Origin of the sequence: Nesterenkonia sandarakina (assembly GCF_013410215.1) — a bacterium.
Taxonomy (GTDB): domain Bacteria; phylum Actinomycetota; class Actinomycetes; order Actinomycetales; family Micrococcaceae; genus Nesterenkonia; species Nesterenkonia sandarakina.
In genome coordinates, this window is record NZ_JACCFQ010000001.1 from 2,726,316 (window position 1) to 2,841,658 (window position 115,343).

101 protein-coding genes, 2 tRNA genes and 3 rRNA genes (2 of these 106 cut by a window edge) are annotated in these 115,343 nt (G+C 67.5%); 32 read left to right on the top strand and 74 right to left on the bottom strand.

The window, feature by feature from the left end:
• A protein-coding gene (gene clpS / locus HNR11_RS12435; protein ID WP_179442643.1) for an ATP-dependent Clp protease adapter ClpS crosses the window boundary here: on the bottom strand, positions 1–197 show its 5' portion. 115 nt of this gene lie to the left of the window's left edge; the window shows 197 of its 312 coding nt (coding positions 1–197); the start codon lies at positions 195–197; the stop codon falls past the left edge of the window.
• Positions 198–355: 158 nt separating this feature from the next.
• On the opposite strand from clpS, the gene HNR11_RS12440 reads away from it, so the two are divergent.
• On the top strand, positions 356–1,657 hold the full coding sequence (locus HNR11_RS12440) for a nicotinate phosphoribosyltransferase (protein ID WP_343050698.1): 1,302 nt from the start codon (positions 356–358) through the stop codon (positions 1,655–1,657).
• Here HNR11_RS12440 and HNR11_RS12445 read toward each other — a convergent pair.
• Positions 1,650–2,204, bottom strand: coding sequence for a helix-turn-helix domain-containing protein (locus tag HNR11_RS12445; RefSeq protein WP_058888967.1), 555 nt, complete (start codon positions 2,202–2,204; stop codon positions 1,650–1,652). The two genes, HNR11_RS12440 and HNR11_RS12445, sit on opposite strands and share 8 nt — an antisense overlap.
• 76 nt (positions 2,205–2,280) lie before the next feature.
• Between HNR11_RS12445 and HNR11_RS12450 the strand changes: the two genes are divergently transcribed.
• Together HNR11_RS12450 and HNR11_RS12455 are read left to right on the top strand one after the other, a co-directional pair.
• Positions 2,281–3,261 (top strand): NAD(P)/FAD-dependent oxidoreductase, encoded by a 981-nt coding sequence (locus tag HNR11_RS12450; protein ID WP_179442644.1) that lies wholly within the window; start codon positions 2,281–2,283, stop codon positions 3,259–3,261.
• Positions 3,262–3,335: 74 nt separating this feature from the next.
• On the top strand, positions 3,336–3,980 hold the full coding sequence (locus HNR11_RS12455) for an isochorismatase family protein (protein ID WP_058888965.1): 645 nt from the start codon (positions 3,336–3,338) through the stop codon (positions 3,978–3,980).
• A 31-nt stretch (positions 3,981–4,011) separates the two neighbouring features.
• Here HNR11_RS12455 and HNR11_RS12460 read toward each other — a convergent pair whose 3' ends face one another.
• The 6 genes from HNR11_RS12460 to HNR11_RS12485 all read right to left on the bottom strand — a co-directional run bounded on the left by HNR11_RS12460 (position 4,012) and on the right by HNR11_RS12485 (position 11,972).
• Positions 4,012–5,799 carry a DEAD/DEAH box helicase family protein gene (locus HNR11_RS12460; protein ID WP_179442645.1) on the bottom strand — a complete coding sequence of 596 codons (1,788 nt, stop codon included), beginning with the start codon at positions 5,797–5,799 and terminating at the stop codon, positions 4,012–4,014.
• A 21-nt stretch (positions 5,800–5,820) separates the two neighbouring features.
• Positions 5,821–6,225, bottom strand: coding sequence for a DUF3039 domain-containing protein (locus HNR11_RS12465; protein ID WP_425488266.1), 405 nt, complete (start codon positions 6,223–6,225; stop codon positions 5,821–5,823).
• A gap of 103 nt (positions 6,226–6,328) precedes the next feature.
• Positions 6,329–7,909, bottom strand: coding sequence for a hypothetical protein (locus tag HNR11_RS12470; RefSeq protein ID WP_179442646.1), 1,581 nt, complete (start codon positions 7,907–7,909; stop codon positions 6,329–6,331).
• Complete coding sequence (locus HNR11_RS12475) at positions 7,894–8,664, bottom strand: ABC transporter ATP-binding protein (protein WP_179442647.1); 771 nt, start codon at positions 8,662–8,664, stop codon at positions 7,894–7,896. Before HNR11_RS12475 ends, HNR11_RS12470 begins: the two co-directional genes overlap by 16 nt.
• Positions 8,665–8,750: 86 nt before the next feature.
• On the bottom strand, positions 8,751–9,731 hold the full coding sequence (locus HNR11_RS14310) for a tetratricopeptide repeat protein (protein WP_179442648.1): 981 nt from the start codon (positions 9,729–9,731) through the stop codon (positions 8,751–8,753).
• Between the two features lie 66 nt (positions 9,732–9,797).
• Positions 9,798–11,972 carry a hypothetical protein gene (locus tag HNR11_RS12485; RefSeq protein WP_179442649.1) on the bottom strand — a complete coding sequence of 725 codons (2,175 nt, stop codon included), beginning with the start codon at positions 11,970–11,972 and terminating at the stop codon, positions 9,798–9,800.
• Positions 11,973–12,364: 392 nt separating this feature from the next.
• Between HNR11_RS12485 and HNR11_RS12490 the strand changes: the two genes are divergently transcribed.
• On the top strand, positions 12,365–13,510 hold the full coding sequence (locus HNR11_RS12490; RefSeq protein WP_343050676.1) for an AI-2E family transporter: 1,146 nt from the start codon (positions 12,365–12,367) through the stop codon (positions 13,508–13,510).
• 75 nt (positions 13,511–13,585) lie between these two features.
• On the opposite strand, the gene HNR11_RS12495 is transcribed toward HNR11_RS12490, so the two are convergent.
• Complete coding sequence (locus HNR11_RS12495) at positions 13,586–13,897, bottom strand: hypothetical protein (RefSeq protein WP_179442650.1); 312 nt, start codon at positions 13,895–13,897, stop codon at positions 13,586–13,588.
• Positions 13,898–13,964: 67 nt separating this feature from the next.
• Here HNR11_RS12495 and nucS point away from each other — a divergent pair, with 67 nt between their 5' ends.
• On the top strand, positions 13,965–14,657 hold the full coding sequence (nucS, locus tag HNR11_RS12500; protein WP_179443011.1) for an endonuclease NucS: 693 nt from the start codon (positions 13,965–13,967) through the stop codon (positions 14,655–14,657).
• Between the two features lie 38 nt (positions 14,658–14,695).
• Here nucS and HNR11_RS12505 read toward each other — a convergent pair whose 3' ends face one another.
• The 20 genes from HNR11_RS12505 to HNR11_RS12600 all read right to left on the bottom strand — a co-directional run bounded on the left by HNR11_RS12505 (position 14,696) and on the right by HNR11_RS12600 (position 37,172).
• Positions 14,696–15,277, bottom strand: a complete 582-nt coding sequence (locus HNR11_RS12505; protein ID WP_179442651.1) for a dihydrofolate reductase family protein — start codon at positions 15,275–15,277, stop codon at positions 14,696–14,698.
• A gap of 156 nt (positions 15,278–15,433) precedes the next feature.
• Positions 15,434–15,700 (bottom strand): F0F1 ATP synthase subunit epsilon, encoded by a 267-nt coding sequence (locus HNR11_RS12510; protein ID WP_058888957.1) that lies wholly within the window; start codon positions 15,698–15,700, stop codon positions 15,434–15,436.
• A gap of 2 nt (positions 15,701–15,702) precedes the next feature.
• Complete coding sequence (gene atpD / locus HNR11_RS12515; protein ID WP_058888956.1) at positions 15,703–17,163, bottom strand: F0F1 ATP synthase subunit beta; 1,461 nt, start codon at positions 17,161–17,163, stop codon at positions 15,703–15,705.
• A 69-nt stretch (positions 17,164–17,232) separates the two neighbouring features.
• On the bottom strand, positions 17,233–18,126 hold the full coding sequence (locus tag HNR11_RS12520) for a F0F1 ATP synthase subunit gamma (RefSeq protein ID WP_058888955.1): 894 nt from the start codon (positions 18,124–18,126) through the stop codon (positions 17,233–17,235).
• 57 nt (positions 18,127–18,183) lie between these two features.
• On the bottom strand, positions 18,184–19,812 hold the full coding sequence (gene atpA, locus HNR11_RS12525) for a F0F1 ATP synthase subunit alpha (protein WP_179442652.1): 1,629 nt from the start codon (positions 19,810–19,812) through the stop codon (positions 18,184–18,186).
• Between the two features lie 89 nt (positions 19,813–19,901).
• Positions 19,902–20,711: a F0F1 ATP synthase subunit delta gene (locus HNR11_RS12530; RefSeq protein ID WP_179442653.1), complete on the bottom strand. Its 810-nt coding sequence runs from the start codon at positions 20,709–20,711 to the stop codon at positions 19,902–19,904.
• Positions 20,711–21,280, bottom strand: a complete 570-nt coding sequence (locus HNR11_RS12535) for a F0F1 ATP synthase subunit B (protein ID WP_058888952.1) — start codon at positions 21,278–21,280, stop codon at positions 20,711–20,713. Before HNR11_RS12535 ends, HNR11_RS12530 begins: the two co-directional genes overlap by 1 nt.
• An 81-nt stretch (positions 21,281–21,361) precedes the next feature.
• A complete protein-coding gene (locus HNR11_RS12540) occupies positions 21,362–21,565 on the bottom strand; it encodes an ATP synthase F0 subunit C (RefSeq protein WP_036476452.1) in 204 nt (67 codons plus the stop codon).
• 138 nt (positions 21,566–21,703) lie between these two features.
• Positions 21,704–22,495, bottom strand: coding sequence for a F0F1 ATP synthase subunit A (gene atpB / locus HNR11_RS12545; protein WP_083504897.1), 792 nt, complete (start codon positions 22,493–22,495; stop codon positions 21,704–21,706).
• Positions 22,496–22,783: 288 nt separating this feature from the next.
• Positions 22,784–23,932, bottom strand: a complete 1,149-nt coding sequence (locus tag HNR11_RS12550) for an MraY family glycosyltransferase (protein WP_179442654.1) — start codon at positions 23,930–23,932, stop codon at positions 22,784–22,786.
• Positions 23,929–24,606: an L-threonylcarbamoyladenylate synthase gene (locus HNR11_RS12555; protein WP_179442655.1), complete on the bottom strand. Its 678-nt coding sequence runs from the start codon at positions 24,604–24,606 to the stop codon at positions 23,929–23,931. The genes HNR11_RS12550 and HNR11_RS12555 overlap by 4 nt, the downstream gene beginning before the upstream one ends.
• Positions 24,594–25,520: a peptide chain release factor N(5)-glutamine methyltransferase gene (prmC, locus tag HNR11_RS12560; RefSeq protein ID WP_179443012.1), complete on the bottom strand. Its 927-nt coding sequence runs from the start codon at positions 25,518–25,520 to the stop codon at positions 24,594–24,596. Before prmC ends, HNR11_RS12555 begins: the two co-directional genes overlap by 13 nt.
• 35 nt (positions 25,521–25,555) lie before the next feature.
• Entirely contained in the window at positions 25,556–26,638 is a 1,083-nt protein-coding gene (gene prfA / locus HNR11_RS12565) for a peptide chain release factor 1 (protein ID WP_179443013.1), read from the bottom strand.
• 143 nt (positions 26,639–26,781) lie between these two features.
• Entirely contained in the window at positions 26,782–28,974 is a 2,193-nt protein-coding gene (gene rho, locus HNR11_RS12570; protein ID WP_179442656.1) for a transcription termination factor Rho, read from the bottom strand.
• A gap of 310 nt (positions 28,975–29,284) precedes the next feature.
• Positions 29,285–30,379 (bottom strand): homoserine kinase, encoded by a 1,095-nt coding sequence (gene thrB, locus HNR11_RS12575; RefSeq protein ID WP_179442657.1) that lies wholly within the window; start codon positions 30,377–30,379, stop codon positions 29,285–29,287.
• Between the two features lie 22 nt (positions 30,380–30,401).
• A complete protein-coding gene (gene thrC / locus HNR11_RS12580) occupies positions 30,402–31,511 on the bottom strand; it encodes a threonine synthase (RefSeq protein WP_058888946.1) in 1,110 nt (369 codons plus the stop codon).
• A 109-nt stretch (positions 31,512–31,620) separates the two neighbouring features.
• Positions 31,621–32,970 carry a homoserine dehydrogenase gene (locus tag HNR11_RS12585; protein ID WP_179443014.1) on the bottom strand — a complete coding sequence of 450 codons (1,350 nt, stop codon included), beginning with the start codon at positions 32,968–32,970 and terminating at the stop codon, positions 31,621–31,623.
• Positions 32,971–33,026: 56 nt separating this feature from the next.
• Complete coding sequence (gene lysA, locus HNR11_RS12590) at positions 33,027–34,469, bottom strand: diaminopimelate decarboxylase (RefSeq protein WP_218850024.1); 1,443 nt, start codon at positions 34,467–34,469, stop codon at positions 33,027–33,029.
• 78 nt (positions 34,470–34,547) lie between these two features.
• Positions 34,548–36,203, bottom strand: coding sequence for an arginine--tRNA ligase (argS, locus tag HNR11_RS12595; RefSeq protein ID WP_179442658.1), 1,656 nt, complete (start codon positions 36,201–36,203; stop codon positions 34,548–34,550).
• Between the two features lie 102 nt (positions 36,204–36,305).
• Positions 36,306–37,172 (bottom strand): LysE family translocator, encoded by an 867-nt coding sequence (locus HNR11_RS12600; protein WP_179442659.1) that lies wholly within the window; start codon positions 37,170–37,172, stop codon positions 36,306–36,308.
• A 90-nt stretch (positions 37,173–37,262) separates the two neighbouring features.
• Here HNR11_RS12600 and HNR11_RS12605 point away from each other — a divergent pair, with 90 nt between their 5' ends.
• Genes HNR11_RS12605 through HNR11_RS12620 form a run of 4 tightly spaced genes read left to right on the top strand, consistent with a single transcriptional unit; the run spans position 37,263 to position 40,040 of the window.
• The gene (locus HNR11_RS12605) at positions 37,263–38,159 is read left to right on the top strand and encodes a LysR family transcriptional regulator (RefSeq protein WP_179442660.1); all 897 of its coding nucleotides are present in this window, start codon (positions 37,263–37,265) and stop codon (positions 38,157–38,159) included.
• Positions 38,160–38,217: 58 nt separating this feature from the next.
• Positions 38,218–38,589, top strand: a complete 372-nt coding sequence (locus HNR11_RS12610) for an ArsR/SmtB family transcription factor (RefSeq protein ID WP_179442661.1) — start codon at positions 38,218–38,220, stop codon at positions 38,587–38,589.
• A gap of 17 nt (positions 38,590–38,606) precedes the next feature.
• A complete protein-coding gene (locus HNR11_RS12615) occupies positions 38,607–39,590 on the top strand; it encodes an SRPBCC family protein (protein ID WP_179442662.1) in 984 nt (327 codons plus the stop codon).
• A 54-nt stretch (positions 39,591–39,644) separates the two neighbouring features.
• Positions 39,645–40,040, top strand: coding sequence for a VOC family protein (locus HNR11_RS12620; RefSeq protein WP_179442663.1), 396 nt, complete (start codon positions 39,645–39,647; stop codon positions 40,038–40,040).
• Positions 40,041–40,162: 122 nt separating this feature from the next.
• Here HNR11_RS12620 and HNR11_RS12625 read toward each other — a convergent pair whose 3' ends face one another.
• Positions 40,163–40,888 (bottom strand): hypothetical protein, encoded by a 726-nt coding sequence (locus HNR11_RS12625; protein ID WP_179442664.1) that lies wholly within the window; start codon positions 40,886–40,888, stop codon positions 40,163–40,165.
• Positions 40,889–41,204: 316 nt separating this feature from the next.
• On the opposite strand from HNR11_RS12625, the gene HNR11_RS12630 reads away from it, so the two are divergent.
• Complete coding sequence (locus HNR11_RS12630) at positions 41,205–41,549, top strand: hypothetical protein (RefSeq protein ID WP_179442665.1); 345 nt, start codon at positions 41,205–41,207, stop codon at positions 41,547–41,549.
• A 179-nt stretch (positions 41,550–41,728) separates the two neighbouring features.
• On the opposite strand, the gene HNR11_RS12635 is transcribed toward HNR11_RS12630, so the two are convergent.
• The 5 genes from HNR11_RS12635 to HNR11_RS12655 form a co-directional block, all read right to left on the bottom strand.
• Positions 41,729–41,804 (bottom strand) — tRNA-Arg (locus tag HNR11_RS12635).
• Between the two features lie 79 nt (positions 41,805–41,883).
• Entirely contained in the window at positions 41,884–42,204 is a 321-nt protein-coding gene (locus tag HNR11_RS12640) for an antibiotic biosynthesis monooxygenase family protein (protein ID WP_179442666.1), read from the bottom strand.
• Between the two features lie 135 nt (positions 42,205–42,339).
• Positions 42,340–44,130 carry a gamma-glutamyltransferase family protein gene (locus HNR11_RS12645; protein WP_179442667.1) on the bottom strand — a complete coding sequence of 597 codons (1,791 nt, stop codon included), beginning with the start codon at positions 44,128–44,130 and terminating at the stop codon, positions 42,340–42,342.
• A 91-nt stretch (positions 44,131–44,221) separates the two neighbouring features.
• Positions 44,222–45,772, bottom strand: coding sequence for an Rv2578c family radical SAM protein (locus HNR11_RS12650; protein ID WP_179442668.1), 1,551 nt, complete (start codon positions 45,770–45,772; stop codon positions 44,222–44,224).
• Positions 45,773–45,809: 37 nt separating this feature from the next.
• Complete coding sequence (locus tag HNR11_RS12655; RefSeq protein WP_218849705.1) at positions 45,810–46,892, bottom strand: putative sulfate exporter family transporter; 1,083 nt, start codon at positions 46,890–46,892, stop codon at positions 45,810–45,812.
• A gap of 188 nt (positions 46,893–47,080) precedes the next feature.
• On the opposite strand from HNR11_RS12655, the gene tgt reads away from it, so the two are divergent.
• Together tgt and HNR11_RS12665 are read left to right on the top strand one after the other, a co-directional pair.
• On the top strand, positions 47,081–48,289 hold the full coding sequence (gene tgt, locus HNR11_RS12660; protein ID WP_179443016.1) for a tRNA guanosine(34) transglycosylase Tgt: 1,209 nt from the start codon (positions 47,081–47,083) through the stop codon (positions 48,287–48,289).
• Between the two features lie 207 nt (positions 48,290–48,496).
• Complete coding sequence (locus tag HNR11_RS12665) at positions 48,497–50,587, top strand: acyltransferase family protein (protein ID WP_179442670.1); 2,091 nt, start codon at positions 48,497–48,499, stop codon at positions 50,585–50,587.
• Positions 50,588–50,600: 13 nt separating this feature from the next.
• Here HNR11_RS12665 and HNR11_RS12670 read toward each other — a convergent pair whose 3' ends face one another.
• Positions 50,601–51,146, bottom strand: coding sequence for a hypothetical protein (locus tag HNR11_RS12670; RefSeq protein WP_179442671.1), 546 nt, complete (start codon positions 51,144–51,146; stop codon positions 50,601–50,603).
• 165 nt (positions 51,147–51,311) lie between these two features.
• Positions 51,312–52,922: a peptide chain release factor 3 gene (locus HNR11_RS12675; protein ID WP_179443017.1), complete on the bottom strand. Its 1,611-nt coding sequence runs from the start codon at positions 52,920–52,922 to the stop codon at positions 51,312–51,314.
• A gap of 475 nt (positions 52,923–53,397) precedes the next feature.
• On the opposite strand from HNR11_RS12675, the gene HNR11_RS12680 reads away from it, so the two are divergent.
• Positions 53,398–54,498, top strand: coding sequence for an NAD(P)-dependent alcohol dehydrogenase (locus HNR11_RS12680; RefSeq protein ID WP_179442672.1), 1,101 nt, complete (start codon positions 53,398–53,400; stop codon positions 54,496–54,498).
• Positions 54,499–54,510: 12 nt separating this feature from the next.
• On the opposite strand, the gene HNR11_RS12685 is transcribed toward HNR11_RS12680, so the two are convergent.
• Both HNR11_RS12685 and HNR11_RS13900 read right to left on the bottom strand, forming a co-directional pair.
• Positions 54,511–55,200 (bottom strand): hypothetical protein, encoded by a 690-nt coding sequence (locus tag HNR11_RS12685; RefSeq protein WP_179442673.1) that lies wholly within the window; start codon positions 55,198–55,200, stop codon positions 54,511–54,513.
• A gap of 144 nt (positions 55,201–55,344) precedes the next feature.
• Positions 55,345–55,767: a hypothetical protein gene (locus HNR11_RS13900; protein WP_246310400.1), complete on the bottom strand. Its 423-nt coding sequence runs from the start codon at positions 55,765–55,767 to the stop codon at positions 55,345–55,347.
• A gap of 43 nt (positions 55,768–55,810) precedes the next feature.
• Between HNR11_RS13900 and HNR11_RS12695 the strand changes: the two genes are divergently transcribed.
• From HNR11_RS12695 to HNR11_RS12735, 9 genes are all read left to right on the top strand, one after another.
• Positions 55,811–56,314: a GNAT family N-acetyltransferase gene (locus tag HNR11_RS12695; RefSeq protein ID WP_179442674.1), complete on the top strand. Its 504-nt coding sequence runs from the start codon at positions 55,811–55,813 to the stop codon at positions 56,312–56,314.
• Between the two features lie 69 nt (positions 56,315–56,383).
• Complete coding sequence (locus HNR11_RS12700) at positions 56,384–56,791, top strand: hypothetical protein (protein ID WP_179442675.1); 408 nt, start codon at positions 56,384–56,386, stop codon at positions 56,789–56,791.
• A gap of 228 nt (positions 56,792–57,019) precedes the next feature.
• A complete protein-coding gene (locus HNR11_RS12705; protein WP_179442676.1) occupies positions 57,020–58,195 on the top strand; it encodes an SGNH/GDSL hydrolase family protein in 1,176 nt (391 codons plus the stop codon).
• Positions 58,196–58,299: 104 nt separating this feature from the next.
• Positions 58,300–59,007 carry an NUDIX hydrolase gene (locus HNR11_RS12710; RefSeq protein WP_179442677.1) on the top strand — a complete coding sequence of 236 codons (708 nt, stop codon included), beginning with the start codon at positions 58,300–58,302 and terminating at the stop codon, positions 59,005–59,007.
• Positions 59,004–60,281, top strand: a complete 1,278-nt coding sequence (nadA, locus tag HNR11_RS12715; protein WP_179442678.1) for a quinolinate synthase NadA — start codon at positions 59,004–59,006, stop codon at positions 60,279–60,281. Before HNR11_RS12710 ends, nadA begins: the two co-directional genes overlap by 4 nt.
• A 9-nt stretch (positions 60,282–60,290) precedes the next feature.
• The gene (gene nadC / locus HNR11_RS12720) at positions 60,291–61,223 is read left to right on the top strand and encodes a carboxylating nicotinate-nucleotide diphosphorylase (RefSeq protein ID WP_179442679.1); all 933 of its coding nucleotides are present in this window, start codon (positions 60,291–60,293) and stop codon (positions 61,221–61,223) included.
• Positions 61,223–62,341: a cysteine desulfurase family protein gene (locus tag HNR11_RS12725; RefSeq protein ID WP_179442680.1), complete on the top strand. Its 1,119-nt coding sequence runs from the start codon at positions 61,223–61,225 to the stop codon at positions 62,339–62,341. The genes nadC and HNR11_RS12725 overlap by 1 nt, the downstream gene beginning before the upstream one ends.
• Before the next feature lie 85 nt (positions 62,342–62,426).
• Positions 62,427–63,464, top strand: coding sequence for an L-glyceraldehyde 3-phosphate reductase (mgrA, locus tag HNR11_RS12730; protein WP_179442681.1), 1,038 nt, complete (start codon positions 62,427–62,429; stop codon positions 63,462–63,464).
• A 184-nt stretch (positions 63,465–63,648) separates the two neighbouring features.
• A tRNA-Pro gene (locus tag HNR11_RS12735) sits at positions 63,649–63,725 on the top strand.
• A 153-nt stretch (positions 63,726–63,878) separates the two neighbouring features.
• Here the strand turns inward: HNR11_RS12735 and HNR11_RS12740 are convergent.
• Complete coding sequence (locus HNR11_RS12740) at positions 63,879–64,094, bottom strand: glycine zipper domain-containing protein (protein WP_179440561.1); 216 nt, start codon at positions 64,092–64,094, stop codon at positions 63,879–63,881.
• Between the two features lie 149 nt (positions 64,095–64,243).
• A complete protein-coding gene (locus tag HNR11_RS12745; RefSeq protein ID WP_179442682.1) occupies positions 64,244–65,887 on the bottom strand; it encodes an ABC transporter substrate-binding protein in 1,644 nt (547 codons plus the stop codon).
• 274 nt (positions 65,888–66,161) lie between these two features.
• Here HNR11_RS12745 and HNR11_RS12750 point away from each other — a divergent pair, with 274 nt between their 5' ends.
• From HNR11_RS12750 to HNR11_RS12765, 4 genes are all read left to right on the top strand, one after another.
• Complete coding sequence (locus HNR11_RS12750; protein WP_179442683.1) at positions 66,162–67,166, top strand: ATP-binding cassette domain-containing protein; 1,005 nt, start codon at positions 66,162–66,164, stop codon at positions 67,164–67,166.
• A complete protein-coding gene (locus HNR11_RS12755) occupies positions 67,163–67,972 on the top strand; it encodes an ABC transporter permease (RefSeq protein ID WP_179442684.1) in 810 nt (269 codons plus the stop codon). The genes HNR11_RS12750 and HNR11_RS12755 overlap by 4 nt, the downstream gene beginning before the upstream one ends.
• Before the next feature lie 118 nt (positions 67,973–68,090).
• Positions 68,091–68,621: an acyl-CoA thioesterase gene (locus tag HNR11_RS12760; RefSeq protein ID WP_179442685.1), complete on the top strand. Its 531-nt coding sequence runs from the start codon at positions 68,091–68,093 to the stop codon at positions 68,619–68,621.
• A gap of 140 nt (positions 68,622–68,761) precedes the next feature.
• Entirely contained in the window at positions 68,762–70,072 is a 1,311-nt protein-coding gene (locus HNR11_RS12765; RefSeq protein ID WP_179442686.1) for a serine hydrolase, read from the top strand.
• A gap of 111 nt (positions 70,073–70,183) precedes the next feature.
• Here the strand turns inward: HNR11_RS12765 and der are convergent, their stop codons facing one another.
• From der to HNR11_RS12810, 9 genes are all read right to left on the bottom strand, one after another.
• Positions 70,184–71,680: a ribosome biogenesis GTPase Der gene (gene der / locus HNR11_RS12770; protein WP_375139286.1), complete on the bottom strand. Its 1,497-nt coding sequence runs from the start codon at positions 71,678–71,680 to the stop codon at positions 70,184–70,186.
• Positions 71,681–71,708: 28 nt separating this feature from the next.
• On the bottom strand, positions 71,709–72,428 hold the full coding sequence (gene cmk, locus HNR11_RS12775) for a (d)CMP kinase (protein WP_343050677.1): 720 nt from the start codon (positions 72,426–72,428) through the stop codon (positions 71,709–71,711).
• Complete coding sequence (locus HNR11_RS12780) at positions 72,425–73,591, bottom strand: prephenate dehydrogenase (protein WP_179442688.1); 1,167 nt, start codon at positions 73,589–73,591, stop codon at positions 72,425–72,427. The genes cmk and HNR11_RS12780 overlap by 4 nt, the downstream gene beginning before the upstream one ends.
• Entirely contained in the window at positions 73,588–74,601 is a 1,014-nt protein-coding gene (locus HNR11_RS12785) for a pseudouridine synthase (RefSeq protein WP_246310401.1), read from the bottom strand. The genes HNR11_RS12780 and HNR11_RS12785 overlap by 4 nt, the downstream gene beginning before the upstream one ends.
• Positions 74,602–74,641: 40 nt before the next feature.
• Positions 74,642–75,217 carry an SMC-Scp complex subunit ScpB gene (gene scpB / locus HNR11_RS12790; protein WP_179442690.1) on the bottom strand — a complete coding sequence of 192 codons (576 nt, stop codon included), beginning with the start codon at positions 75,215–75,217 and terminating at the stop codon, positions 74,642–74,644.
• Entirely contained in the window at positions 75,210–76,124 is a 915-nt protein-coding gene (locus tag HNR11_RS12795; protein ID WP_343050678.1) for a segregation and condensation protein A, read from the bottom strand. Before HNR11_RS12795 ends, scpB begins: the two co-directional genes overlap by 8 nt.
• Entirely contained in the window at positions 76,124–76,960 is an 837-nt protein-coding gene (locus tag HNR11_RS12800) for a ParA family protein (protein ID WP_246310681.1), read from the bottom strand. The genes HNR11_RS12795 and HNR11_RS12800 overlap by 1 nt, the downstream gene beginning before the upstream one ends.
• Positions 76,961–77,317: 357 nt before the next feature.
• Entirely contained in the window at positions 77,318–77,965 is a 648-nt protein-coding gene (locus HNR11_RS12805) for a trimeric intracellular cation channel family protein (protein ID WP_179442691.1), read from the bottom strand.
• Between the two features lie 104 nt (positions 77,966–78,069).
• Entirely contained in the window at positions 78,070–80,049 is a 1,980-nt protein-coding gene (locus HNR11_RS12810; protein WP_179442692.1) for an AMP-binding protein, read from the bottom strand.
• Positions 80,050–80,205: 156 nt separating this feature from the next.
• Between HNR11_RS12810 and HNR11_RS12815 the strand changes: the two genes are divergently transcribed.
• The 4 genes from HNR11_RS12815 to HNR11_RS12830 are packed head-to-tail and all read left to right on the top strand — an operon-like array spanning position 80,206 to position 84,524.
• On the top strand, positions 80,206–80,895 hold the full coding sequence (locus HNR11_RS12815; protein WP_179442693.1) for a GntR family transcriptional regulator: 690 nt from the start codon (positions 80,206–80,208) through the stop codon (positions 80,893–80,895).
• A gap of 25 nt (positions 80,896–80,920) precedes the next feature.
• Positions 80,921–82,438, top strand: coding sequence for an MmgE/PrpD family protein (locus HNR11_RS12820; protein ID WP_179442694.1), 1,518 nt, complete (start codon positions 80,921–80,923; stop codon positions 82,436–82,438).
• Between the two features lie 3 nt (positions 82,439–82,441).
• Positions 82,442–83,359 (top strand): methylisocitrate lyase, encoded by a 918-nt coding sequence (prpB, locus tag HNR11_RS12825; protein ID WP_179442695.1) that lies wholly within the window; start codon positions 82,442–82,444, stop codon positions 83,357–83,359.
• 31 nt (positions 83,360–83,390) lie between these two features.
• Positions 83,391–84,524 (top strand): bifunctional 2-methylcitrate synthase/citrate synthase, encoded by a 1,134-nt coding sequence (locus tag HNR11_RS12830; RefSeq protein ID WP_179442696.1) that lies wholly within the window; start codon positions 83,391–83,393, stop codon positions 84,522–84,524.
• 169 nt (positions 84,525–84,693) lie between these two features.
• Here the strand turns inward: HNR11_RS12830 and HNR11_RS12835 are convergent, their stop codons facing one another.
• The 15 genes from HNR11_RS12835 to HNR11_RS12905 form a co-directional block, all read right to left on the bottom strand.
• Complete coding sequence (locus tag HNR11_RS12835) at positions 84,694–85,806, bottom strand: site-specific tyrosine recombinase XerD (RefSeq protein ID WP_179442697.1); 1,113 nt, start codon at positions 85,804–85,806, stop codon at positions 84,694–84,696.
• A gap of 4 nt (positions 85,807–85,810) precedes the next feature.
• Positions 85,811–87,514: a CTP synthase gene (pyrG, locus tag HNR11_RS12840; RefSeq protein ID WP_179443020.1), complete on the bottom strand. Its 1,704-nt coding sequence runs from the start codon at positions 87,512–87,514 to the stop codon at positions 85,811–85,813.
• 35 nt (positions 87,515–87,549) lie between these two features.
• Positions 87,550–89,385: a DNA repair protein RecN gene (gene recN, locus HNR11_RS12845; protein WP_179442698.1), complete on the bottom strand. Its 1,836-nt coding sequence runs from the start codon at positions 89,383–89,385 to the stop codon at positions 87,550–87,552.
• Entirely contained in the window at positions 89,382–90,350 is a 969-nt protein-coding gene (locus HNR11_RS12850; RefSeq protein ID WP_083504887.1) for an NAD kinase, read from the bottom strand. The genes recN and HNR11_RS12850 overlap by 4 nt, the downstream gene beginning before the upstream one ends.
• A gap of 10 nt (positions 90,351–90,360) precedes the next feature.
• Entirely contained in the window at positions 90,361–91,170 is an 810-nt protein-coding gene (locus HNR11_RS12855) for a TlyA family RNA methyltransferase (RefSeq protein ID WP_179442699.1), read from the bottom strand.
• A complete protein-coding gene (locus HNR11_RS12860) occupies positions 91,167–91,400 on the bottom strand; it encodes a hypothetical protein (protein ID WP_179442700.1) in 234 nt (77 codons plus the stop codon). Before HNR11_RS12860 ends, HNR11_RS12855 begins: the two co-directional genes overlap by 4 nt.
• Positions 91,397–92,224, bottom strand: coding sequence for an HAD-IIA family hydrolase (locus HNR11_RS12865; RefSeq protein ID WP_179442701.1), 828 nt, complete (start codon positions 92,222–92,224; stop codon positions 91,397–91,399). The genes HNR11_RS12860 and HNR11_RS12865 overlap by 4 nt, the downstream gene beginning before the upstream one ends.
• Entirely contained in the window at positions 92,221–93,081 is an 861-nt protein-coding gene (locus HNR11_RS12870; RefSeq protein ID WP_179442702.1) for a tetratricopeptide repeat protein, read from the bottom strand. Before HNR11_RS12870 ends, HNR11_RS12865 begins: the two co-directional genes overlap by 4 nt.
• A 237-nt stretch (positions 93,082–93,318) precedes the next feature.
• Positions 93,319–93,435, bottom strand: a 5S ribosomal RNA gene (rrf, locus tag HNR11_RS12875).
• Positions 93,436–93,749: 314 nt separating this feature from the next.
• Positions 93,750–96,861: ribosomal RNA gene (locus HNR11_RS12880) — 23S ribosomal RNA — on the bottom strand.
• 457 nt (positions 96,862–97,318) lie between these two features.
• Positions 97,319–98,843: ribosomal RNA gene (locus HNR11_RS12885) — 16S ribosomal RNA — on the bottom strand.
• Together the 16S, 23S and 5S rRNA genes form the textbook arrangement of a ribosomal RNA operon.
• 767 nt (positions 98,844–99,610) lie before the next feature.
• Positions 99,611–100,927, bottom strand: coding sequence for a tyrosine--tRNA ligase (gene tyrS, locus HNR11_RS12890; protein WP_179443021.1), 1,317 nt, complete (start codon positions 100,925–100,927; stop codon positions 99,611–99,613).
• Positions 100,928–100,982: 55 nt separating this feature from the next.
• The gene (locus HNR11_RS12895) at positions 100,983–103,247 is read right to left on the bottom strand and encodes a HelD family protein (protein ID WP_246310683.1); all 2,265 of its coding nucleotides are present in this window, start codon (positions 103,245–103,247) and stop codon (positions 100,983–100,985) included.
• Positions 103,248–103,371: 124 nt separating this feature from the next.
• On the bottom strand, positions 103,372–104,109 hold the full coding sequence (locus HNR11_RS12900) for a DNA-3-methyladenine glycosylase (RefSeq protein ID WP_179442704.1): 738 nt from the start codon (positions 104,107–104,109) through the stop codon (positions 103,372–103,374).
• A gap of 79 nt (positions 104,110–104,188) precedes the next feature.
• The gene (locus HNR11_RS12905; RefSeq protein WP_179442705.1) at positions 104,189–105,259 is read right to left on the bottom strand and encodes a GTP-binding protein; all 1,071 of its coding nucleotides are present in this window, start codon (positions 105,257–105,259) and stop codon (positions 104,189–104,191) included.
• 88 nt (positions 105,260–105,347) lie between these two features.
• Between HNR11_RS12905 and ykgO the strand changes: the two genes are divergently transcribed.
• A complete protein-coding gene (ykgO, locus tag HNR11_RS12910) occupies positions 105,348–105,470 on the top strand; it encodes a type B 50S ribosomal protein L36 (protein ID WP_084479720.1) in 123 nt (40 codons plus the stop codon).
• Here ykgO and HNR11_RS12915 read toward each other — a convergent pair.
• The 3 genes from HNR11_RS12915 to HNR11_RS12925 are packed head-to-tail and all read right to left on the bottom strand — an operon-like array spanning position 105,430 to position 109,039.
• Entirely contained in the window at positions 105,430–106,230 is an 801-nt protein-coding gene (locus HNR11_RS12915; RefSeq protein WP_343050679.1) for a lytic transglycosylase domain-containing protein, read from the bottom strand. The genes ykgO and HNR11_RS12915 overlap by 41 nt on opposite strands.
• 59 nt (positions 106,231–106,289) lie before the next feature.
• On the bottom strand, positions 106,290–107,798 hold the full coding sequence (gene argH / locus HNR11_RS12920; RefSeq protein WP_179443023.1) for an argininosuccinate lyase: 1,509 nt from the start codon (positions 107,796–107,798) through the stop codon (positions 106,290–106,292).
• Between the two features lie 2 nt (positions 107,799–107,800).
• Positions 107,801–109,039 (bottom strand): argininosuccinate synthase, encoded by a 1,239-nt coding sequence (locus HNR11_RS12925; RefSeq protein WP_058887169.1) that lies wholly within the window; start codon positions 109,037–109,039, stop codon positions 107,801–107,803.
• Positions 109,040–109,205: 166 nt separating this feature from the next.
• On the opposite strand from HNR11_RS12925, the gene HNR11_RS12930 reads away from it, so the two are divergent.
• Positions 109,206–109,664: an ankyrin repeat domain-containing protein gene (locus tag HNR11_RS12930; RefSeq protein ID WP_179442706.1), complete on the top strand. Its 459-nt coding sequence runs from the start codon at positions 109,206–109,208 to the stop codon at positions 109,662–109,664.
• Between the two features lie 72 nt (positions 109,665–109,736).
• On the opposite strand, the gene HNR11_RS12935 is transcribed toward HNR11_RS12930, so the two are convergent.
• The 6 genes in view from HNR11_RS12935 to argC are tightly spaced (at most 12 nt apart) and all read right to left on the bottom strand, a layout consistent with a single transcriptional unit that may run on beyond the window.
• Positions 109,737–110,237: an arginine repressor gene (locus HNR11_RS12935; protein ID WP_058887170.1), complete on the bottom strand. Its 501-nt coding sequence runs from the start codon at positions 110,235–110,237 to the stop codon at positions 109,737–109,739.
• Position 110,238: 1 nt separating this feature from the next.
• Positions 110,239–111,213 (bottom strand): ornithine carbamoyltransferase, encoded by a 975-nt coding sequence (gene argF, locus HNR11_RS12940; protein ID WP_179442707.1) that lies wholly within the window; start codon positions 111,211–111,213, stop codon positions 110,239–110,241.
• Positions 111,210–112,580 carry an acetylornithine transaminase gene (locus HNR11_RS12945; RefSeq protein WP_179442708.1) on the bottom strand — a complete coding sequence of 457 codons (1,371 nt, stop codon included), beginning with the start codon at positions 112,578–112,580 and terminating at the stop codon, positions 111,210–111,212. Before HNR11_RS12945 ends, argF begins: the two co-directional genes overlap by 4 nt.
• On the bottom strand, positions 112,577–113,521 hold the full coding sequence (gene argB, locus HNR11_RS12950) for an acetylglutamate kinase (RefSeq protein WP_179442709.1): 945 nt from the start codon (positions 113,519–113,521) through the stop codon (positions 112,577–112,579). The genes HNR11_RS12945 and argB overlap by 4 nt, the downstream gene beginning before the upstream one ends.
• A 12-nt stretch (positions 113,522–113,533) precedes the next feature.
• Positions 113,534–114,733 (bottom strand): bifunctional glutamate N-acetyltransferase/amino-acid acetyltransferase ArgJ, encoded by a 1,200-nt coding sequence (gene argJ / locus HNR11_RS12955; protein WP_179442710.1) that lies wholly within the window; start codon positions 114,731–114,733, stop codon positions 113,534–113,536.
• On the bottom strand, positions 114,730–115,343 hold the 3' portion of the coding sequence (gene argC / locus HNR11_RS12960) for an N-acetyl-gamma-glutamyl-phosphate reductase (RefSeq protein WP_179442711.1). The gene runs 418 nt beyond the window's last position; the window shows 614 of its 1,032 coding nt (coding positions 419–1,032); its start codon lies off the right edge, out of view; its stop codon occupies positions 114,730–114,732. The genes argJ and argC overlap by 4 nt, the downstream gene beginning before the upstream one ends.

Here is a 115,343-nt window from a genome sequence, read left to right on the forward strand (position 1 = left end):
TGCATCATCAGCTGCTCCGCCCGGGCCTTGGAATGCCCGAAGTAGCTGCGGAAGACCCAGCTGACGTAGGTCATCAGATTCACCGGGTCGTTCCAGACGACCACCTGGTAGGGGCGCGCGGCGGAGAGGAGCTGGGAGAACTCGGGATCGAGGTCAGTCTCCTCACGGCTGAGCGTGGATCCTTGGGCTGAACTCATGCTCCGTATTCTACGCTGGGGCTGTGACACCTCAATCTGACTCCCCTCAGTCCGACGCTGCGCGCGCCACCTCAGCTGCCGGTGCGTCGTCCGGGCTCGCCGCCGCCGCACCAGCAGCCGCCAAAGCCGCCGCACCGGCCACTCCTGTCCCGGCCGATGTGCCCTCCACCGCCCTGCTCACCGACCAGTACGAGCTCACCATGGTCCAGGCGGCGCTGGCCTCCGGGGCCGCCGGGCGGCGCTGCGTCTTCGAGGTCTTCACCAGGCACCTTCCGGCGGGTCGGCGCTACGGCGTCCTCGCCGGCACCGGGCGGATGCTCGAAGGTCTGGAGGAGTTCCGCTTCGGCGGGCCCGAGATCGACTGGCTGCGCGCTCGCGGCATCGTGGATGAGCCCACGTTGGAGTTCCTCACCGACTACCGGTTCTCCGGGGACATCCACGGCTACGCCGAGGGCGAGGTCTTCATGCCAGACTCCCCGGTGCTGCGCGTGGAGGCGAGCTTCGCGGAGGCCTGCCTGCTGGAGACCTATGTGCTCTCCGTGCTCAACCATGACTCTGCCATCGCCTCGGCGGCCTCCCGGATGACCGTGGCCGCCGGGGACCGGCCCTGTGTGGAGATGGGATCTCGCCGCACCCAGGAGTTCAGCGCCGTCGCGGCGGCCCGGGCGGCCGCCGTCGCCGGATTCAGCGCCACCTCGAACCTGGAGGCCGGGCGCCGCTGGGGCCTGCCCACCCTGGGCACCGCCGCCCATGCCTTCACGCTGCTCCACGACTCGGAGGAGGAGGCCTTCGAAGCCCAGGTCCGAGCCTTCGGACCGGGCACCACCCTATTGGTGGACACCTACGACGTGGAGACGGCGGTGCGCCGGGCGGCGTCCATCGCCGGTCCCGAGCTGGGTGCCGTCCGGCTGGACTCAGGAGACCTGGTGGAGCAGGCCGGGGAGGTGCGTGCGCTGCTGGACTCCCTGGGCAACACCGGCACCCGGATCATCGTCTCCTCGGATCTCGACGAACACGCCATCGCGCGCCTGCAGTCGGCTCCGGTGGACTCCTACGGGGTGGGCACGAAGCTGGTCACCGGTGGCGGCTCCCCCACCGCCGCGATGGTCTACAAGCTGGTCTCCCGCACCGACGACGACGGCGCCGCGGTCGCCGTGGCGAAGAACGCCCCGGGCAAGTCCAGCGTCGGCGGGGTGAAGCATCCGCTGCGCCGCCTGGATGAGACCGGGCGCGCCGATGCCGAGCTGATCGGGATCGGGGCTGCCCCGCAGGTCGCGGACCGGGACACCCGCGAGCTGATGGTGCCGCTGGTCCGTGACGGGGTCATCGCCGCCGAACATGTCGGCGCGGCGGGAGTGGCCAATGCGCAGCGCCGACACGCCGCGTCCCTGGCCGAGCTCCCGCCTGCCGCCAAGCGTCTGCAGCACGGGGACCCGGTGCTGCCCACGATCTTCAGCTGACCGCGTCTGAGGTGTGCCGGTTCACGGCGGCGTCGTTGAGGATGCAGATGACCTCGGCGTTCTCCGGTCCCACAGCGCTGAGCCCATGCGGGCGCAGCGTGTCGAACTCGGCGGCCTCGCCGGGCCCGAGCAGGATCTCCTCCTCCCCGAGCTGCAGACGCAGGCGTCCTGTGAGCACGTAGAGCCACTCATAGCCGTCGTGGCTGCCCAGCTCTGGAAGCGGCGGGCGCGGCACGTAGCTGATCTTGTAGGTGTGCACCGGAGATGATTCTGGGGAGAGCGGCTGCACGAGCATGCCGTTGCGCTCCCAGGCATCGCGCTGCACCCGCGGGTCCGGACTGGAAGAGACCAGCAGCTCATCCACCGTGATGCCCAGGCAGCGCGTGACCGGCAGCAGCAGCTCCAGGCTGGCCTGGCGCTTGCCCGATTCCAGGCGCGAGAGGGTGCTCGGTGAGATTCCCGCGCCGCGGGCGAGCCGGTCCAGGGTCCAACCACGACTTGTGCGCGCCGATCGCAGGCGCAGGCCCAGCTGAGCAAGTTCTTCCATGCTCCCAGTCTGAGCATTTATTGCCATTTCAGCAAGACGTGTTTCAGGTTGCGAGGCCGGGGCGCATGCTGGTGCCATGAACAGCACAGCACAAGCAGATCGCTATGACGCCATCATCATCGGAGGCGGCGTCGCCGGGCTCAGCGCCGCCCAGTCCCTGGGCCGCGCGCTGCGCAGGACGCTCATCCTCGACGCCGCCGAGCCTCGCAACCGCTTCGCCCGGCAGATGCACAACGTCCTGGGCCATGACGGGACACCCCCTGCAGAACTGGTGTCGCGCGGACTCGCCGAGGCCCAGCGCTACGGGGTCGAACGCCTCACCGCCGGGGTGCACCGGGTGCGCGACTCCACCCGCGCCGACTCGGTGGACGGGACCGGGGCGCGCGAGCTCGTGGTCACCCTGGACTCGGGGGTCCAGCTCTTCACCCGCAGCGTCATCGCGGCCTCGGGACTGACCGATGAGCTGCCGCCGATCCCGGGACTGGCCGAGCACTGGGGCTCCAGCGTGCTGCACTGCCCGTACTGCCACGGATGGGAGTTTCGTGGTCAGCGACTGGCGGTGCTGGCCACCAGCCCGATGCAGCTGCACCAGGCGCAGCTGCTGCGTCAGTGGAGCGACCGGCTGACCTATTTCAGCGCCGGGGCCGGAGAGCTGCCCGCAGAGACTCTCCAGCGGCTGCAGGCGCGCGGCGTCGTCGTGGAACCGACCCCGGTGAAGCAGGTGCTCGGGGACGGCACCCACGTGACCGGCGTCGTCCTGGAAGACTCGCGCACGATCGCCCTGGACGCCATCTTCACCGCAGGCAGACTCATCCCGCGCGACGGCTATCTGCGCGATCTCGGGCTCGAGCGCGAGGAGACCATGGTGGGCAGCTTCGTGAAGGTCGATGCGATGGGACAGACCTCCCATGAGCGGATCTGGGCCGCCGGAAACGTGGCCGCGCCGATGGCGACGGTCCCGGCATCGATGGGTATGGGCAGCTTCGCCGGAGCGGCGGCCAACGGGGCCCTGGTCAACGAGGAGTTCGATCTCGCCGCGGCCGGGAAGAACCAGTAACGTGGAGGGTGAGCGGGCGCATCAACCGTGCGCTCGCACACCCTTTCCCGGAGCTTCCCGATCAGGAGGATGTAGTGGCCCAGGCGCTGATCATTGTCGACGTGCAGCAGGACTTCTGTGAGGGCGGAGCACTCGCGGTCGCGGGCGGGGCTCAGGTCGCCAGCGAGATCAGTGAGTTCCTCGAGGACAGCTATGCCGAGTTCGACGCGATACTGACCACCCAGGACTGGCACATCGATCCGGGCCCGCATTTCTCCGCGACCCCGGATTTCACGGTGAGCTGGCCCGAGCACTGCGTGGCCGGCACCCCGGGTGCGGAGCTGCATCCCAACCTCGACACCGAGCACGTGGACGCCCGGTTCCTCAAGGGGCTCTACTCCGACGGCTACTCCGGGTTCGAAGGACTTGAGGGCGACCCGGAGAAGGTCGGCAGCCTGGAGGGCGAGAACGGAGCCAAGGTGGGACCGGCGGCCGCCATTGCCGAGGGCGCAGCGGACCTCCACGCGTGGCTGCAGGCCCAGGACATCGACGCCGTGACGATCGTCGGGATCGCCACGGACCACTGCGTGCGCGCCACGGTGCTCGATGCGGTGGAGAACGACTTCCGAGTCCGGGTGATCCGGGAGCTCACGGTGGGCGTCAGCGAGGATTCTGTCCAGGAGGCCTACGCGGAGTTCGACGCCGCCGAGGTCGAGGTCGTCAGTCTCGACGACCTCTGAGTCCCACCGCGCGCAGGACCCGCTGACCCCGCTACTTGCGGCCGACGAACCACAGCTGGATCTTCTTCAGCCGTGCCTCGAGCTGGGGCTGGGTGGCCTGCCCCACGGCAGGCCCGCCGCAGGCGTCGCGGAGCTTGGTGTGGATGCTGCCCTGGTGCATCCCGGTCTTCGCCGCGTAGGCGGAGACCGACTTGTTCAGCGTGGCCCGCAGCGTCTTGAGCGCGCGGTGATCCACCACCGGTTCTTCCGGAGCCGCCAGGGCGGGTTTGCGGCGCAGCTGATCGGCCTGGTGCTGACGCAGCAGCGTGGAGACCTGCTCAGGCTCCAGCAGACCGGGGATGCCCAGGAAGTCCAGCTCCTCCTCAGACCCCATGGCGCCGCCGAGTCCGAACTCGGCGCCGTCGAAGAGGACCTTGTCAAAGGCTGCGTTGGAGTGCAGCGCGGCGAACTCACCGCGCTCCAGGGACTCCGAGCCACGTTCCTCCCGGTTCGCGGCCGCCAGGAGATCATCATCGAGTGCCTCCTCCGGGTCCTCGGCAGCCGAGCGCGGAACCTCCAGGGCATGATCGCGCTCCTGCTCCATCTCATTGGCCAGAGTGGTCAGCACCGGCACCGAGGGCAGGAAGACCGAGGCCACCTCCGCCTTCTTGCGCAGCCGCACGAAGCGACCCACCGCCTGGGCGAAGAACAGCGGTGTGGAGGTGGAGGTGGCGTAGACGCCCACGCACAGACGCGGCACGTCAACACCCTCTGAGACCATCCGCACCGCGACCATCCACAGCTTCGAAGGGTCCTCGGAGAACGCCTCGATCTGGTTCGATGCGCCCTTGTCATCGGAGAGCACGACGGTGGTCTTCTGCCCGGTGAGCGCATCCAGCTGCGCGGCATAGGCGCGCGCGGTCTCGTGATCGGTGGCGATCACCAGTCCCCCGGCGTCGTCGATCTTGTCCCGCACCTTCAGCAGACGCTGATGCGCCGCCCGGAGCACCGAGGGGATCCACTCCCCCTCCGGGTTCAGCGCAGTGCGCCACGCGTGGTTGGTGATGTCCTTGGTGGCCGCGGCCCCGAGCTGAGCCTCCATCTCTTCGCCGGTGGAGGTGCGCCAGCGCATGTTCCCGGAGTAGGCCATGAAGACCACTGGGCGGACCACCCGGTCCTTCAGCGCGGGCCCGTAGGTGTAGGCGTAGTCGGCCTTGGACCGGCGCACGCCGTCGCCGTCCTCCACATAGTCCACGAACGGGATCGGGGAGGTGTCGGAGCGGAACGGGGTGCCGGTCAGGGCGAGCCGGCGCACCGCAGGGTCGAAGGCCTCACGCACGCCGTCGCCCCAGGAGAGCGCATCACCGGCATGGTGGATCTCATCGAAGATCACCAGGGTGCGCCCGGCTTCGGTCTTGTTCCGGTGCAGCGCGGGCTTGTTCGCCACCTGGGAGTAGGTCACCACCACCCCGATGTACTGCCGTCCGTGGCGGCCGTCGGAGTTCTTGAAGTTCGGGTCCAGGGCCAGACCCACCCGGCCGGCGGCGTCGGCCCACTGCCGCTTCAGGTGCTCGGTGGGCGCCACCACGTAGATCCGGTTGACCTCACCGGATTCCACAAGCAGCTTCGCCACGCGCAGCGCGAAGGTGGTCTTGCCGGCCCCGGGGGTCGCCACCGCGAGGAAGTCCTTGGGTCGGCGCTGGATGTAGAGGTCCAGCGCCTCCTGCTGCCACTGCCGCAGGGTGCCCGCGGTGCCATGCGCGGCGCGGTGCGGGTAGACCGGCGGCAGGGATCTGCCGACATCGGTGCCGACGTCGAAAAGCGTCTCAGACTGCTCCACTGGGTTCTGTGCTCAGCAGGTTCAGCTGCGGCCGAAGCCGAAGAAGCCGCGCTTGCCGCCCGAGTCGCCGCCGGACTCACCGTCGCCGTCGCCGCCCATCATCTCTTCGTAGATCTCTTTGCACTCCGGACACACCGGGAACTTCTTGGGGTCCCTGGACGGGATCCAGACCTTCCCGCACAGCGCCACCACGGCGCCGCCCTCCAGGGCCGACTCCATGATCCGGTTCTTGTTCACGTAGTGCGCGAAGCGCTCGTGGTCTCCGGGTTCGGAGAGCTGCTCCTGGTGCTCGCGCTCGATGGTCGCCGCTCCCGCCGGGGCCGCAGCCGGGTCGGCGGTGTGCATGTGCCCCGGGCCGGCGTGCCGGGCGACCGGGGCGCCGAAGCGGGCGTCAGCGGGCTGGAGTCCGTTCTCGATGACCATCATGGGAACCATTCTAGCCAGCCGCGGCGAGCACATCATCTCCGGGCGACCCGGTGTCCATCCCGAGCGCTGCCGCCCTGGCGGGGCGGCGCCCACCGCCTGCGCCTCAGTACTGGCTCACCTGCTGGAAGAGCTCGGGCTGGCTGCGCTCGTAGACCCGCGCGCCCAGACGCACCCCGAGCCAGACCAGCGCCGCACCTTTGAGCACCGAACCGACCCCGAGCACCCAGGCCAGCCAGGCCTCGCCGCTGACCAGGAGGAAGATGACCAGGATCAGCTCAGGCAGCATCAGCGCCAGGGCGGAGAGCATCATGCCCAGCTGCACGATCATCAGCCGGCCGGTGGAGCCGGAGGGCTGTGTCAGCGGCCCGTCCCCGGGCTTGGGAACCGGGTAGGTGAAGCGCGCGGAGATCAGGCAGGAGAGCCCGGAGGCGCTGAGGAGCATGCCCACGCTGACTCCCACCAGGGCCACGGTGGTGCCTGGGGTCGTGAACATCACGGCCGGCACAAGTGCTGCCAGCACCGTGGCCGGCAGCCCGAAGACCAGCAGGCCGACCAGGCGGCCCAGGCGGTCCGCCGTCCCGGAGACCCCGCTGGTGATGTGCAGGGCGAAGGCCGAGTGGTCGTAGGAGATGTCGGCGGAGATCGCATAGCCCAGGGTGAAGCCGGAGACCGGCCCCAGTGCGAGCAGCACCCAGACGGCATCGGTCTGGAAGTACATCACCAGGGCGAGCACGACCAGCGCCGGCAGGACCACCAGGGTGCCGCCGTAGCGGGTGTCCTTGAGCCAGTAGGTGCTGGCCCGGGCCGCCACCGCGCCCCAGGGTGTGGCCGGGAACCGGCCCAGCAGCCCGAGCCCGCTGGCCTGCTTGGACCCCGAGGAGCTCTGCACAGTGGGCTGTTCGGTGATCTTCACCAGTCCGGCGCGGATCACGACGACGGCGAGCACCACCGTGGCGAGCAGGACCCCCAGCCGCAGCAGCATCGCACCCCAGGCGCCCGCCGCGGCGTCGGCGGGCAACGCAGCACCGGCGCCCAGCGGGGTGTATGCCAGGAAGTCGACCACCGCGGGGATAGCATCGGAGAGTGAGGCGAACGCGCTCTGCAGACCGACCATGATCGGGTAGAGCATCACCATCAGGCTCAGCGCCAGCACGGCCAGGAAGTCACGAGACCGGCGACCGCTGAACCAGGCGCTGATCGAGGTGGTCACCGCCTGGGAGACCAGGCTGAAGGTGATCAGCAGCAGCGGCAGCGTGAGCAGGGCCGTGGCGGCGGCAGCGAGGTCCCATCGCCAGTGCAGCACCTGACCGATCAGCCAGATCAGGGTGAGCACCGCGCCGATGGAGATCAGACCGGTCACCGCCAGTCCCAGGATCAGTCCGCGACGAGGGATGCCGTAGGTGATGAACTGCCGCGGATTCATCGCCGCGTCTGCACCGGAGATGAACACCGGGATGATGAGCCACAGCAGGAAGACCGCCGAGCCCATGAGCACGCTGGTGGTCCGCACGAACTCTGGATCGGCGACGTCCGCCGCGCCCTCCATCACCTGCAGCGAGAACACCATCCCGACCATGCCCAGGCCGTAGAGCCCGGCGAAGATAGTGCCCAGGATGTGCCAGACGGACTGGTTGAAGCCGTTGAAGGTGAGGGCCTTCTTGAGTCGGATCAGAGTTGCAACCACGCCAGCTCCTGATCTCCACCCTCGAGCCCGACCAGCTCCACGAATCGCGTCTCGAGGTCCGAGCCTGCGCGCACCTCATCCAGGGTGCCGGAGGCCAGCAGGCAGCCCTCAGCGATGATGCCCACATGGGAACACATCCGCTGCACCAGATCCATCACGTGGCTCGAGAGGATCACGGTGCCCCCGGAAGACACATAAGATTCCAACAGCCCACGGATGGTGCGGGCTGAGACCGGGTCCACGGCCTCGAAGGGCTCATCCAGCACCAGCAGCTCCGGGGCGTGCACCATGGCCGAGGCCAGTGCGATCTTCTTGGTCATGCCGGCCGAATAGTCCTGGACCAGCTTTCCCTGGGCGTCCTGCAGACCGAGCACCCGGAGCAGATCCGCGGTGCGAGACTCCACGGTGTCACGGTCCATGCCGCGCAGCAGTCCGGCATAGGCCACCAGCTGCGCCCCGGTGAGCTTGTTGAACAGCGTCACCCCGTCCGCGAGCACCCCCATCGAGCGCTTCGCCTCCCGAGGCTGCTCCCAGACGTCGATGCCCACGACCTCAGCAGTGCCGGCGTCGGGGCGCATCAGGCCGGTGGCCATTGAGAGGGTCGTGGTCTTCCCCGCCCCGTTGGGTCCCACGAAGCCGTAGAACGAGCCGCGCGGCACGTCCAGGTCCAGGTTCTCCACTGCCGCGGTCTGACCGAAGGTCTTGGACAGCCCGCGCAGTCGAAGTGCAGGCGTGGTCTGACTGGCTGAGTTCATGCCCCGAGCCTACCCACCCCAGCTCAGCGCCGCCTCAGCCCTGAGAGGGACATCGTGAGCCTCGGTCGTGGAACCGAGCCCAAGTCCTAGAAGAGGGCGCTGGCCAGCTGCCGGCGCGAGGCCGAGACCCGAGGGTCGCTGTCTCCGGTGATCGAGTAGAGCTCCACCAGATGCGCCCGAGCCGTCTCCCGGTCCTCGCCGAAGTGGGTCTGGATGAAGCGGACCAGCCGGGAGAAGGCGTCTTCCACGTGGCCTCCGAGCACGTCCAGATCCGCGACGGCGATCTGCGCGTCGACGTCGTCCGGGTTCTGTGCGGCAGCCTCTCGAGCCTGGGCCAGGTCGGCTCCGGTGGTGCGCTGCAGCAGCTTCACCTGGGCCAGGCCGATCTTGGCGTCCTCGTCGTCGGGCTTCTCCTTGATGGCCTGCTCGTAGGCCTTCGCGGCCGCGGCGTAGTCGCTGTTCTCCAGCGCCTGAAGCGCCTCTTGGTGCAGCGGCGGCAGCTCCGGCTCGGCCGGGGGCTCCTGGCCCTCGACGACCCGGGTGGACTGCGCGGGGAGCTTCTGGGTCATCCCGTTCTGGGTCGCCATCTGGACCATCTGGGTGACCAGCTGTGCGAGCTGCTCGGCGGGCACCGAGGCGTCGAACTCACCGACCGGCCGTCCCCCGATGAAGGCGGTGGCCACCGGCACCTGGTCGGCGCTCTGCGCCAGCTCAGGATGGGCGGAGGAATCGATCTCGGCCAGGAGCAGCCGGCCCTGCTGGGCGTCGACCAGATCCTCCAGAGTGGCCTTCATCGTCGTGGAGCCGGAGTCGGTGCCATGGATGAGCACGATCACCGGGGCCTGCGCTGAGAGCTCGACCACCTGTTGCAGCTGCTGGGGCTGCACCTGAACCGCCCAGCTGTTGGGCGTCCCCGAGGGGGCCGGTGTCGCCGAGCCTGGGGCTGCTGCGCCGCCCGCGGTTGACGGGGCAGGAGCGGAGCCCGCGCCAGCGGCGAAGCCGGAGAGGTCCACTGCTCCCCGGGCGTCGACTCGGCGGGACTGTGGTTCCTGGGCGGACTCTGTCACTGCGGCTCTCCTTGCACGTCGGCGTCGATCATGGCGGTCCTGCAGACCGTACTCCGGCTGAGGAGATCAGTCGAGAATGTTGACCTCGTTCACAATATCGTGGACTCCGAGCACCACGACCCGTTCCCCATCCTCGGCCGGGATGTGCAGGATCATCGACTCCCGATTGACGATGTCGACGTCCTCGGTCGTGGACTCGGTGCCGGCGAGCTCGGCGGTCACCCCGGAGAGGTTGATCGAGGCCCCGTCATCGGGCCGAAGCCGGGTGGTGGAGTCGAAGCTGCCGATCGCGATCACCGAGCCGTCGGGCAGGCGCATTGCGGTGCTGCCCTCGGTGATCAGCGGACGGGTGTAGGAGATGCTGAGGTCCTCGGCGCTCTCCCGGAGCTCGTCCTGGTACCCCTGCAGGTCCTCGATGTAGGCGTTCTCCTCGACGCTCATGCCGAAGTAGTACTCGCGGTTGTTCAGGAACACCGCCACCCGCTCCATGGCGTGGTTGGCGGCGAACCGTGCTTCTTCAGCGTCGGGATCCACCGGCTCCACACCGCCGTCCTCGGCGGAGATGGCGGGGAACTCCGTGCCGGGGACCATCAGCACCGACTGGGTGAGCTCGTAGTTCTCCCGGGGCGAGGCCTGTTCGATGACCAGCACCTGCGGGATCTCGGCCTCGGCCTCCTGGGTGATCACCACGGCCTGGCGAGGGAAGTCTGTGCCGGAGGTCACCGCAGCGCTGAGGATCTCGGTGCCGATCGCGTCCGGGAGGACCTCGTCGTCGATCTCGTGGTTGCGGTAGGTCAGCTCCCGGACCTCCGCGGCGTTTCCGGAGACTCGTGGGGAGAGCAGGTCCGCGTCGAACTCGGCGTCCGCAGCAGCGGTCGTCTCCGCGATCTCATCGATGATCCCCTGCAGCTGGGACTCCAGCAGCACCGAGTATCCGGCGTCCTCACCGTCTTCCGCCTCGACCTCTTCGGCCTCGACGTCCTCGGTCTGGGCCGGGGAATCCTCGGCGGGATCCTGCGAGGGATCCTGTGCGTCGGCCAGAAGCACCGACGGGCTCAGCGCCAGGGCGACGCCGGCAGCGGTGGCCACGGACCGGCTGCGCCAGGTGCGCCCCTGGCGGGTCTCGTCCTCCGGGTCATCCTGCGCATCCGCAGCAGCAGGGGCCTCGGGATGGTTCCCCTGGATCGGGTCGATCCGTCCGGTTTCCTCGGGATCCTCGGCGATGTCCTGGTCGGTCTCGCGATCCTTCAGCGCCTCGGGGTCGTGGGTGCTCTCAGTCGTGGAGATCGATCCCATGACCCCGGTCAGCTCGTTCTCGGCGGGATCAAGGTCCTGGGAGCCGGCTTCACGAACCGCTTCGTCCTCACCGTGGTTCTGGTTCATCTCGTCCTCAGTGCTGGTCGGGTCGGTGGCGCTGGACTCCTCGGAATCGGCGGCGGTCCCTGTGGCTGCAGTGCCGGTGGCTGCAGTGCCGGTGGTTGCGACAGCAGCTGTGCCGCCCGCAGCAACGGCAGCTGAGGCTCCGGCGGTTGAGGTCTCGGTTGTTGCCGTGGTGCCCGAGGCGGTGGCAACGCCGGAGGCGTCATGATCACGCGTGCCCACCGCCGCCGGCTCGGCCTCGCGATCACGCCGACGCGCTGCCAGCGCGCGGTAGAGCAGGAAGATCCCCAGCAGGATCGAGAGGGCGCCCAGCACGATCAGCACCGTGCCCAGCAGGCTGTCCTCCTCCTCGGGCAGCTCCACGGTCACGGCCGCGGGTGCTGGCTCCTCGCCGTCGCGGAAGATCAACAGGCTCCACTCGCCGCTGTCATCAGGGGCGCTCCAGCGGTACCGGAGATCCCCTTCAATAGTCTCGGTGACTGCCCAAAGATCCGAGCCGCTGGGATCCGGCACCGTGGCTTCACCCTCGGTGTACTGCGTCTCGATCGTGGCCGGCGCGTCCTCGGTGCCCTCCTGGACCGCCCCGATGGTGACGTGTGCGGCGTCGCCCACCCAGGCCTCGATGTCCTGGGTCCGTGCCAGGGCGATGGTGTATTCACCCTCGGCGCTGATGGTGAACTCCTCGCGCTCCTGCTCCGGGTCGATCACCTCATCACCGATCACGGTCAGCGGAGCGTCCTGGACCTCCTGGGTCGCAGCGGTGGGGACCTCGTCGGAGGCCCAGACGGTGAGCAGCCCCACTCCGATGCCCGCCAGGAGCAGACCCAGGATGAAAGCGATGATGGAAGCGGGGAAACGCACGGGTGTGAGGTCCTTGATCGGAGGGAGCTGTGGTTCAACTTCCAAGACTACCGAAGATAACGATCGGATCACAGTCCGGGTGCCCGCCGAACGCACCGATCCGGGGCGATGGTGTCCGGCGACCGCCGCGTGACTAAGCTGAACCCGTGACAGAGTCCGAGCGGCACCCTGAGAGACCGGGCGCGGATGGCCAGCCCGGGGCGGACGTGTCGGCTGGGACCGACTCGACGACCCGCTCCGCCTCGAGTGCCGGCGCCGACTCGACAACCGGGTCCCCCTCGAGGGCCGGGGCTGAGCCAGGATCCGGGACGGTTTCGAGACGACGGGGCCGGCTCGGCGCCGGTTCCGCCTCGCGCCGCCTGACCGCCTTCCGCGGAGGCCTGCAGAGCGGGGTGCGCAGCCTTCGCTCCGCCCGGGCCCAGAGATCCGCCGCGGCGCCGCCGGAGTTCGACCAGTATGGTCTTCCCCCGGTCTCCGCGGAACACATCGAGAAGGCCGCCTCCTACGCCACGCGTCCGGTCTACACCGGGTTCATGCTGACCCTCGGGGTCGGTCTGGCGCTGCTGGTCTTCTACGTGGCCCAGGCGAACACGCAGCTTCTGGTCTGGATCGCCGCGGCACTGTTCATCGCCATCGGGCTGGATCCGGTGGTGCGCAGCCTGGAACGCGCCGGCCTCCCCCGCCCGGCGGGCGTGGCCGCGACCATCAGCGCCTTCCTCCTGGTCGTGGCGACGTTCATCGCCGCCCTGGCCCCGATGGTCGCGGAGCAGACGGCCACCTTCGTCCGCTCGCTGCCAGCGCTGGTCAATGACATCTCCGGCTCGGAGTGGTTCCGCCGCGTGGAGGAGGACTTCGAGGTCCAGCAGATCATCGACACCGAGGTCAACCGGTTCATCTCCGACCCGACGAACATCACCAATGCACTCGGTGGCCTGTTCGGGGTGGGGACGGCCATCCTGACCACCGGACTCGGCACCTTGGTGGTGTTCGTGCTCGCGATCTACTTCCTGTCCTCGCTGCCGGTGATGACAGCCTGGGCGTACCGTCTGGCGCCGCGATCGAACCGGGACCGGGTGCAGCATCTCGGAGATCGGATCCTCGACGGCATCGGGCACTATGTGATCGGCCAGGCCTGCGTGGCGGTGCTCAACGGGCTCGTCGCCTACATCGCCATCAGCATCGCCGGGGTGCCCTTCGGCGTGCTCTTCGCCGTGGTGGCCGGGGTCCTGGCATTCATCCCGCTGGTCGGCCCGGTCACCGGGGGCACCCTCGTCACTCTGGTCGCGCTCACCGTGGACTGGCAGACCGCGGCCACCTTCGCCGCCATCTACTTCGTCTACCTGCAGGTGGAGGCGTATCTGGTCTCACCGCGGATCATGGCGCGCGCCGTCCGGATCCCGGCCGCCGTCGTCGTCATCTCAGTCATCGCCGGGGGCACCCTGCTCGGGGTGCTCGGGGCCCTGATGGCGATCCCCACCGCGGCCGCGGTGATGCTGCTCACCCGCGAGGTGCTCATCCGCCGCCAGGACGCGCGCTAGCAGCAGACTCACCACAGCCGTGCCGTGGCTGGCATCCGGCCGAGCAGCGAGGAGCTGAGACCTCTCAGCCGGCGTTCAGCCGATCCGCCAGCAGTGGCTGTGCCAATGCCGACGTTCAGCCGCGGCGTGCTCATCGCCGAAGATCGAGTCCGCGCGCCAGGCGACCACATGGGCGGTCCCGGCCGGGACCGGCAGCTGGCAGCCCGGGCAGGTGTAGCTCTTCTGCGCGGCGGAGGCGGAGATGTGCCGCACGTGGTACTCCCCGTCTCGGCGCCGGACGGTTCCGGTGGAGAACGCACCCTGGCCGAAGACACCCGTGGAGAGCGGCCGGTGCTCGCGCTGCCACTTCGACGCGCGCCGTCCGGGGCCCCTCGCTGACTTCGCCATGATCCCATTGTTCCAGCTGCCGGAGCCGATGCGGCACCGGCTCCCGGACCGGGTAGGATCAGGCACCGTGCGATTGGTAATTGCGACCTGCTCAGTGTCCTACTCCGGCCGGCTCAACGCCCACCTGGCTCAGGCGACGCGCCTGCTCATGGTCAAGGCCGACGGCGGCGTGCTCATCCACTCTGACGGCGGCTCCTATAAGCCGCTGAACTGGATGTCGCCACCGGCCACCATGCGGGTCAGCGCACCCGACGAGCAGCAGCACGAAGCGGGGATCAGCGAAGTCTGGACCGTCTCTGCGACCAAGAGCGACGACACCCTGCGCATCCTGATCAGCGAGGTCCACGAGGATGTCTCGCATGACCTCGGAGTTGATCCTGGTCTGGTCAAGGACGGCGTGGAGTCTGATCTGCAGCGGCTGCTCGCGGAACAGATCGAGCTGCTCGGCTCAGGACACCGCCTGATCCGCAGGGAGCACCCCACCCCGATCGGCCCGGTGGACATCCTGGCCCGCGGCCCGCAGGGCAGCGTGGCCGTGGAGCTCAAGCGTCGCGGGGACATCGACGGCGTGGAACAGCTCACCCGCTACCTGGACCTGCTCAACCGGGATCCGCTGCTGGCCCCGGTGCAGGGAGTCTTCGCCGCCCAGCAGATCAAACCGCAGGCGCGGACCTTGGCGGAAGATCGCGGCATCCGCTGCCTGGTGCTGGACTATGACGCGATGCGCGGAGTCGACGACGCCGACTCGCGCCTGTTCTGAGCATCCGACTCTGAGCATCGGACCCTGAGCATCCCGTTTCAGCCCCCGGCGATCGCCGCCCGGTAGGTGGCCAGGGTCACTCCTCCGGGCAGCGCCTCCTGCGAGACCGGGGAGAAGCTGTGCGCAGACACCCCTGATCTGAACAGCGGGATCCCGTCACCGAGCACCAGTGGGTTGATCTTCAGCTGGATCTCATCGATCTCCCCGAGGAGCTGACCGGCCAGCTCAGCACCGCCGCAGAGCCAGATGTCCCGGCCCGATCCGGCCTTGAGCTCGCGCACCGCCTTGAGAAGATCCCCCTGGATCACCTCTACTCCCGGCGCCTGCGGCAGGGCCCGATGCGCAGCCACGACCTGGCGCAGATGCGGATACGCTCCGCCGACCAGACCGGCGTCCACCGCTGGCTGGTAGGTGCGCCGGCCCATCAGCACGGTGTCGAAGCGACGCGGCTCGGCCGTCACCCCCAGCGCCTGGCGGGCATGCACCGGGCAGGTCTCCGGATAGCGTTGGAAGAGCGCGACCAAGGTCTCAGGATCCAGCGGGAAGCTGGAGAAGTCCCCGGCCGGGTCCGCGATGAACCCGTCGATGCTGGTCGCGATGTAGTAGACGAGTTCACGCATGGCACGCTCCGCCGGTCTGGACCGGCCGGAGCCGGTGAGGATCGATCAGGTCAATCTACCCTTCTCCCGAAGCAGCCCTGATACGCAGGCGGGCCCCCGGACTCGGTGAAGAGTCCGGGGGCCCGCCTGATGCGATGCGCCGTTGGGGCAGTGCGCTCAGCTCTCGGTGAGCTCAGCCTTGTCCGCCACGATGGTCACCTGATCGGAGTCCACCGAGAAGAAGCCTCCGCTGACGTCGGCCTTGACCGGGGCGCCCTCGACGGGCTGGATGACCAGCTCACCTTCGGCCAGCAGCGAGAGCACCGGGGTGTGACCGGGCAGGATGCCGATGTCACCTTCCACGGTGCGCCCGCGCACCGACTTCGCGGCACCGGACCAGACGGCGTGGTCGCTGGCGACCACCTGGACGTCGAGTTCGGCCATGATCAGGACCTCTTCTGGATCTCGGAGTAGAGCCGCTCGACGTCGTCGAGACCGCCGACGTTGTAGAACGCCTGCTCCGGGATGTGGTCGAGATCGCCGTTGGCGATGGCGTTGAAGCCCTCGATGGTGTCCTTGATGGACACGGTGGAGCCGTCCACGCCGGTGAACTGCTTCGCCGTGTAGGTGTTCTGCGACAGGAACTGCTCGATGCGGCGGGCGCGGGAGACGACGATCTTGTCCTCTTCGCCGAGCTCGTCGATGCCCAGGATCGCGATGATGTCCTGCAGCTCCTTGTTCTTCTGCAGGATCTGCTTCACCCGCGTCGCGGTGTCGTAGTGCTCCTGACCCACATACTGCGGGTCCAGGATGCGCGAGGTGGAGCTCAGCGGATCCACAGCCGGGTAGAGGCCACGCGAGGCGATCGCACGGGAGAGCTCCGTGGTCGCATCCAGGTGCGCGAACACGTTCGCCGGCGCCGGGTCGGTGTAGTCATCGGCGGGGACGTAGACGGCCTGCATCGAGGTGATCGAGTGCCCACGGGTGGAGGTGATGCGCTCCTGGAGCACACCCATCTCGTCCGCGAGGTTGGGCTGGTAGCCCACAGCCGAGGGCATGCGGCCCAGCAGCGTGGAGACCTCGGAGCCGGCCTGCGAGAAGCGGAAGATGTTGTCGATGAAGAGCAGCACATCCTGGTTCTGCACATCGCGGAAGTACTCCGCCATGGTCAGCGCGCTCAGCGCCACCCGCAGACGCGTGCCTGGCGGCTCATCCATCTGGCCGAACACCAAGGCGGTGTCCTTGAGCACGTTGGCCTCTTCCATCTCCACCCAGAGGTCGTTGCCCTCACGGGTGCGCTCACCGACGCCGGCGAACACCGAGGTGCCGCCGAAGTTGCGGGCCACACGGGTGATCATCTCCTGGATGAGCACCGTCTTGCCCACACCGGCGCCGCCGAAGAGGCCGATCTTGCCGCCCTGGATGTAGGGGGTCAGCAGGTCGATCACCTTGATGCCGGTCTCCAGCATCTCGGTGGAGCCTTCCAGCGCCGCGAAGTTCGGGGCCGGGCGGTGGATCGGCCAGCGATCGGTCACCTCGAGGTCCGAGATCGGCATGTCCAGGGTCTCGCCCAGGACGTTGAAGATGTGGCCCTTCACGGACTCGCCGACGGGCACCGAGATCGCGGATCCCGTGTCGTGCACGGGGGTGCCGCGCACCAGGCCGTCGGTGGCCTGCAGCGAGATAGCGCGGATGAGGTTGTCGCCCAGGTGCGCGGCGGTCTCGAAGGTGATCCTGCGGGTCTCGCCGCCGAGGGTGACCTCGGAGGTGAGCGCGTTGTACATCGATGGGATGGAGTCGGCGGGGAACTCGATGTCCACGACCGGGCCGATCACCCGGGCGATGCGACCAGTCGCACCCGGCTGACCGGCTCCTCCGGAGCTCTGCTCTGCAGTAGTGGCAGTCATCTCTCTCACTTCACTTGATCTTGGATGATGTCAAAACGTCTGTTGTTGGCCTGCGGGAGTCCCCGTGGGCTAGCTCGAGGCCAGGGCGTCGGCACCCGCGATGAGCTCGCTGAGCTCCTGGGTGATCTCCGCCTGGCGAGCGTTGTTGCGCAACAGGGTGTACTTCTTGATGAGCTCGTCTGCATTGTCTGCAGCCGATTTCATCGCCCGCTGGCGTGCCGCGAGCTCCGAGGCGGAGGCTTCGAGCATCGCCGCGAAGATCTTGGACTCGATGTACCGCGGAAGCAGCGCATCGAGGACCTCCTCGGCGGCGGGCTCGAAGTCATACAGCGGAGTCGGCTCGTGCGTGGCTTCTGCTTCCTTCTCCACGAAGGCCAGTGGCAGCAGACGTCGCACCACCGGTTCCTGCTTCACCATGGACTGGAATTCGGTGAAGACGAGGTAGAGCTCGTCCACACCGCCCTCCTCGGTGGGCTGCAGGAAGCGGTCGACCAGCGTGCGGCCGATCTCCTGAGCGCGTTCCACCTCGGGGGCGTCCGTGTTGCCGGTCCAGACCTGGTCATACTCCCGCTCGCGGAAGTCATAGAAGGCCTGCGCCTTGCGTCCATAGAGGTACGGGCGGATCTCCTTGCCGTCCTCACGCAGGCGCTTGGTCAGGGCTTCGCCCCGTTTGAGCACATTCGTGGAGTAGGCGCCAGCGAGACCGCGGTCGCTGGTGAGGATCAGCACTGCCGCGCGGGTGGGGTTCTCCACCTTGGTGGTCAGCACATGATCGATGTCGTTCTGCGAGGCCACGGCGGAGACCGCTCGTGTGATGGCATCTGCGTATGGCGAGGCTGCCCGCGCACGGCTGCGTGCCTTGCCGATGCGAGACGTCGCGATCAGCTCCATCGCCTTGAAGATCTTCTTCATCGACGAGGTCGATGCGATCTTCTGGCGGTAGACCCGAATCTGGGCTCCCATGCTTGTCCTTCCCTGATGTCGTCCAGCAAGTGATCCTGCTCAGCTGTGGTGTGAACCTCAGCTGCGCGCGGGGATCTCTTCCTGGCTGATCTCGTCGGCGGACATCGCTTCGGTCTGCTCGTTGCCCACGATGGAGCTCGCGCCCTCGGCGTGGAACTCCTTCTTGAACGCGGTCATGGCTTCCTTCAGCGCGCTGACGGTGTCGTCCTCGAGCTTCCCGGAGGCGGCGATGTTGGTGAGCACGTTGGTCTTGCGACGCAGGTAGTCCAGCCAGTCGGTCTCGAAGCGCTTGATGTCAGCGGTCTCGACGTCGTCCAGGTGACCCTGGGAACCGGTCCAGATCGAGGCGACCTGATCCTCGACGGCGTACGGGGTGTACTGGGCCTGCTTGAGCAGCTCGGTCTGACGCTCGCCGCGCACCAGCTGCTGGCGCGTTGCGGGGTCCAGGTCCGAGGCGAACATGGCGAAGGCCTGCATGTCCCGGTACTGGGCCAGGTCCAGCTTCAACGTGCCCGAGACCTTCTTCATGGCCTTGACCTGCGCCGAGCCGCCCACGCGGGACACCGAGATGCCCACGTCGACCGCTGGGCGCTGGTTGGCGTTGAAGAGGTCCGACTGCAGGAAGATCTGACCGTCGGTGATCGAGATGACGTTGGTCGGGATGTAGGCCGAGACGTCGTTGGCCTTGGTCTCGATCAGCGGCAGTCCGGTCATCGAGCCTGCGCCGAGCTCGTCGGAGAGCTTCGCGCAACGCTCGAGCAGACGGGAGTGGAGGTAGAAGACGTCGCCGGGGTACGCCTCGCGTCCCGGTGGGCGACGCAGCAGCAGCGACACGGCGCGGTAGGCCTCAGCCTGCTTGGAGAGGTCATCGAAGACGATGAGCACGTGCTTGCCGCCGTACATCCAGTGCTGACCGATCGCGGAACCCGCGAACGGCGCCAGGTACTTATAGCCCGCGGGGTCGGAGGCCGGGGACGCCACGATGGTGGTGTACTCCAGCGCGCCGCGCTCCTCGAGGCTCTGCCGCACGGCTGCGATCGTGGAGGCCTTCTGGCCCACCGCGACGTAGATGCAGCGGACCTGCTTGGAGACGTCGCCGGACTCCCAGTTCGCCTTCTGGTTGAGGATGGCGTCGATCGCGATCGCGGTCTTGCCGGTCTGCCGGTCACCGATGATCAGCTGACGCTGACCGCGGCCGATCGGGATCATGGCGTCGATGGCCTTGATGCCGGTCTGCAGCGGCTCGTGCACGGATTTGCGCTGCACCACCGAAGGAGCCTGCAGCTCCATGGGGCGGCGTCCCTCCGGGGCGATGTCGCCCTTGTCGTCGATCGGCTTGCCCAGCGGGTCCACCACGCGACCCAGGAACTCGTCGCCCACCGGGACCGAGAGGACCTCTCCGGTGCGAGTGACCTCCTGGCCCTCCTCGATCCCTGAGAACTCGCCGAGGATCACGACGCCGATCTCTCGGGTGTCGAGGTTCTGGGCCAGGCCCAGGGTGCCGTCTTCGAAGCGAAGAAGTTCGTTTGCCATGGTCGAGGGAAGTCCCTCGACACGTGCGATGCCGTCAGCCGCGGAGATCACGCGTCCGACCTCGACGCGCTCAGCGCTGCCGGGATCGTAGGATGCGGCGAAATCGTTCAAGGCGTTGCGGACGTCGTCGGCGTTGATGGTCAAGTCGGCCATCTGCAGTCCCTGCTCTCCTCAGTCATGGCCGCAGTGTGCGGCCGGGTGGTTCAAAGATTCACGTATGTGTTGAGCCAGTCTGAAGAAGACTAGCTGGCCAGTCTCCGGTCGAGATCGTTGAGCTTGGTGGCCACGGTGGAGTCGACCACCTCATCGCCGACCTGGACACGGATGCCGCCGACCACAGCAGGGTCGACGACGACGTCGAGTTTCAGCTCCCGGCCGAAGTAGCGGTCCAGGCTTGCCCGGAGCCGTTCCATGTAGCTGGGATCCAGCTCCTTGGCGACGGTGACCAATGCGATCCAGCGCTGCTGGCGGGCCGCGATCTGCTCGGTGAAACGCTTCACCAGCTGCGCGGGCCGAAGTCCGCGAGGCGAGGTGACGGCGCGGTCGATGAGCAGCCTGGCCTCGGCGCTGGCAGAAGGTGAGAGCGCAGCGCCCAGCTTCTGCTTCGCCTCGGGCTTCGCCTGCGGATCCGTCAGAGCGCGCTGCACCTCGTGCGAGGAGGACACCGTCCGGCGGAAGTCCAGCAGCACCGTCTCCAGCTTCTCGAGCCCGGCCAGGCCCTCGCGCTCGGCCTGGACGACCACCACGGCGACGGCCAGAACCTCGACGGCGTCGCCGAGGTCGCGCTCCTTGCTCCAGCGTCGGGAGACCAGAGCAGTCAGAACCTCCGCCGTCGTGCTGTTCACCTTCCCACCGAAGAGGCTGCGCGCCATCGCGGCGCGGTCCTGTGCCTCTCGGGAGGGATCGGTGAGGCTGCGCCGCAGCCCCGCCGAGGAGTCGAGCACGTCCAGTGCGGCGAAGAGCTCCCGAGCGACCTCAAGATCGGCCTGGGCCAGGGTCGACGCGAGCTCCTTCTGCACGGATGCGAGGGATTCGGTGGTCACCGCTGCCATTACTGTGCTGCTCCCGTCTGGCCAGCCTGGGCTGCCTGATCAGCGTCGAGATCCGCGAGGAAGCGATCCACCACTCGCTGGGAGCGGGTGTCGTCCTCCAGGGCCTCGCCGACGATCCGGCTCGCAAGCTGCGTGGCCAGCGAACCGACCTCGGCCTTCAGCGAGTGCGCAGCAGAGGCGCGCTCTGCGGCGATCTGCTGCTGAGCCTGCTCGGTGATGCGGGCCGCCTCGGCGGCGGCCTTCTCCTTGTGCTCGGCGACGATCTGCGCACCTTCAGCGCGAGCTTCCTCGCGCATCCGGCTCGCCTCAGCACGGGCATCGCCGAGGTTCTTCTCATACTCGGCCTTCATGGCCTCAGCCTCAGCCTTGGCCTTCTCAGCCTCGTTGAGACCGCCCTCGATGGCCTCGGTGCGGGCCTGGTAGGACTTCTCGAATGCTGGCACGATCCATTTCTGGACCACGTAGAACAGCACCAGGAAGCCGAGCACCACGACCAGTGCTTCCCAGGGGTTGGGGAGCAATGGGTTGGCGTCGCCTTCTGCTGCCTGGATCAGAGATGCACTGATCATGTGTTCACCCTTTTTTCAGTAGTCTGACGATCTCAGAGGGCCCGGAGCTCCGGTGCCCGTCCCAGAGGAATCGGACCAGCGTCAGAGCACGAAGGCGAAGACGATGGCGAGGATGAAGACCGCCTCCGCCAGCGCGAAGCCGAGGATGGCGATGGGCTGCAGCACACGCTGAGCCTCGGGCTGGCGGGCCACACCGTTGAGGTAGGCCGAGAAGATCATGCCGATGGCCAGAGCAGCGCCGAAGCCTGCGAGACCCATACCGACCATGTTCAGAGTGCCGTCCATATGTGTTGCTCACTTTCTGTCTGAGTCCGGCGTGCGTGCCACGCGGACGTTTCAATGTCAGGCCTACCGGCGTCTGCCGGTCCGCCGCTGCCACTCGGCCTCCGGGTCAGGAGAGCCGAACCGCATAGAGGAAACTCATCAGTGGGCGTCAGCCTCGATGGAGCCCTGGATGTAGATCGCTGTCAGCAGGGCGAAGACGAAGGCCTGAAGGACCATCATCACCAGCTCCAGGAAGTACAGCGGGATCGAGCCCACCAGGATCAGCGCGCCCAGGCCGTAGCCGTCCAGGCCGCCCTGCTGGGCCACGAGGAATTCGACGCCGGATCCGGCGAGCATCACGATGATGTGCCCGGCGAGCATCACAGCCATCAGTCGCAGCGAGTGCGTGAGCGGGCGGATGATGAAGTTCGAGAGGAACTCCAGGACCACCAGCAGCGGCAGCAGCCACTTCGGCACCCCGGAAGGGACCGTCATCAGCTTGATGAACTTCGGTCCGTGGGTCCTGAAGCCCAGCACGATCCAGGTGATCCAGATGATGCCGGCCAGCGCGTAGGCAGGCCCGGCGTGCGAGAAGGTCGGCAGCTGCAGCCCGGGGACCGCGCCGAAGATGTTGTTGACCAGGACGAAGAAGAAGACCGCGAAGAGCAGCGGGATCCAGCGGCGGAAGTGCTTCTCGCCGAGGATGTCGCGGCCCAGGGTGTGCCGGACGAAGCCGTAGCCGGACTCGGCGATGAACTGCGCGCGGGAGGGCACCAGGGACTGCTTCCGGATCGCCCACATGAAGAACCAGGAGATGACGATGACCGAGAGGATGACCATCAGCATGTTCTTGCCGAAGCCAGTCCCCCACTCCGCCATCCAGGGAAAGATCTCCGGAAGGTGCGTCTCAGAAATCGTGGGCGGCTGGAATCCACCTTCATTGGTGGCCATGGGCGCAAGCGAATGCAACGCTGGTCCTCTCTGCGGTGTCCGTCAGTGGGTTCAAACCCCGGGCATCGGAAGCCGGATCAACTCCGTCTCGCCTTGTATGTGGACAGCCAGTCTGTTAAGAGACCTCCGAATGACCGTCCACGGGCAACTGCCCCGCGCAGGTGTTGGAAAACACAGAACTAGCGCGGGAAGTCACATAGAGCCTACCAGAACGAGGGCTTCGGCTCTGCCGCGCGACGTCGTCGACGGGCGTTCTGCTCGGCGCTGAGTCTGCCCTGCCGGGCTGGATCAGTTCTTGAGTCGGTGCCGCAGGGCCCGCGACGCGGCGGCGCGGTTGACCCGCAGCGCGCGACGGCGCAGCCAGGGTCCCAGCGTGAGCACCAGCGCCGCCCCCAGGCTCAGCACCATGCCCAGAGCCACCAGCCACCAGTCCACGAAGTTGAACGAGACCGCTCCGAAGGCGAAGAGCGCCGACCAGAAGTAGAGCAGCAGCACCGCCTGGGGATGCGAGTAGCCGCCGTCGACCAGTTTGTGATGAAGGTGGCCCCGGTCGGGGCTGAAGGGCGAGGCGCCACGGGCGGTGCGCCGGGCCACTGCCAGGGCGAGGTCGAGCAGCGGAAGCAGCGTGACCGCCAGGGGCAGCAGGATCGGCATATATGCCGGGATGTTACGGAATCTGAAGCCCTCCGCGAGCTGGCCGACGTCGGCGGTCACTGCCAGCGCCCCGGCGGCCATGACCAGTCCCAGCAGCATCGCCCCGGTGTCGCCCATGATGATCTTCGAGGGGTAGAAGTTATGCGGCAGGAACCCCAGACAGGAGCCCACCAGCACGGCCATGAGCAGGGTCACCAGGTTCGAGGCGTCGAAGGCGTTGATCGAGAGCGTGAGCAGGTAGCTGTAGATGAAGAAGGCCGCCCCGCCCAGGGCCGCCACGCCGGCGGCGAGGCCATCCAGGCCGTCGATGAAGTTGAAGGCGTTGATGGTCAGCACCACCACGAACACGGTCAGCATCGCTTGGACCAGCGGACCCCCGACCCCCAGCCAGCCCACCGGCATCACCTCCAGCTGGATCCCGTGCAGCACCAGGGTCACGGCGGCGAAGACCTGGCCGCCCAGCTTGACCATCCAGGGGATGTCCCAGGCGTCGTCGGCCATGCCGACCACCAGGATCACCAGCATCGCGGCGAAGACCCCGCGCACCGGGGTCAGGTCCGCGAAGATCCCTCCCAGGTAGGGAATCGTGGAGGCGGCCGCCAGTCCCACCACCATCCCCAGGAACATCGCGACTCCGCCCCAGCGCGGCTTGATCGCCTGGTGCACGTCGCGGTCCCGGATCGGGGTGTAGATGCCCAGTCGCAGGGCGACGATGCGCACCGCAGGGGTGAGCGCATAGGTCACCACCATCGAGACGACCAGGACGGCCAGGAAATAGATCATGAGTGGGCGTCGGGGGCCTCTGCCTCGGGCTCCACTGAAGGGACCACGGCCTGGACCTCGGCCAGCGGCAGGGCACCGGAGCGCACCACGCGGGCCGGGCTCACGGTGGCGTCGATGATGGTCGAGGCGGCACTGCTGGCGCGCTCCCCGGCGTCGAGATACACCGCGACGGACTCGGCGAGCATGCTCTGCGCCTCGGTCACATTCGTGGCCGCGGGCATCCCGGTGCGGTTGGCGGAGGACACCGCCAGCGGCCCGGTGGCGGAGAGCAGGTCCAGGGCGAGCTCATCGGCGGGCATGCGCAGCGCCACGGTGCCATGGGTCTCCCCCAGGTCCCAGTGCAGCGAGGGCTGAGCGTGCAGGATCAGGGTCATCGGGCCAGGCCAGAAGGCCTGGGCCAGTGCCCGCGCCTGCTCGGGCACGTCGATGGCCAGGGCGTCCATGACCTCAGGGCGTGCGATCAGCACCGGTGGCGGCATCGCGCGGCTGCGCCCCTTGGCGGCGAGCAGCACCGCGACGGCCTGCGGCGAGAAGGCGTCGGCGCCGATCCCATAGACGGTGTCGGTGGGAAGGACCACGGTCTCCCCGCGGGAGAGTGCGTTCTGTGCCGCGGCGATGCCCTCGGCGCGGGAGGCGGGGTCCGTGCAGTCGACTGTCTGGCTCACGCGCGCCATTCTTCCACGACCGCGGCTGGATCCAGGTCAGCCACTGCGCTGGTGGCGCGGTCCCGGCCGGTGAGGTCCTGGTGCGTGCTGACCGCGGAGAGCCAGGGGTCGCGCCGGCAGTGCTCGGCCAGCGCGTCCGCCTGAGCCTCGGCGTGCTCCAGGATGAACCAGCCCCCCGGCTTCAGCAGCCGCTTGGCGGTCTCGATGACTGCGCGAGGCATGATCAGCCCGTCGTCTCCCCCGCCGTAGAGCGCGAGCTCGGGATCATGCACCCGGACCTCCGCCTCGCGCGGCACCATCCCGGCCGGGATGTACGGCGGGTTGGACACCACGACGTCGAAGCTGGCCTCCCAGTCCTCAGGCACCTCGCGCAGGTCCTGCTGATGCAGGGTGACCCCCAGCGGGTCCAGGTTGAGCTGCGCCCAGGCGGCGGCCTGCGGTGAGAGCTCCACCGCGTGGACCTCCGCGCTCGGGTGCTCCGCGGCGATGGCCCCGGCCAGGGCGCCGGAGCCGGTGCCGAGATCGATCACGCGGGGCCGCCAGGACGCGGGACGCTGCGCGGCCATCCTGCCCAGCTGATCAAGGGCCGCCTGGGCCACCTGTTCGGTCTCTGGGCGCGGGATGAAGACCCCGGGCCCCACTCGCAGCTCCATGTGACGGAACGGGGCCAGTCCGGTGAGGTGCTGCAGCGGGATGCGCTCTGCGCGCTCGGCGATGAGCTCCGTGATCCGGTCGGCCTGCGAGGCGGGCACCGCGCTGCCGGCCAAGGTCATGGCAGCCAGGCGTCCGCGGGAGACCCCGAGCACGTGGGCGGTGAGGATCTCTGCGTCCACCCTGGGGCTGGGCACCCCTGCGGCATGCAGCCGCGCTGTCGCCTCGCTCAGCAGCTGATCGGCCTCCCGGGCTGCCGACTGGGCTGCCAGCTGGGCATCGGTGGGGTCGGGGGCGTGCACCGGGCTCAGCCCTGGCTGTCGTTCAGCGCGGCGAGTCGCTCCTGCTCGTCGAGCTGGACGCAGGACTGGATCACGGCCTCCAGGTCACCGTTGATCACGGTGTCCAGGTTGTAGGCCTTATAGCCGGTGCGGTGATCGGCGATCCGGTTCTCCGGGTAGTTATAGGTGCGAATCCGTTCGGAGCGGTCCATGGTGCGGACCTGGGACTTGCGCACCTGCGCGTTCTCGGCGTCGATCTGTTCCTGCTGGTGCGCCAGGATGCGGGAGCGCAGCACGCGCATCGCGGCCTCGCGGTTCTGCAGCTGTGACTTCTCGTTCTGCATGGCCACCACGATCCCGGTGGGCAGGTGGGTGATCCGGACCGCGGAGTCCGTGGTGTTCACGCTCTGTCCGCCCGGTCCGGAGGAGCGGTAGACATCGATCTTGAGGTCGTTCTGGTTCAGCTCCAGCTCCTCGGGCTCATCGACCTCGGGCAGCACCAGCACGCCGGCGGCGGAGGTGTGGATCCGGCCCTGGGACTCGGTCTCGGGCACGCGCTGCACCCGGTGCACTCCGCCTTCGAACTTCAGGTGGGCGTAGACCCCCTGGGCCGGGTCGTTGGTGGAGGACTTGATCGCCATCTGCACGTCCTTATACCCACCCAGGTCTGAGGGCGTGGAGGAGATGATCTCGGTCTTCCATCCCTTGGACTCGGCGTAGCGGGTGTACATCCGCAGCAGGTCCCCGGCGAAGAGCGCCGCCTCATCGCCCCCGGCTCCGCCCTTGACCTCGATGATCGCGTTGCGGACATCGTTCTCATCGCGTGGGATCAGCATCCGCAGCAGCTTCGCCGCGGCCTCCTCGCGGGCGGCGGTGAGCTCAGGGATCTCCGCGGCGAACTCAGCGTCCTCCTGGGCGAGCTCCTGGGTGGTGGCCAGGTCCTCGCTGAGCTGCTTCCAGGTCTTATGCGCCTCGGCGACGCCGTTGAGCTGCGCGTAGCGGCGTCCCAGCCGACGGGCCAGGGACTGGTCGGCGTGGACCGCGGGGTCGGCGAGCTGTTCCTGGAGCTCGGCGTGCTCAGCGAGCAGCGTCGAGACGGAGTCGAACATCCTGGCGTTGATCTCTTCGCTCATGACTGGCTTCTCTTTCGTTTCCGTGGCTGATGCGCGGACGCACTGCTGGCAGATCGGGCTGGTACAGGCGAAGCCCGGGGTGAGCAGATGCTCTCCCCGGGCTTCAGCTTCTGAGGTGGCTAGTTGCCCTTGTCTCCGAGCGTGGTCTTGGACGCGAGCATCAGGAACTCAGCGTTTGACTGGGTCTCCTTGAGCTTGTTGATCAGCAGCTCGAGACCCTGTTCCTGCTCGAGTCCTGAGAGCACCCGGCGCAGCTTCCACATGATCTTGACCTCCTCGGGCGAGAGCAGGTTCTCTTCACGACGGGTGGAGGACTCGTTCACGTTCACGGCCGGGAAGATCCGCTTGTCCGCCAGACGGCGGGACAGACGCAGCTCCATGTTGCCGGTTCCCTTGAACTCCTCGAAGATGACCTCATCCATCTTGGACCCGGTCTCCACCAGCGCGGTGGCCAGGATGGTCAGCGAGCCGCCGTTCTCGATGTTGCGCGCCGCGCCGAAGAACCGCTTCGGCGGGTAGAGCGCATTGGCATCGACACCGCCGGAGAGGATCCGACCGGAGGCCGGTGCCGCGGTGTTGTAGGCGCGGCCGAGCCGGGTCATGGAGTCCAGCAGGACGACGACGTCCTTGCCCAGTTCCACGAGTCGCTTGGCACGTTCGATCGCCAGTTCCGCGACGGTGGTGTGGTCCTCCGCCGGACGGTCGAAGGTCGAGGCGATGACTTCGCCGTCGACCGTGCGCTGCATGTCGGTGACCTCTTCGGGCCGCTCGTCGACCAGGACCATCATGAGGTGGACCTCAGGGTTGTTCATCTTGATCGCGCTGGCCAGCGCCTGCAGGATGATGGTCTTGCCAGCCTTCGGCGGGGAGACGATCAGGCCGCGCTGGCCCTTGCCGATCGGGGCGATCAGGTCGATCACCCGGGGGGCGATGTTCTTCGCGTCCCCCTCCAGGCGCAGACGATCCTGTGGGTAGAGCGGGACCAGCTTGCTGAACTCCACACGGTCGGTGTTGGACTCGGGCGGGCGCCCGTTGACCGCATCCAGCTTGACCAGCGCGTTGAACTTCGCGCGCTTCTGCGGGTTCTCCCCCTCGCGGGGGGCCCGGATGTGCCCGTGCACCGCGTCGCCCTTGCGCAGATTGTGCCGCTTGACCTGTGCCAGGGACACATAGACATCGTTGGGTCCGGAGAGGTAACCCGAGGTGCGCACGAAGGCGTAGTTGTCGAGCACATCCAGGATCCCGGCCACCGGGACCAAGACGTCATCCTCGGTGATCTCGGTGTCATCGACCTCGGGATCGCGGCCGCGACGGCGGTTGTTCCGATCACCGCGATCGTTGCGGTCATTGCGATCATTCCGGTCGTTGCGGTTGCGACTGCGCCGGTTCCGGCGTTCCTCGTCGCGTCCGCCGTCGTTGCGGTTGTTCTCACGCCCGCCGTCGTTGCGGTTGTCGCCGCGACCACCGTCGTTGCGATTGTCGCCGCGACCACCGTCGTTGCGATTGTCGCCGCGACCACCGTCGTTGCGGTTGTTCTCACGCCCGCCGTCGTTGCGGTTGTTGCCGCGTCCGCCGTCGTTGCGGTTGTTCTCGCGGTTGCGGCGGTTCCGACCTTCCCCGTCGTTGCGCTGGCCGTTGTCCTGGGCCTGATCCTGCTCCTCGGAGCGGGAAGACGAGTTCGAGGTCTGCGCGTCACTCTGCGCGGCGTCCTGCTGCTGGCCCGAGTTCTCGTCCCGGTTGCGATTGCGGCGGTTGCGGTTGCGTCCGCGCGGCTGGGATTCGGCAGCGTCGTCGCTGCCCTCGGTGTTCTGCTGCTCTGACCGGCGGTCGTTGCCGTTGCGGTCGTTGCTGCTGCGCTCGTTGCCCTCCTGGGGCCCGTTCTCGCGGGGGCTCTCGCCGCCCTGCGCGCTGGCAGCGCCGTTGGCGCTGGCGCCGTTGTCCTCGGCGGCGGTGTCAGCGGCCTTGGGATCGGCCTTGGAGCGGCGGCGACTCGGGCGCTTCGGGGCGGTCTCGTCGGTGGCGGCGTCCTGGTTCCCGTCCTTGGCGGCCTCGTTCTGGCCACCGGAGGTCTTCGCCTGGTCCTGCTTCTTCTCTCGCTCGGCGACGGCGCCGCCGCGCTGATGCGAGGAGATGGCATCCACCAGTGCGGATTTGCGCATCCGGGAGCTTCCAGTGATGCCCAGCTGCGAGGCAAGCGCCTGCAGCTGTGCGAGCTTCAGACCGGCAAGCCCGGAGCTCTTGGCCTCGGGTGCAGCAGACTCGGCCTTCTCGGGGCTCTGAGTCGCAGTGGTCTCAGCGGTGGTTTCTGTCACGAAGGTTCCTTCCCCCTCGTCAGGCAGGCCCGGCGGATGCGCCGACCTGCGATGTCTTCAACGGAGCGTCAGAAGTCCGTTGGCTTATTTCAGTTTCTTCCGCGCGTACAGCGTTGGGGAGGCTTCTTGCGCGGTCCTCATCCCCGGCGGGGAGTGGGATCATCGCGAGACTCTGCTCAACCGCTCCGATGGAGGGTCGGCAACGTCCAGCGCGCTCAGGAATACAGCGCAACGTGCGCGAAGGAACATCGCGGTGATCTCTTCGGGGCCAGCTCAGTGGTCCGGTGGAGTGAGCGTGTCGAGCACGCCATCAACGCCGATGTTTTTCCACTGTAGCACCAGTGTCCGCGATCGGCAGGATCGACGGGGTGAAGAAACGGCCCAGCTCGTCGGGTCCGCCCAGGGCTGAAATCTGTTCCGCCGCGGCGCTGGCCTGGGCCTCGGATTCCGTGAGCACCAGCACCGAGGGGCCTGCCCCGGAGATCACCGCAGCGAACCCTGCCGCACGGAGTCCATCCACCAGCGCCATCGACGCCGGGAAGGCGGGACGGCGCTGCTCCTGGTGAAGGGCATCCTCGGTGGCTTCGAGCAGCAGCTGCGGGGCAGTGGTCAGGGCGTGGACCAACAGCCCGGCGCGGGCCGAGTTGCGTGCCGCATCGGCGTGGGCGACTTCGGCGGGAAGCAGATCCCGTGCCACCTGCGTGGACTGCTCAAAGTTCGGCACGGCCACCACGGTGCGCAGCTGCGGATGTGCCCGCAGCGGGGCGGTCTTGAAGCTCGCGGCGCCGCTGGCGGCATCCGGCGTCGCCGCAGGGCTGGCCTGCCAGGAGATCGCCACTCCCCCGCGCAGCGCCGGGACATAGTTGTCCGGATGGCCTTCGATCCGGGATCCGATCTGCAGCTGTTCATCGGCGCTGAGCCCCTCAGGCAGCAGAGCATCTGCGGTGATCACCGCGGAGGCCACTGCGGCGGCGGAGGATCCGAGCCCACGACTGTGCGGGATGTTGTTCACCGCGTGGACGGTGAGGTCCGGGAGGCTGAAGCCCTTGGCGTTGAGGATCTTCTCCACCAGGCTGACCACCAGGTGTGAGGCGTCGCGGGGCAGCGTCGCGGACCCCTCGCCGTCCACGCTGATCTCGACCTGCGCGGTGTCGGCTGCGCGCGGGGCGGCGTGGACGGTGATCTCGTCGAACAGGCTCAGCGCCAGACCCATGCTGTCGTACCCCGGCCCGAGGTTCGCCGAGGTCGCGGGCACCCTGAGGTGGAAGGACACCGGCCCGGCCAGCGGCTCCCGCAGCTGGGGCGCCGGGTGACCGGTCCCCGGGCCAGGTGCCGCGGCCGGGGGCGTCTTGGCCGAGGGGGCCACCGCCTGTTCGGGCGCCAGGCCCTGTCCGAGCTTGTGCATGCTGGGCTGCCGGCTCATCGGATCAGAGCCCCAGCTGCCGTGCCACGGTCTCCACGTCCTGCGGGACCATGGTGGGGGTGACGTCGGAGCCGTCGGCGTTCTTCAGCGCCCAGTCCGGGTCCTTCAGGCCGTGTCCGGTCACCGTGATCACGATGGTCTTCTCCGCCGGGACCTCACCGGCGGAGTGCTTCTTGATCAGGCCAGCGACCCCGGCCGCCGAGGCGGGCTCCACGAAGACGCCCTCCTTGGAGGAGAGCCAGCGGTGTGCGGCGAGGATCTCTTCATCGGTCACCGACTCGATGACCCCGCTCGACTGGTCCCGTGCGGCCTCGGCCTTCTCCCAGGAGGCGGGATTGCCGATCCGGATGGCGGTGGCGACGGTCTCCGGCTCGGTCACCGGGTGGCCCATGACGATGGGGGCCGCACCCTCGGCCTGGAAGCCCCACATGATCGGGGTCCGGGTGGCGACCGCGGCCAGCGGGGCGCCGGTCCCGCCGTCGCGGGGGTTGGTCCAGGGCTGGGAGTATTCCTGGTAGCCCTTCCAATAAGCAGTGATGTTGCCAGCATTGCCCACCGGGAGCATGTGATAGTCCGGGGCGTCCCCGAGCGCGTCGACCACCTCGAAGGCTCCGGTCTTCTGGCCCTCGATCCGAGCCGGGTTCACCGAGTTGACCAGGAACACCGGGTAGTTCTCTGAGAGCTTGCGGGCAATGTCGAGGCACCCGTCGAAGTTGCCGTCCACCTGGATCAGCTCCGCCCCATGGGCCACGGCCTGGGAGAGCTTGCCCATCGCGATCTTCCCCGCGGGCACCAGCACCGCGCAGGTCAGCCCGGCCGCAGTGGCGTAGGCGGCAGCCGAGGCAGAGGTGTTTCCGGTGGAGGCGCAGACCACGGCCTTGGCACCCTCGGCCACGGCGGCGGTGATCGCCATGGTCATCCCGCGGTCCTTGAAGGACCCTGTGGGGTTCATCCCCTCGACCTTGAGGTAGACCGTGCCGGAGACCAGCTCCGAGAGCGCCGGGGCGTGGACCAGCGGCGTTCCGCCCTCGCCCAGGGTGATCACCTCGGTGGTCTCATCCACGGGAAGTCGGTCTGCATACTCGCGGATGACTCCGCGCCATTGGTGCGCCACGAGTGGGTGCTCCTTCATCGTCGTGCTGGTGGGGTCTGATCGGGTGCGGCCGTGCCGTGAGGTGCTGCCGCCCTGCGGGTCGCTGCTCTGCGGGTCGCTGTCCGCGGGGTTACTGTTCGACCTCGACGCGCAGCACCGAGTTCACCGCCCGGACCACGTCCAGGGCGCGCAGCGTCGCCACCGTGTCGGAGAGGTCCTTCTCCTTGGCCAGGTGGGTGACGATCTGGACCACGGCGCCGCGCTCGCGCGCCGCCTCGGTGTCCACCTCGCCGTCGATCGAGACGCTGCCGGGCTGACGCATGGACTCGATGGAGACGTGGTGATCGGCCAGCACCCGTGCCACCTCGGCGATGACACCCTCCCGGTCCGCGACCACCATGTCGATGTAGTACTGCGTGCGGGCGTCATCCACCGGAAGCCCACGCACCCGCTGAGCGTCTCCATCGGTGCCCGCCGCGCCGGGGCGGTCCGGTCCGCCGTGCAGCCGGCGCGCCACCGAGACCACGTCGCCCATGATCGCCGAGGAGGTGGGCAGCCCTCCGGCGCCCTGGCCGTAGAACATGAGTTCCCCAGCGTTCTCGGCCACCACGAAGACGGCGTTGAAGGCCCCGCGCACACTTGCCAGCGGGTGGGTGCGCGGCAGCAGCGTGGGGTGCACGCGCAGGATGGCGCCGTCGTCGTTCTTCTCCACGATCGCCAGCAGCTTGATCACGTAGCCCGAGGCCGCGGCGGCTTCGATGTCGGCGGAGGTGACGGCCGTGATGCCCTCGCAGTAGACGTCATCGATGGTGAAGGGTGCGTGGAAGGCCAGCGCTCCGAGGATGGCGGCCTTGGCCGCCGCATCATGGCCCTCGACGTCGGCCGTCGGGTCCGCCTCGGCGTAGCCCAGTCGCTGCGCCTCGGCCAGCGCGTCGTAGAAGGCGGCGCCGGTGGAGTCCATCTGGTCCAGGATGTAGTTGGTGGTGCCGTTGACGATGCCCATCACCTTGGTGATCCGGTCCCCGGAGAGCGACTCCTGGATCGGACGCAGGATCGGGATCGCACCGCCGACGGCAGCCTCGAAGCGCAGCAGGGCACCGGACTCTGTGGCTGCCTGGCTGAGCGCGCCGCCCTGGACCGCCAGCAGCGCCTTGTTCCCGGTGACCACGGCGGTGCCGGCGCGCAGTGCGCGCTCCACGAGGGCTCCGGCGGGTTCGAGTCCGCCCATCAGCTCGATGATCAGGTCGGATTCGTCCACCAGCGCCTCAGCGTCGGTGGTCAGCAGCTCACCCGGAATCTTCCAGTCCCGCGGGGCTTCGACGTCCCGGACGGCGACCCCGATCAGCTTGATCGGCGCACCGACGCGGGAGGAGATCAGCTCACGCTCCTCGACCAGGGTGCGTGCGACCTGGGAGCCGACGTTGCCTGCGCCGAGCAGACCGATCTTCAGCGGCTCTGCAGTAGTCCTGGCTGCGGACATCATGACCTCAATCCCTTGTGCCTGTTCGGTTCCCGGCGCTGCGCGTGGGCTCTGGGTCAGCCTGCGGCGAAGCCGGTGTCGCGCCCGAGCATGTCCTGCTCGGTCTCCCGGCGGATGAGCACCTGGGAGGCACCGTCTGCGACGGCGACCACCGCTGGTCGAGTCAGGTAGTTGTAGTTGCTCGAGAGCGAGTGGCAGTACGCGCCGGTGGCGGGAACGGCCAGGAGATCATCCCGTGCCGTCGCCGTCGGCAAGTATACGTTTCGCACCACGATGTCGCCGGACTCGCAGTGTTTGCCCACGATGCGAGACAGCACGTGATCACCGGTGACGCGGCGGGACGCGAGCACCGCGGAATAGTCCGCGTCATACAGCACGCCGCGGGCGTTGTCGCTCATTCCGCCGTCCACCGCCACGTAGCGCCGGGAGGCGGTGCTGCCGTCGGGCGCGTCCACCTGGACGTCCTTCTGCACGCCGACCCGGTAGAGCGTGATTCCGGCGGGTCCCACGATGGCCCGTCCGGGCTCGATGGAGATCCGCGGCACGCTCAGACCGTGCTCCGCACAGGCCTGCTTCACGGTGGTCGCCAGCGCCGCGGCGATCGACTCCGGGTCACGCGGGGTGTCGGCCTCGGTGTAGGCGATGCCGTGGCCGCCGCCGAGGTCGAGCTCGGGAAGTTCCACCCCGTGCTCGGCCCGCAGGCTGGCCAGGAAGGTGATCAGCTTCTGCGCGGCGAGCTCGAAGCCGGCCGGTTCGAAGATCTGCGAGCCGATATGGGCGTGCAGTCCGCGCAGTTCGACGCCGGGGAGCTCAAGTGCCCGAGTGGCCGCGGTCCAGGCCGGGGAGCCCAGGTAGGGGTTTGCGGAGCCTGCCGGAGCGGCACCAGGGGCGGGGGTCAGGGAGAGCCCGAACTTCTGATCCTCGTGCGCGGTGGCGATGTATTCATGGGTTGAGGCGTGCACCCCGGGGGTCAGCCGCAGCATGACCGGGGCTCGGGTGCCGGCGGCCACGGCGAGGCGGGAGATGCGCTCCAGCTCATCCGAGGAGTCGGCGATGACGCGACCGATCCCGGCGTCCAGGGCACGCTGGATCTCGGCGTCGGACTTGTTGTTCCCGTGCAGTCCGATCTTCTGCGGCGGGACTCCGCCTGCCAGCGCGAGGGCCAGCTCGCCGCCGGAGGCGGTGTCGACGCAGAGCCCCTCGGCCACGGCCCAGCCTGCCACATGGGTGCTCAGGAACGCCTTTCCGGCGTAGAAGACATCGACCTCGGTCTCCGGGGCGAAGGCCGCGCTGAAGGCTTCCCGGAAGCTGCGGGCCCGTGCCCGGAAGTCTTCCTCGGAGAGCACGTAGAGCGGGGTGCCGTGCTCGGCGGCGAGGGTCTGGACGTCGACCCCGCCGATGACCAGGCGACCTTCCGCGTCGCGATGCGCGTTGCGCGGGAGCAGCGCGGCCTCGAGGTCGTCGGTGTCCCGGCGGGCGCTCAGCCAGGTCGGGGCCAGCGGGTGAGCTTCGGGGGCTGGGCGGAGCGTCTGCTCTGCAGCGCTCTCCGACGTGGAGCTGTTGGCTGTGATGACGGTTCACATCCTTTCGGGGGCGGTGACGCCGAGCAGCGCCAGTCCGTTGCGCAGCACCTGGGCGGTGGCGTCGTTGAGCCAGAGCCGGGTGCGGTTGAGATCGGTGACCGGGTCCTGCACGCCGTCCGGGCTGACGCTGGGCGCCACTCGGCACACCGCGTACCAGCCGTGGTAGGCGCTGGCCAGGGACTCGAGGTAGCGCGCCACACGGTGGGGTTCGCGCAGCTCGGCGGCGGAGGCCACCACGGAGGTGAAGCGTCCCAGGTGGGCGAGCAGCTCTTCCTCGGTCTCATGGGTGAGCAGGCCGGCGTCGAAGCTCTCGCGGTCCACGCCCGCGGCCTCGGCGTTGCGCGCGGCGTTGCGTGACCGAGCGTGGGCGTACTGGACGTAGAAGACCGGGTTGTCATTGGTGCGTGACTGCAGCAGCTCCGGGTCCACGTCGATCGGAGAGTTCGCAGGGAACCGAGCCAGCGTGTAGCGCAGCGCGTCGGCGCCCAGCCACTCGATGAGCTCGGTGAGCTCGATGATGTTGCCCGCCCGCTTGGAGAGCTTGGCGCCCCGGATCGACATCAGCTGACCGATGAGCACCTCGATGTTGTGCTCCGGATCATCCCCGGCGCAGGCCGCGATGGCCTTCAGCCGGGAGACGTAGCCGTGGTGGTCAGCGCCGAGCAGGTAGATCTTCTCGCTGAAGCCGCGCTCCCGCTTGGAGAGGTAGTAGGCGGCGTCGGCGGCGAAGTAGGTGGGCTCGCCGTCGGCCTTGAAGAGCACCCGGTCCTTGTCATCGCCGAAATCGGTGGTGCGCAGCCAGACGGCGCCGTCGCGGTCCTCGATGTGGCCCTGCTCGCGCAGCGTCTCCACCGCCGCGGCGACCTTGCCCTCGGAGTGGAGGGTCTGTTCGGAGTAGAAGACGTCGAAGTGCACACCGAAGGAGCTCAGGGTGTCCTTGATCTGGCCCATCTGCGCCTGGTAGCCCAGTTCGCGCACGATCGGCAGGGCCTGCTCCCGGGGCATGTCCTTGACGTCGGGACGGGCCGCGAGGATCTCCTGGGCGAGCTCCACCACGTATTCACCGGGGTAGCCGCCCTCCGGGACGTCCTCGCCGTGGATCCGGGAGAGCACCGAGAGCCCGAAGACGTTCATCTGGTTGCCGGCGTCGTTGACGTAGTACTCGTTGGCGACCGTGGCCCCGGAGGCGCGCAGCAGACGACCGATGGCGTCGCCCAGGGCTGCCCAGCGGGTGTGTCCCAGGTGCAGCGGGCCGGTGGGGTTCGCAGAGACGAACTCGAGGTTGACCGTTCGTCCAGCCAGCGCGGTGTTGTGTCCGAAGCTGTCTCCGGCCTCGACGATGGTGCGGGCGAGCTCACCGGCGGCTGCGGAGTCCACGGTGATGTTGATGAACCCCGGCCCGGCGATCTCGATGCGTTCGACGCCGGCCACCTGCTCCAGCCGCGCGCCCAGGATCTCGGCGAACCCACGCGGGGCCATGCCGGCCTTCTTGGCCAGCTGCAGCGCGATGGTGGTGGCCCAGTCGCCGTGCTCGCGGTTCTTGGGGCGCTCGATGACGACGTTCTCGGGGAGATCGACGCTCAGCTCACCGGCTTCGACAGCCTCGGCGAGCACGCTCTTGACAACGGTGGAGAGTTCTTCGGGAGTCACCGGGACAGTCTACGGGGTCAGCTGAAGATGCCCGGCGCGGGAGGCGCGAGCGCGCCGGCGTGCGGCCGGGCGCCCGGCGGGAGCTGGTCGGCCCCGGGGCGCTCAGCTGAGCAGGCCGAGCACGCCGCTGACGCTGAGGTAGATCCCCAGCCCTGCCAGGGTCAGGCCGCTGCCCAGCTCGATGCGACCGGTGACCACCGGGTTGGAGAGCCAGGTGTTCGCCGCATCCACGAGCAGGACGACGCCGATCAGGTAGAGCCACATGCTCGCGGCCACGGTCCCGCCGAGCACCCCGATCGCGAAGGCCGGAGAGGCCCCCACCGGGGTGAACTGCGGGAACAGCGCCAGGAAGAACAGTCCGACCTTCGGGTTGGTCATGCAGCTGGCCAGCCCGATCAGGAAGGTGCTCCGGAAGCTGGTGGTCTCCCGACGGGGACGCCGGCCCGCGGGGCGCGGGGCCCCGGGAGGCGTTCCGCGAGCGTCGTCGGACTGTTCCGCAGCGGAGAGATCACGCTTCGGGGCGTCCGTCACCCCCGTCGACGGGTGGGTGGCCACTGGGTCGGTCGTGACTGGGTCGGTCATGACTGGGTGGGGGGCCACTGCGGACGGCTGGGGATCGTGCGGGCCGCCCACCAGGGCTGGAACCCTCCCCCGGGCCCGTGCACGCGGATGGGATCGCAGCATGATCCGAGCGCTGCGCACGGCGCGCAGACCCAGGAAGATCACATAGAGCCCACCGATGAGGCTCAACAGCTCATAGGCCACCGGGGAGGCTTGGAAGAGCGCCGCCAGACCGGTGGCCGCCAGGGCCGCCCAGATCAGCGCAGCCACCGAGGATCCGGTGGCCGCACCCAGGCCGGCCCGGCGGGAGACCAGCGCATTGCGCAGCGAGAGCATGGTGTCCTGCCCCGGGGTCACCGCCAGCACCGCGGAGACGGCAAGCAGACCGAGGTAGCTGGAGAGTGTCATGGCTCCATGGTCTCGCCACTCATTCATCAGGACAAGCAGATAATCGCGTTGCACTGTTCGGCATTAACGAATTAGGACCATACTGGTTCCATGTTGAATCCACACAGGCTGCGTGTGCTGCAGTCGGTCATCGCCGCAGGCTCGATCCAGGGAGCGGCCCGCAGCCTGCACTACTCCCCCGCCACGGTCAGCCAGCACATGAGCAGCCTCGCTCAGGAGACTCACCTGAAGCTCTTCGAGCGCACCGGCCGCGGACTCACCGCAACCGCTGCGGCACTGTCCCTCGCCCAGGCCAGCACATCGGTGCTGCAGAACCTCGATGAGCTGGACCGCCTGGTGGAGAACCTGCGCGTGGGCAGGTCCCGTCACCTGGTGCTCGCCAGCTTCAGCTCTGCGGCCAAGGAATGGCTTCCTCAGGTCGTCGCCGCCCTGCGCGCGAAGGAACCGGACTTGACCGTGCAGATCAGTCTGAACGAGCCCTACACCGAGAAGTCCGGACACCCGGTGGACATCGACATTCGCAATGAGTCCCCATTGGAGCCCGAGGAGCACTTCCCCGACTGCCAGCGCCACCTGCTGCGCGATGAGGACTTCGCGGTCGTGCTTCCGGCCCAGCACTCGTTGGCGAAGGCTGAGACGGTGGAGGTCCACGAGCTCAGCGGCCAGATGTGGGTGGACCATGACATCCAGGACAGCCCCAATGGGCGGATGATCCGCACCGCCTGCCAGGCGGCCGGTTTCGTCCCGCAGTTCGCCGCCCGACTCGATGACCACAATGCCGCCCTCTCCCTGGTGGCCGCCGGCCTGGGGATCACAGTGCTCCCGCATTTGGCGCTGCGCGATCTCCCCCGGGGCACCGTGGCCCGGCCGCTGCGCAACCCCACAGTGCAGCGCAGGATCGTCGCGCACGTACGCCAGGACCGCGCGGGTGAGGAGCTCGTCGTCGAGGCGCTGAAGGTGCTGCGCCTCGAGGCCCAGCACTCCTGAGAACTCCTCGGCGGAGAACCCTTGACTCCACCCGGCCACAGGCCTAACGTACAACCAAATGGTTATACATCACGAGGTTTCACCGTTGCGTGACGACCAGGTGGATCGGATCTTCCGGGCCCTGGCAGACGCCACCCGCAGGGACATCGTCCGGCGCACCTTGGGGGCCGAGGCTTCGGTCTCCGCCCTGGCCGGGCTCTACGAGATGTCCTTCGCCGCCGTGCAGAAGCACGTCAGCGTCCTTGAAAGTGCTGACCTGGTCACCAAACGCCAGCAAGGGCGCGAGCGCCTGGTCCGCGGCAACCCCAACACCCTCCGTGAAGCCCAGGCGCTGCTCGACGAGTACACGCTGATCTGGAAGGGCCGCATCTCCCGCCTGGACGCAGTCCTGGCGGAGGACTCGCAGCATGACTCCAGTGGGGGTTCCTGACACCAGAAAGGCTCGCCATGCCCATCACCTCCGTCACCCAAGACACCGATGCACTGACCATGACCGTGGTCTCCGACTTCCCCGTCCCGGTCCAGCGACTCTGGGACGCCTACGCAGACCCTCGGATGCTCGAGCGGTTCTGGGGGCCCGCCGAGTGGCCTGCCACCTTCACCCGGCATGACTTCCGCCCCGGGGGCCGTTCGCACTACTGGATGACCGGGCCAGACGGGACTCGGTCCTGCGGCTACTGGGAGTTCCTCGCGATGGACCACGGGCGCTCCTTCGAGGTCGCCGATGGCTTCGCGGATGAGTCCGGGAGACCGAATCCCGAGATGCCGCGGCTGCGCATGACCCTGGGCTTCGAGGCCACTGCGGAAGGCTCGCGACTGACGACGACGACCTGGTTCAGCTCCGCCGAGGACCTTCAGCAGCTCCTGGAGATGGGCATGGAGGAGGGTATGACCTCCGCGATGGGCCAGATGGATGCGGTGCTGCAGGACCTCTCCTCCTTCGCAGCAGGCGGGGGCGTCCAGACCCAGGTGCTCACCGAGACCGTGGTCCGGTTCAGCCGGATCATCCGCGGCACCCCGGAGCAGGTCCGTCAGGCGCACCGGGATCCGCAGCTGCTGCGCCGCTGGCTGCTGGGCCCCGACGGGTGGCGGATGTCCGACTGCCAGGTAGCGACCACGGTGGGCGAGAGCTATCGCTTCGCCTGGGAGAAGGAGGCCGACGGCTCGGGCGGATTCGCGATGACCGGCAAGCTGATCGAGCTGGAGGAGCCCTACCGGGAGGTCACCACGGAGTCCATGGAGGGCGTCCCCGGTGAGCCGAACATCAATGATCAGACGCTCACAGCTCTCGACGGCGGCACGCTGCTCACCCTGGTGGTCACCTACCCCAGCCCGGAGGTCCGGGACATGATCCTGGAGACCGGCATGACCGAGGGCATGGAGGCCAGCTATCGCCGACTCGAAGAGATGCTGACGCCGGCCAGAAGCTGACCCGTCGTTCCTCTCCGACACCAGAGCCCGATCATGAAAGCCAGGGATGCCGCCATGCCACAGCGATTCACCCTCACCCTTCCGATCAGCGACCGGCACCGGTCACACCGGTTCTACCGAGAAGGCCTGGGGCTGGACCCCATCGGCGAGCTGGCCCAGGACGGCCTCCCGGAACCGCTGCAGTTCCAGCTCTCCGGCGGGGTCTGCCTGTGCCTGGTCCCTGCGGAGGGACTCGGCTGGGTGCTCGGTGACCGTGAGCTCTCCCCCGCCGGGCTCAGTGAATGCCTGCTGGGCATGGCGCTCACCGACGCCGAGCAGGTCAGGGCCACCGCCGAGGTCCTGCGCGGTGCCGGTGGCACGGTGCTGACGCCGCCGACCCTTCAGCCGTGGGGATTCGAAGCTCTCGTCGCGGATCCAGACGGTCATGCCTGGCAGCTTTACATTGAATGAGCACCCCTAGACGATCCACAGCAGGTTTGGGATGCGCCCCCCGAGCGCGAGCGCAGAAGCAGCCGAGCTCGGCTGAAGGTGGTCCGGCGGGCTCGGCGGCGGTGGCCCGCCAGGACCCTGGTCTAGGCCCGCTGCTCTGAGTTCTCGGAGGTCTTCGGCTGGCGCACCAGCAGGTAGGTCGCGCCGAAGAGCAACAGGCCGGCGCCGATGGCGGCGGGGATGGCCCATTCCTCACCGACCAGGTCATCCAAGAACGACCGGGCCGGGGACTCCGGGTCCACGAGCGCCACCACGACGAATGCGGTCACCACGAACGTGGCCAGGATCGTGCCCAGGCGCTGCCACCACCGCGACGCTCCCACCTTCTGGAGCGAATGACCGGCCTTGGCGACCTGCTTCGCGCGCAGCACCCGCAGCGCGCCGACACTGCGAAGCAGCCGCAGCAGCTGCATCGGGCCGATGCTGAAGACCACGGCGACGACGACGAGCCCGCTCAGGCCCACCAGCCACCAGTTGCGCAGCAGCCAGTCGATCTTCCTGGGTGAGACCAGGAACAGCACAAGCGTCTCGGCGATGAGCACGACACTGGTGATCCAGAGCCCGACGTGTCCCATCATCTCGAAGGGCTCGTCCAGCAGAGTGAGGAAGACCGCGGGCACGGAGACGACGGCGGCGATCAGCACCGGCCAGGCCAGCCGGTCTTCCCATCGTTCCTGAAGCTCCTCGGCGCGTTCCCGGGAGGCTCTGCCGCTCGCAGTCTCGGCGAGCTCCCGGGCGGCGGCCGAGGTGCGCCGCCTCGTCGACTCGGATCCGCGCTCGTCTTCTTCCTGGGCGGGTGCGGTGTTCATAGACCCAGGTTAGGGGCTTCTCCTGATCAGGCCTCAGTCAGAGAGATACCGTTGCAGCATGGTCTCTCGCATCGCCAACTTCTGCATCGACGCCGCGGACCCCTTCGCCCAGGCCACATGATGGACCCGGAGGGCAATGAGTTCTGCGTTCTGACTGCCGATGCTGAGCCAGCGGGCATCGACTCCTGAGCGCGGGCGACGTCTGAGAGGCGCCTCCGCGACGGCCCTCGGTGGGACACACCCGTGATCGGGATTCCCTAGAGACTAAAGTTCATATAGCATTCCGGCCAGCACATAATGTGACGCCGACCACTGGATGACTATGCAGAAGATGCCGCTTTCGCTGACCACCCGACTCATTCGAGCCCTGCGACGCCATGCCATTGATGGCCCTCCGCATGAGGCCACCTTGGAGGGGTACACGGTTCGCGTGCGGGGAGTCGATCTGCTCACCGGCGACGCCGCGAGCTCTGGCGGCCCGCGCATCGAGGTGTGGTACGGCTCGTTCAGCCATGCGGCACCCTTCGAGATCCTTGACAGCTCGTGGCCGGACCCACAGTGGAACATGCTGCAGATGGCATTGAGCCAGTGCTTGAATCTTGGGCCCTCGCGGGAGCAGCGGCGCTGGGGGCTCGCCCTGCTTGCGCGCTCCGCCGGCTGAATCGGGCTGGCCTGGGCGCGCGAAGCCCCAGCACGGACCTGTTCCTACCGGCGGGATCGGCGCAGAGCAGCGGCGCGGTGCGGCCGCGGTGCGCCTGCGCCCCGGTGTCCACCCGGCTGAGGAATGACACAAAAAGGTCCGCATCCCTTGAGTGACAAGGATGCGGACCTTCTTCTGACTGGTGCCCCCGGCAGGATTCGAACCTGCGACTTCTGGTACCGGAAACCAACGCTCTATCCCCTGAGCTACGGAGGCCCGCCGGCTGTGCAATTCGAGGAACTGGGTTCCTCGAGCAACCGACCGATTTAGATTACCAGCACCGTGCCGGTTCCACCTAGCCGGTCACTGAGGTGGTGTAGCTCCACAGCTCCGCGGACATGCCCACCGGCTTCTTGGGCGGCTCTGCGGAGTCGGATTCGCCGCCGCTGTGGGAGTTCTGGAAGTCCCGCGAGGTGCGCCATGCCTCGAAGGCCTCCTCGCTGGCCCAGCGCGTGATGACCAGCCAGGTGGTGCGGTCATCGGTGGGCTTGAGCAGCTCGAACCCCTCGAAGCCTTCGGTGCCCTCCATGGAATGTCGCCGCGCGGCGAACCGGCTGCCGAGTTCATCGCCGGAATCGGCAGGAACAGTGATCGCGTTGATCTTGATGATGGTCATAGGGTCATCATCGCAAGAGCACCGGGTTTCACACCAGGACCGTGACGGCGCGAGGACCCGAGTGGCATCGAACACGCCGCGGCACCAGCGTTCGGGCCGTCTCAGCGTCCGAGCCGCCTGAGCACCCGTGCCGCCTCAGCGCCCGGCGGCGTAGCCCTGGGCGCCGCGGGCGTTGGCGGCGGCGCCCAGCTGCCCGGTCTGCGGATCCCGCGTCACACAGGAGAGCCGACCCAGGGCCCAGTCCCCGGCGAGGGTGACCTTATGCCCTCGTCGGCGCAGTCCCTCGATGACCTCGGCGCCCAGCCGGTCCTCCATCACGGCCCCGCCGGGCTCCCAGGCGCGTGGCCAGAAGGAGCCGGGCATCGACGTCGTATGCAGAGTGGGAGCGTCGATGGCCTGCTGTGCGGTGTGACCGCCGATCAGCATGCGCAGCAGCATCGGCAGCTGCCACTGGTCCTGCTGGTCCCCGCCCGGGGTGCCCAGCGCCATCCACGGTGCGCCATCCTTGAGCACCAATGTGGGGGTCAGCGTGGTGCGAGGGCGCTTGCCGGGCTCCAACCGAGAGGCGGAGCGCTCATCGAGCCAGGTCATCTGCAGCCGGGTGCCCAGGCAGAAGCCAAGACCCTCGATCACCGGAGAGGACTGCAGCCACCCCCCGGAAGGGGTCGCGGAGACGATGTTGCCCCAACGGTCCACCACGTCGATGTGGCAGGTGTCCCCCTTGGTCTCCCCTGACCTGGAGACGGTCGGCTCCCCGGCGCCGGCGCCCGTCGCCGCATCGGAGATGTCCACCAGGGCCGGCAGCACCTGCTCCACCCCGGGAACCTCTCCCGGGCGGAACTCAGCGGAGGCCTGCTCGCTGATCAAGCCGCGGCGCTGGGCGGCGTAGTCCTCGGAGAGCAGGTGTTCCAGGTCCACCGGGACTTCTCCGTAGTAGGTGTCGCGGTCGGCCAGGGCCAGCTTCTGCGCTTCCAGGGTCAGGTGGGCGCCGGTCTCGGTGCCGGGATCCAGCTGTTCGTCCGAGTAGCCCTCGAGAATCTTCAGCGCCTGCAGCAGCGCGGGCCCCTGGCCCCAGGGGCCGGACTTCGCGATCGTGTACCCGCGGAACTCGATGGACACCGGGTCTTCGTAGCCGGCGCTGTGCGAGGCGCAGTCCTCGGCGGTGATCACTCCGGCGTAGTCACCGCCGTCGGAGTGCCGGTGCGGGGTCTTCACGAACTCGGCCGCCGAGCGGGCCACGCGCCCGGTCTTCCACTCGGTGCGGGCCGCTTCGATCTGCGCGATCCGCCCTTCGACGCCGTCACCGGCGGCGATGAGCTCACGCAGGACCTGCGCGTACTCGGGGTTGCGGATGATCTGCCCGGGCTCGGGGACCTTGCCCTCGGGCATCCACAGCGCGGCCGAGGTCGGCCAGTGCTCCTGGAAGAGCTCGGCGACGGCCCGGATCGCCCGGACCGCACCGGGAAGGATCGGGTGACCCTCCTGCGCGTAGCCGATGGCGTAGTCGAGCACCTCGGCGAGGCTGAAAGTCCCGTGGTCGCGCAGCAGCACCAACCAGGCGTCGACGGCGGCCGGGATGGCCGCGGCGAGGGCACCGGCACCCGGGACACTCTCCAGCCCGAGCGCTCGGTAGTGCTCGATCAGCGCCCCGGCCGGCGCAGGGCCCTGGCCCATGAGCACCTGCGGCGTCGACCCGGCGTCTGCGGTGGCGAAGATCCCGACCATATCGCCGCCGGGCCCGTTCAGATGCGGTTCCACCACATGCAGCACGAAGGCCCCGGCCACCGCGGCGTCGAAGGCGTTCCCGCCGCGTTCCAGCACTGCCTGCGAGGAGGCCGTGGCCAGCCAGTGCGTGGAGGCGGTCATCCCGAAGTGGCCCTGCAGGGTGGGTCTGGTGGTGAAGGTCTCGGCGTGGGTGAACGTCATGGCACTCCTGAGGCGTCGGGGCGACGATCGAGCAGAACACTCATCCGCCGCTTTAGTTGCTTATGCAAACCAGACTACGGGATGGGCTGCGTCAGAAGAGTGCCGGCTGCGCCGGCCCCGCCGCGGCGCCAGCGAGTCCACCCTGCGCCGGCACCGGGGAGTCCGGATCATTGCGTTCCCGCCACATCAGGTCCGCGGGCGCGTCGAAGCCGTGGCGACGCCTGGCCGCGCGCGCCGAGTCAGCCAGCCAGTGCCGGTACTCCTTGGAGGCATAGGACCCCCCGCCGTAGATCCGGCGATACTTCGCCACCAGCGCCGGATACTCCCTGGCCAGCCACGCCATGAACCACTCCCTGGCGCCGGGGCGCAGGTGCAGCGCCCCGGTGGTGACGTAGCTGGCTCCGGCTTCGGCCAGCGCGGCATGCAGCGCGTCGATGCGCTCGTCGCCGTCGGTCAGCCAGGGCAGGATCGGCATGGCCAGCACGGAGCACTCCAGCCCGGCGTCGGTGATCGATCGGATCAGATTCAGCCTCGCCCGCGGGTCAGGTGTTCCCGGCTCCACCTTCTGCTGCAGCTCAGGATCCAGCACGGCCAGGGACACGGCCACCGAGACGGGCACCTGCTTAGCGGCCTCCTGCAGCAGCGGAAGATCCCGCTTGAGCAGCGGCCCCTTGGTCAGGATGGAGAACGGCGTCCCGGAGTCTGCGAGCGCCCGGATGATTCCGGGCATCAGCTGGTAGCGGCCCTCGGCGCGCTGGTAGGGATCGGTGTTGGTCCCCAGCGCCACGTGTTCGCGCTTCCAGGAGGGCCGGTGCAGCTCGGCGCGCAGCACCTCAGCGACATTGGTCTTCACGATGATCTGGGTGTCGAAGTCGCGTCCTGCGTCGAGGTCGAGGTACTCGTGGGTCTTCCGCGCGAAGCAGTTGTGGCTCACCACACCGTTGGCGATGAAGTCACCGGTGCTGGTGGTGATGTCAATCAGAGATTCACTGCGGCCCAGCGCCTCGATCCCGGTGATCGACAAGGAGTCGCTGGTCTCCACCAGGCTTCCCACGGGGCTCGCCACAGCTCCTGCGTCCGCCGGCTCCGAATACGACTCAGCAGACATGCCGAGCCCGAAGCCCATGAGTCGGTTGTGGTCCGTCAGAGCTGGACGCCGCGCCCCCTCCTCGGAAGGGGCCACATACTTCCAGCCACGCTCTGTCAGGAACCGGTGGTCTCCGCTGGCCACAATTTCTGTGCCGTCACGGAGGGTGACGTGGAAAGCAGGTTTCTCCGTGCGCCATTTCGCCGACACTTCCGAACGGACGAACCGGCGATACTTGCCATCGAACTCTGTGCCAACGACGGCATCCCCCACCCTGACATCCCGGAGCAGCTTCTGGCGACCGTCCGCCATCAGAATCAGTGTCTCCGGACTCAGGCAGTACACGCACTGATGCAGGCAGCCCCGGGTGGGATTCACAGTCCAGGAGAAGGGCATGTTCGACTGACCCGGCACCTTGTTCAGCGCGGTCTTCGCGGCCACCTCGTGGAAAGTCACACCCTCGAACTCCGGGGTGCGCACCGAGCGCATCAGCCCTTTGAGCGGGATGAGCGCAGCCGCCTCACCCTCCTGCACCGCCTGACCCTGCCACCTCATGGAGCTATTCGAACATAGATTCGAATCACTGTCGAGGTCAGCCCACCAGCAGCAGCACCGATGCCAGCCCGGTCCCCACCGCGAGCACCGTGCCGCCGGCGCCGAGGACCAGCGCAGACCCGCCCTCCCGCAGCAGTCGCCGCAGGTCCACCGAGGCCCCGACGCCGACCATCGCAGTGGTCAGCAGCATCGTGGTCACCTCCGCGGAGAAGTCGAGGGCCGAGTTCGGCAGTTCGGTCACCGAGCGCAGCGCCATCATCGCCAAGAAGCCCAGCACGAAGAGCGGGATCAGCGGCGGCCGCGGCCCCTGCTCCCCACCCGCGGCGGCAGCGCGTCGCTGTCGCCGGCTCAGACTGATCCCTGCCACCACCGGGGCCAGCAGCACCACCCGGGCCAGCTTCACCAGCGTCGCGGTGGCCAGCGCCGCGGCGCCCACCACTCCCCCGGCGGCGACCACCTGTCCCACCTCGTGGACGCTGGCCCCGATCCAGACACCAATCGCCTCCTCTCCCAGACCCAGAAGCGCCCCGAGCGCAGGCAGCGCCAGCAGCGCCAGGGTGCCGTAGAGGGTGACCACGGCGACTGCCGCCGCAGCCGCGGACTGGACGGGAGCGCCGTCGTCGTCCTTGCCGTCGCCGCGGTCGATCGCCGCCGCCGCGGCGGCCACCGCAGAGGCCCCGCAGATCGCGGTGCCGGTGGCCAGCAGCATGGTCATGCCCCGCGGCGCGTTGAGCGCACGGCCCAGCGCGATCATCCCGAAGAAGGTCACCGCCACAGTCAGCGCGACGACGACAAGCACCTCCCAGCCCAGCCCGAGCAGATCCCCCAGAGCCAGCTGAAGCCCGAGCAGCACGATCCCGGCGCGCAGCAGCTTCTTCGCCGCCCAGCGCAGACCCGGTTCAGCCCAGGACGGCACCCAGCCCAGACTGCGCAGCGCGATCCCGGCGAGCACCGCGATCAGCAGTCCGGAGACCACCGGGATCAGCTCTGCGATCAACCGGTGCGCGGCGACCGCGAGGATCAGCGCCAGCGCCACGCCGGGAAGGGCCTCGGCGGTGCTTCGCCAGAGGATGTTCAGCCGTGAGGTCAGCGAAGCGGTGCGGGAGGAGTCTGTAGGCACCGGATAAGCATAGGACCCTCGCCTAGACTGACCGGGTGCCGAATCAGCTGAACACCGAGACCCCGTCCGACCCGCTCCAGAGGACCACCCCTGAGGACACCGCATCGCAGGAGTCCGCTTCGCAGGGGTCCGCATCACAGGAGGGCGCGCCGCACCCCCAGGCCGGACGGGACTCCTTCGGCTTCGCGGTGGAGGCCAGGATCCCGGGCGCACTGGGGCGCACCGGCACCATTCGGACCCCGCACGGTGACATCAAGACACCCGCCTTCATCCCGGTGGCCACCAAGGCCACGATCAAATCGGTGCGTCCGGACGAGATCCTCGAGGTCGGCGCCCAGGCGGCGCTGGCCAACGCCTATCACCTGAACCTGCAGCCCGGCACCGATGTGCTCGACGCCGCGGGGGGCCTGGGCCGGTTCATGAACTGGCCGCTGCCCACCTTCACCGACTCCGGCGGGTTCCAGGTGATGAGCCTGGGCGCCGGGTTCAAGAAGGTCATCAGCATGGACGCCTCCGTGGTGCCCAATGACGCCGCCGTGGCTCCGAACAAGCAGCGGCTCGCACTGGTCGACGACGACGGCGTCACCTTCAAGTCTCATATCGACGGCACCACCCACCGGTTCACCCCGGAGATCTCGATGAAGCTCCAGCATGAGATCGGCGCGGACATCATCTTCGCCTTCGACGAGCTGACCACCTTGTTCAACACCCGTGACTACCAGGAGACCTCGCTGGAGCGCACCCGACTCTGGGCGGAACGCTGCCTCGTCGCGCACCGCGATCTCACCGAAGAACGCAGCCACCGCCCCTACCAGGCGCTCTTCGGGGTCCTGCAGGGCGCCCAGTACGAAGATCTGCGCCGCAAGGCGGCCAAGGATCTGGGCTCCATGGAGATCAACGGACAGAGCTTCGACGGCTTTGGGATCGGCGGCGCCCTGGACAAGGAGAACCTCGGGGTGATCGTGAGCTGGATGGCCGAGGAGCTCCCGGAGGACAAGCCCCGCCACCTGCTGGGCATCTCCGAGCCCGAAGACTTCTTCACCGCGATCGAGAACGGTGCCGACACCTTCGACTGCGTCTCGCCCTCCCGGGTGGCGCGCACTGGCCGGGTCTATCACCCCGATGGTCGCTTCAACATCCCGCAGGCCCGGTTCAAACGGGACTTCTCCCCCATCGATGATGAGTGCACCTGCTACACCTGCCAGAACTACACCCGGGCCTATCTGCATCACCTCTTCAAGGCCAAGGAGATGCTCTACAACACCCTGTGCACGATCCACAACGAGCACTACACGATCAAGATGGTCGATGACATCCGGGCCAGCATCGAGCAGGGGCGCTTCTACGAGTTCCGCGACGCCACGTTGGGCCGCTACCAGGCCGGGGCCCGGAGATAGCAGGAACTGCTCCGGCACCGCTGTGAGGCCGGTCGATCGCGTGCCGAGAAACCCGTCAGTAATCAGCTGAGGCCCTGATCAGCGGCCTCTCGGGCGCACGTCGGAGTTGCACTTCAGGCCCGCCTGCGGTGAACTGGCTCACGACTCGATACCCTGTACAACCAAGCGGTCAGTGAGTCGGCACGTCTGGCTTCGACCTAGGGCAGGATGACTTTGCGCCACCCCGCACCGGCGAGCGACCACGCTCCCGCCCTGGACCCGGCCGCCTCCTGGGTGGCGCCGGAACGCCGGTACCGTCCGGAGCTCCATGGGCTGCGCGGCCTTGCGATCCTCGGGGTGGTGGTCTTTCACCTCTTCGGCGCCGGTCGAGTCTCCGGCGGGATCGACATCTTCCTCGCCATCTCGGGCCTCCTGTTCACCGCGATGCTGCTGCGCGAAGCCGTCGAGAGCGGCGGGACGATCAAGGTCGGCCGCTACCTGGCCCGGCTTGCCCGACGGCTGCTCCCTGCGGCAGCCCTGGTCATCCTGGTGACCACCCTCGCCGGGCTCTTCGTGTTCCCGGAGACCCGGCACGCGCAGCTTCTCGCTGAGGCCCGCGCCTCGCTGCTCTATTTCGAGAATCTCGAACTGATCAGCTCGCAGCTGACCTATGGTGCGGCCGGACCCGAGACGAGTCCGTTCCAACACTTCTGGTCACTCTCGGTGCAGGGCCAGTTCTACCTGCTCTGGCCCCTGGTGGCACTGGCCGCGGTCATGATCTCCAAGCGGATCCGGCGCAGCCCGATCGCGGTGATGGCGGTGATGACCGGGCTGATCGTGCTGGTCTCCTTCTGCTACGCGGCGGTGCAGGGACAGGTCAACCAGGATGAGGCATACCTGATGACCCGTACCCGCCTCTGGGAGCTCGGCTTCGGCGGGATGCTGGCACTGCTGGGCTCCTGGCTGAGACTTCCGCGGCGCCTGCGGGGCGTCGCCGGTTGGGCCGGGGTCGGCCTGATCGTCAGCACCGGCTTCCTCTTCGACGGGGCACAGTTGTTCCCCGGCCCCTGGGCGCTGTGGCCGCTGCTGGGCCTGACCCTGGTGCTGGCTGCGGCAGGCCCCGACGGGGGCGCGAAGGATTCCGCTGGATCGGCGACCCGGGTGCTCTCCACCCGGCCGTTCGGCTGGATCGGTGATCATGCCTACGCGCTCTACCTCTGGCACTGGCCGCTGCTGATCCTCTATCTCGAGATCCGGGACTACTCGACGCTCGGGGGGCGCGGGGCGCTGATCGTGCTCACCGTCTCTCTGGTGTTGGCGTATCTGACCCACCGGTGGGTGGAGCAGCCTCTGAGCCGGTCCGCATCGCGGATCCCGCCGCGGGTTCCTCTGGCCTTCGCGGCGACGGTGCTGCTGATCGGGGGTGCGGCGAGCAGCTTCAGCATCCACCAGATGCAGACCCAGCGCAGCTCGGTTCCCGCTCTGGCGGAGCTGGAACAGGAGGACTATCCGGGGGCGCTGGCGACCCTGGAGGGCGTCGAGGCCCCTAAGGGTGTGGAGTTCATCCCCGATGTGCAGACCCTGGCGCAGACTCGTCCGGACTACTACGACTGGGGCTGCCGGCAGGAGTTCGGCGACGGCGAGAACCGCGGGGAGGTCCTGGTCTGCGAAGATCCTGACAGTCCTGCCGAGCCTGACCTGACGGTGATGATCACCGGGGGTTCACACGCCGGACAGTGGCACCACGCCTGGCGGATCCTCGCGGCGGAGCACAACTGGGAGCTTCTGATCGCTGACAAGTCCGCGTGCCTGCTCACCGAGCCCACCGACCCTGAGGGCAACCAGTGCCATGAGTGGAACCTGAATCTTCTCGATGTGATCACCGAGCGCAGCCCGGACCTGGTCTTTACCGCAGGCAGCCGAGTGCCCAACGACGACGGCCCGGAGAACATCGAGTCCGGGGCGCCCGAGAAATGGCAACAGATCATGGATCGCGGCTCCGAGGTGCTGCTGATGCGCGGCACCCCCCGACGTGAAGACTCCGTGGCGGACTGCCTGGCCGAGGGCGGGGACGCGCAGAGCTGCGGAATGGACCCGGTGAGCTATCAGCAGGACAACCCACTCACCGCACCCGACCTGCCCGCCGGCCTCTACACCCTGGACATGACCGAGCATCTCTGCGAGGACCAGGTCTGCCCGGCGGTGATCGGCAACGTGGCCGTCTACTACGACAAGAGCCACCTCTCTAACCACTACATCGAATCTCTGGCCCCGTTGCTGGAGGATCGGCTGCGCCAGGAGATGCCGCACCTGTTCTGAGCGCGCGGATCGCCTAGAGCTCGCCCAGCAGCTCCCGCCAGATCAGCTTCCAGCGGGCGACCTCTTCGGGCGAGCCCAGCTTGGTGTGTCCGACCCCGACCGAGGACTTCTCCTGGGACTTCTCCGAGATGGTCACGGCCACCCGGGAGCCGTCGGCCAGGCCGGCCCGCCAATACCGCCACCGTTCGGTGGCCGAGGTGCCGGGCTCGCCTGTGATCGCGACACCGCCGAAGTCCCCGCGCCCGGCGACCAGGTCCAACCAGGCCTGGAACGCGGCGTCCATGCTCCCGGCGTAGGTCTTCGAGACCGAGGCCTGGAACTCCCCGGGGCGGGTCTCCCCCGGCCGGCGCAGCGCGTGGTGCTGCTCATAGGCGACTGCGACGCTCTGGGCCCACCACCCGTGGTTCTCCACGTGGGCCGGCATGTGGTCATAGACGATCCCGACGATCTCACGGTGCGGCAGGGCGGCGGCCCCGGCGTCGTCGAGGGCGGTGACCCACTGGTCCCAGCCACGATGTGTGGTGCGCTCGATGGCGGCGGTGCTGTGCATCCTGACCATGGATTCCAGGCTACGCCGATGAGGTGCACCTGCCAGCCCTCACCGGCCAGCGACCTCAGTCGAGCTTGACGGCGTTGATGGGCATCTGCGGGGAGTGCTCCCGGCGTGCATGGTGGTCCTTCCAAGAGGGTTCTGCATGCGATGCCTGCAGCCCTCGGCGATCGGTCACCTCCGTGCGGAGACCGACGCGCTGGTGGCGCTGCCCGGAGGATCCGGGAGCAGGTGCGGATGGTCGCGCTGGACGGTGCGCAGCCTCCACGGGTCACGGAACAACGCCACAGGTGTGCCGTCGTTGCGGTAGAGCACTTCGCAGTCCTGGCGTTCACTCAGGATTGCCGCCGCCTCGTCGTCGATGTCTCGGGCCACCGAGTAGTCCAGAGCGTCGAAGGAGACCGCGGCGCCGAAGTCGGATTCCATCCGGGCTGAGACGACCTCGAACTGCATGGGCCCGACGGCGCCGAGCACCGGGCGCTGCTGGCCGCGCCGTTCGGAGTAGAACACCTGGATGACGCCTTCGCGGTCCAGCTGCTCGATGCCTTTGCGGAACTGCTTGTGCTTGGAGGCGTCCCCGGTCTTGCCCACCCGGAAGTGCTCCGGGGCGAAGGGTTTGAACGGCGGGAACAGCACGGACTGCCCGGCATGAAGGGTGTCTCCGGGACGCAGCGTGGAGGCGTTGACCAGGCCGACGACGTCGCCGGGCCAGGCGGTGTCCACGGTGGTGCGGTCCCGGCCGAAGACCTGCTGGGAATATTTGGTGGGGAACGGCTTCCCGGACTGGGCGTGGGTGGCGACCATGCCGCGTTCGAAGACTCCGGAGCAGATCCGCATGAACGCGATCCGGTCCCGGTGGGCCTTGTCCATGCCGGTCTGGACCTTGAAGACGTAGCCGCTGAAGTCAGAGGTCAGCTCATACGGGGTGCCCTCGGCGTCGGGGCGAGCCTGCGGCGGCGGCCCCTGTTCCATGATGAAGTGCAGCAGCTCTTCGACGCCGATGTTTTGCACCGCTGAGGCGAAGAACAGCGGGGTAGCCTCCTGGGCGAGGAAGGCGTCGCGGTCGTAGAACTGATCCTCGAGCTCCAGCAGTGAGGACTCCTCCACTGCGGTCTGGAACTCGAGTGGATATTCGGCCTCGGCGGTCTCCGCGGAGAGCTTCTCAGCGAGGACCTTCTTCGCGCCGCCGGGGGCGCGGGTGTAGCGGTTCATGGTCATCGCCTCGGGGTTCAGCAGACCCAGCATGTGCCCGGAGTCTCCGACGGGCCAGTTCCGCGGCATCGAGCGCATACCGGTGCGGGTGAGGATCTCGTCGACCAGCTCCAGGGCATCCTGGCCCGGGCGGTCCCACTTGTTGATCACGGTGATCACCGGCAGTCCGCGGGCCTTGCAGACCTCGAAGAGCTTCATGGTCTGGGTTTCCATGCCCTTGGCGGCGTCGATGAGCATGATCACCGCGTCCACCGCTGCAAGCACGCGGAACGTGTCTTCGGAGAAGTCTGCGTGCCCGGGGGTGTCCACCAGGTTCACGATCGCGTCCCCGACGGTGAACTGGAGCACGGCAGAGCTGACGGAGATCCCGCGGGCCTTCTCCATCTCCATCCAGTCCGAGACGGTGCCCCGGCGGCCCGCCTTGCCATGGATCGCACCGGCCTCGGTGATCGCGTTGGAGTGCAGCAGCAGCGCCTCGCTCAACGTGGACTTGCCCGCATCCGGATGCGAGATCACTGCGATCGTGCGTCGCGACAAGGCCTGCTTGAGGATCTGCTTGGTATCTGCTTCCATCACATCTCTGACTCTACGCTTCCGCCGCGAGAGAGTTGAATTCTCCCGCGGCGCTGAGAGGGCGGTCACAGCTGACAGTGGGGCGTGACCCGGCGCCGCCTGCGCCCGCGACGCGCTGCCGGCACACCGGACCCGCATGGGACCGGTCGGGGCCGTTTCGGGCCTCCTCGGGACACCACGCATCGCCCCGGGACACCTCGGGCCGCCTCGCGGCAATCTGTCGCATCCGTATGCCATGTCCCATGACTTTGGGCCGAAATAACGCTGGGACATCGCATAGAGGTGCGACCGATCCAGGTTGCGCACCTCACGAGGACGGAGGGGGCAAATTCTGCACCCCGGATCCGCCCGGGGAGTAGCGTGGGCGTAACGTCGCCAGGCCGCGTCGCCCACCCGGTGAGGATGCGATGTTGGGTGTGGCGGAACTTATTGGCCACTCGTCACCGTCCTGACATCTCTCGATGAAGGAGCACCTATGAAGACCCAGGCAGCAGTCGCCGTCGCCCCCGAAACCGACCTGGAGTTCCGCGAGCTGACCCTCGATGAGCCCCGCCCCGATGAACTCCGGATCAAGATGGTCGCCTCCGGCGTCTGCCACACTGACGCGATCATCCGCGACCAGTGGTACCCGGTACCCCAGCCCGTGGTGCTGGGCCACGAGGGTGCCGGCGTCGTCGAGCAGATCGGCTCTGCGGTGTCAGGCTTCGAGGTCGGTGACAAGGTCGTCCTCGGGCCGTCCTTCTGCGGATCCTGCCAGCAGTGCCTCTCGGGTCACCCGATGTACTGCGAGACCTTCTACGACCACAACTTCGGCGCGCAGCGCGAGGACGGCTCCACCGCTTTCAGCTCCGAGTCAGGGCAGTCGGTGGGCTCGCACTTCTTCGGCCAGTCCTCCTTCGCCGAGTACACCAATGTTCCCGCCCAGGGTGCGGTCAAGGTTCCCCAGGACGCTCCGCTTGAGCTGTTGGGACCGCTGGGCTGCGGCATCATGACCGGCGCCGGCGCGGTGCTCAACGTGCTGCGCCCCAAGCCCGGTTCCTCCATCGTGATCTTTGGGACCGGGGCAGTCGGCATGGCCGGGATGCTCGCGGCCAGGGCCGCCGGAGCCACGACGATCATCATGGTCGACATCGTCGCCGAGCGGCTGGATTTCGCCGAGGAGCTGGGCGCGACCCATACCGTGAACTCCAAGGAGGTAGACCCCGTCGAGGCGGTCAAGAAGATCACCGGTGGCGGCGCGGAGTACGCATTAGACACCACGGGCGTGCCCCCGGTGTTCTCCCAGATGACGAAGTCCCTCGGGGTTCAGGGCCACGGGGCCCTGGTCGGCGCCGCCAAGCTGGGCACCGAGGCGCCCTTCGACATCGGCACACTGCTTGTCTCTGGCATCACCATCAGCATGGTGATCGAGGGCGACGCGGTGCCTAAGGAGTTCATTCCGCGCCTGATCGCGCTGCACCAAAATGGAGAGCTCCCTTTCGACAAGCTCACCAAGAGCTACCCCTTCGCTGAGATCAACAAGGCGTTCGCCGACTCTGCCGCGGGGACCACGCTCAAGCCGATCGTGGTGTTCTAGGCCTCCTCAGGTTCAGTCCGAGTGGGTGCCTGCGGGCTTCGCCAGACCGTCGAAGGGTTGCACTGCCCGCTGGAACTCTTCCCGTTGACCCTGACGCACCGTCGTGACTCCGTAGTCGATCTGGACCGACCGCTCCGGCCAGTCGATCTCTCGCAGCGACTCGGCCGCTTCGCCGCTCGGATCCTTGCTGGCGTCGGTGAGGACCACCGACACCCATTGGGAGCCGTTCGAGGACTCGGCAGTCCACTCCCAGAACTGGTCGGGATCGTTGGTGCCCAACCTCTCGAACTCCTCCCCCTGCCACGCTTCGTCCTCCGCGTACAACGAAGACTCGTGGAAGAGAACCAGGCCGCCAAGCTCATGTTCGATGAGCACCGCGTCCACGGCGTGGAGCAGCTCCCGCCAGGCGTCGGGACCCTCGGGCACGTCCTCGGCCGTCCAGGCCGCAGAGTTGTAGGTGGCCAGAAGAGACTCACCGCCGTAGCCATTACCAGGGAAGTCGTACCATCCGGACTCCCCGCGAGGGCCCCAGACGAGTCCATAGTCCTCGCGGAGCATCTTCCCGAGATCGTCGAAGAGCTGGCTCTGACGCTCCTCGACCTCTTCCGGCGTCGGTGCGGCTAGGACGTCTTCGTCATCCGTGGAAGCGTCCCCGGGGTGGTCCTCCCAGTAGACAGTCCGCTTCTCACCTGAACTCTCCACGACGGTGGTTTCAGGGGCGACTGCGCACCCGGTGGTCACTAGGGCGACGGCGGCAGCGAAGGCGACGCTCTGTCGTGGTATCAGAAAGGACCTTTTGCTGGGTGACGCGGTGACTCCCCGGGAAGCGATCTTCATGGCGCGAGACTACCTCGCTGAGTCGAACACAAGACGGGTTGATTCGACGATCTTTTCGTACACCGGCTCCACGACGTCGGGGCCGGCGCCGCCCATGTTGAACGCGTGGCCCACTCCCCGGAGATCGAGGTGCTCGATCAGGGCATCCGCCGCACGCAGCCGCTGGGCGTATCTTCCAGCCTCCTCGCGCTTCGAAGGCCAGCCGGGCCGCTGCCGCGGCCAGTGCGCCACCTGCAGACTGACCCCCGAGAGCCAGTCTGCTCCCGTCCCAGGGCCGTTCCGGTTCGGCGGTCCATGGCGGGTGGGGACGGTGATCTCCTCGGTGGTGGCAGGCAGCTCGGTGAAGGAGATCTCTGCAGGGATCCGAGGGCCGTGGGGAGCCCGCTGCATCAGCTTGGCGGCGCCGTCGGCGAGCCATCCAGGTAGCACCATGTCCAGTCTCTCCTTTGCCGACGCTCCGCCTATTCTTGCTCCCATGAGCATTCCACCGCACACCGCGCGACTCAGGTTCCGTCCCATGACCGAGGCTGACCTGGAGGATATGGCTGCGATGCTCGGTGACCCGGTGGTGATGCACTACTACCCGGCGCCGAAGTCCCGGGCAGAGGCTGAGGCGTGGATCCAGCGGAACCAGCAGCGCTATGCCGAGCACGGCTATGGCCTGTGGATCATCGAGACGCTCGAGGGTGAATTCCTCGGCGACTGCGGGCTCACCTGGCAGTCCGTGAACGGGGTCCCCAAGCTTGAGGTCGGTTTCCGGGTCCGAGCAGAGCGGCAGAACCGGGGCTACGCCACCGAGGCTGCGCTCGCCTGTCGGGCCTTCGCCCGGGACCACACCCCTGAGACCGAGCTGGTGGCGATCTTGCACCCGGAGAATCGCGCCTCTGAACGGGTCGCTCAGAAGCTCGGGATGCACCGTGTCGCGGATGACCTAGCCGGACCCATCCCGGTGCGGGCCGTGTACAGCATGCGGCTCTGAGGGGGTGACCGACGGCGGTGCGGCCGCAGGATCTGTCGAAAACCGTTTCTTATATGCGATAGTTGCACCGTGGAATTCCGTCATCAGCTCCCTGCTCTGACCATTGCCCTCACCGCACTCATCGGCACATCTGGATGCTCAGAACCCACAGAGAGGTACTCAGATCTGACGGAAGATGCCACCAGCGAGAAGCCTCTTCCAGACGCGATCCATGACCATGACCTTGATCCTGAATCCGTTCGATGGGTGGGAGAACACGAGGACTCGGAGCTGTGGCTCGGCCTTGGGGCGAACGTCGGGGGAACATGCCTGGTCGTCTATCCAGACGACGACAGGTGGGTCACCGGCTGTTCGACGGGTGATGAGGTGAGTGTCAGCAACGGCGACGGGTGGGACTACCGTGTTCGCCCGGACAGCGCCGAACTCCCCGAAGGAGCCATCCAGGTCTCATACAACGTCTTCGTCACCAGAGGCTAGGCCGAGACTCACCGCAGGCATACGAACGGGGAGACCCTGCCACCCCGCCCATCGGGCGCGCCTGGCAAAGCGCTCCGGGAAGTCTTCCGCGCCGATGGTCCGGGCACGTAGAACGCGCCGATGCCCCCGGCTCGTAGAACCAAGCAACGAACCCGCGCCGCGCTTTCCGCCGGCGCACCTACAGAGGCAGACCTAGGTGGCCGGTCAGGTGCTTGCTACTGTGTGCCCATGACCGGTCCTCGAGCCGCTTTCCTGGGCACCGCCCTGATCCTGCTGCTCTCGGCGTGTGAGAGCGGCGCCGCCGAGGAGGACGGCCCGGGCGCAGATTACGGCGCGTCATCCTCCACAGATGAAGACAGCTTCCCCACCGTGACGTTCAACCAAGCTTTGACTCAGGATGTGACGCCTGAGCAGCTGGAGGACTGGACGGCCAGGGATCTGCTCCCTCTGGCGCCGGCCCACGGCGGTGCGTTTGAGACGATGACCAATGCTCTGCGCGTCGCCGATCCCGCGCCCGATGTGATCATCTTCGGTGACTCCATGACTCAGCAGGGCCTCGACCCCGCCGAACTGGGGAATCTCCTCTCGGAAGCCGCTGGTGAGGAGGTCACTGCCTTCAACGGGGCCAGCAGCAGGGCCCGGTGGGGCATGAATCTCCTGCTCGCGCACTACGTGGTCAGCCTCGAGGATCTGGCCTCCGTCGCGCTGATGGGCATCTCGACCCGCGCGGCCGAGGATGACGACTTCTACACCTCAGAGGGCGCGAAGTCTCCGTTCTCTTCGCTGGTGGAGGGATGTGAGCGGCCCGGCAGCGAGGACTGGGGCGAGGCCGACACCGCGAGGTGCGAGCGCGACGTCGCCGATCCGCTGTTTCGATTCCGCACCGGCGGGGACCAGGTGGTACGGGCTCAGGAGGGCCAGCCGGCGCAGACCAGCCTGCGGATCAAGGAAGGCAGCCAGCTGCGTTCGGATGGTTTCATGATCCACCCGGGGGTTAGTGCGGCCGAGGCCCGGCAGATCAGCGATACCCGGATGGAGCGGGGATTCCCCGGCTTCCCGACGGTGCACGATGAAGCTGTCGCCGACTTCGGCGAGGCCGCTGAGCTGCTGCGCGGCCACGGGGTCACCGTGCTTGCCTTCGAGATCCCCTACACGCCGGTCCACCAGGCGAACCTGGAGGAGGCCGGGCGAGACTACGACGCGCGCCGTCAGGACGCGGCACAGGCTCTGACCACCCCGCACGAGGTCCCGCTGTTCGCCGTGGATGAGTTCGGGGACTGGTGGGGAGACGGCGACAGCCGGGACGCCATCCACCTGGCACCCCAGGGCGCTGCGAAGTTCGCGCGCCAGCTCACCGAGACTCCCGGCTTCCTCGAGGAGGTCCAAGCCGGACTCGCTGACTGAGCGCACGGAACACAACTCCAGAGAGGATCAACTGGGGCCCTTCAGGTTGACGTGACCATATGACCTGGACCATAGTGTCACTGTCACCTTAAGGAGTCCCTGCCATGGCCGCGCCGTCGAACCTGCAGACCGAGCTCGCCGTGAGCACGGTGGTCTTCGCGCTGCGCCCGCACCCGGACACCGGTGAGCTCACCCTCTGGCTGCCTCTGGTGCGTCGGATCCGGGAGCCTTTTCTGGGACAGTGGGCGCTGCCCGGCGGGCCGCTGGAACCCGAGCAGGACCTGGTCAGCTCCGCCCGCGCCACACTGTTGGAGACCACCGGGCTGGCTCCGCGGCACATGGAGCAGCTCTATGCCTTCGGCAACGTGGACCGCTCCCCCTCCAGCACCCGGGTGGTGTCCATCGTCTATTGGGCCCTGGTGCGTCAGGACGAGGACACCGACGCGGTGGAGGGCGAGAACCTGGAGTGGTTCCCCGCCGACGACATCGCCGAGGAGGCCGGCGTGCTGGCCTTCGACCATGGTGTGATCCTGGCCTACGCGCTGGACCGGCTGCGCGCGAAGGTCACCTACTCCCCCATCGCCCACGCCTTCCTGCCGGAACAGTTCCCCCTGGCGGAGCTGCGCCGAGTCTATGAGGCGATCCTCAACCGGGCCCTGGACCCCTCCAACTTCCGCCGCCAGATCCTGGCGCAACGCTCCGTGGAGGACACCGGCGAGCGCATGACCGGCACCGCGCACCGCCCGCCGCGGCTCTACCGCTCCAACTCCGACCGCACCCGCTACACCCTCACCATCCAGGAGACACCATGACCGCCTCGGTCCATGACCTGATCACCCTGTCCCCGAAGGACAGCTGCAACACCAAGCTCGCCGCCGGGCCCTGGGACTTCGACACCGTGCCGGGCTACGGGCCTGGATCCTCCCAGGCAGATCGCCTCCCGGACCCGGTCTCGAGACCCGGTCAGCTGCCCGAGCGCTACCAGCTGATGCCGGAGCCGGAGCTGCAGGAGCGAATCCTCGCCGCGAAGGCCACGCTCGGCGAAGAGCTGGTCATCCTGGGCCACTTCTACCAGCGTGACGAGGTCATCGCGCATGCCGACTTCGTGGGCGACTCCTTCCAGCTGGCCAACGCCGCGCTGAGCAAGCCGGAGGCGAAGACCATCGTGTTCTGCGGGGTCCATTTCATGGCCGAGACCGCCGACATCCTCTCCGCCCCGGAACAGGCGGTGATCCTGCCCAACCTTGCGGCCGGGTGTTCCATGGCGGACATGGCCGATGAGTCCTCGGTGGAGACCGCCTGGGAGGAGATCTGCGAGACCTACGGCGTGGATCCGGAGAACACGCTCCCGGACGCCGAGGGCAAGCTGTCGATCCTGCCGGTGACCTATATGAACTCCTCGGCGGCGCTGAAGGCGTTCTGCGGCCGCCACGGCGGGATCGTCTGCACCTCCTCCAACGCCTCCACCGTGCTGGAGTGGGCCTTTGAGCGCGCCCACCGGGTGCTCTTCTTCCCCGATCAGCATCTGGGCCGCAATACCGCCAAGGCGATGGGCGTGCCGCTGGAGCAGATGCCGCTGTGGAATCCGCGCAAGGCCCTGGGCGGGAACACCGCGGAGCAGCTGCGCGAGGCCAAGGTCCTGCTCTGGCACGGCTTCTGCTCGGTGCACCGGCGCTTCACCGTGGACCAGATCAGCCAGGCCCGCGCGGCTGATCCGGGGGTGAAGATCATCGTGCACCCGGAATGTCCGATGCCGGTGGTCGATGCCGCCGACGCCGCCGGGTCCACCGATGCGATCCAGAAGTTCATCGCCGCCTGCGCCCCGGGGGACCGCATCGGGGTCGGCACTGAGATCAACATGGTCAATCGGCTCGCCGCGCAGTTCCCGGACCGGACCATCTTCTGCCTGGATCCGGTGATCTGTCCGTGTTCCACCATGTACCGGATCCATCCGGGCTACCTCGCCTGGGTGCTGGAGGAGCTGGTGGCCGGAGAAGTGCACAACCAGGTCAGTGTGGAGCCCGAGGTCTCGGTGCACGCGAAGGTCGCACTGGACCGGATGCTCGCCGCGAAGCCCAAAGCCTGAAGGGACCCTGTGGACGCTCAACTCTCCGCCCGCGCGATCGACGCGGTGATCACCCTGGCCCTGGCTGAGGACATGCCCTTCGGGGATCTCACCAGCACCGCGTTCCTCTCCGCCGACGCCACCGCGCACGCCCAGCTCGTGGCGCGGGAGCCCGGCGTCCTGGCCGGTGGCGAGGTCTTCGCCCGCACCTTCGCCGCGGTGGACCCCGGCGTCGTCGTGAGTCTGCACACCGACGACGGCGCACGGTTCGCCCCTGGGAATGTTCTGGCCAGCGTGCAGGGCCCCGCCCGAGCGATCCTCGGGGCGGAACGGGTGGCGCTGAACCTGATCCAGCGGCTCTCCGGGGTCGCCACACTGACCAGCCAGTACGTCGCGGCCGTGGCCGGCACCGGGGTCCGGGTCACCGATACCCGCAAGACCACCCCGGGGCTGCGCGCGCTGGAACGCTACGCGGTGCGCTGCGGGGGCGGGCACAATCACCGGTTCTCACTCTCCGATGCGGTGATGGCCAAGGACAACCACCTTGCGGTCCTGGGCGACTCCCCGGAGGCGCTCACCCAGGCGATCCGCACCGCCCGCGAGCGCCTGCCGCACACCACGCATATCGAGGTGGAGGTGGACCGGATCGAGCAGATCGCCCCGGTGCTCGCCGGTGGGGCGGACACCATCATGCTGGATAACTTCAGCCTCGAGGACCTGCGCCGCGGCGTGGAGCTCATCGACGGTGCGGCCCTGGTGGAGGCCTCCGGCGGGGTGAGCCTGGAGACCATCACGGGGATCGCCAGCACCGGGGTGGACCTGATCAGCGTGGGCGCGCTGACCCACGGGGCGCGCGCCCTTGACCTGGGGCTGGATATGAACCTGGGACTGGGCGCGAACCTCGGCCAGCAGATGAACCTGAGCCAGAGCACGGACGTGAACCGGCCGGGGACCTCGGCCTGATGCTCTACCTGGACGAGTCCGCCGCAGCGCCGGTCCGGCGCGAGGTGCTGGAGGCGATGTGGCCGCACCTGACCGGATACGCGAACCCCTCCAGCGTGCACGAACCCGGAGCCGCGGCCTCCCGTGCGCTGGAGACCGCCCGCGCCGAGATCGCCCGGCACCTCAACGCCCGCCCCACCGAGATCATCTTCACCTCCGGTGGGACCGAATCCGACAACGCCGCGCTCAAGGGCATCGCGCTCGCCGAACCCCGGGGCCGCCACGTGCTGATCTCAGCCCTGGAGCACCCAGCGGTCAGTGAGTCGGCCGCCTGGCTGGGACGGCTGGGCTACGAGGTGGAGACCATCCCGGGGGACCGCGACGGCGTCGTGACTCCGGCCGCACTGGCCGCGGCGCTGCGCCCGGACACCACCGTGGTCTCCATCCACTACGCGAACAACGAGGTCGGCACGGTCCAGGACATCCAGACATTGGCGGCAATCTGTGCCGAGCATCGGGTCCCGTTCCACACCGACGCGGTCCAGGCCGCCGGGACCTTGTCCCTGGATGTGCAGGCCCTCGGGGTCAGCGCGATGAGCCTTGCCGGGCATAAGCTGGGCACCCCCAAAGGCACCGGGGTGCTCTACCTGCGCCGTCGGACGCCTTTCGAACCGCTCATCCATGGCGGCGGCCAGCAGCGGGATCTGCGCTCGGGGACCGAGAACGTCGCCGGAGCCGTCGGCATGGCGACGGCGCTGCGCCTCGCCACCCAGACCGACGTCGCCGACCTGGCGCGGCGGCGCGATGAATTCATCGACGCGGTGCTGAGCCGGGTGCCCGGCGCGCAGCTGACCGGGCACCGGACCCGTCGGCTGGCCGGGCACGCCTCCTTCGTGCTGCCCGGGCGCAGCGGAGAGTCGGTGCTGCTGGATTTGGAGCGGCAGGGGATCTTCTGTTCCTCCGGATCGGCCTGCGCCGCCGGTTCGAGTGAGCCGAGTCCCGCCCTGACCGCCATGGGGTATTCGGAAGAGGTCGCCCAGAGCGCCGTGCGGTTCAGCTTCGGGGACTCTGTAACCTCGCAGGATCTGGTTCGCGCCGCAGCAGCGCTGCCGGGGGTAGGACCTGCTCCGCAGGCGTAAGGTGATCAGGGGCCTGCCCGGTGTCTTGACCGGCAGGCCTGACCAAGACTTGGAAACACTGACACCGCGAACTTCAGGAGCCACCATGTACGTTCCCGCAGAAGACCGTTATGAGAACGCGGAGTACCGCCGTGTGGGCCGCTCCGGCCTGGTGCTGCCCCCGCTCTCGCTGGGCCTCTGGCACAACTTCGGTGACGACTTCGCCCTTCAGAACCAGCGCGAGATCATCCACATGGCCTTCGACCATGGGATCACCCACTTCGATCTGGCGAACAACTACGGGCCTCCCCCAGGCTCGGCCGAGATCAACTTCGGACGGATCCTGCGCGAGGACTTCGCTGGGCTGCGCGATGAGCTGATCATCTCCACCAAGGCCGGCTGGACCATGTGGCCCGGGCCCTACGGCGGGCCGACCGGCAGCCGCAAGCACCTGCTCTCCAGCCTGGACCAGTCGCTGAGCCGGATGGGCCTGGACCATGTGGACATCTTCTACTCACACCGTCCCGACGCGGACACTCCGCTGGAGGAGACCATGTCCGCTCTGGACGCCGCGGTCCGCTCCGGCAAGGCGCTCTACGCCGGGATCTCCTCCTACTCGGCCGAGGACACGATCAAGGCCGCCGCGATCCTGAAGGATCTCGGCACCCCGCTGCTGATCCACCAGCCCTCCTACTCGATGCTCAACCGCTGGATCGAGACCGAGGGCCTGCTCGACGCGGTCGACGAGCTCGGAGTCGGGGTCATCGGCTTCAGCGCCCTGGCCCAGGGCATGCTGACCGATAAGTACCTCAACGGGGTTCCCTCGGATTCGCGTGCAGCGACGAAGGGCTCCTTCCGGGACGATTTCCTCACCGAGGAGAATCTGGGACACATCCGTTCGCTCAATGAGATCGCCTCGAACCGCGGGCAGAGCCTGGCGCAGATGGCGCTGGCCTGGGCGCTGCGCGATGACCGGGTGAGCTCGCTGGTGATCGGCGCCAGCCGGCCCGAGCAGCTGAAGTCCAACCTGGCTGCCCTGGACCAGCGCTCCTTCTCCAAGGAAGAGCTGGACGCGATCGATGAGCACGCCGTCGACGGCGGGATCGACATCTGGGGCTCGGCGCGGAAGAGCACCAAGGGCTGATTGCCCCGGGCCCTGCTCCGGTGAGGTGTGGATCCGTCCGCACCCCACCGGGAAGTTCGGCTGGTGCAGGTCAGACACCTGAGGCGGGGTCGATGCCATGCTGGTCGCAGCGGCCGATGCGCGCTTCAGCCGGATCATGCGGTAGACTTTCCTGGTGCTTCCGGCGAGTTTGCTGGAAGGATTTCGGGCTATAGCGCAGCTTGGTAGCGCGTCCGTCTGGGGGACGGAAGGTCGTGGGTTCAAATCCCGCTAGCCCGACCATGTGATGTCTCAGTACATCGGAAAGGCCCTGAACCCACGGTTCAGGGCCTTTCTTCATGTTGTGATCCCCGCGGCGAATGGCCCCGAGTGGAGTCAGCGATCTGCCCCCAAGACCTTTTCCCGCGATACCGGGCCTCCCCCGCGGGATATGAGCTAGTCCTTGGTCGGCTCCGCATCGTCCTCGGGGTCAGTCCCTCCGTCACGCTTGCCCTTGGCGTCAGCTTTGGCACCGAAGGCGACCCCGAAGGCCATTCCTATGCCGATGCCTAGCGCCAAATTGTCGAAGAAGATCAGACCGACAGACATGCCGATCATCATTCCTTGGACCATGCCAAAGACAAGTTTGTTCGATTCTTTGCCTTCCCCCATCACGCCAGCCTACGATGCCTGCGGTATGCCTGGGCTGGTCGAGAAGTGGTGGCGTGGCTTGACGAGTGACTTGTTCTACCGGGGCCTTTGTGAGCTACCGGCCAGACCGTTGGCCAGGTGATTCACGCAGACCCCGGTAGAACGCGAGGTCACTGCGCGCGTTCGTAGGCGTCGTTCGCCAGGTCCACGAGCTGCTGCATGTTCAGGTTCTCCAGCTCCGCGACGTAGGCATCCCAGTCATCGAAGGACCGCTGCCCCAGGATGAACTGTGCCGACGCCGTCTGCACGTGGTCGGTCAGCGTGGTCTGCAGCAGACCCGCCTGCTCCAGCTCCAGATCCGTGAACGGATACGGCGGCGTCACCGGCAGCTCCTCCTTGTCGTGCATCTTCTCCTGCCACTCCACCACGTGCGGGCGGAAGGTGGAGTGGACCAGGTCAGTTGTGGAGCCCACGGCGTGCAGGAACGGCTGGTTCGAGAAGCCGTAGTCACGCACCAGGTGCTCCTCTGCCTCCGGGTTCAGGCTGTTGAGATCGATGTTGGGATCCAACTCCCGCTCGCCGTTCTCGCCGACCGTGTAGGTCTCGCCCTCCACACCCCAGGTGGCGAACTCCAGGCCCTCGTCCGAGTAGTACAGCCAGTCGATGAACTGCAGCTTGGCCAGGAAGTCATCATCTTCGGCGACCGAGGAGGAGATGGCGAGTCCACTGTCGAAACGGGCCCCGCTGTGCACGAAGTCTCCGTCCTCACCGCCAGGAATGGGAATCAGCCGCGCCTCGGCGCCTTCGGTACCCAGCTCCTCGAAGCCGCGGGTGTAGATCTGGGTGGACTCGTCGTTTCCGGCGGTGGCCAGCGAGCTCCCGGCGGAGAACTTCTGCTCCGCGGTGCGATCATCCTGGGTCAACGTCTCAGAGTCCATCAGTCCCTCGTCGAGGAGCCCGGCAAAGAACTCCAGGAGTTCGCGGTACTCCTCCGAGGCCCCGGCGTAGATGAACTCCTCGGCCTCATGGTCGAAGTAGATGCCGTCGCCATAGCCCCAGCCGGCGACGGTGTTGAAGTTCGCCGAGGCGAAGTTCAAGGTGCTCTGCAGCTCCCAGCGGTCCGAGTACGGGACCGCATCCGGGTATTCCTCCTTGACCTCACGCAGCTGATCGGCGAACTCTTCCCAGGTCTCGGGCTCCTCGAAGCCCATCTCGTCCCAGATATCGCCCCGGACCACCAGGGAGAAGTGCTGGAAGGGATCCTCCAGCAGTCCCGGCAGGATGTAGGCCTTGCCGTCCTCCTGGTAAAGCGCCTCGTAGTCCTCCCGCAGATCCCAGGCGTCGAGCTTCTCGGTGAAGTGCGGCATGTGTTCCAAGTAGTCACTGACCGGCAGGAGGGCGCCTCCGGAGATATATGGCACCTCCTGACCGGGATAGGTCACCGGAACGAAGTCCGGCATGTCCCCAGCCCCGATGACCAGGGAGCGGCGCTGCTCGAAGTCGCTCAGCGGCGCGTCCACGATGGACAGCGACACGTTGTGGTTCTCCTCCAGGTGGTCGAAGAACATCCAGTCCTGGTCCAACCCGTGGTCTGGGTTGTTGCGGTAGAGCACGGAGAGCTCCAGCGGCTCGGTGGCCACGAAGCTGTCTCCGACCGCAAAGTCCTCCATGGCCGCCGCGTTGCGATCGGCGGCGTCAGCCCCGTCGTCCTCCCCGGCATCGCCCCCGCCGCAGCTGGTGGCCAGCAGCGACCCTGCTGCCAGCAACCCCACCACGCCTGATCGGGACCATGGGCTTCTCTTCTGCTGTGTCATAGTCTGCACGCCTTTTCCCTCATACAGCTGATGCGAATTTGTATCTTGGTGATACAGATCACACTCAGTATAGGGTCATACCGTGCAACAATTTCAAGCGGCAATTCTGCCTGGCGGTCTCAGCGTCGGCTTGTGACCTGCATGAAAGGCTGAAGCCAAAGGAGTATTGCCCGCACTCACCGGCGCTTCTATCCTTGTCCCAGCGCGAGACTCCGTGCCGAGCCCATGCTTCGACACCCGGCACCCGCAGCGTCGAATCCCGAAGGGAACAGGCATGGCCTCGAATGAGATGGCTATCAGGGCCGACACGGTGGTGCGCCGCTTCGGAGACCTTTCCGCCGTGGACGGCGTGAGTCTTGAGGTCAAGGCCGGGGAGATCTACGGCTTCCTCGGACCCAACGGCGCCGGGAAGTCCACGCTGACCCGGATCCTGTGCACTCTGCTCACACCGTCGTCTGGTCACGCCACCGTGGCAGGCTACGACGTCGAGTCCCAGCCCGGTGAGGTCCGGCTGCGCGCCGGGGTCGCCCTCCAGGAGGCCGCTCTGGACGATAAGCAGACCGGCTCCGAGATGCTTGCCCTGCAGGGACGCTTCTACGGCCTCTCCGCGAAGGCCACCAAGGCTCGAGTGGACCAGCTGACCGAGCTGGTAGACATCGGGGCCGCGCTGGACCGACGCATCGGCACCTACTCCGGCGGGATGAAGCGACGTCTGGATCTTGCGCTGGCGCTGGTCCACGACCCTGAGGTCCTCTTCCTGGATGAACCCACCACCGGTTTGGATCCGGTGAGCCGGGCGAAGGTCTGGCAGGAGGTGGGGCGGCTGAACCAGGAGCTCGGCATGACCGTGTTCCTGACCACCCAATACCTCGAGGAGGCCGATGAGCTGGCGAACCGCGTCGGCATCATCAATAAGGGCCGACTGGTGGCTGAGGGCACGCCGGCCCAGCTCAAGCGGACCATCGGCACCGACGTCGTCGTCGTCTCCGTCGCCGGGGACCCAGCCACCGCGGCGCGGGCGCTGGAGTCTCTGGAGCTGGTGGAACGTATTGAGACCAACGGCCCCTCGCTGACCTTGAGCGTCTCCGACGGCCCCTCGTCCATCAGCCCGATTGCGGTCGCGCTGGCCCAGGCTCCCGATGTCGAGGTCATCGAGCTCTCACTGCGCCGACCCTCGCTCGATGACGTCTTCCTCTCCGTGACCGGTGAGCACATCTCCGACCCCAGCGCGTTCATGGCCAGCGCCTCCGCCCCGCAGAGCACCAAGGAGCTGCAGTGACCTCCTCCACGACGACGACCGCGCCGGCCCGGATCGAACCCAAGAGCGCCGGGTTCCTGCGCGATCTCACCTCCGTCGCGCACCGGGCCTTGCGCGCGATTCCGAGGGACCCCGCCGCGGTCATCCCGGCGCTGATCATCCCGCTGTTCTTCTTCGTGGTGAACATCGGAGCCCTGGAATCGGTAGCCGAGGGCATCGGGGTGGCTGACTTCCGGGCCTTCCAGCTGCCGGTGGCGATCGTCTTCGCGGTCACCGGCGTGTCCCGGGCCAGCGATCTGGTCAACGACATCAGCAGCGGCTACTTCGACCGGCTGCTGCTGACACCGATGAGCCGCTCGGCACTGCTGCTGGGGCTCATGGTCGCCGACCTGGTCCTGGTGATGGCGCTGTGCGTGCCGGTGCTGATCCTCGGCTTCCTGGTCGGGGTCGAGTTCGCCACGGGACTCACCGGCGCCCTGGCCTTCGTGCTCATCGGCGGGCTCTGGGGCCTGGCCTTCACCGGTTTCCCCTACGCCATCGCGCTGCGCACCGGAAGCCCCGCTGCGGTGAACTCCTCGTTCCTGCTGTTCTTCCCCTTCGCCTTCCTGACCACGTCCTTCCTCCCGCTGGAGGCACTGACCGGGTGGCTGGCCGCGATCGCGGACTACAACCCGATCACCTATCTGCTCGCCACGCTGCGCTCCCTGCTCTCCGAGGGCTGGATCTGGGCGGATCTCTGGCCCGGGCTGCTGGCGATCGCGATCGTCGGGACGCTGAGCTTCACGCTGGCCTTCGGGGCGCTTCGCGGTCGCGTCTCCCGGGGCTGAGCCCTGCGCCCCCCCTCCCCCACTCGCGTTTTACCGGCGGCTCCGTGGTTCACCGGCGCTGCCGAGAGCCCGGTAGACCACATAACCTCCGGTAAAACGCTCGGTTAGGCTGGTCTGCATGGCCGAGTCTCCGCTGACCACCAACGCACCTCCGGAACCCGCCGGCGCCCGGGCTGACCCGAGCGGTGTGCGGCTGCGGACCCAGGTGCCGCTGCGCTGGGGTGATATGGACGCCTACGGGCATATCAACAACGTCGAGGTGCTGCGCCTGCTCGAAGAGGCCCGAATCCGGGCCTTCGGGGCCCCGGCGCATACCGGCAGCCCCGTCGGGGAACCCTTGGCTCCGCTGTTCAACGAGCTGCCCCGCCACGCCCAGGCGCTGGTGATCGAACATCGGGTGCGCTACCTCGCGAGCCTCGAGTACCGCGATGTCCCGGCGCAGATCGATGTCTGGGTGACCCAGCTCAAGGGCGCCGGTCTGACCCTGGCATACGAGATCCGCGACGGCGTGGACGGAACCCGCTGCGTGATCGCCGAGACGCAGCTGGCCTTCTTCGACACCGAGGCCCACCGACTGCTGCGGCTGAGCACCCAGCAGCGCGAACAGGCGGCGGCGCACCAGGGTCAGTCTCCCTTCCGCGGGGCCTGACCCGAGGCGACCGGGCTCCGGCTCCGAGGCGCAGATCCTGTGCGCAGGGACCACGTTCCACGACGGTTTGCCCAATCGTGACCTGAGCCTGACCACGGAAATCCCAGATCAGATGGCAATGCCTGGTTACGATCTACCCCATGCTTCCCCGCGAACACCTTCCCCCTCGCGGCTCGGCAGGCACGCCCCCTCGACGCAAGCACGCGTTCCGAGTCCTGGGGCTTGCGACTGCCGCGCTGCTGATGACCGCGTGCAGCCCTGCCGTCTTCCATCCCGCCCCGGTGGGCAGCGGCGAGTCCCACGCTGCGCCCGCCTTCGCGACGAACAACGGCCAGGCCATACCAGCTGAGCGGGAACAGGGTGCGGCAGAACAGGACACCGGTGGACCCGGCGAGGACGACGCCGTCGCGCCCCTGCCTGCCCTGGCGGCGGAGGTGCGCAGCGTCCGGGAGACCCAGCGTGAGGCGGTGGCCGAAGGCGCCTCCGCGCTGGAAGCCGCCCACCAGGAACATCTGGCGCAGCTCGCCGCCGAAGAGGAACGACTCGAGCGGGAGCATGCCGAGGCGGAGGCCGAGCTCGATCGGCAGCGCCTTGAAGACCAGGCCGCCGAGGAAGCGGCCCAGGCCGAGGAGGAAGCAGCCGCAGAGCGCGAGGAGGATTCCGAAGCCGAAGCGCCCACCGAGGACACCCCCGCCCCGGACGCCCCGGTCGCTGAGGAGCCGGCTCCGCAGGAGCCCGAGCAGACGCGGCCCGAGACCCCCTCGGACGCTCCCGTCTTCGCCGGGAACCTCGACCATTACCTGGAGCAGCTCGCCGAGCACCATCCCGGGGACATCTCGATCAGCGTCGCGGAGCTCGGCGGTCAGGCCCGGACAGGTTCCGCGGCGGGTGCCGAATCCCGGGTCAGCGCCAGCACCTATAAGGTCTTCGTCGCCTACGGGATCCTCAGCCGGGTCGAATCTTCAGAGATGGACTGGGACGACCCGATCGACGGCGGACGCGATCGCGCCACCTGCCTGAACGAGATGATCTCGGTCAGCGACAACCCTTGCGCAGACGTCTTCCGTGGGGAGATCGGCTGGGAGGGGCTGCGCGATATCGCCGCCGAGACCGGCGGCCCGGCCACGGACTTCATCCCGGCCTACGCGCGCACCTCCGCCAATGACCTCACCGCGTTCATGACCGCTCTGGAGTCTGGTGCGCTGAACCTAAGCCCGGAGAGCCGCTCGCGTCTGCTCGGCGCCCTGGAGTCCAACATCTTCCGCGAGGGCATCGGCGCGGGAAGCGCCGGCTCGGTGCTGAACAAGGTCGGCTTCATCGACGGCTACCTCAATGACACCGCGATCGTGCGGCACCCGCAGGGCACCTACGTGCTGAGCATCATGTCCGAGGGCTCAGACTGGAACGCGATCAGCGCCATCACTCGCGACATCGAGGCCGCCCTGTACTGAACTGCCAACGAAGCATGACCAGCGCTGCGACCCGGAACGGGCAGGCCCGGGCCGTGCCGGACCGCCGGGCGTGCCGGACCAGTCCGGCCCGCCCGGGTGAGCCGCTGCGGCTTACTTGCGCTTGCGCTTCTCGCGCACCCGCATGGAGACCTCGATCGGGGAGCCGGTGAAGTCGAAGGTCTCACGCAGCCGACGCGTGATGTAGCGCCGGTAGCCCGGGTCCAGGAACCCGGTGGTGAAGAGCACGAAGCGCGGGGGCTTGGTGGAGGGCTGGGTGGCGAAGAGGATCCGCGGCTGCTTGCCGCCGCGGACCGGGTGCGGGTGGGCCGCCACGAGCTCGCCGAGGAACGCGTTGAGCCGACCGGTGGAGATCCGCCGTCCCCAGCTGGTCAGCGCGGTGTCCAGGGCAGGGGCGAGCTTGTCCTTGTGCCAACCGGTCAGCGCGGAGACGTTGACCCGCGGGGCCCAGGAGATGTGCGCCAGGTCTCGGGTGACTTCGCGCTCCAGGTAGTAGCGGCGCTCCTCATCCATCAGGTCCCACTTGTTATACGCCACGACCAGGGCCCGCCCGGAGTCCACCGCCATCTGGATGATGCGCACATCCTGTTCCGAGACCGGCTCCTCCACTGAAAGCAGGACCACGGCGACCTCGGCCTTGTCCAGCGCCCGCTGGGTGCGCAGCATCGCGTAGTACTCGGAGCCCGAAGCCATGTGCTGGCGACGTCGGATGCCTGCGGTGTCCACGAAGCGCCAGGTCTCCCCGCCGAGCTCGATGAACTCATCCACGGGGTCCATGGTGGTGCCGGCCACGGAGTCCACGACCACACGCTCGGATCCGGCCAGCTTGTTCAGCAGCGAGGACTTACCCACATTGGGCCGTCCCACCAGTGCCACCCGGCGGGGTCCGCCAGCCGGGATCATGCCGCCGTGCTCGGCGAACTCCGGCAGCGCCTTCACCGCGGCGTCGAGCAGGTCACCGGTTCCGGTGCCGTGCAGCGCGGAGACCGGGTAGGGCTCCCCGAGCCCGAGGTTCCACAGACCGTAGACCTCGCTCATATGCGCCGGGGCATCGACCTTGTTCGCCACCAGCAGCACCGGCTTCTTCTTGCGCCGCAGCATCCGCACCACTGCCTCGTCCACGGCGGTGGCCCCGACCAGTCCGTCGACGACGAAGATCACCGCGTCGGCCTCGTCCACGGCCATCTCGGCCTGTTCGGCCACCCGCTTGTGCATGCCGCGGGCGTCCTGCTCCCAGCCACCGGTGTCGACCAGGGTGAAGTCCTTGCCGTTCCATTCCGCCTCGTAGGAGACCCGGTCCCGGGTCACCCCGGGCACGTCTTCGACCACGGCCTCCTTGGAGCGGGTGATCCGGTTGACCAGCGTGGACTTGCCCACGTTGGGGCGACCGATCACGGCCAGCGCCGGTGGAGCCGCGACGTAGGGCTCGTAGTCCTCATCGTCCTCGTCGAACTCCAGGACGGCGGCGTCCTCTTCGGCCAGCTCGTAGTCGGAGAGCCCGGCGCGCAGCGCCGCGGCACGCGCCTCGGCCTCCTCCTCGGTGATCGAGGCCAGACGTTCGGCCAGGCGATCGTCCTCCACGCTCGGAATGTATTCCGGGGAGTCGGAGGGATTGTTCTCAGCGTGATTCGCCACGGGATGCTCCTGCAGATGGGATCGAGAGGGGTTCATCGGAGACCTGCTCCACACGCTGGATCAGCGCGTCGATGGTCTCCTGAAAGGTCAGGTCCGAGGAGTCCAGCACGGCGACGCCGTCGGCTGCCTCGGTGAAGTTCGATGCGGTGGAGTCGCGGGTGTCGCGGTCGATCACCTGGCGGCGCAGCGCCTCGGCGGTCTCGGCGCCGCCCAGCTGGAGGCCGCGGCGGCGCAGCCGGGCCTCGGCGGAGGCGGTGAGCAGCACGCGCACCTGCGCGTCGGGGGCCACCACGGTGGTGATGTCGCGGCCCTCGGCGACGATGAAGCCGGCGTCGTCGATGATCCGACGCTGGGCGGCGATCAGCAGCGCCCGGGCAGGCCGGTTGGTCGCGATCTCGGAGACCCGCTCCGAGATCCGGGTCTCCCGGATCGCGGCGGTGACGTCGCTCTGTCCCACGGTGATGACCTGGTGCTCGGGGTCGGTGGAGATGGTCAGCGGCACCTCCTCCACGGCGACGGCCACGGCCTGCTCGTCGTCGAGGTCCACCCCCTGGGCCAGGCAGTACCAGGTGGCGGCGCGGTACATCGCCCCGGTGTCCAGATAGGCGGCGCCGAGCTGTCGAGCCACGGCGCGGCAGACGCTGGACTTTCCGGACCCAGAGGGTCCATCCACCGCGATGATCAGGCGCTGTTCTTGACTCACGAGAGCACTACCTTCCATCCAAGTTCGGTCATGGCTTCGGCGAGCTCGTCTCGCCGTCCGGGGAGCACCGAGAGCTCCACCATGCCGACCTGGTGGCCGGCGGAGTGTTCCATGCGCAGGTCTTCCACGTTGACCCCGATGCTGGCCACATCGTTGAGCACAGCCGCGATCTGGCCTGGCTTATCGTCGACGATCACGGTGAGCACCGCGAAGGACTGCGGCGGGGCGCCGTGCTTGCCAGGCACCCGGGTGACCCCGGAGTTGCCCTCGGCGATCAGCTGCGCGATGTCGGCCTGACCACCGGCGGCACGCGGGTCCTCCAGCGTACCGATCAGCCGTTCCATGTCCTCGCGCAGCCCGTAGAGGATCTCCACCACCGGGCGCGCGTTGGAGGAGAGGATCTGCACCCAGAGCCCCGGGTCCGAGGCGGCGATCCGGGTGACGTCGCGCAGTCCGTTGCCGGCCAGCGCCAGCGCGGAGACCGGGGCGTCCTGGAGCCGCGAGGCCACCAGTGAGGCGGCGATCTGCGGCAGGTGCGAGATCAGCGCCACCGACTCATCGTGTCGCACCGGATCCATCCGGTGCACGGTCGCCCCGAGTCGACGTCCGATCTCCTCGGCCCATTCCACGGCCGCCGGGGCGGAGAGCTGGTCCCCGGAGCTGGGGTCCGTCGCAGGACAGATCACCCAGGGCATGGAGGTGAAGAGCTCACCGCGCGCGGCCACCGGCCCGGACTTCTCGCGGCCCGCCATCGGGTGGGTGCCCACGTAGCGGGTCAGGTCGGCACGGGTGAGCGCGGCGTCCTCGTCCTGGGTCAGGAGCAGCAGGTGGTTCAGGATCTCGGCCTTGGTGGAGGCGATGTCGAGCACCACGGCCTCGGGGAAACGCACCAGGGCGGCCGCGACCTCCCCGGCGGTGGCCTCCGGGGGCGCGGCGACGATGACGATCTCCGGGGTGGTCTGCGCGGAGGTGCGCTCGAGCAAGGTGCCGGCACCGATGTCTGCGGCGATGGCCTGGGCGGTGGGTGAGGGGTCGGAGAGCAGCACCTGGTGCCCATCGGCGCGCAGACCCAGCCCGATGCTGGCCCCGAGCAGACCGGTGCCGCGGATCAGCACGGTCGGGGTCTGGCGCACGCTGGCCGGGGTGGCGGCGAGCAGGTTCATCGCGGACCGCCCTCGCTCGGGCGGGAGCCGCCGACATCACCGTGGCGGGCGCCGTTGCCGGAGCTGCCGGGCACATCGCCGCTGGTCAGCTCGAGCAGGTGGCCCAGCTCGAGCCGGCCCAGCGGGCGCACGGTGCCCTGCTGCTGGTCTCCGATGGTGATCTCGCCCAGGGCGGTGCGCACCAGGCGCAGCACCGGATGGCCGACGTGGTCGAAGATCCGGCGCACGATCCGGTTGCGCCCGGAGTGCAGGGTCACCTGGATCATGGTGCGCCGGCCGTCGCTGCCCAGCTGCCGGTAGTCATCCACCGCGATCGGCCCGTCCTCGAGGTCGATCCCGGCGCGCAGCTTCTTGCCGACCTCTTTGAACACCGGCCCGGCGACCTCGACCACATAGGTCTTGGGCACCTCGTAGGAGGGGTGGGTGAGCCTGTTGGCCAGCTCGCCGTCGTTGGTGAGCAGCAGCAGGCCTTCGGTCTCGGCGTCGAGCCGGCCGACGTGGAAGAGCCGGGCGGCCTTCATCTCCTCGGTGAGGTAGTCATTGATGCAGGGGCGGCCGTGGGGATCCGACATCGTGGTGACCACGCCCGCGGGCTTGTTGAACATCACATACTGGTGTTCCACGCTGAGCTGGATCCGCACGCCGTCCACGTGGATGGCGACCTTCTCGGGCTGCACCCGGATGCCGGGTTCGATGATGACCTTGCCGTCCACGGCGACCCGGCCTTCGGAGATCAGCGCCTCGCAGACCCGGCGGGAGGCGACCCCGGCCTGGGCGAGGACCTTCTGCAGCCGCACGCCCTCGGGGTCGTGGACCTCTGCGAAGTTCTCCTCGGCCTCATCGCGGCGCGGCTTGGCGCGGCGAGGACCGGTGGAGATCATCCGCTGCGGGTCCTCGGAGGAGAACGGTCCCCCGGTCTGACCGGCCTTCGGGGTGCGGGCTGCGGTGGCGGCACGCGGCTCGCGCCGCTGCGCCTCGCGCGCGCGGCGGTCTGGGCCCGAAGATTTCATGGTCTCCATTCTATGGGGAGTGTCCAATCCGGGACGCCACTCAGCTTTCGCCCTCGAGCTCCCCTGCTGCCTCGATCCCCGGCAGGTGCGGGGAGAGCTGCGGAAGCTCCTGCACGGAGTTGATCCCGAGCCGTTCCAGCAGGTCAGCGGTGGTCACATACAGCGTCGCGCCGGTGAGCGGATCCGTGCCGGCGGTGTCCACCAGACCGCGGGTGACCAGGGTGCGCACCACCGAATCGACGTTGACGCCGCGGATCGCGGCCACCTGGGAACGTGCCACCGGCTGCCGGTAGGCGATCACCGCCAGAGTCTCCAGCGCGGCCTGGGAGAGCCGGGTGGTGGCCCCGCCCAGGACGAAGGCGGAGACCTGCTCGGCGTAGTCGGCCCGCGAGTAGTAGCGGTAGCCTCCGGCGATCTCGCGCAGCTCATAGCCGCGACGCCGGGATCCTTCGCTGATCCCGTCGATGTCCAGTCGCAGCGCGTCGAGCACCGCGATGACCTGGTGTTCGGGGACCTCGAGCACCTGTGCGAGTTCCACCGCGGAGACCGGCTCCTCGGTGATCATCAGCACCGCCTCGGCGGCGGCGAGCAGGTCCTCGCTGATCGGCTCAGCCATTCTCCGGGTTCTCCTTCTCTGGCTCTGCCCATTCCGCCGCGGCACGATCCAGCGCCGCGATGCTTCCGGTGGCGGGCCCGGACCAGATCACGCGCAGCTCCCCCAGCGGCGTCTCCTGCTCGAAGCTGACGTCGCGGTCGCGGTAGAGCTCCAGCAGACCCAGGAACCGGACGACGACGACGAGCCGGCTCTCGGCCTCACGGATCAGCTCGGTGAAGCGCAGTTCGCCGGCCTCGCGCAGCAGGGCGGTCATGACCGCCATCTCAGCTCGGATGTCCACCGCGTGGGAGTGAAGATGCTCGAACCGGATGTGGTCCGGTTCCATCTCCGGCCGGGCGAAGGCATGCTCGGCGATGACCTTCAGATCCTCCGGGGTGGTCTTGAAGACCAGCTCCGGAAGCAGCCGGGTCAGTTCCGGGTGGCTGCCGGGCTGGCGCGGGAACCGGTCCGAGTGGGTCTGGATCTGCTCGGCGAGATGTCCGGCGATGTGCTTGAACGCCCGGTATTGAAGCAGCCTTGCGAAGAGCAGGTCGCGGGCCTCCAGGGCGGCGATGTCCTCCTCGGCCTCGACCTCCCCGCCGGGCAGCAGCTGGGCGGCCTTGAGGTCCAATAAGGTGGCCGCCACCAGGATGAAGTTCGAGGACTCATCCAGCGCCTGGTGATGTGAGAGTCCCCGCACGTAGCTGATGAACTCATCGGTGACCGCGGAGATCGCGACTGCGGTGACGTCCATCTCGCGCTTGGCGATCAGCCCGAGCAGCAGGTCGAAGGGTCCGTCGAAGTTCTCCAGGGAGACCGTGAACCCGGTGGCGCTGGCCTCGGGCCCGGCGTCTGCCGCGGCGGCCTCCGGGCTCGCGGCTGCTTCGGCATCGATGAGCGCCGCGGCGCCTGCTGCCGGGTCCGCCACTAGGGCGAACCACCTCGGAGGATCAGCTCACGGGCCAGCTGCCGGTAGGCCTTGGCGCCCTCGTGCTTGCGGGCGTAGGCGGTGATCGGTTCGGCGGCGACGGTGGCGTCGGGGAACTTCACGGAGCGTTTGATCACCGTCTCGAAGACCTTCTCACCGAAGGCCTCGACGATCCTGGCGATCACCTCGCGGGCATGCAGGGTGCGCAGGTCCACCATGGTGACCACCACGCCGTCGATCTCCAGGTCCGGGTTCAGCCGGTCCTGGACCTTCTCGATGGTGTCCACCAGCAGCGCGACGGCGCGCAGCGCGAAGTACTCCGCCTCCAGCGGGATCACCACGCCGTGCGCCGCGGTCAGGGCGTTGACCGTGAGCAGCCCCAGCGAGGGCTGGCAGTCGATGATGATGACGTCGTAGTCGTTGCGGACCTGGCGCAGCGCGCGGTCCAGGACCTGCTCCCGGGCCACCTCGTTGACCAGCTGGACCTCTGCGGCGGAGAGGTCGATGTTGGCGGGGAGCAGATCGACGTTCTCCACATGGGTGGAGACGATCGCGTCGCGGGTCGTGACCTCGCGCTCCATGAGCACGTTGTAGACGGTGGTCTCCAGCTCATGGGGGCTGGTGCCGAATCCCGCGGAGAGCGCACCTTGCGGGTCGAAGTCCACCATCAGCACGCGGCGGCCGTATTCGGCGAGAGCGGCGCCGAGGTTGATCGCGGAGGTGGTCTTGCCCACTCCGCCCTTCTGGTTGACCATGGCGATCACGCGAGCGGGGCCGTGGCTGCTCAGCGGAGCCGGATCGGCGAACTCATGCTTGGGTCGGCCCGTGGGGCCCATGATCGCGTCGCCGTAGATGGTGAAGAGTTCGGTCGGCTGCTCGCTGCTCGACTCGCTGCCTTCCCGGTCAGGCGTTTCGCCCATCCGGGCACCCGGCTCGATCACGTGATTCCTCAACTTCCTCCTGCGGACAGCAACTTATCCAGGTTACCCCGTGTGATCATCGAGGCAAGATGCGCAGGCCAAGTAGCACTCGAAGGTTCGTCCCGGCACGGGGCGGGTGGGCGACGGCCGCGCCGTTGAACCGTTCAGACACCCCGCTTCGGGACTCAGACGCACCCAATCCGGGACTCAGACGCACCCGATCCGGGCCACAGGCGCACCCGTTTGCGGAGTCACGCGCACCGGTTTGCGGACTCAGGTCTCGCCGTCGCCGGTAGCGGGGCGGCCGGACCGGCGCCCGGCCAGCGGCACCCGCCAGCCCCGCTTGAGCGAGATCATGCGCAGAGCGAAGACCAGGCTGGAGACCACCAGGCCGGCCCAGATCAGCGGCAGCTCGTAGCTGAGCACAATGACCATCAGCCCGGCACCGAACATCGCCGGCACCGCATACACACCGCGCGGGTTGAAGATCTGTGGGGTCTCGTTGGCCACCACGTCGCGCATCGCCCCGCCACCCACGGCGGTGGTGACCCCGAGCAGCACGCAGGCGATCTCATTGAGCCCGGCGTTATACGCGATCACTGTGCCGGTGAGGCAGAACAGCGAGAGTCCCACGGCGTCGAAGACCAGCAGCGTCCGCCGGAGTCGGGTCTCATGGAGCAGCCCGGTGAGCACCAGGACCACCGCCACCAGCACCGGGGCCAGGTAGATCGGCTGCGAGAACGCGGCCGGGGTGCCTTCTCCGATGATGATGTCTCGGGTCACGCCCCCGCCCAGGCCCGCCATGGAGGCCAGCAGCAGCGAGCCGACCACGTCGAATCCCTTGCGAGCAGCCAGCAGCGCACCGGAGACGGCGAAGGCGAAGGTGCCCAGCAGCTCCACAGCCAACAGCGCGAGGTCCATACTTTCCCCCTGCGCCAGCCGGTGAGGCGGCTGCGCGTGACAGGTCCGTGGCGCTCGAGCGCGACGGGACTTCTTCGACGCACGGTCGAGCGCCGCCGATAAGCCTACCGCCGGGGGCGCAGCACCGGGATCAGGTCCTCCAGCACCGAGGCGTCCTCGATGGTGGAAGGCACCCGCGCCTGCTCGCCGTCGGCGATCTGGCGCATCGTCTTGCGCAGGATCTTGCCCGAACGGGTCTTCGGCAGCGCGGCGACCACCGCCACCGTCTTGAAGTCGGCCACCGGTCCGATGTCTCGACGCACCAGCTCGGTCAGCTCGGACTGCAGCGTCTTGGGGTCATCGGTGCGGCCGGACTTGAGCACCACGAACCCGGAGGCGCGCTGCCCTTTGAGCTCGTCCTGCAGCCCGATCACCGCGCATTCGGCCACCGCGGGATGGGAGGCCACGACCGCTTCGATGGCGCCGGCCGAGAGCCGGTGTCCAGCCACGTTGATCACGTCATCGGTGCGACCCATGACGAAGAGGTAGCCGTCGGCATCCAGGTACCCGGAGTCCCCGGTGGTGTAGAAGCCGGGGAAGGCGGCGAGGTAGGAGTCGATGTAGCGCTGGTCATCTCCCCACAGGGTGGGCAGGGTGCCCGGGGGCATGGGCAGGCGCAGCGCGATGTTGCCCTCCTGCCCCGCCGGGAGCTCCTCCCCGGCGGCGTCGAGGATCACCACGTCGTAGCCGGCCATCGGGACGGTGGCGGAGCCTTCCTTCACCGGCAGCGCCTCGATCCCGACCGGATTCGCCGCGATCGGCCAGCCGGTCTCGGTCTGCCACCAGTTGTCGATCACCGGGACTCCCAGCGCATCGGTGATCCAGCCCTGGGTGACCGGGTCCAGCCGCTCCCCCGCAGCATAGAGATGACGCAGCGAGGAGATGTCATAGTCGGCCACCAGGGCCGCCTCCGGGTCGGTCTTGCGGATCGCGCGCAGGGCGGTGGGAGCGGTGAACAGCGCGGTGATCCGGTGCTGCTGGATCATCCGCCAGAACGCGCCGGCATCGGGGGTGCCCACCGGCTTGCCCTCGTAGAGCACCGTGGTGGCCCCAACCAGAAGCGGCCCATAGACGATGAACGAGTGCCCGACCACCCATCCGACGTCGGAGGCGGTGAGCATGGTCTCCCCCGGGCCGACGTCGTAGATGGCCTGCATCGACCAGGTCAGCGCGACGGCGGTGCCTCCCTGATCCCGGACCACGCCCTTGGGCCGACCGGTGGTCCCGGAGGTGTAGAGGATGTAGAGCGGGTCGGTGGCACGCACCGCGACCGGCGCGGCGGGTTCGGCCCGGGCGGCCAGCCCGGCCCAGTCGTGCCAGTGCGCGGGAGAATCGACGCTGGCGTCGGTGTTCGAGCCGGTGTTCGGGTCGGTGTTTGAGCTGGTGCTTGCGCTCGCGTTCCAGCCGGCCGCGAACTCCTCGCGGCTGTGCGCGAAGCCCTCGCGGGCCTGGACCACCACGTGCCGGACCTGGTGGGAGGCCAGGCGCAGCGCCTCGTCCACGGTGGGCAGGTACTCCACCTTGCGGGTGGGCTCGATCCCTCCGCTGGCGGTCAGCACGACGTCGGGCGAGGCGTCGTCGATCCGGGAGGCCAGCTCCTTCGCGGCGAATCCGCCGAAGACCACGGAGTGCACCGCCCCGATCCGCGCGCAGGCGAGCATCGCGATGGGTGCCTGCGGGATCATCGGCAGGTAGATGATGACCCGGTCCCCCGCCGCCACCCCCAGCTCACGGAGCATCCCGGCGCACTGGGCCACCTCGTGGGTCAGCTCGGTGTAGCTGTAGCTGCGCACGGTTCCGGTGACCGCGGAGTCATAGATCAGCGCGGTCTGATCGCCACGCCCGGCCTGCACATGGCGGTCCAGACAGTTGTAGCTCAGGTTCAGCTCCGCCTCGGGGAACCAGCGGTATATCGGTGCCGCTGAGTCATCGAGCGCTCGCAGGGGCTCCCGGTCCCAATGGACCTGCTCCGCGGCGGCGAGCCAGAACTCTTCACGCTGAGCCAATGAACGTGCGTGCAGCTCGCGGTAGGACGGACCGGTCATGGGAGTGCTCCTGCTCATCGGCGGGGATGCGTGACAACATCCAGGGTATGAGCTGAATCACAGCAGGTAAACCCCTCTGTATACAGAATCGTGGATCTTTCGGGTTTCTGCGCCAGATGACTGCACAGAAGCCCCTGCGCTGTATACACTCGGGGTATGCGTGCCAGCGATCGTGCCTACACCACTCTGCGGCAGGAGATCCTTGACGGGGAGCTGACCCCGGGGACCCTGCTCGGTGAGGTCGACCAGGCCGAACGGCTCGGCCTCTCTCGCACGCCGCTGCGCGAGGCGCTGTCCCGGCTGATCGCGGACGGGCTCGCTGACCAGGCCAAAGGGCGCGGCACGGTGGTCAGCTCGATCTCCACGACCGACGTGGATCTGCTCTTCGAGCTGCGCCTCCCGCTGGAGGTCCAATCTGCCCGCCTCGCCGCCGAGCGCGGGGACCCGGCGCGCTTCACCGCCCTCGCGGAACGCTTCGCCGCCGCAGAGAAGGACCTGCGCGCGCGCCCCCGAGACCGGGATCACACCGAGGAGGACAAGCTCTACTATGAGCTCACCGAGGAGCTCGACGAGGCAGTCTCTGAGGCTGTGGACAATCCCTATCTGAGCCACACCCTGCGCAGCATGCGCGCCCACCTGGTCCGCGCCCGCCGGCTGGCCCAGCACGAGCCCGAGCGGCTCGCCGCCTCAGCCCGCGAGCACCTGGAGGTCTGCACCGCCATCGCCTCGGGGGATGCCGAGACCGCTGGGGCCGCGATGCTGATCCACCTGCGCCGCAGCCTCGCCTACATCACCGCCCAGCACGAGACGGCCCCCCTGCCGTCACCCAGCAGCACCGAATCCTGACGCCGAATCGAGAGGAACCACCAGCATGATCTCCCACCACGTCCGGGTCTACCGCAGCGACGAGAACCTTTCCCGGGCCGACCAGCTCGCCTGGAAGATCGCCCAGGTCGCCGTCGACCCGGTGGAGGTCGACCCCGAGGTCACCGAGATGGTGATCAACCGGATCATCGACAACGCCTCCGTGGCGGTGGCCTCGCTGAACCGCGCCCCGATCATCGCCGCCCGCGCCCAGGCGTTGGACCACTCGGTCTCTGCCAACGGCTCCGGAGCCTCCATCTTCGGCATCGAGACCAAGTCCAGCCCCGAGTGGGCGGCATGGGCCAACGGCGTCGCAGTCCGTGAACTGGACTACCACGACACCTTCCTGGCCGCCGAGTACTCCCACCCCGGAGACAACATCCCCGCCGTCCTCGCCGTGGCCCAGCACACCGGCGCCTCCGGTGCGGAGCTGATCCGCGGGATCGCCACCGGCTACGAGATCCAGGTGGACCTGGTGAAGGCGATCTCGCTGCACAAGCACAAGATCGACCATGTCGCCCACCTCGGGCCCTCCGCCGCCGCCGGCATCGGCACCCTGCTGAACCTCGACGCCGAGACGATCTTCCAGGCCTTGGGCCAGGCGCTGCACACCACCACCGCCACCCGCCAGTCCCGCAAGGGCGAGATCTCCACCTGGAAGGCCCACGCCCCGGCCTTCGCCGCGAAGATGGCGGTCGAGGCGGTGGACCGGGCGATGCGCGGTCAGACCTCTCCGGTGCCGATCTACGAGGGCGAGGACGGGGTCATCGCCTGGCTGCTCGACGGGCCGGAGGCCTCCTACCAGGTCCCGCTGCCCGAGCGCGGGGAGTCCAAGCGCGCGATCCTGGACACCTACACCAAGGAGCACTCCGCGGAGTACCAGGCGCAGGCCTGGATCGACCTCGCCCGCCGGCTGCACCACGCCCACCCCGAGGCCACCGATCCGGCCCAGGTGGAGTCGGTGCTGATCCGCACCAGCCACCACACGCACTATGTGATCGGATCCGGAGCGAACGACCCGCAGAAATACGATCCCACCGCGTCGCGGGAGACGCTGGATCACTCCATCCCGTATATCTTCACCGTCGCGCTGCAGGACGGCGCCTGGCACCACGTGGACTCCTACACCCCGGAGCGCGCCCAGCGCGAGGACACCGTGGCCCTGTGGCACAAGGTCACCACCGAGGAGGACCCGGAGTGGACCCGGCGGTATCACTCCACCGATATCGCGGAGAAGGCCTTTGGCGGATCCGTGGAGATCCGGCTGCGCAACGGTGAGGTGATCACCGATGAGATCGCCGTCGCCGATGCCCACCCGCTGGGCGCGCGGCCCTTCGCGCGGGAACAGTACATCGCCAAGTTCCGCACCCTGGCAGAACCAGTGATCGCCGAGGCCGAGATCGCACGATTCCTGGGCGCCGTGGAGAGCCTCGAGACGCTCGCCGCGGGTGAGCTGGATCAGCTCAACATCCTCGCGGCCACCGGGGTCATCCACCCCTCCGCCGGACCGAAGGGACTGTTCTAGGCCATGTTGTACTCCACCATCACCCCGGCGCAGAAGCGGATCGACCTGCGCGCCATGCTCACCCCCGGGGCGGCGCGCCAGTTCCCGGGCACCTTCACCCCGCTCTCGGCGCCCCTGATCGAGCAGAAGGGCTTCGACGGCATCTACATCTCCGGTGCGGTGCTGGCCAATGAACTGGGCCTGCCCGACATCGGACTGACCACGCTCAGCGAGGTCGCCCAGCGGGCCGGTCAGATCGCCCGCGCCACGAACCTCCCGGCCCTGGTCGACGCCGACACCGGATTCGGGGAACCGATGAACGTGGCCCGCTCGGTCCAGGAGCTTGAGGACGCCGGGCTGGCGGGCTGCCACATCGAGGATCAGTTCAATCCCAAGCGCTGCGGACACCTGGACGGGAAGAACCTGGTGGACCTGCAGACCGCGACCCAGCGAGTCGCCGCTGCCGCCCGCGGACGCCGCGACGAGAACTTCCTGATCATGGCGCGCACCGATCTGCGCGCCGTCGAGGGTCTCGACGCTGCGATCGACCGGGCCAAGGCCCTGGTCGACGCCGGGGCCGATGCGATCTTCCCGGAGGCCATGAAGGACCTCGGCGAGTTCGCCGCGGTCTGTGCGGCGGTGGATGTCCCGGTGCTCGCGAACATGACCGAGTTCGGGAAGTCTCCGCTGTTCACCCGGTCCGAGCTGGCCGAGACCGGTGTGGCGATGGTGATCTACCCGGTGACCTCGCTGCGCACCGCGATGGGCGCGATCGAACGCACCCTGGACGTCTTGGCCGCTGAAGGTTCCCAGCAGGCGGCGGTGGATCAGATGATGACCCGGGCACGGCTCTACGAATTGGTGGACTACGAGGGGTACAACGCCTTCGACACCGGGATCTTCAACTTCGACGTCCCGGACGCCCACGGCACCAAGCACTGAACACCCTGCAATGACCCCAAGGAGGTCACTGATGACCGAAGAGATCCACAAGGGCCTGGCGGGTGTGGTCGCTGATCACACCGCCGTCTCGAAGGTGAACCCCGAATCCAACTCGCTGCTCTACCGGGGATACCCGGTCCAGCAGCTCGCCGCGGAGCTGGCCTTCGAGGAGGTGGCGCTGCTGCTCTGGAACGGGGAGCTCCCCGATGCGGCGCAGAAGGAGGAGTTCCGCGCCTTCGAACGCTCGCACCGGGCGCTGGATCCTCGGGTGAAGTCAGCGATCGACCTGCTGCCCCTGGACTGTCACCCGATGGACGTGGGGCGCACCGCGGTCTCGGTCCTGGGTGCGAACCATCCGCTCTCCGAGGACTCATCCCCGGAGGCGGAGCTGACCAAGGCCAAGGAGCTCTTCGCCGCGTTCCCGGCCGTGGTCGCCTATGACCAGCGCCGACGTCGTCAGCTTCAGCTCGTCGAGCCGCGGGAGGATCTGGACTACTCGCAGAACTTCCTCTGGATGACCTTCGGCGAGGAGGCCCCCGAGGAGGTGGTCGACGCCTTCCGGGTCTCGATGGTGCTCTACGCCGAGCATTCCTTCAACGCCTCCACCTTCACCGCACGAGTGGTGACCTCCACGCTGGCGGATCTGCACTCAGCCGTCACCGCCGCGATCGGCGCGCTGAAGGGCCCGCTGCACGGCGGCGCCAATGAGGCGGTGATGCATACCTTCGAGGAGATCGGCATCGACCCGGACGAGACCCGGGAGGAGGCCGCGGCCCGGGCCAAGGCCTGGATGGAACAGGCCCTGGCGGAGAAGCGCAAGGTGATGGGCTTCGGGCACCGGGTCTATAAGTCCGGTGACTCCCGGGTGCCCACCATGAAGCAGGCCCTGGACGCGATGGTCGACTACTACGGCCGCGGCGAGCTGATGGGCCTCTACGACGGCCTCGAGGCCGCGATGGGTGAGGCGAAGAACATCCTGCCCAACCTGGACTACCCCGCCGGGCCGACCTACCACCTGATGGGCTTCGACACCGAGATGTTCACCCCGCTGTTCATCGCCGCCCGGATCACAGGCTGGACGGCGCATATCGCCGAGCAGCGCGCGAACAACGCGCTGATCCGCCCGCTGAGCGCCTATAACGGCCCGGAGGAGCGCCACCTCTGAGGCTTGGCCTGAGTTCATGGCCGGCTCCGCATCCGTGGGGCGCGAACAGGTGGAATGGCGCACGCAGCAGCCGGAATTCCGCCCGTTTGCGACCCAGGGATGGGGGCGGTCCCGTGGGAGACCGCTCAGCGGGCGGGGACTCAGCGGAAGCGGGCCCAGGAGGGCCCGCTCAGCGGGCGCGCGGGTGGGCGATGGCGTAGCTCTCCTGCAGCGCCTCCGCGGTGACCTTGGTGTAGATCTGGGTGGTGGTCACCGAGGCGTGGCCGAGCATCTCTTGGACCAGCCGGATCCCGGCGCCTCCTTCGAGCAGGTGGGTCGCGCAGGAGTGGCGCAGCGTATGGGGAGAGACCTCCTGGGTGATCTCCGCGGCGGCGGCGTGGGTCTGCAGCACGGTCCAGGCCGACTGCCGGGAGAGCCGGCCGCCGAGCTTGTTCAAGAACAGCCCGGGCGACGGCGCGCGGCGCCCGATCTTCGCGGCAAGGCCCGGCCGGCCGGCGGTGAGATAGTCGTTGATCGCCCGCTGCGCGTAGCGCCCCACCGGGACCATCCGCTGCTTGTTTCCCTTGCCGGTCACCCGCACGATCACCAGCCCGTCCGCCCCGCTGGAGCCTGCTGATGAGTCCGGATCAGCGGCCTCGCCCGACACCACCGCGGCTGCGCCCGGCGTCGTCGTCGCACTGTCCCCGACCGGGGCGGCACGGATCTCGTGGATGTCGTCGACGTCCAGGCTCACCGCCTCGGTGATCCGTGCCCCGGTGGCGTAGAGGAACTCCAGCAGCGCCCGGTCGCGGCGGCCCAGCTCGGTGTCGCGGCTGGGGGCATCGAGCAGACGCTGCACCTCGTCCACGCTGAGCGCCTTGGGCAGGGACTGGCGGGGCTTGGGGGCGGCCACATGTTTGGCCGGGTCATGGGTGGTCCGGCCCTCCCCCGCCCAGTAGCGGTGGGCGCCGCGCACGGAGGCCAGCACTCGGGCCATCGACCGTTGGGACAGGGCCGAGCCGCCGTCGTCGCCGGTGCTCAGTCGGTGCAGGAAGTCTGCGATCAGGGTCTCGTCGATGGTGCGCAGCTCGGTGATCCCACGCTCGAGCAGGAACGCGCCGTAGCGCAGCAGGTCGTTGCGGTAGGAGCTCAGCGTGTTCGCCGCGGACCCGCGCTCGATCCGCAGGTGGGTGAGGTAGTCCTCGATCTCTGGGCCTACTGACGAGGACGGCACCTCCGCGCGTCGCTGGAGGTGCCGTTCCCGTGCCTGCTCAGGAGCGGGGGTGCCGCCCTGGGTGGCCATGACTCTAGCCGCGTCCGCCCTGGGCGAGCTGCCGGTCCAGCCCGGCGCGGATCAGCCCGGCGAAGAGCGGGTGCGCGTTGGTCGGACGGGACTTCAGCTCGGGGTGCGCCTGGGTGGAGACGTAGTAGGGATGCGTCTGCCTGGGCAGCTCCACGAACTCCACCAGGGTGCCGTCCGGGGAGGTGCCGGAGAAGACCAGACCCGCCTCGGTGAGCTGTTCCCGGTAGGTGTTGTTTACCTCGTAGCGGTGCCGGTGGCGTTCGGTGATCTCGGTGCTGCCGTAGGTCTCGGCGACCACGGAGCCCTCGGTCAGCTTCGCCTCGTAGGAGCCCAGGCGCATGGTCCCGCCCAGATCCCCGGCGCCCTCCACGATGGCCTCCTGCTCGGCCATGGTGGCGATCACCGGGTAGGCGGTCTCCGGATCGAACTCGGTGGAGCTGGCCTCGCTCATGCCCAACACGTTGCGGGCGTATTCGATGACCATGGTCTGCAGACCCAGGCACAGGCCCAGCGCGGGGATGCCGTGGACCCGGGCGTGGCGCAGCGCGCCGATCTTGCCGTCCAGTCCGCGCACGCCGAAGCCGCCGGGGACGCAGATCGCGTCCACGCCCTCCAGGGCCTTGGCCGCACCCTCTTCAGAGGCGCACAGGTCAGAGGCGACCCAGCGGATCTTGGTCTTGGCGCTGTGCGCGAATCCACCTGCGCGCAGCGCCTCGGTGACCGAGAGGTAGGCGTCGGGCAGGTCGATGTACTTGCCGACCAGCGCCACCTCGACCTCGTGATCGGGGTGGTGGACCACGTTGAGCAGCTTGGACCACTTCGACCAGTCCACGTCCTTGAACTTCAGGTCCAGGGCCTGGACCACATAGGCGTCGATCGCCTGGCGGTGCAGGATCCGGGGGATGTCGTAGATGCTCGGGGCGTCGGCGCAGTTGATGACCGCGTCTTCGGCCACGTCGCACATCCGGGAGATCTTGCCGCGGATCTCGGCGGGCAGCTCTCGGTCGCTGCGCAGCACGATCCCGTCGGGCTGGATGCCGATCGAGCGCAGCGCCGCCACGGAGTGCTGGGTGGGCTTGGTCTTCAGCTCCTGGCTGGGCCCGATGTAGGGCACCAGCGAGACGTGGAGGAAGAACACGTTCTGCCGGCCGATGTCCTGGCGGACCTGGCGCGCCGCCTCCAGGAAGGGCTGGGACTCGATGTCACCGACCGTGCCGCCGATCTCGGTGATGATCACGTCGGGGGCGTCCTTGCCCTCGGCGGGCAGCCGCATCCGGCGCTTGATCTCGTTGGTGATGTGCGGGATCACCTGGACGGTGTCGCCGAGGTAGTCGCCGCGGCGTTCCTTCTCGATGACGGAGGAATAGATCTGACCGGTGGTCACATTGTTGAGCCCGTCGAGATTCTCATCGAGGAAGCGCTCATAGTGCCCGATGTCCAGGTCCGTCTCGGCGCCGTCTTCGGTGACGAAGACCTCTCCGTGCTGGAACGGGTTCATCGTGCCGGGATCCACATTGAGGTAGGGATCCAGCTTCTGCATGACCACCGAGAGGCCACGGGCTCGGAGCAGATGCCCCAGCGAGGAGGCGGTCAGACCCTTGCCGAGGGAGGAGACCACACCCCCTGTGACAAAGATCTGTCGACTAGTAGGGAGGCTGTTCTGGTTCCTGGAACTGTTTCTCTGCACCACGGAGTTCGATCCTAACAGTGAACGGGAGCTGGATGTAGTGCCCTGGACGTGAGCTACGGCGCAGCCGCGCCGCTGATGAGCTCGCGGGCGTGGGCGCGGGCGGATTCTGAGTCTTCCTGGCCGGCGAGCATCCGGGCCAGCTCGCTGACCCGCTGCTCCTGGTCCAGAGCGGTGACATCGGAGGCGGTGAAGCCGCCGGAGGTGGAATCGTCGTGCACCGAGGCCTTGAACACCCGGATGTGGTTCTGCGCGTAGGCCGCGACCTGGGGCAGGTGGGTGACCACGATCACCTGGCGATGTTTGGCCAGCATCGCCAGCCGGCGTCCGATCTGCACGGCGGCCTTGCCGCCGACCCCGGCGTCGACCTCGTCGAAGATGAAGGTCTCGGTGTCCGAGCCCTCGGCGAGGACCACCTCCAGGGCCAGCATCACCCGGGAGAGCTCACCGCCGGAGGCTCCCTTGCCCAGCGGCAGCGGGTCGGAGCCAGGATGCGGGGCCAGCAGCATCGCCACGGCGTCGGCACCCTCGGGCCCCAGCTCGGGGGTCGCGGTGACCTCGATGACCATCCGGGCGCGCGGCATGGCCAGTGCGGCGAGCTCCTCCCCGACGGCGGCACCGAGCCGCTCCCCCGCCTCAAGACGACGACGACGCAGCTCTTCGGCCTCGGCCCAGAGCTGGGTGTGCAGCTGATCGATCTCCGCGCTGAGCTCCTCGATCCGGTCGGTGTCGGACTGCAGGTTGTGCAGCCGGGCGCGGGCATCTGCGGCCCAGGCCAGCACGGCGTCGATGTCTGGGCCGTAGAGCCGGATCAGCCGCTCCAGGTCCGCCCGTCGCTGATGCACCGCGGCCAGACGTTCCGGGCCGGATTCATCCAGGTGCGCCGCGTAGATCCCCAGTTCTGAGGCGGCGTCGTTGAGCAGGCTGGAGACCGAGGAGATCTGTTCCGCGATCTCACCGAGCTCCCGGTCCTCCTCCTGCACGGCGGAGAGCGCGGTGGCGGCGGATTCGACCAGGGCGACCGCGTGCGGGACGTCATCCAGCGCCTCGGCGGCGTCGGGGCCGGAGAGCGCGAGCTGGGCGGCGCGAGCGGCCTCGCGCAGGGATTCCACGTTCTCCAGCTTCAGGGACTCCGTCTTGAGCTCGTGGTCCTCCCCCGGCAGGGGTTCCACCGCGTCGATCTGCTCCAGTGCGAGCTGGAGCTGCTCGGCTTCCCGGAGTCGTTCGCGTTCGTTGCTGGTGATCTCCTCGAGCTCGGCGACCTTGGCCTGGTAGCCGGTGAACTGCTCCCGGTACGCAGCCAGCGCAGTGCCGAACTCGGCACCGGCGTAGCGGTCCAGGGACCGCCGCTGAGCGGTGGCTGAGCGCAGCCGCAGCTGGTCACTCTGTCCGTGCACGGTGACCAGGGAGCTGCCGATCTCACCCAGCAGCGCGATCGGGACATTGCGTCCGCTCACGCTGGCCCGGCTGCGGCCCTTGGCGCTGAGCGTGCGGCCCAGCAGCACCTCGACCTCGCCAGCTGTTTCCGGCTGATCTGCGCCGGGGGCCTGCGGCTGATCTGCGCCGGAGGAGGCGTCGGAGTCCGCGGCGACCTGCTCCGGGTCCGCCGAACCCGTGGCCGCAGGGGTCTCCAGCCACGCCCCGGCCTCCCGGGCCAGCTGCACGCAGCGGTGTCCGGCCGGCACGGTGAGTCCGGCGTCGACCACGGCCTGCGGGGCGCCGGAGCGGATCGCCGTGGCTTCCGCGCGGGCACCCAGCAGCAGCCCCAGCGCGGTGACCACCATGGTCTTGCCAGCGCCGGTCTCGCCGGTGACCACGTTGAGTCCGGCGTCCAGTGGCAGCTCGGCGTGTTCGATCACGCCGAGATCGCTGATGGTGACGTAATCGATCACCGCTGTGATGCCTCCCCTTGGTGGACCGTCTCGGAGCTCTCGACCTGGTTGGCGGGGTCTACGGGTCCGCGCCAACCGGTGGTCGGCAGGTTGAACTTGTCCACGAGTCGTTCCGAGAAGGGGGTCTGGTGGACTCGGGCGAGCAGAACTGGCTCGGCGGAGCGGGTGACCTCCACCCGGGAGCCCGGGGGCAGCTCCATGAAGCGTCGGCCGTCGCACCAGAGCACGCCCTGTTCGTCCTCGCGCTGGAGCACCTCCACGGCCATGATCGAGTCCGGATCCGCGACCAGCGGCCGGGAGAAGAGGGCGTGGGCGGAGATCGGCACCATCACCAATGCTTGGACCTCTGGCCAGACCACCGGTCCGCCGGCGGAGAATGCATAGGCAGTGGAGCCCGTCGGCGTGGCCATGACGACGCCGTCGCAGCCGAAGGCGGAGACGGGCCGGCCGTCGATCTCGATGATCAGATCGATCATGCGTTCCCGGGACTGCTTCTCGATGCTGGCCTCGTTGAGCGCCCAGCTGCTGCCGACGTGGCGTCCGGCGTGCCAGACCTGCACGTCCAGGGCCATGCGGCGCTCCACGGTGTAGTTCTGATCCACCACCCATTGCACCGAGGCGTCGAGCTCAGTGCGCTCCGACTCGGCGAGGAACCCGACGTGGCCCAGGTTGACCCCCATCAGCGGAAGTCCCGCACCCCGCACCAGGTCCGCGGCGCGCAGGATGGACCCGTCACCGCCGAGCACCATCCCGACCTCGCACCTGGACAGCGGGACGTCACGTTCGGCCACCCCCAGCGGGATGTCGCGCATCCGCTCTCCGATGACATGGCTCAAGGAGGCGATGTCCCGCTCCAGCATCACGGGGCGCAGGCCGGCGCTGTGCAGCCGGTGTGCCACGGTGACAGCCGCGTCCACGGCGTCACGCCGACCCGTATGCGCAAGCAGCAGGATCTCTCTGGTCATGGAGCCTCCTTCAGTCGAACTCGACCGACCCCAGCCTATCGCTCCTGAGCTTCTCTGCTTCGGCGCCGGTGGAGAGAGCATGTTCGCTGCGGCGCAGGTGAAGGAAGAACTCCACGTTCCCGTCCTGGCCGGGCAGCCCGGAGCGGTGGACGTCGATCAGCTGCAGGTGCAGCTCCTGGGCTGCCAGGAGGACCCCTTCCACGGCCTCGCGGCGCTGCATCGGGCTGGAGACCACGCCGGTGCGGCCGAGTCGTTCCCGGCCCACTTCGAACTGGGGCTTGACCATGAGCAGCAGATCGGCGTCATCCGCGGCCTGCCCGGCCAGCGGTGCCAGCACCAGGCGCAGGGAGATGAAGGAGAGGTCTGCGACGATCAGGTCGAAGGTCTCGCCGAGCTCACCTGGCCGGAGATGGCGCAGGTTCAGCCCTTCGTGGTTGTGCACCCTCGGATCAGCGGCCAGGGAGGGGTGCAGCTGGTCATGGCCGACGTCGACGGCGACCACGCTGTCTGCGCCTCGTTCCAGGAGCACCTGGGTGAACCCCCCGGTGGAGGCTCCCGCGTCCAGGCAGCGTCGCCCTTGCACCTGGATCTGCGGGGATGAGGTCAGGGCACCATCGAGCTTGTGCGCGGAGCGACTGACCCAGTGGTCCTGCCCGGACACCACGATGTGCTGCCCTTGCGCCACGGACGTGGAGGCGCGCACCACGACCTTGCCCTCCACGCTGACCTGACCCTGAGTGATCAGCTGGGCAGCGCGGGTGCGACTGGGGACCAGTCCGCGGGCGACCATGGCCTTGTCCAGTCGCAGCGAGTCACTCATCGTGACTCATCAGCGGTTCGTTTCAGCCGCTGGTTGAGTTCTTGGACGAGCGTCTCGGCGTGGGCGATCTCGGATTCCAGCTCGGCGACGCTGAGCTGCGCGGAACCTGAGCTCGGCTGATGCGGCTCGTGCCCAGCCGGTGTGTCTTTGGCTGGTGTGTCTTCAGCCGGCGTGTCTTCGGCTGGTGCGGGCTCAGGGAGCGCGCCCTGCCGGTGCTGCTCTGCGCTCATGTGTCGGTGTGCTCCTGCAGCGCGTGGTGAGTTCCGTCGAAGAGCCGTTTCAGGTCCGTCAGGATCCAGTCCGGTCGCATCGAGCCCTCCGCTTCCCGCGCGGTGGTCTCGGTGTCGATCCCGGTCAGCACCAGTGCGGTGTCGAACCCGGCCCGGTTGCCACCGAGCACATCGGTGTCCAGGCGGTCTCCGATGACCAGCGGGTTCTGCATCTGCAGGGCGGCCGCAGCCTGGGTGAACATGACCGGCTCCGGTTTTCCCGCCGCCACGGGGGACGTCCCGGTGGCGCGTCCCACCGCTTCCACCAGAGCGCCGTTGCCGGGGGCGATGCCGTGTTCTCGGGGGATGCTGAGGTCGAGGTTGGTGGCGAACCACTGGGCGCCGTTGTTCACGGCGTAGGCCGTCTCGGCAAGGTCAGACCACCCCAGCGCCGGGTCGAAGCCCTGGATCACGGCTGCAGGTTCTTCGGCTGCCGAGTCCACGACCCGGAAACCGGCCTGCTCCACCAGTGTGCGCAGATACCCGCTGCCGGTGACCAATACCGCAGCTCCGGGCTGCAGTGCGCCTCCGAGCAGGCTGACCCCGGCGGGGGCAGATCCGAAGACCTCTTCGGTGCGTGCCGGGATGCCGAGCTCGGTCAGGTGCGCCGCCACCTGCTCGGCGGAGCGTGAGGCGTTGTTGGTGACATAGCCGCGCCGAACACCGCGCTGCACCAGCTCCTCAACCGCCTGGGCAGCTCCGGGGATGGCGTGTGGACCGGCGTAGAGGACCCCGTCAAGGTCGAAGAGCACGCCGTCGTAGGAGTCCAGGAGACTCACGCTCATGGACGGCCCCCGCGACGTCGGTCACCGTCACGGCCCTGCTCACGGCCCTGGCCTCGGCCCTTGCCGTGTCCCAGGACGTCCTTGACCTTGGGCAGGTCTGCCGGTTCGTCATCGAAGTCGAAGATCTCGGGGTCCTCGAAGGCGCCGGAGCCCAGCGCGCGTTCAGCGGCGAAGGCCTGCTCGCGCCAACGCTGCGCCTCCTCTTCACGGCCGACGGTCTCCAGGGAGGCGGCGTAGGCGGTGAACAGCCGTGGTGAGAAGCTGAAGGCGCGGTTGATGTCCAGCTCTGGGACCTCCAGTGCGGAGAGTGCAGAGGCATGATCCCCGAGGTCGGAGTAGGCACCGGAGACGACCATCGCCATCTCGGCGCGGACCGGACCGGTGAGTGCCGCGACCTCTTCAGACTGGGACAGCTCGATGGCCTTCTCCGGCCGGCCGAGACCACGCTCACAGTCGGCCAGGACGGGCAGGTGGGTCTGATCCCCGCTGATCCGCCGGTAGGTGCGCAGCTCCCGCAGCGCCTCCGCGAAGTCTCCGGCCGCATAGGCGGTCAGGCCCACAGCCTCCCGGACGATTCCAAGTCGACCGCCGCGACGCGACGCGGCCAGAGCATGCTGAAACGCGATCTCCGGGGCGATGTCGACGAGGCGACCCGCCATCACCAGGTGCTTCGCCACCCAGGGGCGGTTCGTGTCATCCAGGGTGCGCAGCTGCAGCAGCGCTGCTCGATCCAGTTCCTTGCCGGTGACATCTTCATCGATCTCGGGAGACCGCATGCGATCGTCGCTGTTGGAGCGGCGGAGGTCACGCGGATTGCGTGCAGGCCGTGGACGGTCGCCGTAGGACTCTTCGTGCATGGGTTTTCTGGTTCTCCTTAGAAGACGTGCGCAGGGTCGTCTCAGGATACCGCTTCGGTGTCGATGAGCGTCCTGGCGGACATGACGGCACCCGCTGCTGTGTGAACCGCGCCGCAGGAAGCCCGGGCGCCAGAGAGACGGGCTCAAAGCCGTGGTAAATCCGGGAAAAGTATCCGGATACAGGTCAAGCCCGGACCCCCGCAGGGGACCGGGCTTGAACCCTCTTTACTAAATAGTGTCCGGCGGCGACCTACTCTCCCACACACTCCAGTGTGCAGTACCATCGGCGCAGTGGGCCTTAGCTTCCGGGTTCGGGATGGGACCGGGCGTTTCCCCCACGCTATGACCGCCGTAACTCTAGAACAACACCATGACTGTTTTCCCACACCACCACACACCCCAAACATCTGGGCTCTTGTGGTGGGGTACTCACCGGTGCTGTAAACCTAAACTCACAACAACACTCTTCACTTATCCCCCACACCACCAGCCCCTCGAACACTCGAGGAACCAGCACACATGGGGGTCTGACCTGACCCACACCACCACCAACAGGCCCCTCAAAAAGAGAGGGCGCGGTGGTGTTGTGGGGTTGTTGGCAGAGAACCGCCTAGTGGACGCGAACACGCAGTGTTCTAATGAAACTCACCGAGCACACTTGATAAGTGTGGTGTAAGTGATCGGCTTATTAGTACCAGTCAGCTTCACGCATTGCTGCGCTTCCACATCTGGCCTATCAACCCAGTAGTCTAGCTGGGAGCCTTCACACCTTAAAGGTGACGGAGATCTTATCTTGAAGCCGGCTTCCCACTTAGATGCTTTCAGCGGTTATCCATCCCGAACGTAGCTAATCAGCGGTGCACTTGGCAGTACAACTGACACACCAGAGGTTCGTCCGTCCCGGTCCTCTCGTACTAAGGACAGACCTTCTCAAATCTCCTGCGCGCGCAGCGGATAGGGACCGAACTGTCTCACGACGTTCTAAACCCAGCTCGCGTACCGCTTTAATGGGCGAACAGCCCAACCCTTGGGACCAACTCCAGCCCCAGGATGCGACGAGCCGACATCGAGGTGCCAAACCATGCCGTCGATATGGACTCTTGGGCAGGATCAGCCTGTTATCCCCGAGGTACCTTTTATCCGTTGAGCGACGGCCCTTCCACACGGTGCCGCCGGATCACTAGTCCCAACTTTCGTTCCTGCTCGAGCTGCCGCTCTCACAGTCAAGCTCCCTTGTGCACTTACACTCGACACCTGATTGCCAACCAGGCTGAGGGAACCTTTGGGCGCCTCCGTTACTCTTTAGGAGGCAACCGCCCCAGTTAAACTACCCACCAGGCACTGTCCCTGGACCCGATCAGGGCCCGAAGTTAGATGCCTAACAACACCAGAGTGGTATTTCAACGATGACTCCACAACCACTAGCGTGGCCGCTTCACAGTCTCCCACCTATCCTACACAAGTGATGTCAAACACCAATACCAAGCTATAGTAAAGGTCTCGGGGTCTTTCCGTCCTGCTGCGCGTAACGAGCATCTTTACTCGTAGTGCAATTTCGCCGAGTCCACGGTTGAGACAGCGGGGAAGTCGTTACTCCATTCGTGCAGGTCGGAACTTACCCGACAAGGAATTTCGCTACCTTAGGATGGTTATAGTTACCACCGCCGTTTACTGGGGCTTAAATTCAGAGCTTCGCCACAAGGACTAACCCTTCCTCTTAACCTTCCAGCACCGGGCAGGAGTCAGTCCGTATACATCGTCTTACGACTTCGCACGGACCTGTGTTTTTAGTAAACAGTCGCTTCCCCCTGGTCTCTGCGACCACCACCAGCTCACCAAAGCAAGCCTGGATCACCAGGGTGGTCCCCCTTCTCCCGAAGTTACGGGGGTATTTTGCCGAGTTCCTTAACCGTGGTTCTCTCGATCGCCTTAGTATTCTCTACCTGACCACCTGTGTCGGTTATGGGTACGGGCGGTACAAGCCCTCGCGCCGATGCTTTTCTTGGCAGCATAGGATCACTGAATCCCCCACATAGTGGAGTCCCATCAAGTCTCACCCTTATAACGAGTCCCGGATTTGCCTAGGACTCGGGCTACACTCTTAGACCCAGACAACCATCGCTGGGCTCAGCTACCTTCCTGCGTCACACCTGTTAATACGCTTGGCTCCCCGGTTCAGGTCCTGCGCTCCTCGTACACGTCGATCCCACAAGGGGACCGCTCTAGCACGATTCGGGCAGTTAGTATCACCAGTTCACCATGGGCGGTCTTATACCGGTACGGGAATATCAACCCGTTGTCCATCGACTACGCCTGTCGGCCTCGCCTTAGGTCCCGACTAACCCAGGGCAGATTAGCTTGACCCTGGAACCCTTAGTCATTCGGCGGACACGTTTCTCACGTGTCTTTCGCTACTCATGCCTGCATTCTCACTCGAACACACTCCACAGACGAGCTTACGCTGCTGCTTCACCGCAGTGTTCGACGCTCCCCTACCCATCTAATCCTCAAGGGACTAAATGCCACAGTTTCGGTGGTGTGCTTGAGCCCCGCTAAATTGTCGGCGCGGAATCACTTGACCAGTGAGCTATTACGCACTCTTTCAAGGGTGGCTGCTTCTAAGCCAACCTCCTGGTTGTCTAAGCAACTCCACATCCTTTCCCACTTAGCACACGCTTAGGGACCTTAACTGGTGGTCTGGGCTGTTTCCCTCTCGACCATGAAGCTTATCCCCCACAGTCTCACTGCTGCGCTCTGACTTGACCGGCATTCGGAGTTTAGCTGACGTCAGTAACCTTGTAGGGCCCATCGGCCATCCAGTAGCTCTACCTCCGGCAAGAAACACGCAACGCTGCACCTAAATGCATTTCGGGGAGAACCAGCTATCACGGAGTTTGATTGGCCTTTCACCCCTACCCACAGCTCATCCCCCCAGTTTTCAACCTAGGTGGGTTCGGTCCTCCACGCGCTCTTACACGCGCTTCAACCTGGCCATGGGTAGATCACTCCGCTTCGGGTCTAGACCCAGCGACTAAAAACGCCCTATTCAGACTCGCTTTCGCTACGGCTTCCCCACACGGGTTAACCTCGCCACTGAGCACTAACTCGCAGGCTCATTCTTCAAAAGGCACGCCATCACACCCCTCAAGGATGCTTTGACGGATTGTAGGCACATGGTTTCAGGTACTATTTCACTCCCCTCCCGGGGTACTTTTCACCATTCCCTCACGGTACTGATTCACTATCGGTTAGTAGGTAGTATTTAGGCTTACCAGGTGGTCCTGGCTGATTCACACAAGATTCCTCGAGCCTCGTGCTACTCGGGATACATCTACAGGCCGGCGGAACGCATTACGACTACGGGACTCACACCCTCTACGGCGAAGGACTCAACCTTCTTCGTCTATACGCCCGCACCTCAACCCCAAGGACTGGTAGATCCTCAACGAGATGTCCCACAACCCCGGCCACGCAACCCCTACCAGGTATCACACGCAACCGGTTTAGCCCCATCCGCTTTCGCTCGCCACTACTCACAGAATCACTACATTGTTTTCTCTTCCTGTCGGTACTGAGATGTTTCACTTCCCGACGTTCCCTCCAACCGGTCTATACATTCAACCGGTGGTCACACACCACAACAGCATGCGGGGTTTCCCCATTCGGAAATCCTGGTATCAACGCTCGGTTATCAACTCCACCAGGCTTATCGCAGATTCCCACGTCCTTCATCGGCTCCTACTACCAAGGCATTCACCATGCGCCCTAAAACACTTACGACCATCATCACAGTAGCTGCGATGACACTCACAACATTAAGTGCTCGACTAAAAATTGACACAAAAAACACTGACCACACCACACGGCGTGATCAGCATGATTCGAGTACTTTCGTTCAATTAAGAACAAAGATGCTCGCGTCCACTATGCAGTTCCCAAACAACAACCCCCACCACCATCACCAACCCCACTGACGGGGCCGGCTACCTGAAGCCGAGGGCCAGATCATGAAACAACCATTGTTGTCTCAGGACCCAACAGTGTGCCAAGCACCATGACCACCAGGCACTGACTCTCTTCCCAACCCGAACCCCACACAAGGTGAGGATCAGGCGTACCGGAGAAACCAGCGCCAAGACCATGATGACGATTCGTTGATATTCCACCCTTGAGCAAACCACCAGTCACACGAACGGTGACATCAAGTGGCGGACCCGACTCGGGTCCAGCTCCTTAGAAAGGAGGTGATCCAGCCGCACCTTCCGGTACGGCTACCTTGTTACGACTTAGTCCCAATCGCGAGTCCCACCTTCGACGGCTCCCCCCACAAGGGTTAGGCCACCGGCTTCGGGTGTTACCCACTTTCGTGACTTGACGGGCGGTGTGTACAAGGCCCGGGAACGTATTCACCGCAGCGTTGCTGATCTGCGATTACTAGCGACTCCAACTTCACGAAGTCGAGTTGCAGACTTCGATCCGAACTGAGACCGGCTTTTAGGGATTAGCTCCACCTCACAGTATCGCAACCCATTGTACCGGCCATTGTAGCATGCGTGAAGCCCAAGACATAAGGGGCATGATGATTTGACGTCGTCCCCACCTTCCTCCGAGTTGACCCCGGCAGTCTCCCATGAGTCCCCACCATGACGTGCTGGCAACATAGGATAGGGGTTGCGCTCGTTGCGGGACTTAACCCAACATCTCACGACACGAGCTGACGACAACCATGCACCACCTGTGAACCGACCCCGAAGGGAAACTGCATCTCTGCAGCGGTCCGGTCCATGTCAAGCCTTGGTAAGGTTCTTCGCGTTGCATCGAATTAATCCGCATGCTCCGCCGCTTGTGCGGGCCCCCGTCAATTCCTTTGAGTTTTAGCCTTGCGGCCGTACTCCCCAGGCGGGGCACTTAATGCGTTAGCTACGGCGCGGAAAACGTGGAATGTTCCCCACACCTAGTGCCCAACGTTTACGGCATGGACTACCAGGGTATCTAATCCTGTTCGCTCCCCATGCTTTCGCTCCTCAGCGTCAGTAACAGCCCAGAGACCTGCCTTCGCCATCGGTGTTCCTCCTGATATCTGCGCATTTCACCGCTACACCAGGAATTCCAGTCTCCCCTACTGCACTCTAGTCTGCCCGTACCCACTGCACACCCGGGGTTGAGCCCCGGGCTTTCACAGCAGACGTGACAAACCGCCTACGAGCTCTTTACGCCCAATAATTCCGGATAACGCTCGCGCCCTACGTATTACCGCGGCTGCTGGCACGTAGTTAGCCGGCGCTTCTTCTGCAGGTACCGTCACTTTCGCTTCTTCCCTGCTGAAAGCGGTTTACAACCCGAAGGCCGTCATCCCGCACGCGGCGTCGCTGCATCAGGCTTTCGCCCATTGTGCAATATTCCCCACTGCTGCCTCCCGTAGGAGTCTGGGCCGTGTCTCAGTCCCAGTGTGGCCGGTCACCCTCTCAGGCCGGCTACCCGTCATCGCCTTGGTGAGCCATTACCTCACCAACAAGCTGATAGGCCGCGAGTCCATCCAAAACCGATAAATCTTTCCACCAGCACCCCATGCGAGGACTGGTCGTATCCGGTATTAGACCCAGTTTCCCGGGCTTATCCCAGAGTTAAGGGAAGGTTACTCACGTGATACTCACCCGTTCGCCACTAATCCAACCGTGCAAGCACGGTCTTCATCGTTCGACTTGCATGTGTTAAGCACGCCGCCAGCGTTCATCCTGAGCCAGGATCAAACTCTCCATTAAAAAATTAATAAGAGAAAGCATCCACAACTAACAACAAACAGACCAGACCCTGCCAGAAAAACAAGGCCCTCACGATCCGTTCATCACCAGCCACAGACACCTGTTTAATGAATCCTTGGCTAAATTTGCGATCACTACCACGGGGGTGGTAATGTCACTGTTATAACCAAATAAATAATTTGGTATCAACAAACTTGGCACACTATTGAGTTCTCAAACAACAACCGCTACCGGCACCATCAGGACTGTTGTTTTCCTGAATCGCTCCGAAGCAACTTTGTAAGCTTACCAACAAGCTTCCGCATCGTCAATTCGGTGTTTCCACCGTATTTGACTGACATGATCAGCACCACGCGGCTGCAGCGAAGATTCGCTGTCTGCCAGACCGTGCTGCTCGTCGTCTGCGCGGTTCTCAACTCTACGTCGTGATCCTCGCTGGCGTCAACTCGAGGTCAACACCAGATGAACACCATAAAAACAGTAGAACGAGAACCCCCTGATCAGTGGTTTCCCTTCGCTGGTGTGGGGCCTGATTGGTCCGAAAACCCAGGCCGCCGCAGCGAGGAACTCACTGGTGGGGTGAAGCTATGTGGTTATCAAATCCGCTCCGAGTTCCAGCCGGTCCGCCTCTCGGCTTTCCGCTGTGCCCCGTGAGCACGAGATAGAACTTTACACACACCCCAGACCAGCGCGCAAACCAGATCCGCTGCGACCTCGGTCACACCCCTGGATCCCCGCGAACTGGGGGTTTGCTGAGCTCGAGGAGCTCAGCCCCGATGGACCAGCGCGAGGTTCTTCTTCCCGCGACGGACCAGCAGGAACTTCTCGTGCAGCCAGACCGAGTCCGCCACGAGGGCATCGGGGTCGGTGATCTTCTGGTTGTTGACGTAGGCGCCGCCGTCGCTGATCGCCCGGCGAGCCTCGCCGTTGGACTTCACCAGGCCGGTGTCCACCAACAGGCGCACCGCGGTCGCCTCCTGTGCTGGGATGCTGGCGTGCGGAAGCTCCGAGGCCACCGCATGCAGCGTGGGCTCGTCGATCTCCTCGAGCTCGCCCTTGCCGAAGATCGCACCGGAAGCTTCAATGACCTTGGTCGTTGCCGCTTCCCCGTGCACCAGTGAGGTCACATCCCAGGCCAGTGCCCGCTGGGCTTCGCGCTTGAAGGGGGCGTCCTGGACTGAGCGCTCCAACTCCGCGATCTCCTCGCGGGTGCGGAAGGTGAAGACCTTCAGCCGGTCGATCACATCGGCATCGGACTGGTTGAGCCAGAACTGGTAGAAGGCGTAGGGGGAGCACAGCTGCGCGTCGAGCCAGATGGCGTTGCCCTCAGACTTGCCGAACTTCGTCCCATCCGAGTTGGTGATGAGCGGCGTCCCGAGTGCGTGCACCTGGGCCCCCTCTGCACGGCGGACCAGCTCGGTGCCCGATGTCAGGTTCCCCCACTGATCGGAACCGCCGAACTGCAGAGTGCAGCTGTACTGGCGGAAGAGCTGCAGGTAGTCGAAGCCCTGCAGGATCTGGTAGCTGAACTCGGTGTAGGAGATGCCCTCCTCGGAGTTCAGCCGCTTGGCGACGATGTCCTTCTTCAGCATGGTCCCGACTCGGAAGTACTTTCCGATGTCGCGCAGGAACTCGATCGCCGTCACGCCCTGCGTCCAGTCCAGGTTGTTGACCATGGTGGCGGCGCTCTCTCCGTCGAAGGAGATGTAGTGCTTGATCTGCTGCTGCAGCGAGTCCACCCAGCCGGCGACGACCTCGGGGGTATTCAGGGTGCGTTCGCTGGAGGGCCGGGGGTCCCCGATCAGCCCGGTGGATCCGCCCACCAGGGCCAGCGGCTTGTGCCCTGCCAGCTGGATCCGGCGCATGGTCAGCAGCTGCACCAGGTGACCCAGGTGCAGCGAGGCGGCGGTGGGATCGAAGCCGCAGTAGTAGACGATCGGTTCTCCCGCGAGCGCCTGCTCCAGGCCGGCTGCGTCGGTGGAGACGTGGACCAGCCCGCGCCAGTTCAGCTCTTCCCAGAGCGACTCGAAGCTTGCGTCGTTGCGCTGGGCGGCCAGCGCCGGGTTCGTGGATTCGAGGCTCATCTGGGTCACAGCAGGTACGTTACCAATCTTCTGATCTCGGAAGGCTCAGATTCGGTCAGAACCCGGCGGGAAGCTCCCGGACGGCGATCACATGCAGGGCGTGGGTGGGCCGGGTCAGGGCCACATAGAGACTGCCCACTCGGCCGGCGGTCTCCTCGAGGATCTCGGCGGGTTCGACGAGCACCACGGCGTCGAACTCCAGGCCCTTGGCCTCCTCGGCGGAGAGCGCCAGGATGTCCTCGCTCAGCGAGCCTGCCCCGTGACCCACTCGGGCGCCGAACTCCGCGACCAGCGATCGGCGAGTGAGGCTGAGCAGCCGCTCGGGAACGATCGCCGCGACCAGCCCCTCCCCCACCCGGTCATGTTCAGCGCGCACCGCGGCGGTGGCGGCGGTGACCAGCTGGTCCCCCGGCACCTGTTCGATCACCGGCGGGTAGTCCCCGTCCCGCACGGTGCGCAGCGAGGTGGTGTGCAGCCCGTTGGCCTCTGCGACGCGTTCGGCAAGCTCCACGATGGTCCCGGGGGTGCGGTAGTTCACGGTGAGCTCCTCCACGCGCATGCGCTCCCCCACGAACGGCGCCATGGCCTGCTGCCAGCTCGAAGCGGCCGAGGGCGAGGAGCCCTGGGCGATGTCACCGACGATCGTGAAGGACTTCAGCGGGCAGCGACGCATGAGCACGTGCCACTGCATGGCGGAGAGCTCCTGGGCCTCATCGACCACGACGTGGCCGTAGGTCCAGCTGCGATCCACCTGCGCGCGTTCCGCCGCGGTCAGCCGCGGACCGGACTCGGCGTTCATGTCCACCACGGCCTGGGCGTCGAGGAACCCTTCGATGCCCATCTCTTCGAGCTGCGGGCTGGCGTTCTCCACGGCGCGCTGGGCGTTGTCCAGCGACCGCGCCGCGGCCGCCTTCTGCCGGGCCGCCTCGCGTCCGGCGGATTCATCCAGGGTCCCCAGCAGCTCTGCGGCCTCATCGAGCAGCGGCACATCGGCGCTGGTGAAGGGGCTTCCGGGTGCCCGCTTCAAGAGCTCGCGCTCGGCGGCGCTGAGCTCCGGCGCCACGTCGGAGAGGTAGTTCGGCTTGGCGAAGAGGTCCTCGAGCAGTCCCTGCGGGCTGCGCGGCATCCAGCACAGGTTCAGCAGGACCCGCACATCGCGGGCGCTGCGGACGTCTTCGACAAGGTAGGACCGGTCGGCGTCGTTGCCTTCGGAGCGCTTCTCGATGATCCGCTCGAGCTTCTCCGCGATCTCCTTCACCAGCACCTTCACGAAGGTGGTGCGAGCCTCGTTATAGGGCTTGCCGGTGGCGCGGGCCCGCTCCAGGGCGCGGTTGACCATCTTCGGGGTGACCCCGACCCGGGTGCCGTCCACCGTGACGTCCCGGACATCGGGAATGGTCCGCTGCCGGTGGGTCACGGCGGCACCGATGATCCCCACCCAGTCCAGGCGGCCCTTGATCTCCTCGACCCGAGAGTCCGGCTCCGGGGTTCCGTGCACCCCGGGGAAGAGATCCGCGAGCGAGGAGAGCACCACGCCGGTCTCACCGAGGGAGGGCAGGACCCGGTCGATGTAGGACATGAACGTGGTGTTGGGCCCGACGATCAACACTCCGGCAGACTTCAACCGGTCGCGATGGCTGTAGAGCAGGTAGGCGGCGCGGTGCAGCGCCACTGCGGTCTTGCCGGTGCCCGGGCCGCCCTGGACGACCATGACACCGGGAAGATCGGCGCGGATGATCCGGTCCTGCTCGGACTGGATCGTCGCGACGATGTCGCCCATCTGACCGGTGCGGCGCGCGGTGAGCGCGGCCAGCAGGGCGCCGTCGCCGTGGTTGTGGCTGGCCTCTTCCAACATGCTGGCATCGAGGACGTCGTCTTCCACCCCGTGGACCTCACGGCGCTTGAGCAGCAGATGACGACGACGGCGCACGCCTTGGCGTTCGAAGGCGGTCGCCTGATAGAAGACCCCGGCCTCGGGTGCACGCCAGTCCAGCATCAAGCGCTGGTGGCTCGCAGAGGTCAGTCCGATCCGGCCGATGTAGCGGCACTCACCGGAGTCGTGGTCGAGCCGGCCGAAGACCAGGCGGTCGTCCACCGCGTTGAGCTGAGCCAGCCGGTCCTCGTACATCGCGGCGAAGGCATCGCGCTCCGAGGCGTTCTGCATGGTGCCGCGGGAGCCGACTCGCCGGACCTTCGCGAGCTGGGCCTCTTTCTCGGCGCGCAGCTCATCGAGCCGGTGATAAAGCATCCCGACGTACTCGCGCTCCTCCTCCACACCGGCTTCGAGGCCGGGCACCGGAACGTCGTTATCTTCAGGCATGATCTCGGCTGTGGCCGAGGACTGTGAATCACTCATCAAGCAGCGCAGCTCTCCGTCGCAAATTTGCTGACCATCAATCATACCTCTATTCGGGTCTGACGAATATGACGTCATTCAGGGCTGACTACGGGCTGACCTCTGCCGGAACGTTGCGCCCGGGCCTGTAGGCCGAGACGCTGGGATCACCGTCGAGCCAGTACCGCCAGGGGTAGACGCTCCTGCCACCTTCTCCGGAGACCCCGACGCGCGGTCCGCTGCGAATCCGCTCTGCGTCCACCGGCGCCGTCGGCGGAGTCAGCGTGAACCGAGCCGGGGCATCCGAGTCCGCCGAGCGCTGGGCCGGGGGCTGCACCGGGGACAGCCGAGACACCTGGCGCGGCCGAGACACCGGAGGCGGCGGAGACGCCGGAGGCAGCTGGACCTGCTGAGCGTCCATCGAGAGCGTGATGCCCAGACCCTGACCCAACCGACCAGGACCCGAGAGCAGCTTCGCGCCGGTCTCCCGGCCGCCCCGGCGCTGGATCGCCAGCTCGCGGCCCGCCAGGACCTCCCCGGCGCGCAGCAGCACCCCGCCCGCCGTGCCCTCCGGGCCGCAGGCCAGGTTCAGGCAGCGGTGGATGCCGTAGTTGAGGTAGACGTAGGTGTGCCGCGGCGGCCCGAAGAGCGCCGCATTGCGGGCGGTCTTCCCGTTGAAGCTGTGCGCGCCCGGATCTTCTCCCTGGTCGCCATAGGCCTCCACCTCCGTGAGCCGGATCAGCACCGCTCCCTCCGCGGTCTCCACGGTGAGCTCACAGCCCAACAGCGCCGGGGCCAGCACGGTGGCGTGGCCGTCGAAGAGGGCATGCAGGGTCGCAGAATTCATCCGTCAATGATCGCAGACAGGCACTGAACCCCTTGGCCGGCCCTGGAATCCCAGTCCGACTCTGGAACCCCTGGCCGGTTCAGTCCTCGGTCTCGGTCACCGAATCCCAGCTCGGGAAGGGGTCGCCGAAGCTGCGCCAGAGCCCGGGTCCGGCGCAGAGTTCGGCATCGGTGAGCGTGGCCTGGTCCAGGGCGGCGGTGAGCCCTGGCGCATCGAGGTCAATGCCGATGAAGGCGATGTCCTGCCCGAAGGCGAGCAGCTCCTCGGGGGACTCGAGCTGATGATCGAAGGCCAGCGGGGAGAGTGAGATGACCGCTCCGATGTGCTCCCACTGTGCGGTCACGTGCGGGCGGCTGGCGAGCCGGGCGAACCCTGCCGATCGGATCACACGGCCGAACTCCTCGGTCTCCACGCGAAGGTCCAGAACCGATTTGAGCCGTCCCGGGTGGAAGGGACGGTGCTGGTCATAGCGGAAGGCCGAGACCCGAGCGTGCCGACGGCGGGGGTGGAAGTCCGCGTTGAGCAGACAGGTCCAGCCGGCACGAGCCTCCTCCCCGGAGTATCCCGGCACCGGTGGTCCGGAGGTCCACGGGGCCGGCTCCCCGGCGAATCGGACCTGCGCCTGCGGACTGAGATGGGCCACCAGCGCGGTGAGCATGCTGAGCTGCTCGGGATCGACGCGGCGCCAGTTCACCAGCATCACGGTGGAGGCGTATTCGATCTGCTTCACGATCACCTCGGCACGGCAGACATATGCCAGCTCCCCCGGGTGCGTCCAGCGCTGATCAGCGTCGAGGACCACGTAGTCGTCCCGGAACAGGTCATCGAGCAAGTGTGCGGCGTCGACGACGCAGATCACCTCCGCAAGCGTCGCTCCCACCCCAGGGTCCTGGGTCGATGAGGTCAGCGAGCCGATCACCTCGGTGATCGCGCTCGCCAGCGGATACTCCACGACCAGCTCGGCGCTGCTGGGCACGATCTGCAGCAGCCGCAGCGAGGACTCCAGCGCCATGTCATCGGCGGCGATGCGATCCGCCGGCAGCAGGATCGATCCCCGCTGCGCGGCGAGACCTGCGGCGTAGTCCTTCCGCTCTGGGCCACAGGCGCCCATCACGGCGACCACCTGGACTGTGGCTTCTCCTGCGCTCATCCCGGGCCCCTTTCGACTGACTTCTCCATGGCAGCTTCTCTCCCTTATGCTTAACGCTAATGCTACTTATTCTCACTAGGAGGACATAATGAAGGTTCGGAATTCACTGCGCGCTTTGAAGAACAAGCCAGGCTCACAGGTGGTGCGTCGGCGAGGACGCACCTATGTGATCAATAAGAAGAATCCGCGGCTGAAGGCTCGCCAGGGCTGACATAGTCCTGGGCGTGGCCGGCGACGTCGTTGACGTAGACCGCTGACTGGTTATAGGCGACGACGGCGGCCACCCAGCCCTCATCGCTGGTGAGGTCTCCCCCGCTCTCGCAGAGGTACACGGCGGCGGTGAGCGCGGCGTCGTCGAACTGGTGCGGATCGGAGACGCCGCTGCGGGATCCGTCCTGGGCGTAGAGCGCCCAGGTGGCAGGAATGAACTGCATCGGCCCGACGGCGCGGTCCCATTCCGGGTCCCCGTCCAGGGTGCCGCCGTCGGTGTCCGGGATCTCCGCCAGTCCAGGAGCACCGTCCAGCGGGAGCCCGATGATCGCCGGGGAGACCTGGCCGTCGGATTCCACCTGCGCCCCGGCATAGGTGCCGTGCTGAGACTCGACCTGGCCGATCCCGGCCAGCGTGTTCCAGCCCAGTCCGCACTCCGGCCTGGTCTTAGACACCAGCAGCGCGGCCCCAGTGTAGGCCGCCAGCGCGCGCGGCGGGATCCCGGTGCGCTCCGAGACTGCCTCGAGCCAGGCCTCGTCGGCGAGTTCGGCGATCGGTACCCACGGCTGACCCGGTTCGGGCTCCGCGGCAGGGGCCGCGGCTTCCGGGAGCCGCTGATCAGGGGCACTGGGGTAGTTAGGTGCCGGTTCCTGCCGTGGCTCGGCGCAGCCGCTGAGCACCAGGGCCGCGCACACCGCGAGAACCGCCCCGACCAGCGCGGTCGGGGCGGTTCTGCGCTGCGGCGCCTGGATCTGCGTCACGCGGCGATCATTGCAGCACCGGGATGCGGCATCCCTGGGCTGGCGGTTCCGACTCGGTCTCAGCTGATCTGGTCCGGGCCGACGTTGCTGCCTGCCGAGGTGATGAACTCCTGAATGGGGCCCAGCTGCAGCTTGAGCTCCTCGAGCTGCTCAGCCACCGCCGAGGGCGCGGTGCCGCCGCGGGAGGACCGGGAGTTCAGCGAACCGAAGGTGGTCAACACCTCCCGGACGGCGGGGGTCAGCTGCTCAGAGATGCCGGTGAGCTCCGCATCGGTGAGGTCCCAGAGTTCGACGTCGCGGGCCTCTGCCACCCGCACGGCCTCACCGGAGAGTTCGTGGGCCACTCGGAAGGGCACGCCCTGCCGGACCAGCCACTCGGCGATGTCGGTGGCCAGGGCAAAGCCGCGCGGTGCCAGCTCGGCCATCCGCTCGGTGTGGAAGACCAGGGTGGCGATCATTCCGGAGACCGCCGGCAGCAGCAGCTCCAGGGTGTCCACCGCGTCGAAGAGCGGCTCCTTGTCCTCCTGCAGGTCCCGGTTATACGCCAGCGGCAGGCCCTTGAGCGTGGCCAGCAGACCGGTCAGGTCGCCGATCAGGCGACCGGACTTTCCGCGGGCCAGCTCGGCGACGTCGGGGTTCTTCTTCTGCGGCATGATCGAGCTGCCCGTGGAGAAGGCGTCGTCGAGGGTGACGAAACCGGCCTCCTTGGTGGCCCAGAAGATGATCTCTTCGCTGATCCGGGACAGATCCACCCCGATCATGGCGCTGACCCAGGAGAACTCGGCGTAGACATCACGTGCCGCGGTGCCGTCGATGGAGTTCCAGGCCGCCTGGGAGAAGCCGAGCTCCTCGGCCACCCGCTGAGGATCCAGACCCAGCGAGGACCCGGCCAACGCGCCGGAGCCATACGGCGAGGTGGCCGCCCGGCGGTCCCAGTCCACCAGGCGCTGCAGGTCGCGCAGCAGCGCCCAGGCGTGCGCGAGCAGGTGGTGGCTCAGCAGCACCGGCTGGGCATGCTGAAGGTGCGTGCGGCCCGGCATGGGCGCGTTGGGGTGCGCCTCGGCCTGGATGATCAGCGCCTCGATGGTGCCCAGCACCCCGGCGCCGATGACCCGGGCGTGATCGCGCAGGAACATCCGCCCCATGGTGGCGATCTGGTCGTTGCGCGAGCGTCCGGCGCGCAGCTTTCCACCCAGATCCTCACCCGCGCGCTGAAGCAGTCCGCGCTCCAGCGCTCCGTGGACATCTTCATCACTGGCCGCCGGGGTGAAGTCCCCGGAGAGCACGTCAGCCTCGAGCTGATCCAGCGCAGCCAGCATTCCGGTCAGCTCAGCATCCTCGAGCAGCCCGGTGCGGTGCAGCACCCGGGCATGCGCCCGGGATCCGGCGATGTCATAGCGGGCCAGCCGGAAGTCGAAGTGCGTGGACTTGCTCAGCGCCGCCAGTGCATCGGCGGGCCCCGAGGCGAATCGTCCGCCCCAGAGTGCCCCCTCGTTGGTGCCGTGCCTGCTCTGCGAATCCTGCCGATCCGGGCTCGCGCCCTGCGGGTTGATGCCCTCCGGGTTCATGCTCATCGGTCCAGGCTGCCGAGGCCGGAGAAGTCCGGCTTGCCGTGGATGCGCTGCTCGCGCTGCGAGGCCACCTTGGAGGAGAGCCCGAAGATGTCGATGAAGCCGCGGGCGCTGGACTGATCGAAGGCGTCGCCGGCGTCGTAGGTGGCCAGGTTGAAGTCATACAGGCTGGTCTCGGAGCGTCGGCCCTGCACCGTGGCGCGGCCGCCGTGCAGCTCAAGCCGGATCTCACCGGAGACGTACTTCTGGGTCTCGTCGATGAAGGCGTCGAGGTTGCGCTTGAGCGGGGAGAACCACTGGCCGTCGTAGACCAGCTCGGTCCAGCGCTGGTCCACGGTCTTCTTGAACCGGGCCTGCTCGCGCTCCAGGGTGATGTTCTCCAGTTCGCGGTGCGCGGCGATCAGCGCCATGGCGCCGGGAGCCTCGTAGATCTCGCGGGACTTGATCCCCACCAGGCGGTCCTCGACGATGTCGATCCGGCCCACGCCCTGGGCCCCGGCGCGGCGGTTGAGCTGCTCGATGGCCTCCAGGGCGGTCACGGTCTGCCCGTCCAGGGCCACCGGCACGCCCTGGTCGAAGGTGATGGTGACGACATCGGGTGAGGGCGGGAAGGAGGGGTCCTCGGTGTAGTCGTAGACATCCTTGGTGGGGCCGTTCCAGATGTCTTCCAGGAAGCCGGTCTCCACGGCGCGGCCCCAGACGTTCTGGTCGATGGAGAAGGGGTTCTTCTTGGTGGTCTCGATCGGCAGGTTGTGCTTCTCGGCATATTCGATGGCCAGTTCACGGGTCAGCGCGAGGTCGCGGACCGGGGCGATGCATTTGAGCTCCGGGCCCAGGGTTTGGATGCCGACCTCGAAGCGGACCTGGTCGTTGCCCTTGCCGGTGCAGCCGTGAGCGACCGTGGTGGCGCCGAACTGCTGGGCGGCGGCGACCAGGTGCTTGGTGATCACCGGGCGGGAGATCGCGGAGACCAGCGGGTAGGAGTCCATGTAGAGGCCGTTGGCCTTCAGCGTGGGCATGCAGTACTGATCGGCGAACTCATCGCGCGCATCGGCCACATAGGCCTCCACGGCGCCGCAGTCCAGTGCCCGCTGACGCACCGTTTCCAGCGACTCACCGCCCTGGCCGACGTCGACGGCGACGGCCACGACCTCCTGGCCGGTGGCCTCGGCGATCCAGCCGATGGCCACAGAGGTGTCGAGGCCGCCGGAATAGGCGAGAACAATACGATCAGTCACAACGAATCTCCTTGGGGAACGGAACTTTGGCTCGGACACAGACTACATAATTATTCGCAGGTCTGCATAAAGCATCTTGGTGAGGTTCGGGGTCCCCGTCAGGTTATCGCCTTCGCGACCCCCGGGGATCCGGGTACCGGCACCGGTCTCCGATAGACTTGCCGCCATGTCACAGGACTTCCAGCACGCTGCAGATCACTCAGAGAACCAGCAGCCCCCCGCAGGCGGCGCGCCGGAGCTGACCGAGGAACAGATGGAGTTCCTGGCCTCGATGTTCGGCCTCGCTCGAGCGGGCAAGACCGAGGAGCTGCTTGACCTCGTGGACCGGGGTGTGCCGGTGAACCTGAGCAATGAGAAGGGTGACACGCTGCTGATCCTCTCGGTCTACAACGATCACACCGAGCAGGCCCAGCACCTGCTGGCCCGCGAGGCCGACGTGGACCGGGTCAACGATCAGGGCCAGACCGCGCTGGGCTGCGCGGTGTTCCGGCAGAACGAGGTGGCCACGAAGGCGCTGCTCGCCGCCGGCGCCGATCCACGCCTGGGCCGCCAGAGCGCCTATGCCGTGGCCGAGATCTTCGGCCTGGACGCGATGCGCGCGATCCTCGACGCCCACCAGGGCTGAGTCGCTCACTCAGGCTGGCTCGCGCCCTCGGGCTGACTCGTCTTCCCGAACCGTAGCGCGTTCAGGGCTGGTTCAGCCGCGACCTTCGGCGAAATCGGTGAAGCGCTGCGCCACCGCGGCTCCTCCGTCAGGGGCGGTGGTGACCACCATGATGGTGTCGTCCCCGGCGATGCATCCCAGGACCTCGGAGATCCCGGCATGGTCCACCGCGCTGGCCAGGAACTGCGCCGCCCCGGGAGGGGTGCGCAGGAGGACCAGGTTCGCGCTGGGTTCCGCGGAGACCAGAAGGTCCTTGCACAGCGCGATCAGCCGCGCCGTCGTCGTCGCGTCGGTCTGATCGGCCTGCAGCTCACGGTCATGTCCGTCGGAGGGCACCGCGTAGATCAGCGCTCCCTGGGCTCCGCGCACCCGGGCGGCGCCGATCTCCACCAGATCCCGAGAGAGCGTCCCCTGGGTCACGGTGACCCCGGCGTCGGCGAGGCGTTCGGCCAGCTCGGCCTGCGAGCGGACCTGGGAGCGGGTGATCAGCTCGCGGATCTTCGCGTGCCGGGCGGTCTTGGTGGTGGGCGCCATCTCAGCGCTCCCCCGCGCGGACCAGCGCCTCGGTGTGCTCGTCGGCAAGCCCGGAGCGCACCAGCAGCCAGGCCATCAGGGCCTTCTGTGCGTGCAGCCGGTTCCCCGCCTCGTCGAAGACCACCGACTGCGGACCATCGATGACCTCGGCGCTGATCTCCACGCCGCGGTAGGCCGGCAGGCAGTGCAGGACGACGGCGCCCGGTGCGGCATGTGCCATGGCGGCGGCGTCGACCCGGTAGTCCCCGAAGAGCTGGAGCCGCTGCTGCTTCTCCTCCTCCTGGCCCATCGAGACCCAGGTGTCGGTGGCCACCGCATCGGCCCCGATCAGCGCCTGGACCGGATCCGTGGTGATCAGCACCTTGGCACCGGTCTGCTCGGCGCGGGCCTGGGCGGCGTCGATGATCCGCTGCTCGGGCAGGTGACCGGCGGGACCGGCGATGCGCATATCCATGCCGGCGTTGACGCCTGCGAGCAGGTAGGAGTTCGCCATGTTGTTCGCCGCGTCCCCCAGATAGGCCAGCGAGCGGCCCTGCGTGGCTCCGAGGTGTTCGCGCAGGGTCAGCAGGTCCGCGAGCAGCTGGCAGGGATGGTAGTCATCGGAGAGCGCGTTGATCACCGGGACCGCGCTGTGCGCAGCCATCTCTTCCAGCCCGGACTGGGCGTAGGTGCGCCAGATGATCAGGCTGACCATCCGATCGAGCACCCGGGCGGTGTCTGCGATGGTCTCCTTATGCCCGAGCTGGGACTCGCCGGGGTTGACCACCAGCGGGGATCCGCCGAGCGCGGAGATCCCGGCGGCGAAGGAGAACCGGGTCCGGGTGGAGGTCTTGTCGAAGAACACGGCGGCGGTCTGCGGCCCGGTCAGGGCCTTGATCTCATACGGGTGAGCCTTCATATGCGCGGCGAGGGTGAGCACCTGATCCAGCTCGGCGGGGCTGAGGTCTAGGTCGGTGAGGAAGTGGCGGACGGTCATGAGGTGCTCCTGCGGTGGATCTCGGGAAGGGCGTCGATGAACTGCTGGATCTGCTCCGCGCTGATGATCAGCGGCGGAGCAAGGCGCAGCGTCTTCGGACCCGTGGCGTTGATGATGAAACCCGCCTCCAGCGCGGCGGCGACCATGGCCGGGGCAAGCGCATCGGCGTCCTCGGCGGCGAGGTCGAAGCCGATCAGCAGTCCGTGGGCGCGGACCTCGGTGACGAAGTCCAGGCCGGCGAGGCCGCGGGCCGTGTGCTCGCTGACCTGCTGGACCTTGCGCAGCAGGTCGGTGGACTCGATCACGTGCAGCGTGGCCAGGGCGGCCGCCGTGGCGGCGGGGTTGCCGCCGAAGGTGGTGCCGTGCTGGCCGGGGTTCAGCAGCGTGCTGGCATGTTCCCCGAAGGTGAGCATCGCCCCGATCGGGAACCCACCGCCGAGACCCTTGGCCAGGGTCATCGCGTCCGGGAGCACCGGGTCAGAATCCGCCGGGGCGGAGTCGGAGAGCGCGGAGTCTGACGGCGCGAAGTCTGAGAGCGCGGGGTCTGCCGGCGCAGAGTCGGAGGGCGCAGAGGCGAACCAGGAGCCGGTGCGGCCGATCCCGGTCTGCACCTCATCGAAGATCAGCAGCGCCCCGGCGGCCCGGGTGATCTCCCGGGCGGCCTTCAGGTACCCGGCCGGGTGACCGTGGACACCGGCCTCGCCCTGGACGGGTTCGATGATCACAGCGGCCACGGTCTCATCCACCGCCGCGCGCAGCGCCTCGGCGTCCCCGGCGGGCACCCATTCCACCCCGCCGGGCAGCGGTTCGAAGGGTTCCCGGTAGCTGGGCTTGTGCGTCATCGCCAATGCGCCCATGGTGCGTCCGTGGAAGCCGTGCTCCAGGGCGATGATCCGGGGCCGGTCGGTTCCACCATGGCGACGCGCGAGTTTGAACGCGGCCTCATTGGCCTCGGTGCCGGAGTTGGTGAAGAACGCCTTGGAGCCTTCCGGTGCCTGGGCGAGCTGCAGCAGCTTCTCGGCGAGTGCGATCTGGGTGGGGCTGGTGAAGAAGTTCGAGATGTGCCCCAGGGTGCTCAGCTGGGAGGAGACCACGCTGGTGATCAGCGGGTGGGCGTGACCCAGTGCGTTGACCGCGATCCCGCCCAGCAGGTCCAGGTACTCCCGGCCGTCGGCGTCCCACACTGTGGCGCCGGAGCCGCGGACCAGCACGCGCTGCGGGGTGCCGAAGACCCCGAGCAGCGATTCGGTGTAGCGGGCCAGGAGCTGCTCCCCGGGCTCCACCGCGAGCGTCGCACTGGTGAGATCAGCGCCGGTGGGCTCCCCGGTACGCGACTCCGGCGGGTTCTGCTGAGTCTGCGGGCTCATGCCGCCTCCTCGTCGGGAACGATCTGGGTGCCCACGCCCTCGGTGGTGACGATCTCCAGGAGCATCGAGTGCGGCGCCCGGCCATCGACCACGTGGGCTCTCGGGACCCCTGCCTCCACGGCCTTCAGCGCCGCGGTCATCTTCGGGATCATGCCCGATTCCAGGCTGGGCAGCATCGCGCGCAGGTCGGTGGTGCTCAGTGAGGAGATCAGCGAGGACTTGTCCGGCCAGTTCGCGTAGAGGCCTTCCACATCGGTGAGCATCACCAGCTTGGCCGCCCCGAGCGCGGAGGCGACGGCGGCCGCGGCGAGGTCGGCGTTGACGTTGAGCACCTCGCCGGTGGGCGCGGCGTTCTCGGCGGTGGAGTCGAATTCCGGGGCGATGGTGGAGATCACCGGGATCCGTCCGGCGTCGAGCAGGTCGGTGATCGCATCGGGGTTGACTCCGCTGACCTCGCCGACCAGTCCGAGGTCGACGGTCTCGCCGTCGATCTCCACGGTGCTGCGGGTGGCGCGCAGCAGGGCTGCGTCCTCACCGGAGAGGCCCACGGCGTAGGGGCCGTGGCTGTTGATCAGTCCGATCAGCTCGCGGCCGACCTGTCCGGTGAGCACCATCCGGACCACCTCCATGGCCTCGGGGGTGGTGACTCGCTGCCCGGCGCGGAACTCGGATTCGATCCCGAGGGTTTGAAGCATCGCGTTGATCTGTGGGCCTCCGCCGTGGACCACCACCGGGTTGACTCCGACGTGGCGCAGGAAGACCACGTCCTCGGCGAAGGCGCGGCGCAGCTCGTCGTTGATCATGGCGTTGCCGCCGTATTTGATCACGATCGTCTCGCCGGCGAACTTCTGGATCCAAGGCAGCGCCTCGACCAGGACGGAGGCCTTGGCACCGGCGGAGCTCAGGCTCCCGGCGTCGCGGGGTTTCATGCTGGAGGTCATCGGGGTCCTTGATCAGCTGGAGTAGGCAGAGTTCTCATGCACGTAGTCGTGGGTCAGGTCATTGGTGAGGATCGTGGCCTCGGCGTCGCCGGCCTTCAGATCGATGACCACCTTCACGTGGCGCCCGCGCAGGTCCACCAGGTCTCGGTCATCTCCGATGCCCCCGGCGCGGCAGATCCACACCCCGTTGACGCTGACATCGATGGTGGAGGGGTCGAAGTCGACGTCGGTGGTGCCCACCGCGGAGAGGATCCGGCCCCAGTTGGGGTCCTGTCCGAAGATCGCGGTCTTGAACAGGTTGGACCGGGCCACGGCGCGTCCGGCGGTCTCGGCCTGTTCCTCGGTGGCGGCATTGATCGTGGAGATCGCGATCTCGTGGTGGGCGCCCTCGGCGTCGGCGATCAGCTGGGTGGCCAGATCCTGGCACACCTGGTTCAGCGCGGCCTGGAACTCGGAGAGGTCCACTCCGGAGGGGTCGGCCTGCGGGTGCGCCCCGGAGGCCATCGCGATCACGGTGTCGTTGGTGGACATGCAGCCGTCGGAGTCGGCGCGGTTGAAGCTGAGCCGCACGGCTTCGCGCAGCGCGGCGTCGAGGTCGGGCTGGGTGATCACCGCGTCGGTGGTGAGCACCGAGAGCATGGTGGCCATCCCGGGGGCGAGCATCCCGGCGCCCTTGGCCATGCCGCCGATGGTGAAGTCCGCACCGGCCGTGCTGGAGACCTTCATGACCGAGTCGGTGGTCATGATGGCCTGCGCCGCGCGCTGCCCGGCGGCCTCAGCAGGTGCCAGCTCGTTCACCGCGGCATGGATCCCCTCCAGCAGCGAGGGCATGTCCAGGCGGACCCCGATCAGCCCGGTGGAGCAGACCAGCACGTCCCCGGCGGAGACGTCGGCCCCGGTGGACTGCAGCTGCTCGGCCACGACCTCGGCGGTCTGGTGGGTGTCGGCGAAGCCGGGCGCACCGGTGCAGGCATTGGCCCCGCCGGAGTTCAGCACCACGGCGTCGGCGCGGCCATCGATGATCGCCTGCTGGGACCAGAGCACCGGTGCCGCAGCGACTCGGTTGGTGGTGAAGACGGCGGCTGCGTGCTTGTCCGGTCCGTGGTTGAGCACCAGCGCGACGTCGCGCGGCGGGTTGCCCTGGGCGTCGGCGGACTTCAGGCCGGCGGCGACGCCTGCGGCGCTGAATCCTTTCGCGGCGGTGACACTCATGGGGAGACTCCCAGCAGGTTGAGCCCGGTGGTCTCTTCGAGACCGAGGGCGATGTTCATGGACTGCACGGCGCCGCCGGCGGTGCCCTTGGTCAGGTTGTCTGCGGCCGAGACGACGACGGCGCGCCCGGCGTGCTCGTCCACGGCCAGCTGGATGGTGACGTGGTTGGAGCCCACCACCTGCTTGGTGGCCGGCCACTGGCCCTCCGGGAGCAGGTGGACGAAGGCCTCGGCGTCGTAGTGTTCGCGGTAGGCCGCGCGCAGTCCCGCCTCGGTGGTGCCAGGTGCCAGCTTGGCGGTGGAGGTGGCCAGGATGCCGCGCGGCATCGGGGCCAGGGTGGGGGTGAAGGAGACCTGGACCGGGGTACCGGCCGCGCCGCTGAGGCCCTGTTCGATCTCCGGGGTGTGCCGGTGCACCCCGCCGACCCCGTAGGGGCTCATCCCGCCGATGACCTCGGCGCTGAGCAGGTGGGGTTTCAGCGCCTTGCCTGCACCTGAGGTGCCGGTGGCCGCGACGATCACGATGTCATCGGGGGCCAGCAGTCCCGCCGCCAGGCCAGGGGCCAGACCGAGCATGATGGTGGTGGGATAGCAGCCGGGCACCGCGATGC

Coding starts and splice junctions, on each gene's coding strand:
- HNR11_RS12445 (WP_058888967.1), bottom strand. CDS start 2,204: ATGGAAGAACTTGCTCAGCTGGGCCTGCGCCTGCGATCGGCGCGCACA.
- HNR11_RS12450 (WP_179442644.1), top strand. CDS start 2,281: ATGAACAGCACAGCACAAGCAGATCGCTATGACGCCATCATCATCGGA.
- HNR11_RS12465 (WP_425488266.1), bottom strand. CDS start 6,225: ATGATGGTCATCGAGAACGGACTCCAGCCCGCTGACGCCCGCTTCGGC.
- HNR11_RS12475 (WP_179442647.1), bottom strand. CDS start 8,664: ATGAACTCAGCCAGTCAGACCACGCCTGCACTTCGACTGCGCGGGCTG.
- HNR11_RS12495 (WP_179442650.1), bottom strand. CDS start 13,897: ATGGCGAAGTCAGCGAGGGGCCCCGGACGGCGCGCGTCGAAGTGGCAG.
- HNR11_RS12505 (WP_179442651.1), bottom strand. CDS start 15,277: ATGCGTGAACTCGTCTACTACATCGCGACCAGCATCGACGGGTTCATC.
- HNR11_RS12510 (WP_058888957.1), bottom strand. CDS start 15,700: ATGGCCGAACTCGACGTCCAGGTGGTCGCCAGCGACCACGCCGTCTGG.
- atpD (WP_058888956.1), bottom strand. CDS start 17,163: ATGACTGCCACTACTGCAGAGCAGAGCTCCGGAGGAGCCGGTCAGCCG.
- HNR11_RS12520 (WP_058888955.1), bottom strand. CDS start 18,126: ATGGGAGCCCAGATTCGGGTCTACCGCCAGAAGATCGCATCGACCTCG.
- atpA (WP_179442652.1), bottom strand. CDS start 19,812: ATGGCCGACTTGACCATCAACGCCGACGACGTCCGCAACGCCTTGAAC.
- HNR11_RS12530 (WP_179442653.1), bottom strand. CDS start 20,711: ATGGCAGCGGTGACCACCGAATCCCTCGCATCCGTGCAGAAGGAGCTC.
- HNR11_RS12535 (WP_058888952.1), bottom strand. CDS start 21,280: ATGATCAGTGCATCTCTGATCCAGGCAGCAGAAGGCGACGCCAACCCA.
- HNR11_RS12540 (WP_036476452.1), bottom strand. CDS start 21,565: ATGGACGGCACTCTGAACATGGTCGGTATGGGTCTCGCAGGCTTCGGC.
- atpB (WP_083504897.1), bottom strand. CDS start 22,495: ATGGCCACCAATGAAGGTGGATTCCAGCCGCCCACGATTTCTGAGACG.
- HNR11_RS12550 (WP_179442654.1), bottom strand. CDS start 23,932: ATGATCTATTTCCTGGCCGTCCTGGTCGTCTCGATGGTGGTGACCTAT.
- HNR11_RS12555 (WP_179442655.1), bottom strand. CDS start 24,606: ATGGCGCGCGTGAGCCAGACAGTCGACTGCACGGACCCCGCCTCCCGC.
- prfA (WP_179443013.1), bottom strand. CDS start 26,638: ATGTTCGACTCCGTCTCGACGCTGCTCGCTGAGCACGCCGAGCTCCAG.
- thrB (WP_179442657.1), bottom strand. CDS start 30,379: ATGCACAAGCTCGGACAGGGCCTGGCGCCCGAACAGGCGGTGGCCCCC.
- HNR11_RS12585 (WP_179443014.1), bottom strand. CDS start 32,970: ATGTCCGCAGCCAGGACTACTGCAGAGCCGCTGAAGATCGGTCTGCTC.
- HNR11_RS12600 (WP_179442659.1), bottom strand. CDS start 37,172: ATGACACTCTCCAGCTACCTCGGTCTGCTTGCCGTCTCCGCGGTGCTG.
- HNR11_RS12605 (WP_179442660.1), top strand. CDS start 37,263: ATGTTGAATCCACACAGGCTGCGTGTGCTGCAGTCGGTCATCGCCGCA.
- HNR11_RS12610 (WP_179442661.1), top strand. CDS start 38,218: ATGGTTATACATCACGAGGTTTCACCGTTGCGTGACGACCAGGTGGAT.
- HNR11_RS12615 (WP_179442662.1), top strand. CDS start 38,607: ATGCCCATCACCTCCGTCACCCAAGACACCGATGCACTGACCATGACC.
- HNR11_RS12620 (WP_179442663.1), top strand. CDS start 39,645: ATGCCACAGCGATTCACCCTCACCCTTCCGATCAGCGACCGGCACCGG.
- HNR11_RS12625 (WP_179442664.1), bottom strand. CDS start 40,888: ATGAACACCGCACCCGCCCAGGAAGAAGACGAGCGCGGATCCGAGTCG.
- HNR11_RS12630 (WP_179442665.1), top strand. CDS start 41,205: ATGACTATGCAGAAGATGCCGCTTTCGCTGACCACCCGACTCATTCGA.
- HNR11_RS12640 (WP_179442666.1), bottom strand. CDS start 42,204: ATGACCATCATCAAGATCAACGCGATCACTGTTCCTGCCGATTCCGGC.
- HNR11_RS12645 (WP_179442667.1), bottom strand. CDS start 44,130: ATGACGTTCACCCACGCCGAGACCTTCACCACCAGACCCACCCTGCAG.
- HNR11_RS12650 (WP_179442668.1), bottom strand. CDS start 45,772: ATGAGGTGGCAGGGTCAGGCGGTGCAGGAGGGTGAGGCGGCTGCGCTC.
- HNR11_RS12665 (WP_179442670.1), top strand. CDS start 48,497: ATGACTTTGCGCCACCCCGCACCGGCGAGCGACCACGCTCCCGCCCTG.
- HNR11_RS12670 (WP_179442671.1), bottom strand. CDS start 51,146: ATGGTCAGGATGCACAGCACCGCCGCCATCGAGCGCACCACACATCGT.
- HNR11_RS12675 (WP_179443017.1), bottom strand. CDS start 52,922: ATGGAAGCAGATACCAAGCAGATCCTCAAGCAGGCCTTGTCGCGACGC.
- HNR11_RS12680 (WP_179442672.1), top strand. CDS start 53,398: ATGAAGACCCAGGCAGCAGTCGCCGTCGCCCCCGAAACCGACCTGGAG.
- HNR11_RS13900 (WP_246310400.1), bottom strand. CDS start 55,767: ATGGTGCTACCTGGATGGCTCGCCGACGGCGCCGCCAAGCTGATGCAG.
- HNR11_RS12695 (WP_179442674.1), top strand. CDS start 55,811: ATGAGCATTCCACCGCACACCGCGCGACTCAGGTTCCGTCCCATGACC.
- HNR11_RS12705 (WP_179442676.1), top strand. CDS start 57,020: ATGACCGGTCCTCGAGCCGCTTTCCTGGGCACCGCCCTGATCCTGCTG.
- HNR11_RS12710 (WP_179442677.1), top strand. CDS start 58,300: ATGGCCGCGCCGTCGAACCTGCAGACCGAGCTCGCCGTGAGCACGGTG.
- nadA (WP_179442678.1), top strand. CDS start 59,004: ATGACCGCCTCGGTCCATGACCTGATCACCCTGTCCCCGAAGGACAGC.
- HNR11_RS12725 (WP_179442680.1), top strand. CDS start 61,223: ATGCTCTACCTGGACGAGTCCGCCGCAGCGCCGGTCCGGCGCGAGGTG.
- mgrA (WP_179442681.1), top strand. CDS start 62,427: ATGTACGTTCCCGCAGAAGACCGTTATGAGAACGCGGAGTACCGCCGT.
- HNR11_RS12740 (WP_179440561.1), bottom strand. CDS start 64,094: ATGGGGGAAGGCAAAGAATCGAACAAACTTGTCTTTGGCATGGTCCAA.
- HNR11_RS12745 (WP_179442682.1), bottom strand. CDS start 65,887: ATGACACAGCAGAAGAGAAGCCCATGGTCCCGATCAGGCGTGGTGGGG.
- HNR11_RS12750 (WP_179442683.1), top strand. CDS start 66,162: ATGGCCTCGAATGAGATGGCTATCAGGGCCGACACGGTGGTGCGCCGC.
- HNR11_RS12760 (WP_179442685.1), top strand. CDS start 68,091: ATGGCCGAGTCTCCGCTGACCACCAACGCACCTCCGGAACCCGCCGGC.
- HNR11_RS12765 (WP_179442686.1), top strand. CDS start 68,762: ATGCTTCCCCGCGAACACCTTCCCCCTCGCGGCTCGGCAGGCACGCCC.
- HNR11_RS12780 (WP_179442688.1), bottom strand. CDS start 73,591: ATGAACCTGCTCGCCGCCACCCCGGCCAGCGTGCGCCAGACCCCGACC.
- HNR11_RS12785 (WP_246310401.1), bottom strand. CDS start 74,601: ATGAAATCTTCGGGCCCAGACCGCCGCGCGCGCGAGGCGCAGCGGCGC.
- scpB (WP_179442690.1), bottom strand. CDS start 75,217: ATGGCTGAGCCGATCAGCGAGGACCTGCTCGCCGCCGCCGAGGCGGTG.
- HNR11_RS12800 (WP_246310681.1), bottom strand. CDS start 76,960: ATGGGCCCCACGGGCCGACCCAAGCATGAGTTCGCCGATCCGGCTCCG.
- HNR11_RS12805 (WP_179442691.1), bottom strand. CDS start 77,965: ATGGACCTCGCGCTGTTGGCTGTGGAGCTGCTGGGCACCTTCGCCTTC.
- HNR11_RS12810 (WP_179442692.1), bottom strand. CDS start 80,049: ATGACCGGTCCGTCCTACCGCGAGCTGCACGCACGTTCATTGGCTCAG.
- HNR11_RS12815 (WP_179442693.1), top strand. CDS start 80,206: ATGCGTGCCAGCGATCGTGCCTACACCACTCTGCGGCAGGAGATCCTT.
- HNR11_RS12820 (WP_179442694.1), top strand. CDS start 80,921: ATGATCTCCCACCACGTCCGGGTCTACCGCAGCGACGAGAACCTTTCC.
- prpB (WP_179442695.1), top strand. CDS start 82,442: ATGTTGTACTCCACCATCACCCCGGCGCAGAAGCGGATCGACCTGCGC.
- HNR11_RS12830 (WP_179442696.1), top strand. CDS start 83,391: ATGACCGAAGAGATCCACAAGGGCCTGGCGGGTGTGGTCGCTGATCAC.
- HNR11_RS12835 (WP_179442697.1), bottom strand. CDS start 85,806: ATGGCCACCCAGGGCGGCACCCCCGCTCCTGAGCAGGCACGGGAACGG.
- HNR11_RS12850 (WP_083504887.1), bottom strand. CDS start 90,350: ATGACCAGAGAGATCCTGCTGCTTGCGCATACGGGTCGGCGTGACGCC.
- HNR11_RS12855 (WP_179442699.1), bottom strand. CDS start 91,170: ATGAGTGACTCGCTGCGACTGGACAAGGCCATGGTCGCCCGCGGACTG.
- HNR11_RS12860 (WP_179442700.1), bottom strand. CDS start 91,400: ATGAGCGCAGAGCAGCACCGGCAGGGCGCGCTCCCTGAGCCCGCACCA.
- HNR11_RS12865 (WP_179442701.1), bottom strand. CDS start 92,224: ATGAGCGTGAGTCTCCTGGACTCCTACGACGGCGTGCTCTTCGACCTT.
- HNR11_RS12870 (WP_179442702.1), bottom strand. CDS start 93,081: ATGCACGAAGAGTCCTACGGCGACCGTCCACGGCCTGCACGCAATCCG.
- tyrS (WP_179443021.1), bottom strand. CDS start 100,927: ATGAGCCTCGAATCCACGAACCCGGCGCTGGCCGCCCAGCGCAACGAC.
- HNR11_RS12895 (WP_246310683.1), bottom strand. CDS start 103,247: ATGCCTGAAGATAACGACGTTCCGGTGCCCGGCCTCGAAGCCGGTGTG.
- HNR11_RS12900 (WP_179442704.1), bottom strand. CDS start 104,109: ATGAATTCTGCGACCCTGCATGCCCTCTTCGACGGCCACGCCACCGTG.
- HNR11_RS12905 (WP_179442705.1), bottom strand. CDS start 105,259: ATGAGCGCAGGAGAAGCCACAGTCCAGGTGGTCGCCGTGATGGGCGCC.
- ykgO (WP_084479720.1), top strand. CDS start 105,348: ATGAAGGTTCGGAATTCACTGCGCGCTTTGAAGAACAAGCCAGGCTCA.
- argH (WP_179443023.1), bottom strand. CDS start 107,798: ATGAACCCGGAGGGCATCAACCCGCAGGGCGCGAGCCCGGATCGGCAG.
- HNR11_RS12930 (WP_179442706.1), top strand. CDS start 109,206: ATGTCACAGGACTTCCAGCACGCTGCAGATCACTCAGAGAACCAGCAG.
- HNR11_RS12935 (WP_058887170.1), bottom strand. CDS start 110,237: ATGGCGCCCACCACCAAGACCGCCCGGCACGCGAAGATCCGCGAGCTG.
- argF (WP_179442707.1), bottom strand. CDS start 111,213: ATGACCGTCCGCCACTTCCTCACCGACCTAGACCTCAGCCCCGCCGAG.
- HNR11_RS12945 (WP_179442708.1), bottom strand. CDS start 112,580: ATGAGCCCGCAGACTCAGCAGAACCCGCCGGAGTCGCGTACCGGGGAG.
- argB (WP_179442709.1), bottom strand. CDS start 113,521: ATGACCTCCAGCATGAAACCCCGCGACGCCGGGAGCCTGAGCTCCGCC.
- argJ (WP_179442710.1), bottom strand. CDS start 114,733: ATGAGTGTCACCGCCGCGAAAGGATTCAGCGCCGCAGGCGTCGCCGCC.